102 protein-coding genes, 1 tRNA gene and 1 pseudogene (2 of these 104 cut by a window edge) are annotated in these 115,343 nt (G+C 44.7%); 53 read left to right on the top strand and 51 right to left on the bottom strand.

The window, feature by feature from the left end; all coding sequences use genetic code 11:
• Together Q4549_RS06885 and Q4549_RS06880 are read right to left on the bottom strand one after the other, a co-directional pair.
• On the bottom strand, positions 1-739 hold the 5' portion of the coding sequence (locus Q4549_RS06885; protein ID WP_303550512.1) for an ABC transporter permease. 236 nt of this gene lie to the left of the window's left edge; the window shows 739 of its 975 coding nt (coding positions 1-739); it begins with the start codon at positions 737-739; the stop codon falls past the left edge of the window.
• Positions 740-787: 48 nt separating this feature from the next.
• Positions 788-2,425, bottom strand: a complete 1,638-nt coding sequence (locus tag Q4549_RS06880) for an ABC transporter substrate-binding protein (protein ID WP_303510312.1) — start codon at positions 2,423-2,425, stop codon at positions 788-790.
• A 555-nt stretch (positions 2,426-2,980) separates the two neighbouring features.
• Here Q4549_RS06880 and Q4549_RS06875 point away from each other — a divergent pair.
• The 4 genes from Q4549_RS06875 to Q4549_RS06860 all read left to right on the top strand — a co-directional run bounded on the left by Q4549_RS06875 (position 2,981) and on the right by Q4549_RS06860 (position 11,017).
• Positions 2,981-5,275 carry a hypothetical protein gene (locus tag Q4549_RS06875; protein WP_303550509.1) on the top strand — a complete coding sequence of 765 codons (2,295 nt, stop codon included), beginning with the start codon at positions 2,981-2,983 and terminating at the stop codon, positions 5,273-5,275.
• A gap of 126 nt (positions 5,276-5,401) precedes the next feature.
• Entirely contained in the window at positions 5,402-7,294 is a 1,893-nt protein-coding gene (locus Q4549_RS06870) for a hypothetical protein (RefSeq protein ID WP_303550506.1), read from the top strand.
• 162 nt (positions 7,295-7,456) lie between these two features.
• Positions 7,457-8,788, top strand: coding sequence for a glycoside hydrolase family 16 protein (locus Q4549_RS06865; protein ID WP_303550504.1), 1,332 nt, complete (start codon positions 7,457-7,459; stop codon positions 8,786-8,788).
• Positions 8,789-8,923: 135 nt separating this feature from the next.
• Complete coding sequence (locus Q4549_RS06860) at positions 8,924-11,017, top strand: carboxypeptidase-like regulatory domain-containing protein (RefSeq protein WP_303557113.1); 2,094 nt, start codon at positions 8,924-8,926, stop codon at positions 11,015-11,017.
• A gap of 186 nt (positions 11,018-11,203) precedes the next feature.
• Here the strand turns inward: Q4549_RS06860 and Q4549_RS06855 are convergent, their stop codons facing one another.
• Complete coding sequence (locus Q4549_RS06855) at positions 11,204-12,493, bottom strand: GGDEF domain-containing protein (RefSeq protein ID WP_303550499.1); 1,290 nt, start codon at positions 12,491-12,493, stop codon at positions 11,204-11,206.
• Positions 12,494-12,786: 293 nt separating this feature from the next.
• Here Q4549_RS06855 and Q4549_RS06850 point away from each other — a divergent pair, with 293 nt between their 5' ends.
• The 7 genes from Q4549_RS06850 to Q4549_RS06820 all read left to right on the top strand — a co-directional run bounded on the left by Q4549_RS06850 (position 12,787) and on the right by Q4549_RS06820 (position 21,076).
• The gene (locus Q4549_RS06850) at positions 12,787-13,755 is read left to right on the top strand and encodes a MalM family protein (protein WP_303550496.1); all 969 of its coding nucleotides are present in this window, start codon (positions 12,787-12,789) and stop codon (positions 13,753-13,755) included.
• A gap of 397 nt (positions 13,756-14,152) precedes the next feature.
• Positions 14,153-15,505 (top strand): carbohydrate porin, encoded by a 1,353-nt coding sequence (locus Q4549_RS06845; protein ID WP_303550494.1) that lies wholly within the window; start codon positions 14,153-14,155, stop codon positions 15,503-15,505.
• Positions 15,506-15,843: 338 nt separating this feature from the next.
• Positions 15,844-17,865, top strand: coding sequence for a methyl-accepting chemotaxis protein (locus Q4549_RS06840; protein ID WP_303550490.1), 2,022 nt, complete (start codon positions 15,844-15,846; stop codon positions 17,863-17,865).
• 118 nt (positions 17,866-17,983) lie between these two features.
• The gene (locus tag Q4549_RS06835; RefSeq protein WP_303550488.1) at positions 17,984-18,496 is read left to right on the top strand and encodes a hypothetical protein; all 513 of its coding nucleotides are present in this window, start codon (positions 17,984-17,986) and stop codon (positions 18,494-18,496) included.
• A 152-nt stretch (positions 18,497-18,648) separates the two neighbouring features.
• Positions 18,649-20,106 carry an FAD-dependent oxidoreductase gene (locus Q4549_RS06830; RefSeq protein WP_336622621.1) on the top strand — a complete coding sequence of 486 codons (1,458 nt, stop codon included), beginning with the start codon at positions 18,649-18,651 and terminating at the stop codon, positions 20,104-20,106.
• Between the two features lie 59 nt (positions 20,107-20,165).
• Positions 20,166-20,513, top strand: coding sequence for a RidA family protein (locus Q4549_RS06825; protein WP_303510338.1), 348 nt, complete (start codon positions 20,166-20,168; stop codon positions 20,511-20,513).
• Positions 20,514-20,590: 77 nt separating this feature from the next.
• Complete coding sequence (locus tag Q4549_RS06820; protein WP_303550486.1) at positions 20,591-21,076, top strand: GNAT family N-acetyltransferase; 486 nt, start codon at positions 20,591-20,593, stop codon at positions 21,074-21,076.
• Positions 21,077-21,239: 163 nt separating this feature from the next.
• Here Q4549_RS06820 and Q4549_RS06815 read toward each other — a convergent pair whose 3' ends face one another.
• The gene (locus Q4549_RS06815; RefSeq protein WP_303510343.1) at positions 21,240-21,407 is read right to left on the bottom strand and encodes a hypothetical protein; all 168 of its coding nucleotides are present in this window, start codon (positions 21,405-21,407) and stop codon (positions 21,240-21,242) included.
• 295 nt (positions 21,408-21,702) lie between these two features.
• Between Q4549_RS06815 and Q4549_RS06810 the strand changes: the two genes are divergently transcribed.
• The 4 genes from Q4549_RS06810 to Q4549_RS06795 all read left to right on the top strand — a co-directional run bounded on the left by Q4549_RS06810 (position 21,703) and on the right by Q4549_RS06795 (position 26,507).
• The gene (locus tag Q4549_RS06810) at positions 21,703-22,944 is read left to right on the top strand and encodes an imelysin family protein (protein ID WP_303550483.1); all 1,242 of its coding nucleotides are present in this window, start codon (positions 21,703-21,705) and stop codon (positions 22,942-22,944) included.
• 79 nt (positions 22,945-23,023) lie between these two features.
• Positions 23,024-24,421 (top strand): di-heme oxidoredictase family protein, encoded by a 1,398-nt coding sequence (locus tag Q4549_RS06805; RefSeq protein ID WP_303550480.1) that lies wholly within the window; start codon positions 23,024-23,026, stop codon positions 24,419-24,421.
• Positions 24,422-24,430: 9 nt separating this feature from the next.
• A complete protein-coding gene (locus tag Q4549_RS06800; RefSeq protein WP_303510351.1) occupies positions 24,431-25,408 on the top strand; it encodes an imelysin family protein in 978 nt (325 codons plus the stop codon).
• Positions 25,398-26,507 carry a DUF1513 domain-containing protein gene (locus tag Q4549_RS06795; protein ID WP_303550477.1) on the top strand — a complete coding sequence of 370 codons (1,110 nt, stop codon included), beginning with the start codon at positions 25,398-25,400 and terminating at the stop codon, positions 26,505-26,507. Before Q4549_RS06800 ends, Q4549_RS06795 begins: the two co-directional genes overlap by 11 nt.
• Before the next feature lie 34 nt (positions 26,508-26,541).
• Here the strand turns inward: Q4549_RS06795 and Q4549_RS06790 are convergent, their stop codons facing one another.
• The gene (locus tag Q4549_RS06790) at positions 26,542-27,495 is read right to left on the bottom strand and encodes a LysR family transcriptional regulator (protein ID WP_303510355.1); all 954 of its coding nucleotides are present in this window, start codon (positions 27,493-27,495) and stop codon (positions 26,542-26,544) included.
• Between the two features lie 335 nt (positions 27,496-27,830).
• On the opposite strand from Q4549_RS06790, the gene Q4549_RS06785 reads away from it, so the two are divergent.
• The 6 genes from Q4549_RS06785 (at position 27,831) to Q4549_RS06760 (ending at position 36,524) form a co-directional block, all read left to right on the top strand.
• A complete protein-coding gene (locus Q4549_RS06785) occupies positions 27,831-28,574 on the top strand; it encodes a DUF4437 domain-containing protein (RefSeq protein ID WP_303550581.1) in 744 nt (247 codons plus the stop codon).
• A gap of 216 nt (positions 28,575-28,790) precedes the next feature.
• Complete coding sequence (locus tag Q4549_RS06780) at positions 28,791-30,179, top strand: TolC family protein (protein ID WP_303550474.1); 1,389 nt, start codon at positions 28,791-28,793, stop codon at positions 30,177-30,179.
• On the top strand, positions 30,176-31,363 hold the full coding sequence (locus Q4549_RS06775; RefSeq protein ID WP_303550471.1) for an efflux RND transporter periplasmic adaptor subunit: 1,188 nt from the start codon (positions 30,176-30,178) through the stop codon (positions 31,361-31,363). The genes Q4549_RS06780 and Q4549_RS06775 overlap by 4 nt, the downstream gene beginning before the upstream one ends.
• Positions 31,364-31,378: 15 nt before the next feature.
• Complete coding sequence (locus tag Q4549_RS06770; protein WP_303550468.1) at positions 31,379-34,534, top strand: efflux RND transporter permease subunit; 3,156 nt, start codon at positions 31,379-31,381, stop codon at positions 34,532-34,534.
• A 35-nt stretch (positions 34,535-34,569) separates the two neighbouring features.
• Positions 34,570-35,259, top strand: a complete 690-nt coding sequence (locus Q4549_RS06765; protein ID WP_303550465.1) for a response regulator transcription factor — start codon at positions 34,570-34,572, stop codon at positions 35,257-35,259.
• Positions 35,256-36,524 carry a HAMP domain-containing sensor histidine kinase gene (locus Q4549_RS06760; protein ID WP_303550463.1) on the top strand — a complete coding sequence of 423 codons (1,269 nt, stop codon included), beginning with the start codon at positions 35,256-35,258 and terminating at the stop codon, positions 36,522-36,524. Before Q4549_RS06765 ends, Q4549_RS06760 begins: the two co-directional genes overlap by 4 nt.
• Positions 36,525-36,600: 76 nt before the next feature.
• Here the strand turns inward: Q4549_RS06760 and Q4549_RS06755 are convergent, their stop codons facing one another.
• The 7 genes from Q4549_RS06755 to Q4549_RS06725 form a co-directional block, all read right to left on the bottom strand.
• Positions 36,601-38,649, bottom strand: a complete 2,049-nt coding sequence (locus Q4549_RS06755; RefSeq protein ID WP_303550460.1) for a methyl-accepting chemotaxis protein — start codon at positions 38,647-38,649, stop codon at positions 36,601-36,603.
• Positions 38,650-38,797: 148 nt separating this feature from the next.
• Positions 38,798-39,706, bottom strand: coding sequence for a DMT family transporter (locus tag Q4549_RS06750; protein WP_303550457.1), 909 nt, complete (start codon positions 39,704-39,706; stop codon positions 38,798-38,800).
• A gap of 132 nt (positions 39,707-39,838) precedes the next feature.
• Positions 39,839-40,474: a GTP cyclohydrolase II gene (gene ribA / locus Q4549_RS06745; RefSeq protein ID WP_303510369.1), complete on the bottom strand. Its 636-nt coding sequence runs from the start codon at positions 40,472-40,474 to the stop codon at positions 39,839-39,841.
• A 109-nt stretch (positions 40,475-40,583) separates the two neighbouring features.
• Positions 40,584-41,747, bottom strand: a complete 1,164-nt coding sequence (locus Q4549_RS06740; protein WP_303550454.1) for a BamA/TamA family outer membrane protein — start codon at positions 41,745-41,747, stop codon at positions 40,584-40,586.
• The gene (locus Q4549_RS06735) at positions 41,748-43,049 is read right to left on the bottom strand and encodes a DUF4056 domain-containing protein (RefSeq protein WP_303550451.1); all 1,302 of its coding nucleotides are present in this window, start codon (positions 43,047-43,049) and stop codon (positions 41,748-41,750) included.
• Entirely contained in the window at positions 43,049-43,978 is a 930-nt protein-coding gene (locus Q4549_RS06730; protein WP_303550448.1) for an alpha/beta fold hydrolase, read from the bottom strand. Before Q4549_RS06730 ends, Q4549_RS06735 begins: the two co-directional genes overlap by 1 nt.
• The gene (locus tag Q4549_RS06725) at positions 43,978-44,853 is read right to left on the bottom strand and encodes a virulence protein (RefSeq protein ID WP_303510378.1); all 876 of its coding nucleotides are present in this window, start codon (positions 44,851-44,853) and stop codon (positions 43,978-43,980) included. The genes Q4549_RS06730 and Q4549_RS06725 overlap by 1 nt, the downstream gene beginning before the upstream one ends.
• A gap of 292 nt (positions 44,854-45,145) precedes the next feature.
• On the opposite strand from Q4549_RS06725, the gene Q4549_RS06720 reads away from it, so the two are divergent.
• Positions 45,146-46,054: an AraC family transcriptional regulator gene (locus Q4549_RS06720; protein WP_303550445.1), complete on the top strand. Its 909-nt coding sequence runs from the start codon at positions 45,146-45,148 to the stop codon at positions 46,052-46,054.
• Between the two features lie 6 nt (positions 46,055-46,060).
• On the opposite strand, the gene Q4549_RS06715 is transcribed toward Q4549_RS06720, so the two are convergent.
• The 6 genes from Q4549_RS06715 to Q4549_RS06690 form a co-directional block, all read right to left on the bottom strand.
• Positions 46,061-46,840 carry a heme ABC transporter ATP-binding protein gene (locus tag Q4549_RS06715; protein WP_303550443.1) on the bottom strand — a complete coding sequence of 260 codons (780 nt, stop codon included), beginning with the start codon at positions 46,838-46,840 and terminating at the stop codon, positions 46,061-46,063.
• A gap of 8 nt (positions 46,841-46,848) precedes the next feature.
• A complete protein-coding gene (locus Q4549_RS06710; RefSeq protein ID WP_303550440.1) occupies positions 46,849-47,913 on the bottom strand; it encodes an iron ABC transporter permease in 1,065 nt (354 codons plus the stop codon).
• Between the two features lie 88 nt (positions 47,914-48,001).
• Positions 48,002-48,856, bottom strand: coding sequence for a hemin ABC transporter substrate-binding protein (locus Q4549_RS06705; protein WP_303550438.1), 855 nt, complete (start codon positions 48,854-48,856; stop codon positions 48,002-48,004).
• Positions 48,853-49,272, bottom strand: a complete 420-nt coding sequence (locus tag Q4549_RS06700) for a biopolymer transporter ExbD (protein ID WP_303550436.1) — start codon at positions 49,270-49,272, stop codon at positions 48,853-48,855. The genes Q4549_RS06705 and Q4549_RS06700 overlap by 4 nt, the downstream gene beginning before the upstream one ends.
• A complete protein-coding gene (locus Q4549_RS06695) occupies positions 49,269-50,009 on the bottom strand; it encodes a MotA/TolQ/ExbB proton channel family protein (RefSeq protein ID WP_303550433.1) in 741 nt (246 codons plus the stop codon). Before Q4549_RS06695 ends, Q4549_RS06700 begins: the two co-directional genes overlap by 4 nt.
• 4 nt (positions 50,010-50,013) lie before the next feature.
• Complete coding sequence (locus Q4549_RS06690) at positions 50,014-50,838, bottom strand: energy transducer TonB (RefSeq protein ID WP_303550430.1); 825 nt, start codon at positions 50,836-50,838, stop codon at positions 50,014-50,016.
• A gap of 183 nt (positions 50,839-51,021) precedes the next feature.
• On the opposite strand from Q4549_RS06690, the gene hutX reads away from it, so the two are divergent.
• Both hutX and Q4549_RS06680 read left to right on the top strand, forming a co-directional pair.
• Positions 51,022-51,537, top strand: a complete 516-nt coding sequence (hutX, locus tag Q4549_RS06685; protein ID WP_303550427.1) for a heme utilization cystosolic carrier protein HutX — start codon at positions 51,022-51,024, stop codon at positions 51,535-51,537.
• On the top strand, positions 51,537-52,049 hold the full coding sequence (locus Q4549_RS06680; RefSeq protein ID WP_137671883.1) for a pyridoxamine 5'-phosphate oxidase family protein: 513 nt from the start codon (positions 51,537-51,539) through the stop codon (positions 52,047-52,049). The genes hutX and Q4549_RS06680 overlap by 1 nt, the downstream gene beginning before the upstream one ends.
• A gap of 339 nt (positions 52,050-52,388) precedes the next feature.
• Here the strand turns inward: Q4549_RS06680 and Q4549_RS06675 are convergent.
• The 6 genes and pseudogenes from Q4549_RS06675 to Q4549_RS06650 all read right to left on the bottom strand — a co-directional run.
• Positions 52,389-52,556, bottom strand: a pseudogene (locus Q4549_RS06675) (IS1595 family transposase); the annotation flags it as partial.
• 448 nt (positions 52,557-53,004) lie between these two features.
• On the bottom strand, positions 53,005-53,895 hold the full coding sequence (locus Q4549_RS06670; protein WP_303550424.1) for a radical SAM/SPASM domain-containing protein: 891 nt from the start codon (positions 53,893-53,895) through the stop codon (positions 53,005-53,007).
• A 558-nt stretch (positions 53,896-54,453) separates the two neighbouring features.
• Positions 54,454-55,422 (bottom strand): radical SAM protein, encoded by a 969-nt coding sequence (locus Q4549_RS06665; RefSeq protein WP_303550421.1) that lies wholly within the window; start codon positions 55,420-55,422, stop codon positions 54,454-54,456.
• Between the two features lie 7 nt (positions 55,423-55,429).
• Complete coding sequence (locus tag Q4549_RS06660) at positions 55,430-56,842, bottom strand: radical SAM protein (protein WP_303550418.1); 1,413 nt, start codon at positions 56,840-56,842, stop codon at positions 55,430-55,432.
• Entirely contained in the window at positions 56,829-57,566 is a 738-nt protein-coding gene (locus tag Q4549_RS06655) for a hypothetical protein (RefSeq protein WP_303550416.1), read from the bottom strand. Before Q4549_RS06655 ends, Q4549_RS06660 begins: the two co-directional genes overlap by 14 nt.
• A gap of 51 nt (positions 57,567-57,617) precedes the next feature.
• Positions 57,618-57,872, bottom strand: a complete 255-nt coding sequence (locus tag Q4549_RS06650) for a hypothetical protein (RefSeq protein ID WP_303550413.1) — start codon at positions 57,870-57,872, stop codon at positions 57,618-57,620.
• Positions 57,873-58,354: 482 nt separating this feature from the next.
• Between Q4549_RS06650 and Q4549_RS06645 the strand changes: the two genes are divergently transcribed.
• Complete coding sequence (locus Q4549_RS06645) at positions 58,355-58,672, top strand: heavy metal-binding domain-containing protein (protein WP_303550410.1); 318 nt, start codon at positions 58,355-58,357, stop codon at positions 58,670-58,672.
• A gap of 37 nt (positions 58,673-58,709) precedes the next feature.
• Here Q4549_RS06645 and Q4549_RS06640 read toward each other — a convergent pair whose 3' ends face one another.
• On the bottom strand, positions 58,710-61,814 hold the full coding sequence (locus Q4549_RS06640) for an efflux RND transporter permease subunit (RefSeq protein WP_303550408.1): 3,105 nt from the start codon (positions 61,812-61,814) through the stop codon (positions 58,710-58,712).
• Positions 61,811-62,935, bottom strand: a complete 1,125-nt coding sequence (locus tag Q4549_RS06635) for an efflux RND transporter periplasmic adaptor subunit (protein WP_303550405.1) — start codon at positions 62,933-62,935, stop codon at positions 61,811-61,813. The genes Q4549_RS06640 and Q4549_RS06635 overlap by 4 nt, the downstream gene beginning before the upstream one ends.
• Positions 62,936-63,171: 236 nt before the next feature.
• Between Q4549_RS06635 and Q4549_RS06630 the strand changes: the two genes are divergently transcribed.
• Together Q4549_RS06630 and Q4549_RS06625 are read left to right on the top strand one after the other, a co-directional pair.
• Complete coding sequence (locus tag Q4549_RS06630) at positions 63,172-63,822, top strand: phosphotransferase (RefSeq protein ID WP_303550402.1); 651 nt, start codon at positions 63,172-63,174, stop codon at positions 63,820-63,822.
• Positions 63,823-63,961: 139 nt separating this feature from the next.
• On the top strand, positions 63,962-64,909 hold the full coding sequence (locus Q4549_RS06625; protein WP_303550399.1) for a LysR family transcriptional regulator: 948 nt from the start codon (positions 63,962-63,964) through the stop codon (positions 64,907-64,909).
• A 74-nt stretch (positions 64,910-64,983) separates the two neighbouring features.
• On the opposite strand, the gene Q4549_RS06620 is transcribed toward Q4549_RS06625, so the two are convergent.
• The 4 genes from Q4549_RS06620 to Q4549_RS06605 all read right to left on the bottom strand — a co-directional run bounded on the left by Q4549_RS06620 (position 64,984) and on the right by Q4549_RS06605 (position 69,758).
• Complete coding sequence (locus Q4549_RS06620; RefSeq protein WP_303550397.1) at positions 64,984-65,991, bottom strand: zinc-binding alcohol dehydrogenase family protein; 1,008 nt, start codon at positions 65,989-65,991, stop codon at positions 64,984-64,986.
• Between the two features lie 273 nt (positions 65,992-66,264).
• Entirely contained in the window at positions 66,265-67,896 is a 1,632-nt protein-coding gene (locus Q4549_RS06615) for a methyl-accepting chemotaxis protein (RefSeq protein ID WP_303550394.1), read from the bottom strand.
• Between the two features lie 273 nt (positions 67,897-68,169).
• Complete coding sequence (locus Q4549_RS06610) at positions 68,170-68,535, bottom strand: hypothetical protein (protein ID WP_303550391.1); 366 nt, start codon at positions 68,533-68,535, stop codon at positions 68,170-68,172.
• Between the two features lie 188 nt (positions 68,536-68,723).
• Positions 68,724-69,758: a DUF2157 domain-containing protein gene (locus Q4549_RS06605; protein WP_303550388.1), complete on the bottom strand. Its 1,035-nt coding sequence runs from the start codon at positions 69,756-69,758 to the stop codon at positions 68,724-68,726.
• A gap of 172 nt (positions 69,759-69,930) precedes the next feature.
• Here Q4549_RS06605 and Q4549_RS06600 point away from each other — a divergent pair, with 172 nt between their 5' ends.
• Together Q4549_RS06600 and Q4549_RS06595 are read left to right on the top strand one after the other, a co-directional pair.
• A complete protein-coding gene (locus tag Q4549_RS06600; protein WP_303550385.1) occupies positions 69,931-70,698 on the top strand; it encodes an ABC transporter substrate-binding protein in 768 nt (255 codons plus the stop codon).
• Between the two features lie 165 nt (positions 70,699-70,863).
• Positions 70,864-71,595 carry a hypothetical protein gene (locus Q4549_RS06595; RefSeq protein WP_303550382.1) on the top strand — a complete coding sequence of 244 codons (732 nt, stop codon included), beginning with the start codon at positions 70,864-70,866 and terminating at the stop codon, positions 71,593-71,595.
• Positions 71,596-71,597: 2 nt separating this feature from the next.
• Here Q4549_RS06595 and Q4549_RS06590 read toward each other — a convergent pair whose 3' ends face one another.
• A complete protein-coding gene (locus Q4549_RS06590; RefSeq protein WP_137671869.1) occupies positions 71,598-72,530 on the bottom strand; it encodes a pyridoxal-phosphate dependent enzyme in 933 nt (310 codons plus the stop codon).
• A gap of 1,070 nt (positions 72,531-73,600) precedes the next feature.
• On the opposite strand from Q4549_RS06590, the gene Q4549_RS06585 reads away from it, so the two are divergent.
• The 3 genes from Q4549_RS06585 (at position 73,601) to Q4549_RS06575 (ending at position 77,489) form a co-directional block, all read left to right on the top strand.
• Positions 73,601-74,152: a hypothetical protein gene (locus Q4549_RS06585; RefSeq protein WP_137671868.1), complete on the top strand. Its 552-nt coding sequence runs from the start codon at positions 73,601-73,603 to the stop codon at positions 74,150-74,152.
• Between the two features lie 5 nt (positions 74,153-74,157).
• The gene (locus Q4549_RS06580) at positions 74,158-74,628 is read left to right on the top strand and encodes an isoprenylcysteine carboxylmethyltransferase family protein (RefSeq protein ID WP_303550379.1); all 471 of its coding nucleotides are present in this window, start codon (positions 74,158-74,160) and stop codon (positions 74,626-74,628) included.
• A gap of 197 nt (positions 74,629-74,825) precedes the next feature.
• Positions 74,826-77,489 carry a family 14 glycosylhydrolase gene (locus Q4549_RS06575; protein WP_303550376.1) on the top strand — a complete coding sequence of 888 codons (2,664 nt, stop codon included), beginning with the start codon at positions 74,826-74,828 and terminating at the stop codon, positions 77,487-77,489.
• Positions 77,490-77,508: 19 nt separating this feature from the next.
• Here Q4549_RS06575 and Q4549_RS06570 read toward each other — a convergent pair whose 3' ends face one another.
• Entirely contained in the window at positions 77,509-78,003 is a 495-nt protein-coding gene (locus Q4549_RS06570; protein WP_303550374.1) for a GNAT family N-acetyltransferase, read from the bottom strand.
• Positions 78,004-78,241: 238 nt separating this feature from the next.
• On the opposite strand from Q4549_RS06570, the gene Q4549_RS06565 reads away from it, so the two are divergent.
• Positions 78,242-79,543, top strand: a complete 1,302-nt coding sequence (locus tag Q4549_RS06565) for an anaerobic C4-dicarboxylate transporter (RefSeq protein WP_303510462.1) — start codon at positions 78,242-78,244, stop codon at positions 79,541-79,543.
• A 90-nt stretch (positions 79,544-79,633) separates the two neighbouring features.
• Here the strand turns inward: Q4549_RS06565 and Q4549_RS06560 are convergent, their stop codons facing one another.
• Together Q4549_RS06560 and Q4549_RS06555 are read right to left on the bottom strand one after the other, a co-directional pair.
• Positions 79,634-80,134, bottom strand: a complete 501-nt coding sequence (locus tag Q4549_RS06560; protein WP_303550372.1) for a GNAT family N-acetyltransferase — start codon at positions 80,132-80,134, stop codon at positions 79,634-79,636.
• A 40-nt stretch (positions 80,135-80,174) separates the two neighbouring features.
• Complete coding sequence (locus Q4549_RS06555; protein ID WP_303510469.1) at positions 80,175-80,684, bottom strand: GNAT family N-acetyltransferase; 510 nt, start codon at positions 80,682-80,684, stop codon at positions 80,175-80,177.
• Positions 80,685-81,003: 319 nt separating this feature from the next.
• Between Q4549_RS06555 and Q4549_RS06550 the strand changes: the two genes are divergently transcribed.
• Both Q4549_RS06550 and Q4549_RS06545 read left to right on the top strand, forming a co-directional pair.
• The gene (locus Q4549_RS06550) at positions 81,004-82,893 is read left to right on the top strand and encodes a DUF294 nucleotidyltransferase-like domain-containing protein (protein ID WP_303550370.1); all 1,890 of its coding nucleotides are present in this window, start codon (positions 81,004-81,006) and stop codon (positions 82,891-82,893) included.
• Positions 82,893-83,609, top strand: a complete 717-nt coding sequence (locus tag Q4549_RS06545; RefSeq protein ID WP_303550368.1) for a 3'-5' exonuclease — start codon at positions 82,893-82,895, stop codon at positions 83,607-83,609. Before Q4549_RS06550 ends, Q4549_RS06545 begins: the two co-directional genes overlap by 1 nt.
• Before the next feature lie 80 nt (positions 83,610-83,689).
• On the opposite strand, the gene Q4549_RS06540 is transcribed toward Q4549_RS06545, so the two are convergent.
• Both Q4549_RS06540 and Q4549_RS06535 read right to left on the bottom strand, forming a co-directional pair.
• Complete coding sequence (locus Q4549_RS06540) at positions 83,690-85,267, bottom strand: BCCT family transporter (RefSeq protein WP_303550365.1); 1,578 nt, start codon at positions 85,265-85,267, stop codon at positions 83,690-83,692.
• Between the two features lie 329 nt (positions 85,268-85,596).
• Positions 85,597-85,872, bottom strand: a complete 276-nt coding sequence (locus Q4549_RS06535) for a DUF6471 domain-containing protein (RefSeq protein ID WP_137671860.1) — start codon at positions 85,870-85,872, stop codon at positions 85,597-85,599.
• A gap of 113 nt (positions 85,873-85,985) precedes the next feature.
• On the opposite strand from Q4549_RS06535, the gene Q4549_RS06530 reads away from it, so the two are divergent.
• The 7 genes from Q4549_RS06530 to Q4549_RS06500 are packed head-to-tail and all read left to right on the top strand — an operon-like array spanning position 85,986 to position 90,978.
• Positions 85,986-86,375: a DUF2170 family protein gene (locus tag Q4549_RS06530; protein WP_137671859.1), complete on the top strand. Its 390-nt coding sequence runs from the start codon at positions 85,986-85,988 to the stop codon at positions 86,373-86,375.
• Between the two features lie 11 nt (positions 86,376-86,386).
• Entirely contained in the window at positions 86,387-87,082 is a 696-nt protein-coding gene (locus Q4549_RS06525) for a PspA/IM30 family protein (protein ID WP_303550362.1), read from the top strand.
• Positions 87,083-88,123, top strand: a complete 1,041-nt coding sequence (locus tag Q4549_RS06520; protein ID WP_303550359.1) for a potassium channel protein — start codon at positions 87,083-87,085, stop codon at positions 88,121-88,123.
• A gap of 5 nt (positions 88,124-88,128) precedes the next feature.
• Positions 88,129-88,776 (top strand): YjfK family protein, encoded by a 648-nt coding sequence (locus tag Q4549_RS06515; protein WP_303550356.1) that lies wholly within the window; start codon positions 88,129-88,131, stop codon positions 88,774-88,776.
• Between the two features lie 11 nt (positions 88,777-88,787).
• Entirely contained in the window at positions 88,788-89,201 is a 414-nt protein-coding gene (locus Q4549_RS06510; protein ID WP_137671855.1) for a DUF350 domain-containing protein, read from the top strand.
• Between the two features lie 8 nt (positions 89,202-89,209).
• Positions 89,210-89,809 carry a DUF1190 domain-containing protein gene (locus Q4549_RS06505; RefSeq protein WP_303550353.1) on the top strand — a complete coding sequence of 200 codons (600 nt, stop codon included), beginning with the start codon at positions 89,210-89,212 and terminating at the stop codon, positions 89,807-89,809.
• 2 nt (positions 89,810-89,811) lie between these two features.
• Positions 89,812-90,978: a glutathionylspermidine synthase family protein gene (locus Q4549_RS06500; protein WP_303550350.1), complete on the top strand. Its 1,167-nt coding sequence runs from the start codon at positions 89,812-89,814 to the stop codon at positions 90,976-90,978.
• Positions 90,979-90,988: 10 nt separating this feature from the next.
• Here Q4549_RS06500 and Q4549_RS06495 read toward each other — a convergent pair whose 3' ends face one another.
• From Q4549_RS06495 to Q4549_RS06480, 4 genes are all read right to left on the bottom strand, one after another.
• Complete coding sequence (locus Q4549_RS06495; protein WP_303550347.1) at positions 90,989-91,444, bottom strand: hypothetical protein; 456 nt, start codon at positions 91,442-91,444, stop codon at positions 90,989-90,991.
• 154 nt (positions 91,445-91,598) lie between these two features.
• A complete protein-coding gene (locus tag Q4549_RS06490) occupies positions 91,599-92,045 on the bottom strand; it encodes an N-acetyltransferase (RefSeq protein WP_303550344.1) in 447 nt (148 codons plus the stop codon).
• A 33-nt stretch (positions 92,046-92,078) separates the two neighbouring features.
• On the bottom strand, positions 92,079-92,537 hold the full coding sequence (locus Q4549_RS06485) for a GNAT family N-acetyltransferase (RefSeq protein ID WP_303550342.1): 459 nt from the start codon (positions 92,535-92,537) through the stop codon (positions 92,079-92,081).
• Between the two features lie 144 nt (positions 92,538-92,681).
• Positions 92,682-93,443 carry an AbiJ-NTD4 domain-containing protein gene (locus Q4549_RS06480; protein WP_303550578.1) on the bottom strand — a complete coding sequence of 254 codons (762 nt, stop codon included), beginning with the start codon at positions 93,441-93,443 and terminating at the stop codon, positions 92,682-92,684.
• A 598-nt stretch (positions 93,444-94,041) separates the two neighbouring features.
• Between Q4549_RS06480 and Q4549_RS06475 the strand changes: the two genes are divergently transcribed.
• Positions 94,042-94,806, top strand: a complete 765-nt coding sequence (locus Q4549_RS06475; RefSeq protein WP_303550339.1) for an exodeoxyribonuclease III — start codon at positions 94,042-94,044, stop codon at positions 94,804-94,806.
• A 180-nt stretch (positions 94,807-94,986) separates the two neighbouring features.
• Here the strand turns inward: Q4549_RS06475 and Q4549_RS06470 are convergent, their stop codons facing one another.
• The 3 genes from Q4549_RS06470 to Q4549_RS06460 all read right to left on the bottom strand — a co-directional run bounded on the left by Q4549_RS06470 (position 94,987) and on the right by Q4549_RS06460 (position 97,378).
• Complete coding sequence (locus Q4549_RS06470) at positions 94,987-95,742, bottom strand: hypothetical protein (protein WP_303550334.1); 756 nt, start codon at positions 95,740-95,742, stop codon at positions 94,987-94,989.
• 209 nt (positions 95,743-95,951) lie between these two features.
• Positions 95,952-96,521 carry a hypothetical protein gene (locus Q4549_RS06465; RefSeq protein ID WP_303550331.1) on the bottom strand — a complete coding sequence of 190 codons (570 nt, stop codon included), beginning with the start codon at positions 96,519-96,521 and terminating at the stop codon, positions 95,952-95,954.
• 107 nt (positions 96,522-96,628) lie between these two features.
• Positions 96,629-97,378 carry a hypothetical protein gene (locus tag Q4549_RS06460; protein WP_303550328.1) on the bottom strand — a complete coding sequence of 250 codons (750 nt, stop codon included), beginning with the start codon at positions 97,376-97,378 and terminating at the stop codon, positions 96,629-96,631.
• A gap of 220 nt (positions 97,379-97,598) precedes the next feature.
• Between Q4549_RS06460 and Q4549_RS06455 the strand changes: the two genes are divergently transcribed.
• On the top strand, positions 97,599-98,639 hold the full coding sequence (locus Q4549_RS06455) for a lipase family protein (protein WP_303550325.1): 1,041 nt from the start codon (positions 97,599-97,601) through the stop codon (positions 98,637-98,639).
• Between the two features lie 82 nt (positions 98,640-98,721).
• Here Q4549_RS06455 and Q4549_RS06450 read toward each other — a convergent pair whose 3' ends face one another.
• Entirely contained in the window at positions 98,722-99,063 is a 342-nt protein-coding gene (locus tag Q4549_RS06450) for a thiamine-binding protein (protein WP_303550322.1), read from the bottom strand.
• 126 nt (positions 99,064-99,189) lie between these two features.
• Here Q4549_RS06450 and Q4549_RS06445 point away from each other — a divergent pair, with 126 nt between their 5' ends.
• Positions 99,190-99,570 carry a hypothetical protein gene (locus tag Q4549_RS06445; protein WP_303550319.1) on the top strand — a complete coding sequence of 127 codons (381 nt, stop codon included), beginning with the start codon at positions 99,190-99,192 and terminating at the stop codon, positions 99,568-99,570.
• Positions 99,571-99,679: 109 nt separating this feature from the next.
• Here the strand turns inward: Q4549_RS06445 and Q4549_RS06440 are convergent, their stop codons facing one another.
• A complete protein-coding gene (locus Q4549_RS06440; RefSeq protein ID WP_303550316.1) occupies positions 99,680-100,870 on the bottom strand; it encodes a class I SAM-dependent methyltransferase in 1,191 nt (396 codons plus the stop codon).
• A gap of 172 nt (positions 100,871-101,042) precedes the next feature.
• Positions 101,043-101,675 (bottom strand): glutathione S-transferase family protein, encoded by a 633-nt coding sequence (locus tag Q4549_RS06435; protein ID WP_303550314.1) that lies wholly within the window; start codon positions 101,673-101,675, stop codon positions 101,043-101,045.
• Positions 101,676-101,846: 171 nt separating this feature from the next.
• Between Q4549_RS06435 and Q4549_RS06430 the strand changes: the two genes are divergently transcribed.
• The 5 genes from Q4549_RS06430 to edd all read left to right on the top strand — a co-directional run bounded on the left by Q4549_RS06430 (position 101,847) and on the right by edd (position 108,919).
• Positions 101,847-102,902 carry a cation diffusion facilitator family transporter gene (locus tag Q4549_RS06430; RefSeq protein WP_303550312.1) on the top strand — a complete coding sequence of 352 codons (1,056 nt, stop codon included), beginning with the start codon at positions 101,847-101,849 and terminating at the stop codon, positions 102,900-102,902.
• Between the two features lie 194 nt (positions 102,903-103,096).
• Positions 103,097-104,092, top strand: a complete 996-nt coding sequence (locus tag Q4549_RS06425) for a LacI family DNA-binding transcriptional regulator (protein WP_303550309.1) — start codon at positions 103,097-103,099, stop codon at positions 104,090-104,092.
• 33 nt (positions 104,093-104,125) lie between these two features.
• Positions 104,126-106,591 carry a glycosyltransferase 36 gene (locus Q4549_RS06420; protein WP_303550307.1) on the top strand — a complete coding sequence of 822 codons (2,466 nt, stop codon included), beginning with the start codon at positions 104,126-104,128 and terminating at the stop codon, positions 106,589-106,591.
• Positions 106,578-107,117 (top strand): gluconokinase, encoded by a 540-nt coding sequence (locus Q4549_RS06415; RefSeq protein WP_303550304.1) that lies wholly within the window; start codon positions 106,578-106,580, stop codon positions 107,115-107,117. Before Q4549_RS06420 ends, Q4549_RS06415 begins: the two co-directional genes overlap by 14 nt.
• Complete coding sequence (gene edd, locus Q4549_RS06410; RefSeq protein WP_303550301.1) at positions 107,114-108,919, top strand: phosphogluconate dehydratase; 1,806 nt, start codon at positions 107,114-107,116, stop codon at positions 108,917-108,919. The genes Q4549_RS06415 and edd overlap by 4 nt, the downstream gene beginning before the upstream one ends.
• Positions 108,920-108,991: 72 nt before the next feature.
• Here edd and Q4549_RS06405 read toward each other — a convergent pair whose 3' ends face one another.
• The gene (locus Q4549_RS06405) at positions 108,992-109,120 is read right to left on the bottom strand and encodes a hypothetical protein (RefSeq protein WP_303510529.1); all 129 of its coding nucleotides are present in this window, start codon (positions 109,118-109,120) and stop codon (positions 108,992-108,994) included.
• Positions 109,121-109,413: 293 nt separating this feature from the next.
• Between Q4549_RS06405 and Q4549_RS06400 the strand changes: the two genes are divergently transcribed.
• Together Q4549_RS06400 and Q4549_RS06395 are read left to right on the top strand one after the other, a co-directional pair.
• Positions 109,414-109,767, top strand: a complete 354-nt coding sequence (locus Q4549_RS06400; RefSeq protein WP_303550298.1) for a glycine zipper family protein — start codon at positions 109,414-109,416, stop codon at positions 109,765-109,767.
• Positions 109,768-109,824: 57 nt separating this feature from the next.
• Positions 109,825-110,910, top strand: coding sequence for a BamA/TamA family outer membrane protein (locus tag Q4549_RS06395; RefSeq protein ID WP_303550295.1), 1,086 nt, complete (start codon positions 109,825-109,827; stop codon positions 110,908-110,910).
• Between the two features lie 78 nt (positions 110,911-110,988).
• Here the strand turns inward: Q4549_RS06395 and Q4549_RS06390 are convergent, their stop codons facing one another.
• The 3 genes from Q4549_RS06390 to Q4549_RS06380 form a co-directional block, all read right to left on the bottom strand.
• On the bottom strand, positions 110,989-112,434 hold the full coding sequence (locus tag Q4549_RS06390; protein ID WP_303550292.1) for a peptidoglycan DD-metalloendopeptidase family protein: 1,446 nt from the start codon (positions 112,432-112,434) through the stop codon (positions 110,989-110,991).
• Between the two features lie 87 nt (positions 112,435-112,521).
• Positions 112,522-112,971 (bottom strand): Fur family transcriptional regulator, encoded by a 450-nt coding sequence (locus Q4549_RS06385; protein WP_303550290.1) that lies wholly within the window; start codon positions 112,969-112,971, stop codon positions 112,522-112,524.
• Positions 112,972-113,150: 179 nt separating this feature from the next.
• Complete coding sequence (locus Q4549_RS06380) at positions 113,151-114,518, bottom strand: L-serine ammonia-lyase (RefSeq protein WP_303550287.1); 1,368 nt, start codon at positions 114,516-114,518, stop codon at positions 113,151-113,153.
• Positions 114,519-114,860: 342 nt separating this feature from the next.
• On the opposite strand from Q4549_RS06380, the gene Q4549_RS06375 reads away from it, so the two are divergent.
• Positions 114,861-114,936: transfer RNA gene (locus Q4549_RS06375), tRNA-Phe, on the top strand.
• A gap of 64 nt (positions 114,937-115,000) precedes the next feature.
• Here the strand turns inward: Q4549_RS06375 and Q4549_RS06370 are convergent.
• On the bottom strand, positions 115,001-115,343 hold the 3' portion of the coding sequence (locus Q4549_RS06370; protein WP_303550284.1) for a helix-turn-helix domain-containing protein. The gene runs 227 nt beyond the window's last position; only the last 343 of its 570 coding nucleotides appear in the window; its start codon lies off the right edge, out of view; the stop codon is at positions 115,001-115,003.

The raw sequence follows: 115,343 nt of genomic DNA, 5'->3' as shown, positions 1-115,343 counted from the left end.
TGGCATTTCGTCCAGCGTAGCGATACATCACTCTAAAGCTAGACAAGCCTTTGGCCTCAGCCATGGTCACGTAATCCTCGCCAAGTACGTTAATCATGGCGTTACGCATGTTAAATACCCAGGTTGCAATGCCTACCACCACCATAGAGCCCATAGGTAAAATGGCATGTTTAAGAACGCTGCTAATAAACTCCCAGCTAAACGCAGGATCTAGAGTTGGGTCATAGGTATAAGCGAGAGGTAAAAGCTCCAGTTGCAAACCAAAGAAGTAGAACAGCAATAATGCGGTTACGATGTAAGGGAAGTTACTAATAAAGGCGAGTACAGGCGGAAATACCTGACCAAAAAAGCCTTCTCGACGGTAAGACGCATAGGTGCCAATAGATACCCCGATAATCAATGCCACTATCAGTGAGCCTAAGGCTAAAAACATCGTCCATGGCAAAGCCATTCCAATGACTTCGGTAACGCTCACTGGAAACATCAGTACCGAAGGGCCTAAATCTAAAGTGAACACACTTTTAATGTAAGCAATGTATTGTTCAAAAACCGAACCATCCATAAAGCCATACATTTCGCGCACTGCGTCCATTTGCGCGGGATCCATTCTGCCTTGAGCTGCTGCAAATAATGCGTCAACTGGATCGCCAGGCATTAACCGAGGTAACAAAAAGTTAAATGAGATGGCGATCAAGAAGGCTGTAAAGTAAAAGCCCAGTCGGCGTAATAAAAAACTCATAATATTTTCCAAAGCTTAGAGAGCCACAATGTGGCTCTCTGCGGTGTACTACTTAAGGTGAAGATTGTTAATTATTAATACGCGCTTGCCGCCGTCGTACCATACTGGTTGTACATATGGGTTTTCGGCATTTGGCCAACCAACAATTTTAGAGCTGTTGTATTGGAACCAAGTAGGGTTAGAGAACAGTGGAATAAACGGTAAGTTCTCAGCTGAAAATACTTGCAGTTGCTTGATGATATCGGCTTGCTCGGCGCTGTCGTTGGTTTGACCAAAGCTTTCAATTAGTGCATCAATTTCTGGTGTGTGAACACCGTGACCACCATGCCAAGTTTTACCAACGCGAGAGCTAGAGTAGTAATCTTGATAAGCCAAAATAGGGTGGGTAGCCACTAACGACCAGTTAATCGCCATTTTGTAAGTGCTGTCTTTTAGAGAAGAGTCGTAAACTGCCCAATCTACGGTTTTAACATTGGCTTTAATGCCAACTTCTTCGTAATACTCGGTGACCATTTGAACCACTTGGATCCAATCGGTCCAACCGTTCACTACCTCAATATCAAACTCAATGCGCTTACCATCTTTGGTTTGGCGGAAGCCATCATTGTTTTTGTCTACGTACCCAGCAGCGTCAAGCATTTGATTCGCTTTCTCTGGATTGTAGGTGGTTAAGTCTTTGTACTTAGCGGTTACGTCGGCATCAATATAGGTGCTATATAACTCACCAATACCACCTGCATTAAAGTTAACTGTTGGGTAGCCGTAGGCGGCGATATCAACAATGGACTCTCTATCAAGGGCAATAGACAAGGCTTTACGTAATTCTAAATCACTAAATGGAGCTTCTTTGGTATTTACATACAAATGAATGGCATCATTTGCTGGGTACCAGTAGTGATGATTCTCCGGGCTGGCGGCAACAAAAGTATTGTCGATGTCGGCAATAAAGTTAGAGCCCCAGTCAATTTCCCCTTTCATTAAGGCCGGTTGAATTTGAGAGTTGTCGTTGTATGAGCGGTAGGTAATACAATCTAGATGAGGTAAACCGTCTAAGTAATAGTGAGGATTGCGGCACAGTTCCATTTGTTGTGTTTTTACATATTTCACTTCGGTCATTGGACCGCTGCCAATTGGGTTAGGGTTAGTGAACGTTGTCAGGTTACTGGCTTTGCTCCACACTTTTTCTGGAATGATATGGTACTTTTCCAAATTCCAGATAAAGGTTGAATCTGCTTCGGTGAGTTTAAACACAACAGTGCTGTCGTCTGTTGCTTCAATGCTAATAAGGTTACCATCTGTCCAGATACCACGTTGGTCAAAGGCGCCATTTTCTTTCGTCATGGTAAAGCTGTAGGCAACATCTTTTGCAGTAAGTGGACTACCGTCAGACCACTTCAAGCCCTTACGAAGTTTCAGCTCAATTGATGTTAGGTCATCGGAGTAAGTCGCTGATTCAGCTAAACGCCACTCGGTTTTACCTGTCATATTGTTGAACACCATGAGCGGTTCAAACATCACTCCGTGTAACAAGTCTTTAGATGTATAGGGGTTGTAGTTCTCTACAAAACCAGTACCAATAATAGGTACTGTAAGAGTTCCCCCTTGTTTAATGTCGCTGGCTAAAACACTTGCTGATGACAACATTAAGCCGCAAATAATTGAAGATAAAACCGTTTTGCTCTGCATTAGATAATCCTTTTTTATCGGCACTCTAGTAATAGGCGCTGCAAATTTAGAAGGTTTACGATGGCCTATTGGCTATAAACCCCAAAAAGAAAGCGCTTTCTTTTCACGGACTCTATTTCAGAATTGAAATAGAGGCAATGGAACGGCACGTAATTTTCTACATTGGTCACATTTGGTTGGGTTTTATGGTCTTTTTGGTTCTTTTTGCGTAGTTCCACGAGATTTTTTGTGTCTTTGTCATTCAATGCTTTTTATCTTGTTAGTCTATTTGTTGTGTTTTTTAGAGTTTATTTTGAAAACGCTTACTTTTCGTGACGCGCTTCTATTTTTTGTATTGAGCCTAGCAGTAAATCTGTACAGCTCAGCGTGTTTATTGTTTATTCGTAGCTGTGATGGCGGTGTAGCATTACGGATATAACAATGCTTTGGTGAAAAAAAGATGACTGAAAAGTCTTTTTTTAACCTCTTAAAAGTAAGCGCTTTCTTTTTTGGGAGGCAAAAATAATCCGTTTTTTAGTTAAAACATGACGTTAATAACTATCAAGGACACATGGAATGACTGTGACAAACAACAAATTTAAATTGGCTAATGCAGTGCTAGCTGCTGCTTTGGCTCTCGCTTTAAGTGGTTGCGCTGATGAAGCGGCGAATGATGAAACTCCAGCAAATCCCGTAGAGCCAACTGACCCTGTTGAACCTACTGATCCCGTAGGCAATGACCTAATTGTATTTAATAACGCGGTAAACCCTTTTTGGCCTGCATGGGACTGTTGTGGTGGTACCACGCCAACTAACCCCATTGAACTTAGTGACTACGGCATGGTGACCGAGTTTGCTATTAATGCTCAGCCTGCGGTTTTAGGTTTTGTACGTGATAGTGAACGTGGTGCTCTAGATGTGAGTGCGATGGAAAGCGCTGGTACTTTGGAGTTTGACTTTAAAATGACAGCCAGTCCAGGCGATGTTAACTGGGCATTTAAATTAGAAAGTAATGGCGGCATTCAAAATGATGCTGGCGGTGAAGAAGTTGAAGTAATGATCACCGCCCCAGTGTTAGATACTTGGCAACACATTAGTGTAAACCTAGCCGATTTAGCGACCCAAGGCTTAGACCTAAGTAACATTGATAACATCTTAATCTACCCAGCTTGGAGTGAAGGTGAGGGTGCAGTTTACCGCGTAGACAATGTAGAGTTTGTGGCAGACGGTAATACTACTGATCCGCTAGACCCAGCCGAGCCAACGAATCCAGATGCTGACAGCGGTACTAAGCTATCGCTTGATTTACCTATGACTGACTTTGGCGGTGCGATTACTGAGCTATCGGCTACCAACCCTACATTAAGTGACATTACGGCATTTAGCACTAGCGCTACCGTAATTAAAACCACCAAAGCAGCAGCAGCTGAAGATTGGGCTGGTACCACGTTAGGCGATACCTCAACCCTGGCAATCACTCAAGACCGCAGCATTATTAGCGTTTGGGTGTACTCACCGGAATCGGGCGTGCCAGTGCTACTGAAAGTAGAAAATGCCGACGACGACACGCAAACTGCTGAGGTTCGCGTTTATACCACGGTGGCTGATGCGTGGGAAAAACTGAGTTTTGACTTTACCAATGTAGCCGAAGGTACTCAGCAACTTAACCCCGAGTTTACCTTTAATAAAAAGTCTATTTTCTTCGACTTTTTGGTGGATGCCAGTGAAGACAAAGTTTTTTATTGGGATGACGTGACCTTTGTTGAACAAGAATCCACTACTGACCCAGTAGACCCAGTAGACCCAGTAGACCCAGTAGACCCACCAGCAGGTGAGTCTGTGGTTATCTTTAATGATGTGGCTAACCCAAGCTGGCTAGCGTGGGATTGCTGCGGTGGAACTACTCCTCCTGTTGTTACCGATAGTGATGCCAATTATGGAGCCGCCACCGAGTTTGAGGTAGTGGGTGAGCAGGTCAATGGCTTTAGTAGTCGTGCCGACCACGGTGCTACCGACGGATCACCTATTGATGCGAGTGCTTGGTCAAATGGGGGATCTATATCCTTTGATCTGAAATTGACCGCCGAGGGTGGAGCTAGCGATTGGAAATTTAAAGTTGAATCAAACGGTGGTACTAGTTTTGCCGAACTTAGCCTTGCTGAGCTGCCAGAACTAGATACTTGGAAGCATTACAGTGTTGATTTAGCAGCCTTACAAACAGCAGGTGTAGATCTTAGTGCGATTGATGTAGTGATGATCTTCCCTGCATGGGGAACCGGCATTGGTTCTAAATACTTGGTCGATAATGTTCAAGTTTCTTCCACCGGTGGCACCGAAGCACCGATTGCTGGCGATGACACTATGGTTACCATCGATGAAGGCATTGATTTTGAGACCAAAACCTTAAGTTGGGAAGTTTTTGAGAATGACGACAACCCAGTGATGGAGTTTGTTGCTAATCCCGATACGTCGGGCGTAAACAGCTCTGCTACGGTGGCTAAAATCACCGCTCGTGCAGCTGGCGCACCTTGGGCTGGCGCAGTGACTAAATCTGTAGAAGGTTTTGAGCTTAACGCCAGCAACAGCACCGTGAAGATGATGGTTTATAAAGACAAAATCAGTGCGGTACGTCTTAAGTTAGCCGCGGCTAATCAATGGGGAGCCGAAATTATCGCTAGCAACACTAAGGTAGGCGAATGGGAAGAGCTGACCTTTGATTTCAGTCAGCACCCAGAGTTTGCCGCAGCTGCTGCCCAGGGAAACATGATTGAAGTGGTTGTATTCCCCGACTTTGATGACCCTATCGTAGAAGTTCGCCCTGCTGACGCTGTGATGTACTTCGACAACATCAGCTTTAGTGCTCAACCGTAACTTTTCGTTGAGGAGCCGCTTTGCAAAGTGGCTCCTTCTTAAGCTGTCACCGAGAATGCGCTAAACGGATTCTCATTTTCAAGGAAAAATCAGGTTAATTGTTTCAATTTAACTGGTGGAAAAAAGATGAAAATATGTAGTTTAAAATCAATTTTGCTGGCCGCCATGTCGGTGTTAATGGTGGCGTGTGCCGATGAACCTCTTGGGGAATCGGGTGATCCTGGCACTGGACCGGGAACGGGCACCGAGCTTGCTCCTCAACCTAGCCCTGGCGATGTGTATCCAAGCGCGCTAAATGGCGATGTAATATTAGGTAATCCCGATTACTTAGCTATTTCTTATGGTGCTTGGCGTTCAACAGTGAGAGAAAGTGGTGCTAATGTCCCCACGGTTGATATGCATAAAGAAGACATGCAAATATTATCGGCCATGGGCATTAAAATGCTTCGCACCTACAACACTCAAGGCTTTATTGGTCTTGATGGTAAAAGTAATACCGAGAACTTATTGCAAGCCATATCTGAGCTGATGGCCGACGATGAGTCTTTTGAAATGTATGTGCAGTTAGGAGTATGGGTTGATGCCTTAAACTCTTGGACTGATCAACAAGTCATCCATGACCAAGAAAATCCAGAAAACGCCTTAGAAATGGCCAAAGCTAAAGCTCTTGCGCTAGCGTACCCAGAGATCATTAAGGTGATTGCTGTAGGTAATGAAGCAATGGTTAACTGGGCTGAATACCATGTAGTACCGGGCATTATTCTTGGCCACGTTAACGATTTACAGCAATGGAAATCTGAGAATCCATCGGTGGCCAATATTTGGATTACCAGTTCTGATAACCACGCCGTTTGGGCAGGGATCGACGACAGTGCCAATATTGGTGAGCAAGCTGATCTTATCGCACTTATTGAAGCGGTGGATTATGTGTCTTTGCATACCTATGCGCACCACGACACCCTATACGACCCTACTTTTTCAGCTGATTGGAAAGTACCTGCCAACGAACAAGACTTAAGCGTGCAAGAGCAAGTTGATTCAGCAATGGAAAAAGCTTACCAGCATACTTTGTCGCAAATTAAAGTGGCACAAGACTTCATCAATGGCATTGATTCAAGCAAGCAAATTCACATTGGTGAAACCGGTTGGTCTACGGTTTCAAATGAGAACTTTGGTGCGGGTGGCACACAAGCGGCTGATGAATATAAGCAAAAAGCCTTTTACGATGCGATGCGTACCTTTACCAATGAATTTGGTGCATCGCTGTTTTTCTTCCAAGCGTTTGATGAGCCGTGGAAAGGTGATGAAAGTAACCCTAATCATTCAGAGAAACACTTTGGTTTAATTGATATTGACGGCAACGTTAAGTATTTAGCCTGGGATAAAGTCGCGGCGTTAAATAGCGCAGGTTTAACCCGTGGTGATGTATCGTCGTTTACTGCGAGTTTTGGTGGCGATTTCACTACTTTAATGGCCTCCATTTTACCTCCTCCTTACGCTCCTGTTGTTACTCCTCCTGAAGAGGGTGAGTTTGTTGTGCTGAGCACTGCTCTGTATGAGGGAGCTGTTGCCTATGGTTGGGATAGCCCAGCTACCGCATGGGCGGGTGTTGATGACGCCACCGGCGTACTTACTATTGCTTCAGATCCTGCTACTGCCAAAGATTGGGGTTGGGGCGCTGGGGTAGGTATTCCAGGAGAAACTACAAACCTTTCAAGTTCTACGCAGGTTACGTTTGAAATTAAAGGCGATGCCGCTTATGGCTTCTACCTTGGTTTCCAAACCACTGCGTCGGGCGGCACTAACCATTGGGTACGTTTTAACGAAGGCCAAGGTTATACCCTAACTGACCAGTGGGTTGAGCATACTATTGATTTAAGTAGCTTCTCTAATTTTGCTGCTGCCGATCTAAGTGTGGTTAATTCACCGTTCACGATTGCGGATCTTTATGCTGAATCAGGTGGCAGTGCGCCAACCCTAAGCAATATAGAGATTCGTAACATCTCTTGGTTAGAGTAAAGCGCCTCTAACCATTAGCTAGCGTACCAGTCGTTAGCGCGTAAGCCAGAGGCGATGATTAAACCTGTTTTATCATCGCCTTTTTTATATCTCACCGTTTCGCCCAGTAGTGTTCAGCTGCGCAGCGGATCGGGTCAGCTTAAATCAAGGATAGTGAGCAAGATGTTTACTCAAGCACATGCAATTAACGGCCTTACTGTAACTAAGAAAACAGCAATGATGGCTGGTTTGTTTTTTGCCCTTACGCAGTCAGCCTCAGCTGGCTGGGAAGTACAGTGGATAGATTCTTTTGAGGGAAGCCGAGTAGATTGGAGTAATTGGACTGCCCAAACGCAGGCCAATTATAACAACGAAGTGCAATGTTATACCGATGATGATTATTCCGCTGCGCGTAACTATGAGGTATCGGACGGTACCTTAAAAATCATCGCCCGCAAACAAACGCAAAATTGTGCCACCTTAGGTGGGCAACAAAAAACCTGGACATCTGGGCGTTTAAACTCAAAAGATAAGCAAGAGTTTCTTTATGGCCGTGTTGAATCAAGGATCCGTTTCCACAACCTAGAAGCGGGTACTTGGCCAGCATTTTGGATGCTAGAAAACCGCATTTCTGAGCAACCCCTTAAAGGTGATGGTGATAACGTAAATTGGCCCAATGTAGGCGCAGGTGAAATTGATGTATGGGAATGGTTCTCTAACGAGCCTAATACCTATATTACTAACTTTTTTAATGTGTCCAGTTGTGGTGAAGAGCACCGTTACAGTTATCCAAATGGTGGTTCTGATGTTCTTAATTGGCATAAATACGCCATGGAGTGGACTCAAGATAAGATTGATTTTTATGTAGATGAAATCTTAGTGGTTAGCCAAGATATTAGTGGCTGTAGCCAATACCAAGAGCCTATGTTTGTATTGCTTAATCTGGCCATGGGGGGCAACTTAGGCGGCTTTATTGACCCTAACTTGCAGCTGGCCACCATGGAAGTTGACTATATTGCCCATTGCCAATTGAGTGATAGTAGTGATGCTAGCTACTGTGATGAAAATGCACCGAGAGCAAATGATTCCGAACCCAATGATAGCTTAGCCAGTGTTGAACTTAGCTTAACTCAAGGCGGTGTTGATACGCGCTTGGTTAATCCCGCTGGTGGCCTGGTTACAGTAACCGCAAGCATAGAGCAAGGTGAAGAACCTTTAGACAACTACAGTTTATATTGGCAAGCCGATGAACTGCCTAGTCCGCAGATGCAAGGCACTACTTTGCAGTTTGAACCCGCCTCTATGCTTGATGGCAGCTACTCCCTGCAAGTGAGTTTAGAGCACAACTCCAACAACCAATTGACAACTCGCGATGGCTTAGATTTTACCGTACAAGCCACTACTAAGCCGTCGGATCCTCAATCAGACGGTGACTCGGGCGGCGGTAGCTTCGGTTTGATAAGCCTGTTTAGTTTGGTCAGCTTGCTGTTTATCCGTAGAAAACACCTCAAATAAGCGCTGATTAAAGCGCAATTCCACTTTGTTGGTTAAGTCCTAAGGGCTTAACCAAGCTTTTTTTTGCCTTGCTGTCCCCAACCGGGTAGGCACTTTTGTACCTGAAGTTCATTATAATTAATAAGGATATTAGTGATGATTGAAATGCTTAAAATGTTCATTTTGGCCGTATATTGTGCCTTACTGATTGGTTGCGGAGGCGGCAGTAGCGATGGTGGTTCCACGTCCGAACCAGAAGATATATATCAAATTACTGTTACCGTGGTAGATGCCAATAGTCAGTTACCCTTAACTGATGCTCAGGTAACGATAACCGATCAAGTTCAAGATAGTGATGCTGAAGGTAAAGTACGTTTTAGTTTAGCCTCTGACAGTTATTTACTCAGCGTGAGCTTGGCGGGTTATCAAGCTCACCAGCAAGCCATTGAGATTGGCGAGCAAGATGTAAGCTTAACTCTTAGCTTAGAGGCGTTGCCTACTGTGAGTGGACCTTTATACGTTTTTCATTCCGATAACGATAGCTCTTACAACATTGAACATTGGGGCGATAATTGGGGCTCTGGCAGTGTAATAAGCGATGTGACGGACCCAAATATAGGCAAAGCCCTTAATATTACGAGCGGTACCGTTTGGGGAAACAAGGCGGCTATTGCTTGGGGTAACGAACCCGAAAACGCGGTAGCGATTGGTGCTTATACTCACCTCAAATTTAAAGTAAAAGCTAACTCATTTACCGCAGTAGAGGTGGTATTACAGGGGCCAAATAATCCAGAATCTAAGATAGCTTACGCCTTGAGTACTGGCGCGCCATTAGATGATGGGTGGCTAGAAATGGAAGTTCCTCTACCTTATGGCTTTAGTCAGCTCACTTGGCTTGGATTGATTTTCGATAGTGCGAGTAATGACAGCTTACAGTTAACCGATATTTACTTTCTAAGCCAAGAGGTGGTGACGAGCCAGCCAAGCGCTGCGGCCCCCCAACCACCTGCGTTAGCAGATAACGAAGCAGTGGTTATTTTTAGCGATAGTTTACCTCAAGATCATTATGTATCGGTATGGAATGCTAATTGGTGGAGTGCGCCATTTTACTCTCCTGGGGCAATAGATGATAACGATTACGCCCGTTATGAGATTGCTGGTTTAGGTGTTGAAGGCGGTGTAACTGGGATTGAATTTGGCATTGAAAATGGCAGTGTTGACGCCTCTTCTCACGTGAATATGAACTTAGATATGTACCTAGAGACGGGCATTAGTCGTATGGAGATCCATCTAGTCTCTAATGATGGTTCAGCCTTATATACCGTAGCCTCGCCGCAAACCGAGCAATGGGTGTCTTATCAAATTCCTTTTGCCGCTATGCAAGACGCTGACGGGGACGGCGATGGGGTGCTCAATCCTGCAAGTTTAACAATGGCTGGAATTAAGTTGTGGGGAGAGCAGGGCAAAGCCGTATTCTTGGACAACCTCTATTTTTCAGGCCAATCAAATGTCTTTGAATTAGCAGTAACAGTATTGAACCCGTCTGCTCAAGCGATCTCTGGTGCGCTGGTTACGGTGGGAGAGCAAACTGCAACAACCAACACCAGTGGTGTAGCTTATCTCACGCTTGCAGAAGGCGAGCATAAGGTTAAAGCGGATGCCAGCGGCTTTGGCGCAGCACAACAGAACCAACAACTATTGGGCGGAGACGCCACTCTAGAGATAGTACTAACAGCAGAAAATCCGGCTCCAAGTGTTGCCGCAGATAATCCAAGTGTGAGTGATGAGGATGTATTGGTTTTGTACAGCGATAGCTTGTTGGTAGATAAGCCGATCTCTTATTGGTCTGATAACTGGTGGAATGCGCCAAGCTATAGCGAAATACAATTAGCGGGCAATAATGTTGCGCGTTTGCAGATAATTCCTGATGGGGTGGAAGGTGGAGTTACAGGTATTCAATTTGGTATTCAAGATGGAGTGCTTGATGCTTCAGCGATGACCGGTTTACGTTTTGATATGTATGCCACCCGTGGTCTTAGCCAAGCAGTATTTCAAGTGGTTTCGGCGACAGGGCCAGTCATTCATACCATGTTGCCGGTGGTCACCGAGCAATGGGTCAGTGTTGAATTGGTATTTACTGACATGGTTCAACCAGGATCATTTGATGCCGCTAGTCTGTCGCAATTAGGTGTGCAGTTATGGGGAACCACTAGCGACAGTGTGTATTTAGACAACATTTACTTCTACTAAATACTGAGGCTGAATTGGATAAAAGGAAGCCTATGCTTCCTTTTTCACTGCTTGATATGGTGAGTCAAATGATAAGAGTGCTGAGCCAGATAAAAGAGTTTGGTGTTATTTCATTGGGCTCTTTCTACACATTCATTTAGCGCTACATTATCTTGAGCGGCTCAGAAAAACATTAACAAGGGAGGCTTAACTTAACTCAACCCGGTTTCGTCCAGCTGTTTTCGCTTTGTATAAGGCTTCGTCGGCCCGCTTAAACCAAGTATCTATGTTTGCAGAGTTCAACTGTGCCACACCAAAGGAGCTGGTAACCTGGCCTTGGTGTATGAGCTGACTATTCGCTATTTGGGCTCTTACATTCTCGGCTAATACACAGGCTCCTTGTAATTGGGTATTGGGGCAAACAATCACAAACTCTTCGCCACCCCAACGGGCAAATACGTCTTGATCTCTAATCATCTCAGATACTTTTTGGCTGATAGATATCAATACTTGGTCTCCAGTATCGTGGCCATGCTGGTCATTTATCAGTTTGAAGTGGTCAATATCAAACATGATTAAACTGGCTGCTTGAGAAGAATGAGAAAACTCGCTCATTAATTTAGATAATGACCCACTTAAGCCAGCTCGATTAAGCAACTTGGTTAATGGATCATGCTTGGCCATCGTTTTGTATTTATCGCGCTCAATACTTAGAAAGCTATTGATTTTATTAAGCTCTTCAGCTTTGCTTTTAGATGTGATGTATTTGCTATGCATTTTACCGGCAAGGTAAATGGCGTGTACTATGATGCTTGCTATCCACAGTGAAAGCAGTAAAAAGTACAAGTCTTTAGCATTGATCCATTTACCACTAAAGCTAAAAGCATGTAGGGCTATCTCAAGGTCTTTGAGTGAGCGGCTGTCACCAGTGGCTATTTGTAAATATTCTACGTTGTCTAGTTTGGCTGCAGTGTCTATGTTGAAGGGTTTAGCAAATACCCACCACGAAGGCACATAAAACTGATTTAGCGCTAAGCGATATTGAGCGCGGCCAATCGTAGGGTTAATAGCTTGAATATTGGCGCGAGTATGACTGATTTTATCGACGCCGTTGGGTAAATTCTGCTCATGATTGAGCAAGTAAATCAGCACTGTATCGCGCTTTAAATCAACGGTGGTTAAGTCTATGTTTAAGGTGTCGAACTTAGAGAGGTCTGCATATTGGCTTTGTTTTGAGGCCAGTGGTATCAGCATGCTACAAAAAGGGAAGGTATTGGAACTGACTGTTTTGCAGCGCAGGCTTAGGCTGTCGTTTTGAGTAGAAATAGTGCCAATGGATGCTCCGCCGTTTATGTCATCGTTAAGCAGTGTTGCATCAACGCGCTGATTAACCGGGTAGGTGAGAGTGATATCCATACCAAATTGTTGCCATAACATAAGGCTTATGGTGAATATCACCAACAAAGGGTAGTAGATCTCTTGTCGACAAACCTTCATTACAGTGATGCCTCATGGTTTTGTGTGGAGCATATTGGCGTGAGTGTGACCTTGTAGGTAGCTCACAAAATGTGCTTTTGGTTCATATTTGCCTTGTATTTACCTGCAGAATTATTACATTGATAAAAAGAAAGCGCTTACTTTGCTGTGTCGAACGTGAACTCAGTCGGTATTTTTACTAAGAAATGCCAAGTTGCACACATTAAAAAGCAATAAGCAGCGAGGGTGTATTGGGCTTTGAAGTCCCATATAGTTTACGCTGGCGGGTATTGCTAGAAACAAAGGGAATAGTTATGAAAACCATTTTGGCCGCGAGTATGATGTTAGCGTTAGCTGCCTGTAGCAATCAAAACATGGTGGTGGACTATGGCACCGACGATACTAAAGAGATTCAAAAGGTGTCTCCAGAGGAGGGCTATGCAGCCTTAGCACGGGCACCGATCTGCTGTGACTCCTTAACGCAGTTCGATTACCAGTTAGTGACAGCACCAGGTAAGTTAGACTTCACTATTACCGCGAGTGACCCGGTATTTAGCTTTAGCTCTGGCCGCTCATTTGTTAAGGCCTTTGAGCTGCCAAACGCGGTGGGGGCCATAAATATTGATGTATCAGCGCCTATTGTAAATAGTGTGTTTGTGCCTTCTATCTTAGTGCTTGATGAAGAGCATCAACCTTTACAATTATTTGATAGCAATACCATTAAATATGACTCCAGCTCAATTGTTACGGTAGATCGCTACTATGGCAATATTCTGTTGCCAAGCCATTACGGCAACCAGCAAAAGGCCAAGTATCTATTGGTTTTTACCACTACCGAAGCAATGCAGCAGCAAACTAAGTTGACCCCACCAGACAGTAAGGCGGCTGAAACTGGCAGAGTTGATGTGAACATGAAAATTCATATGAACAAGCCAATACCGCATACGGCTATTGGCGCGGCTCGCCTCGCTTTTGATTATATTCCTGCAGGGCAGCAATCTGCTGAGGCCGTTGCAGCGGCGGCGGTGGTAGCTACCAGTACTCGTGCCGTAACCATTGAGCCTAGCCAATCGAGTGTTGATAGCATTTCCGCCAATTCTGCGACGATCAATACGCAGATCTCTACCATAGAGCCAGAAGTGGCGGCAATATTTGAGCAACTGATTCAGCAAGCAGTGGCCGATGGAAACTATGATAAAGCTTTAAAAATTGTTAAAGACGCTGAACAAGCAGGTTTGATCAATGCCAATGAGGTTTTTGTTAAGGCTGTAAAGGCACAGTAAAGCGCAGTTAATCCCAATCTCCACACTCTAGTTAACCGCTTTCGACAGTTAACTAGAGTGTGGAAATACTACAAAGCTCTCAACTTATCTCTTTTAATTACTCATCTAAATCACCCTAAGTCATTGTTTTAATTTTATTAATGTTCATTTAAATATAAATAGTAAGCGCTTTCTTTTTGTGTGGAAGGGGTCACATTATGTTTTTTACTAAGTATTTATACTAAAAATGAAAGTTTTTTAATGTGTTTTTACTGGTCTTTGCCTCAATGAGCCCTCTTAAGGCGGCTTTGTGAGCTTAGTGCATTGGAGATTTTCATTTTTTTGGCCATAAAAAGAAAGCGCTTACTTTTTTGATGGTTGTTTTATATGGAAAATACTGACTTTTAATGGAGTTAAAATGAAATTGTCTAAACTATCGCTTGCATGCTTAGCCGCAGTGTCTAGCTTGTCTCTCTCTGGTGGTGCCAATGCGTCTACCGAAGGTTTTGAGTTTCATGGTTACTTTCGTGCTGGGCTGCTAACAAGTGCTGAGAACGATTTTAAAAAAGCCAACTTTGCTGGCCAAAAAGAAACGCTTGGCCGTTTAGGTTTAGAGGCAGATAACGATGCCAGCCTTAACTTTGCGAATACCTGGGCCTTTGACGACGGACGCTCGGTAAAAGTAAACGTAGGCTTGGGAGACTATGGCCAAGAGAGTTCATTAAGCGCCAGTGCTGATGCCTTCCAAATGGGTTTTGGCCAGTTGTTTATTGAGTTTGATGGAATGTCTTCTAGCGGCGTATTCTGGGGTGGTAAACGCGAATACGGTAAAGATAACTATATCTTTATGACTGATTTTTTCTACTCAGATATGTCGGGTACAGGGGTAGGTATTACCGGCTATGAAGTGGGCGATGCTTTACTTGATTTTGCATATATTGCCAGTGACCGCGTTGATCCAGATATCGACCGTTGGGCAACCGATGATGCCGGTAACTTAGAAAACCTAAACAACATAATGCATGCCTTTCAGTTTGCCGTGACTTATGGGTCTTTAGAGCTGTCTGCAATGTATAAAACCATGCCGGACAACTGGGATTACGATGGTAAAGAGTGGGCCGAGACGGGTTACGATTTAACCGCGATTTATACGTTAAATAGTTTCTTTGGTATTCCAGGCAATGGCTTTTCTAAAATTATTGCACAAGCTGGTAGAGGTTTAGGTTCAGGCAACTTACTTGCGGGAACAATTACCTCATATAACGCCTACCACCCTGGTTCGCAGTTTCAAGGTGAGCATCCAGACTGGACGTGGAGCAACGCTTCAGGCGGCGGTGATGCTAATCGACTGTTGACCATGGTTGATGAAAAAGATACTTCTGCACGTTTGTTGTTATGGGGTGGCTATACCTTAGATAACGGTATTGGTTTCTTCCCATCTATCCAAGCTCAGTACAACGACCACCATGAAAATGACTTAGGTGATTACGATTACTGGATCTCGGCGATGGTTCGTCCAACCTTCCCTGTTAGTGACCATTTTTATGTGCAAGGTGAGTTAGGTTACGTACATAACAACTGGAGTGGCGCAACGTCTAATCAATCGAAAATTACTGTAGCACCAACCTTTATTCTCCCTACAGGTATGGGGCCTGCACCAGAAGTTCGCTTCTTAGCTACCTACTTACCTAAATCTTGGACTCACACTAATGATTCTGGTGAATCTGACAGTGATTTCATTGTTGGTTTCCAAGCGGATGTTTGGTGGTAATCGCGTAAACATGGCCTACTGATTTTTGTAGTAGGCCGCTAGCAATTCATAACGTTTCCTTTCGTTCTTTACCTTTTTCATGGGGTGTAGGCGGGGATACAACTTGGTGAGTTCTTTTTAGTCGCGGCAGAGAGCTGAACAAGCCGCGACTAAAAGACGTCACTGCTAAACACTGTAAGTTGCAAGGGTGTGTTTAGTGTTGTTCCTCGTCCCTTTTTTTACTCAAATTATCCAAGAAGAGGTGAGCCTAGTGATTTGGATTGGTGTGTTCTTATTAGTGGTTATTGCTGGTGTCGCGATATTGGACATAGTGAATATAGTTAACTCTTGGTGATGTAATGATTAGAGTGTTTTCAAAGAAAAAATCGGCTAGTACCTCTGTAGTTAGGCGAATGTACATAGGTTTTGCAGTGATGGTATCACTGTTTATTGTCACGGTAGTGTTGATGTTAAATGGCACAAGCAGGGTTCATCAACAGTTGTTATTGGTCAATTCTGATGCCCTACCTTTGGTGACGTACTCCAACCTTACCAGTGTTAATTTATTGATTGCCGATAAAACTTTTAAAGACTTCCTCACGAGTGAAGACAGCGAGCGCCAGCAATTATTTGCCAATAAATTTGAGCAAAACCATCAAGATTTCATCGCAGCTTTAGATAAACTCAAACATGCCACACAGCAAGGCTCAGCCTTGGCTCAACAGCTAAGCGCCTTGTTAGCGCTTGAACAGCGTTATTTTGCTGAGTCCAAGTTAGCAATGAACAACTACCGCAATCAGCTTGCCGCTCAACAAGAGCGTCGAATTACTGCTCGCCGATTCCAAAAACTACAAACCGAGTTGCGCCTTGGTATGAGCGAGTTTGTAAATAGCCAGCAAGACCTCGCGGTAAAGCTTATGGCTAAAAGCTACTTCGAGAAACTTAAACAAACCGAAACCACCACCTCGGATGCCTTAGCGAGTGACGACATAAAAACCATTGCTAAGGCAATGAAAGATAATAAACGTAGCGTGACTCAGTTAAATTTTTCCTACCAAGGTCTGGTGACTCAGTTACCTGAACTTAAGCAGCATTTCGACCAAGCGACGACGCAGTTTATTCAAGATGTCGGCAAAAAAGGCGGAGTGCTTGATCAGCACTATCGCTCGGTTCAGTCGCGAAACATGCTTTATCAAAACATTGCCGTTCTAGCCGAGGAAGTGGATATAGCGTTGGCGATTTTAGGTGAATTTAGACATGAAGCTGAAGTTCTCAAAGACAGCGCAATAGATAGTGCTGAACACATTTATCAAGACAGCTACCAACACGCCTTACTTATTGGTGGTGCGGTGAGTGCTTTCTTGCTGTTTTTGGCGTGGTTGTTAGCGCAAAACGTGCGTAAGCCATTACAAAGAATGCTGACTACTTTGGAGGCGCTAACCGATGGGGATATGCGCCAACGGGTAGACGATAATAAGTTTATTGAATTTGAACAGCTCGGCTCACATATCAATACTCTGGCTAGCCACTTGCAGAGCATTTTGCAAAAGCTGGGTTTAACCTCCACCAATCTGGCGGAAGTGTCAGCACAAAATCAGTTAGCAATGTCAGACTCCACAACGCGACTAGGCGAGCAGCGCCAGCAAACTGCTAGCGTAGCAACGGCGATGACGGAAATGGAACATTCTGTTAAAGACGTAGAAACCAGTGCTAGAAGCTCCATGGCAAAAGTAGGGGATGTGGAAACAGCGGTGCACACCGGTAGTTTGGTGATGAGTAACAATACCACCACTATCAATTTGCTGTCTGGGCAACTGAACGAGTCGGTAGAAGCGGTATCTGCGGTTAAACAAATGAGTGTAGATATTGGCTCTATTTTGGACGTGATTCAGCAAATTGCTATGCAAACCAACTTACTTGCCTTAAACGCCGCTATTGAGGCTGCACGTGCGGGCGAGCAGGGCAGAGGGTTCTCTGTTGTGGCTGATGAAGTAAGGGTATTAGCCAAGCGCACTACCGATGCAACCAGCGAAATTGAAGACATGATTCAAAACTTACAAACTAAGTCAGAAGACGCCAACGAAGTCATACAGCGCTGCGTGGCTGAAATGAAAAACAGCGTAGAGCACTCCGCGCAAGCCAACAAAGCAATGACGGATATTCAAACCAGCATCGCCGAAATTAGCCAGATGAGTTACCAAATTGCACATGCTGCCGAAGAACAAACCACCACTGCAAATATGATTGCACGCAGCTTAGAAGATATTAACCATGTTGCAGATTCAAACTCTCACTCAATGAACTTAGTGGCGAAGGTTAGCAATAAATTGGATGAGCTTGCTCATCAACAAAACGAACTGGTATTGGGTTTTAAAGTGTAAGGCGGGTCGGTGCTGGCATAAGGATGTGCCAGTTTCTTCGGTAATACGCGTGAAACAGCTAGGTGTTCTCATATCAAACAGGCTGTTATCGCCATAACAAAGCAACAAGGAGGAGTTTTTGAAATCGTTAATTTACTTAAGCTTAGTGGTATTAGTTTGTTCTCCTAAGTTACAGGCTTACAACAGCTTTAGGGTGAAAAACCAACCCAATGAAGTGATAAGTAATCATGCTCAAATTAGTTATAAAGAGTTATTTACTAGCGCGGGCAGTCTTAAAACCAATATTCATGCTTTAGTAGGCTTGGTGGATCACTACGGTATTTTTAAACTTAGTTGTGCTACCAATGGCGGGGTAAAAGTTGATCACAACATTTTGACCATCGCGACTAAAACGATGTATCTAGACGGACGCTTAGCGTCACTTGAACAAAATAGTGAAGTATCCAGCCAACTGGTTAAAAGCTTAAAAAACACCGAAGTACTCAGTTTTGAGCAGCCAGTGACCAACTTTGCTGGAGAAGGGATCCCTGCTAAGCAAGTTATTTCACTTGAGGGGTTTGCTGCTTCTTACACTAGAGTAACTGACTTATGTAATGAGCAGAAAAAGGTTACTGCCTCACTACGTTTATAAGTTATGTCGTTTATTGGGTAGGGTTGTTTGGTCTTTCTCCTACGTTTTCTTCTACTTAGTGCCAAACCAAATGTGCTAATTGTATTTCAATGTCACTGATCGGCAGTTAGAATAATCACGTTATAGTTTTTTTCACTTGCGGATGAAATTTAGTGATACAAGCTCACCCTGTGACGGCGAATAATTCAACTTCGCCTCAAGTCGCCGTAGTAGGTGGTGGAATCGCCGGTTCAGCAGCAGCGCTTAAGCTGGCTGAGTTGGGCGCCAATGTTAGTCTGTTTGAAGCAGGTCCCAGCTTAGTGAATGGGCCTCCGGCTTGCCATTTACATGCCGGCGGTAACCTGTACCGAGAAATCTCCGACGAGCAATGCCTTAAGCTGCTGGAGCAATCAATTAATACCTTGCGGGTGTTTCCGCATGCGGTCAATCTTCGCCCCACGGTGATTAGTGTGCCGAGCAACGACCCTGGTGAGCCAGAGGCGCTATTGCCACGTTTACGTAAGGTGCAAGCTCACTATGCGCAGCTTATTAAAAGCGATCCGCAAAACCAAAAGCTTGGCCCCGCTGAAGACTACTACCGTTTATACAATAAACAGCAGCTAGAAGAGCTAGCCACACGAGAAACGCCGCAGCAGCCACAATCAATGGATGAGTGGATGATCCCAGTGGCTAAACATCTCGATTTATCGGCATTTAAGTTTCCTTTTGTACAAGTACAGGAATACGGTTTAAGTTTGTTGCGCGTAGCAGCCATGGTAAAACTGGCGACCGAGCAACTGCCCAATTGCCAAGTTTATACCCAATCAAAAGTGACGCACATCAAACAGCTCAAAGGAGATAAACCACGCTGGCGAGTGGATTACCAAAGCGAGCAGGGCAACCACAGTATAGAAGTAGATTACCTGATTAATGCTTGTGGTTACCGCAGTGGCAGCATCGATGATATGGCCAAACTTAGCCGCAGTCGCATGGTCGAATTTAAGGCCGCTTATTTAGCTAATTGGCCCAGCCAACAAGGCCGTTGGCCAGAGCTAATTGTGCACGGCGAGCGCGGCACACCTAACGGTATGGCGCAGTTAACGCCTTACCCAGATGGTTTATTTCAGCTACATGGTATGACCGACACCATCACCTTATTTAAAGGTGGTTTGGTAAAGTCCAGCGAGAGTAGTGCTCAGCCAGAGTTAAGCCCAATGCTTACCCGTAAGTTAACCCAAGGCTGGCAAACTGAAGAAGTAGAACAGCGCACCGCCGAGGCGGTAAAGCATATGTCGCGTTACTTGCCGAGTTTTAGTGATGCAAGTGTGGCTGGGCGGCCACTATTTGGCGCTCAACAAATACCGGGTAGTGATCCAAGCCTGCGTGCTGCTAGTGTATCTTTTGATAAAACCCACTATGCGCGTACCGAGATTGTTAAGTTTTCTTCAGCCCTAAGCGCCGCCGAGCAAATTATCGACAACATCCGTGATTTGGGATTACTTGGTGATAAACTTGCGCATTCAGCCTTAAATGAATTAAACAGCACCCAAGGCTTGGCCTATAGCCAAGTTTTAGCGCTAGCCGAGCAATTGGCAGCACAACGCAATTACCCGCTGTCTTTAGCTCGCTAAAGCAGTGAACCAGATAAACAAAGGCTAGCACTGCTAGCCTTTTTAATAAGGAGCTAACCATGTCTATTCAACATTTCGAGAGTAAAGCCCGCATGAGCCGTGCGGTAGTGCACAACAACACCGTTTATTTGTGTGGCCAAGTGGCTAAAGACACCAGCCATGGCATTGCCGAACAAACGCGAACCACCATAGAAAAAGTGGAAGAGCTGCTAGCCACAGTGGGTTCCGACAAATCTAAATTGCTTAGCGTGACTATTTACGTGCGAACCATGGACGATTTTGCGGAAATGAACAAAGTATGGGATGCATGGGTCGCCGACGTTACCCCGCCAGCACGCGCCTGTGTGCAAGCCCATATGGCCCGCGAAGAAATATTGGTAGAGATGTCGGTAACAGCAGCGGTATAGCCTTCATTCAGTGGCCCATTGGCTTAATGGGCTGAATGACTTGGTTTATTAATAATAGTTTTGTAAATTAAGGCTTGTTGTCACTTAAGCACAAGGAAGCGCTTATCTTTACTTTTAAACTTGATGATTTATCTGGTGCACAAATTATTGAGCTGCTGCAAGAGCACCTTGATGATATGCACGCTACCTCGCCACCTGAAAGTGTGCATGCCCTAGATTTATCCGGCTTAAAACATCCAAGTGTGCAGTTTTGGACAATATGGGACGGTGACAAACTGGCTGGTTGCGGGGCCACTAAACAGCTTGATGAACAGCATGCTGAGATTAAGTCTATGCGAACGTCTGCCGCTTATAAGAACCAAGGAGTGGCGTCTACAGTGCTACTGCACCTTATTGAGCAAGCTAAAACCAGCGGCGTTAAGCGACTCAGTCTTGAAACCGGTTCTATGGACTACTTTGTACCAGCCCATGGTTTGTACTTGAAACATGGCTTTGAGTTTTGTGGGCCGTTTGCTGATTACAGCGAAGATCTTAACAGCAAATTTATGTGTTTGAACTTGTAGTTTTTAAGGCTGGCATAGTACTTATTTAACAGGGGCTTAGTCGGTTTATAACATTGCCTAGCAATGCTATAAACCCGTATCTTAAGGCGTTTACATATACTTATTGCATGTTGTTCTGCGCCGAGCTTAAGGCTCTAGCGTTATCAACAACACTAGGTGAGACCTAAGCAAATCGTTCTAACACTAGCGCAAATTTCTCTGGAATATGATTGCGCTCTTTCAAGTTATATACACTGTTTAACGAACAATTGGCTTTCATCGCAAAAACAGAAGGTGGTATGCCTTTTTTGCGTAATGCTTTCCAAAACTGCTTTCCATTAAGCGTGCTCATACTATCTCAATTACCCTCAAGTAAGTTGTTGAACTAATTAATAAGAACGGGCGTTAAGGCAAAAATGTTCACTGGCCTTAGTGTTTTTCGCTCGTTTACTGCTAGCAAATTAACTGTGCGCGGGTATTTAACGAGAATTATATGACAACTTAATTACATCGTTATGGCGTTTTTGCGGCGTGTTATCTGGATCAGTGTTTAACTAATTTTCACAAATATGCATTTTTTTGTTTACTTTTATTTAATGGTAAACATAATGATAACGATTCTCATATGCATTTTGAAAAGGAAGACAATGCGCCTATTTAAACTTGTACTCGGTTCTTCAGTATTGCTAGCAAATATCGCTTACGCTGAGGTAAAACAAAATGATGTTGTTGAGCACTATGCTGAGTTAGCCCACGCGGTATACAGCGATTCACTCAGCAGTGCAGTAACACTGCAAACAGCTACTCAGCAGCTAATTAACGCCCCGTCAGAACAGTCTTTAAATGCTGCTAAGCAAGCTTGGTTAGATGCTCGTCGTTTTTACCAACAAAGCGAAGTATTTCGTTTTGGTAACCCAGTGGTTGACGAATGGGAAGGGCAACTTAATGCATGGCCGCTAGACGAAGGTTTAATCGACTATGTAGCAACAGACTACCAATATGAGTTGGGCAACCCTGGCGCCACCGCCAACATTGTGGCAAACACTAGCTTGCAAGTGGGCGAAGACACCGTTGATTTAACAAATATTACTCCAGAGCTATTGGCCTCTCTAAACGAACTGGCTGGGTCTGAAGCAAACGTAGCCACCGGTTACCATGCGGTTGAGTTTTTACTTTGGGGCCAAGATTTACATGGCACTAAAGCAGGAGCGGGTGAGCGTGCTTACACCGATTACGCCAAAGGCGACACCTGTACCAATGGCTATTGTGAACGCCGTGCGGCTTACTTAGCGGCAGTGACTCAACTGCTAATTGATGACTTAAGCTGGATGAGCAAGCAGTGGCAAAAAGGCGGTGATTACCAAACTAAATTGATCGCTGAGCCTAGCGAGCAAGCGCTACGCCGCATGATGTTTGGTATGGGCAGTTTGTCTTTGGGCGAGCTAGCGGGCGAACGCATGAAAGTTGCACTAGAAGCCAACTCAACCGAAGATGAGCACGATTGCTTTAGCGACAACACTCACAACTCGCACTACTACAATAACCAAGGTATTAGTAATGTTTACTTTGGTCAGTTCAAACGTTTAGACGGCTCTACCTTAAGTGGCCCAAGTTTGAACGATTTGGTAAAACAAAAAGACTCGGCTGTTGCAGCCAGCAATACCAAAATGTTTAATCAGTCTATGGCAGAAACAGCCAAGTTAGTGGCTAGCGCCGAACAAAGCGGTGTCTACTTTGATCAATTGATTGCCGCCAGCAATACCGATGGTCATGCCTTAATTAATGGCACCATCTTAGCGTTAGTGGAGCAAACACGCGCCATTGAAGCCAGTGCAAAAGTATTAGGTATTGAGAACCTGAATCCTGATACCGCAGACCACGAATTCTAAAAAATAGCATTCAATAACATTAGGGAGCATAAGCTCCCTTTCGTGGTTTTTGTTCCACCATTCTTGGGAGAGAGTGAGCGTGAAAAATATTTTATTAACAACTGGCTTAGTGTTGCTAGCAACCAGCGTTAGCAGCATTGCCAATCCTAAAAAGCCCGGTGGTGATACCACTACTACTCGCATCGACGAAAATGCCTTCTCCTTGCCCGCCGCCAACTTAGACTTTGAAGGTAGGCTTAACTTTAGTACTGGCAATAGCTTCTTTCGTAACCCTTGGGTAGTCGCGCCTGCCACTACTATTGCGCGTGATGGCTTAGGCCCGCTGTTTAATACTAATGGTTGCCAGAACTGCCACCTTAAAGACGGCCGCGGTCACCCAGCTCCGGTTGGCGCTACCAACGCGGTGTCGATGTTAGTGCGCATTAGCATTCCCGCAGTAAGCGAGGAGCAAAAAGCCACAGAGGCACAAAACGGAGTGGTGCCAGAGCCAACTTATGGCGGACAAATTCAAGACCAAGCCAACCCTGGGATTAAGCCAGAAGCACGAGTACGTTTTGCCTATACCGACAAACCGTTTAGCTTTGCCGATGGCAGCAGCATTACCTTACGTGACCCTGAGTTGATAGTGGATCAGCTGGGTTATGGTGAGATGCACTCCGATACCATGTTCTCGCCACGTATTGCCTCCCCAATGATCGGTTTGGGTTTGCTAGAAAGCATTAGTGAGCAAGACATACTGGCCAACGCCGATCCAGATGACAGCAACAACGATGGCATTCGAGGCCTTGCCAACCGAGTGTGGGATGCGCAGCAGCAACAATTTACCCTTGGTCGTTTTGGTTGGAAGGCCGGCCAACCGAACTTGATGCAGCAAAACGCCGCGGCATTTAATGGTGACATAGGCATTACGAGTTTGTTGTTCAGCAAAGATCATTGTACTGCTGCTCAAATCGATTGTTTGAAGGCGACCTCGGGCGTAGACCCCGATGGCTCAGAGGTGAGCGACAAACTACTGGGTTTTGTTGAGTTTTATACTCAGCATTTAGCCGTGCCTAAACGCCGGATTGAAGATGCCGAGCAAGTGGCGTTGGGTGATACCTTATTTAGCCAAGTCAGTTGCGATAGTTGTCATAAACGCAGTTTTACTACCGCTAAGCGTGATAACTTACCTGCATTAAGCGAGCAAATTATCTACCCCTATACCGATATGTTGTTGCATGATATGGGACCAGAGTTAGCCGATGGCCGTGGCGAGTACCTTGCCAACGGGCAGCAGTGGCGCACCCCTCCTTTATGGGGCGTGGGGCTTACCGAAACGGTAAATGGCCACAGCCAATTACTGCACGACGGGCGCGCTCGCAATGTTACCGAAGCGATTGTTTGGCATGGCGGAGAAGCTGAACCGGCCAAGCAAGCCTTTGCCAAATTAGACAAAACCCAGCGCGAGGCGCTAGTGGCGTTTGTTAATTCACTCTAAGGATTGACCATGAATAAGCAGTTTTTACGCGGCCTTACCCTAGGCGTATTAGGGGTTCTGGGGCTTAGTTGTGCCAGCGCGTATGCTAAAACATCACAAACAGAATGGCTGCAGCAGGAGCAAATAAGCATTGCTAAAGCCAGTGCTAACTTGCTTCAGCAAGCGCACAGCTATCAACAACAAGTTGAACGTTACTGCGCCGAGCCAAGCGTGCAAGGTTTGCTAAATACCCAGCAAATGTGGAAGCAAAATTATTTAGCGTACTTGCCGTTACAATCAAGCGCGTTAGGCCCGTTGGTCGACTTAAAGTTAAACTGGGCAATCAGTTACTGGCCAGACAAAAAAGATACTACAGGGCGCAAAGTAAAAGCGGCTTTGTCTAATGCGCCAGCGCCGCTAAGCGATACCCACAGTAATCTTAGAGTTCATGAGTATTTGTTGTTTGAAGCAATTAGCGACCACCAACGTTGCTCGTTATTACCGGGCACAATAAGCCGCTATGTTAGTGCGATAGAACAGGTGCACGGTGGCCTGCAAAGTAGCGAATTAGCAGCCTTAGAAATAGCTCAACTGCGCAGCGATGTACTCAATAGTTACCGGCTACAAACTAGCGTGATGTTACGTAAGTATCGCGCCATGTACTCGGCCAAACACCAACGTCTGCGCCCTTATCAAGGCGAAGCGTGGCGCGCCGACATTAGTGCTCAATTATTGGCCGAGCAATTAGTATTGCTGCATAACAGATACGAGCAAGACTTAGCGCTGTACTTAAGCAGTGTTGACGCAAAGTTGGCTAAACAAGTGAGTGGGCAATTTAACGACTTAGTCCCGTTAATGCCAAGCCAAGAACCCAGCGGTGATAATGCATCGCTAGAGGCGTGGCAATTGGCCGAGCCTAAGCTCGCCAAGTTAGATAGCTTGTTTGCTAATCAAATACCGCAGGCTTTAGAGATAGAGTTAGGGTTTAATAATAACGATGGCGACTAAACTTAGCCGCCGTAGCTTGTTGCAACAGATGTTGAGCTTAGCTGCGGGAGCCAGTTTATTTAGCCCCGCAGGCATTGCTCATGCTTTAACGAGTGAGGGCGCGCAGGCCGAAGAATACCTATTGTTAGGCTGCACCAAGCAACACGGTAAACACCAACTCAGCGCAATGGCTAGCAATGGCGATTTGCGTTATCAGCTAGATTTGCCTGCACGTGGTCATTATGTGGCGGTAGCGAATACTCCTCAGCCCGTTGCCGCGTGTATCGCGCGTCGTCCCGGTCACTACATCGCAATGTTTAACCCTCATACTGGCCAGCCAGTCCATGAACTTACGCCGCCAGCATCGATGCATTTTTACGGGCATGCGGTGTTCTCTGAAGATGCAAACAAGCTTTACGTTACCGCAGGTTATACCGCTAATAGCCAAGGGGCTATATTGGTGTATCTACAACAGGAAAACTCGTGGCAACTAAGCCAAACATGGCCACTCGCTGGTTTAGGCCCCCACCAATTATTACTCCTGCCGGGCAAACGTTTGGTGGTGGCTGTAGGCGGTATTCATACTCAAGGTAGAGACAAACTTAATCTTGATGATATGCAGCCTGCGTTAGTGTATTTAAACAGTGAATCGGGTGAGCAAATGCTTAGCCGTAGCCTAGATAATTCACAGTTAAGTATTCGTCATCTTAGTTATTCGCCGCAAACAGATACTGTGTGGCTGGCATGCCAAGGGCAAAACCCTAAACAAACAGTTCGCTCGCTCATATACTCCCACAAAGGCGAGCAAGCCTGCCAAGCCTTAGATCCCGATGCAGATTATTGGTCTTTGTTTGAACACTATATTGGCAGTGTGGTGTGCAGTAATGGCACCGTGTTAGCGAGCTCCCCGCGAGGCGCTAAACTAGCGGCCTGGTCTGAAGCTGACAGAGAGCTTCAACAACTAATACATGTTGATGATGTATGTGGTTTAGCGGCGCATGAGAAAGGTTGGGTGGCCTCAACCGGCCAAGGGCAGCTGCTCCAAACATCGAATAAGTTAAAGCGTCAACACACGGCGCTGCAATGGGATAATCACCTTAGCGTAGTGCCTATCCAATAAAGGCTTCTAGGTGTGAGGACTAACAATGGGAGTGTTAATGGTGCTCAGGCCACTCATGTTCGTCGAACAGATTGTGTTTGATAAGCTCTAGGCGTAAAGCATTAATCTTTTGCTTAAGTTCGTCTCGTATTAGCCTAATTGCTGGCGAAATCATTTGACGACTGGGTAATACTAGCCAAAGTTCAGTCACCGGTATGCGGTAGTCGCTCATAAAGCGTTGCAGGCGACCGGCCATTAAGTCTTCAGCGACATCAATAGCAGATTTTTTAGCAATGCCGACGCCGTCAATGCACCATCGACGCACCAAATCACCGTCATTAGCCGCACGGTTACTGACCATTTTTACTTTGTATTCTTCATCGTCTTTAATCAGCAGCCAATTATCGTGTACTACTTTATACAGCTTGTATAGCAGGGCATTGTGCTCAGCTAAGTCTTTAGGCGATGAAGGGGTTCCATGCTTGGCTAGATAGTCTGGAGAGGCACACAGTAGGTGAGGGATATTACAAATCTTAAATCCGTAAAAATTAGTCTCTTTTGCTGCGCCGGTAATCATCGCCCGTAGTGCCACATCTACCCCGTCGCGATAGAAATCAACCTGGCTGTCACTAACATGCAAGCGCAGGGTTAAATCGTGATGCTGTTCCATCACTTGATTGAGTAAGTTGCGCATAAGGTTTCGTCCCATCTCTGATGATAGGGCCATGCGTACTTCACCATTAATGGCTTGCTTCTCTTCATTAATTGCCATTTGACCTTGCTGTAACAGGTCTAGCGCTTGCTGGCACAAGGGAAGGTAGCGCTCACCTTCTGCAGACAACCTTATCTGTCTAGTGGTTCGCACAAATAGTTGAGTTCCTAGCGCGTTTTCAATGCGCTTTAAGGCAATGCTCGCCGCCGAAGAACTCATGTCTAGTTGGTTGGCCGCTTCAGTGATGGATTGAAGTTCAGCAATTTTTAATACTACCTGTAAATCAGCAACTTTCATGGGACCCCCTTTGGTGACAGGCAAAAAGATTGGATTAGTGAGTTGACTCTATATTTCGATTATCCACGATTTCGCGAAAGTATATTTAAAATTGGCCCGTTTATCGAATTAATCTTCACTCGTAGAATGCGTAGCAAGACTTCGCAGTAAGCAAGTTTGGCGCTTTAGAGCGCTAACAGGACGTCAGTGAATCAAGCCTAAAAATTCACTGAAATGTCATGCTGAATTGCGGCGTAAACAATTTTTTAACTTACTAATATTACGGAATGCTAACCATGAATAAACTAAAACTAACAGCCCTTGCTACCCTATTGAGCGCCACTGTTTTACCTGTAATGGCTGATGACCATACAGTGATTTCTACTGATAACATTAACTGGGGAATGCTTAATCCAGCACGAGGTGAGGCTAGCCCTAAAGCCGCCGATTTGTGGGGTGACCGTACTAAGGATATGGCCACTGGCATGTTAGTGAAGTTCCAAAAGGGCTTTTCTTCACCTCCGCATATTCACAACATCACTTACCGCGGCGTTGTTATTGAAGGTCTTATGCATAACGACGACCCTAGTGCTGAAAAGATGTGGTTACCCAGTGGCTCATTTTGGATTCAGCCTGCTGGCGAAAGTCATATCACTGCGGCCAATGGCGAAGAGAATTTAATTTACCTTGAAATTGATAGCGGCCCCTACTTGGTTGAGCCTGAAGATCACGCCTTTGATAACGGTGAGCGGCCGATCAACATGGCAGAAAAAAATATTTTCTGGCTGAATGTGAATGACGCGACTTGGTTGGAATCAGGAAATGCTCAAATTAGTTACCTATGGGGCGCACCAGAAACGGCTAATGGCAGCTTTGTTAAGTTACCCGCGGGCTTCTCGGGGAGCATTGAGAGTGACAAAGACTTAAAAGCCGTTGTAGTAAAAGGCAGTGCAAGCTACCAATGGAACAATCAACCCGCAACAACGGCGTTATCGCCAAGCAGCTTCTTTAGCTCAGAAGTAAAAGGTAAGCACCTTATTGAAGCCGACACTGAAGTTGTACTGTATGTTAAATCAACCGGTCGATTCACGGTTAAATAACCGGTAATTACATAGCTAGCGGCAAGTTTGCCGCTAGTTGTTCTTCAAGCCTACTGAATATCTTGCGCATTCAACGGCTTTCAACGGCTTTCAACTGTTTGAACATTCCTACGGCGAAGACTTGAATACTCTCTTCCAGACATTTTTGTTGGCCCCTTAACCCTGCCTTAACCTCCACTTTGTTACCTTGCCAGCATCTTTGCAGGGGATAACAAAATGTTTAGATATTCCATTATTACTTTAATACTTACTGGCGTGCTGGGTTGCGCTTCAACCAGTGACCTTGATTATGCCGCTCAAGCCAATGCTAGCAGTAACATTGCCATAGAGCAGCTTGTAGAGCAGGTGATTGCCGAGCGTGAAGTAAGGGCGAACCAACAAAACGGTGAAACGGCCAATTACCTTACCGACTTAGTGAGTATTCCAGCGCTGTCGCAGTACTTAGATATTGCGTTGGAAAACAATCCAAACCTGCAGCAAAGCATTGTCGCACTTAAGATTGCTTATGCACAGCAGGGTGTTACCGGGGCGGATAGAATGCCTACGGTGGATGCCTCGTTTGGTGCTGAAAATACTCAAAACACCGATCCAAGTTACAACGCAGACGTCACGGTAACCTGGGAGGTAGACCTATGGCAGAAGCTTGCCGACAGCAATAATGCTGCGATAAAAGATATTGCCGCCACTCAAGCCAGCCTGGATGCAACGCGAGACCTGCTTGCTGCAAACATTATGCGCGCTTGGTTAGATATTAGTGTTGACCAGCAACTACTACAGATTGAACAGCGCCGCTTAAGCATATTAGAAAACAACGAAACCCTAGTGCTAGATCGCTACCAAGTTGGTCTTGGCAGTTTGGAGGAGCTTGATAGCGCCAAAGCTAACACTGCTTCTACGCGCGCCACCGTGGCTAAGTATCAAGAAAATCTCGCCCAAAGTAAGCGCAGTTTATTACTGCAAACTGGTCAGTGGGATGCGGTGGCAAGCTCGCCGGAGGTGTCGAGTACTTTTCCTTCAGTGTTAAATCCTTTAGACAATTTGTCGGTACAAGATATGTCTGGCAGACCCGATTTACGCCAAGCCTTTTTTAATATTGAAGCCGACAGCTATCGCACTGATGCTGCCTATAAAGCGATGTTGCCGTCATTTAGTTTGTCGGCCAGTTTGAGCGATATTGCCGATTCTCCCAGCGACGCATTGTTCACTAACCCCGTGTGGGCGGTGTTAGGGCAGGTATCTGCACCTTTATTTCAAGGTGGGAAGCTAAAGTCACAAGCCGAAATAGCCGAGCTAAGCACCGAGCAAAGTTATTGGAACTACCAACAAACCTTACTGACCGCTGTGAACGAAGTTGAGAATGCCAGCGGCCAAGAATATGCCCTGGCTCAGCAACAAACGCATCTTAATAGTTCTCTTACTAGCGCCAAACGCAGTATCGAAAGTTACCAGCAAAAGTATCGCGAAGGCTTGGTCGATATTCTCGATCTGCTGATTGTTCAGCAACAAGCTTACGATATTGAGGCGCAGCTGGTTAGCACCACTCATCAACGATTAATTAACCGAATTGATTTAGGCCTAGCACTGGGCTTGGGAGTTTCCTCATGAAAAAAAATGCCATTACTTTAGCCATTACCTTAGCTGCGGCTGGCGCAATATTTGTGGTCGTGGGATACAACGGCAGCCAAATGGCACAAGCCAAGGGCATGCCGGGAAAACCCGCGCCGGCTCAAGAACATGTGGTTGAAGTTGGTGCGCCGGCTAGCGTAATCAATCTACCAGCTGTGTCAGTACAAGCCACAGGCACGGGAAGTTATCAAGCTGAAGTGATTGCATACGGTGAAACCAAATCACGTTTTGAGCTTGAATTTACCAGTGAAGTGAGTGGCCGAGTTGTGTGGCTAGCCGACAATTTTGAAACTGGCGAGGTGATAAAACAAGGCGCAGTGGTAGCTCAATTAGATGATAGCGCATACCAACAGGCGCTTACTCAAGCTAAAGCCGATGTCGCTGATGCGCGGTTAGCTTTGCTGGAAGAACAAAGACAAGGCGAGCAAGCTGAATCAGAGTGGTTGCGCTCGGGGCTGTCTGGCGAACCCGCTTCTCCCCTAGTGTTACGTAAACCCCAACTGGCCAGCGCTAAGGCTCAGCTGGTTAATGCTCAACAAGCGTTGGCAAGCGCCGAAAAAGATCTCGATGATACCAAGATCAAAGTGCCTTTTGATGCTCTGGTAGTGGTTCGAAATATTCAGCCTGGCAGTTACCTAACTGCTGGCAGCAATGTGGCTACGTTTTATAGCGTGGACCGGATTGAGGTAGAAGTGCCCTTGTCAGAGTCCCAGTGGGAAAACTTACCCAGCAATCAAGATTTTAGCCAATGGAATGTTGAGTTAAGTGATAGCAGTAGCTCACAAACTTGGGCTGCCACAGTAGTGCGCGCTTACCAACATTTAGACCACAATACTAGGCAGCGGTCTTTGATTGTTGCGGTAGATAAACCTTTAGAGCAAAACACTCCCTTGTTTGCCGGTACTTTTGTGCAAGCAACATTAAGTGGTTCAAACCTTGGCGGCTTATGGGAATTGCCCGCATCGGCTATCTCCCAGCAAGGAGACATTTGGCTGGTGGATGAACAAAACTTGCTGCAAAAAGCCACGGCCAAACCCGTCTTTGAGCGTCAAAACAAAGTCTATGTTAAGCCCTTGACCGATAAGGCCGTCGCGCAGGTGGTGATGCGACCACTGAGTAATTTCAATGTGGGTATGAAAGTTACCCCTTCAGAAGATAGCTAAGGTAGGGCAGTTTAGATGAGTAGTCATTCTCAACAACAAGGCGTTATTGCGTGGTTTGCCCGTAACTCTGTAGCAGCCAATCTGTTAATGATTGGCGTTATTTTAGTGGGTTTGTTTTCCATTAACTCGCTGCGCAAAGAGGCATTTCCTAGTTTGGAACCTGACGTTGTTTCGGTGTCGGTAACCTATGACAGTGGTGACCCTGTTCAGGCAGAAGAGGGGATTGCCATTAAAATCGAGGAGGCCTTAGAAACAGTATCAGGAATTAAACGCATTACCTCTACCTCCAGCGCTTCGGGTAGCCATGTATCGATTGAGAAACAGACAAATTATGACCTAGATGTATTGCTCAATGATGTGAAAACCAAAGTTGATGCGATTAATAACCTCCCCACCGAAGCGGATAACCCGGTGATTGATAAGGCGCGCAGGCAAGATCATGCTATTTGGATCCAGCTCTATGGTGATGCCGACCGAGCAACTTTGCAAAGCTTGGCGGAACAGCTTAAATCAGACTTGTTAAGCCAAAGCGCTATTAGCGATTTAGAGATTAAAGCCAAGCTTGACCCAATGGTATCGGTGGAAGTGAATGAAGCCATGTTACAGGCTTATGGCTTAACCCTTAGCGATGTATCAAATGCAATTAATGAAGAATCATCGAGTGCTATTTCTACTAGCTTACGCAACGGCGAAAAAACGGTTCGATTAAGTGTTTCTCAGCAAGCTTATGAATTAGCCGATTTTAAAGCGATCCCTATCTTAACCACCGCCAATGGCAGCCAGATTACCTTAGGTGATATTGCTACTTTGTCAGATACCTTTGAAGAAGATACTTTTAGCCTGTCTCGCTTCGACCAGCAAAATGCTATGGGTATTCAAGTGGTGATGGACGAACACAGCGACGTTGTAAACATTGTAGAGCAAGCGACTCAGGTGGTTGAACAATGGCGCAGTAGTAACTTATTGCCAGAGAATGTGGACATTGAATCGTGGTACGACAAAAGCACTCTCATTACAGAGCGCCTGTCGTTACTGGGCAAAAATGCATTAACTGGCATTGCCATGGTGTTTATTGTGCTGGCGCTATTTCTGAACTTTCGAGTGGCGTTTTGGGTGGCGGCCAGCTTACCGTTTGTATTTTTCGGTACTTTGTTTTTTATGACCGACACCTTTATGGGGTTGACCATCAATGAGATGACCACCTTTGGGTTTATTATGGCTTTAGGCATTGTAGTAGATGATGCAGTGGTTGTAGGAGAGAGTATTTATTCCACCCGCCGCGAACATGGCGACACCATCAACAATACTATTATCGGCACTAAGAAAGTGGCTGCACCCACTATTTTTGGGGTGTTGACCACAGTGGTTGCGTTTTTGTCTATTGCCGCGGTGGATGGAAAGATGGGCCAAGTTTATGCCCAGTTTGCCATGGTGGTCAGCATTTGTTTGCTACTGTCGTTGGTTGAATCTAAATGGATTCTTCCTAGTCATTTGGCTCATGTTAAAACCCAAGATACACCAAAGAAAAATCTGTGGTCTACCTTGCAAGGCGGCGCCGCTAATGGTTTGGAGTGGTTTAATCAACATGTTTACAGAAAAGTGATTACCCAAGCGCTTAATTTCCGCTATGCGGTGGTACTTGGTTTTATTGCATTGTTTATATTGGTGATTGGTATGCCAATGACCGGCGCGGTGCGAGTGGCATTTTTCCCTGATATTGCTGGCGATACAGTAAGCGCAGAAGTGCGAATGTATAACGATGCCAGTTTTGGTCAAACTCAAACAAATCTATTGGCCCTGGAAAAACACGCGGTAACCGTGGATGAGTTGCTTAGTACTCAACATTTACACAGTGAAGCGCCAGATACATATATTTCTAGCATCCAGGTGATCGCTGATGCTGATAAGTCGGGCACAGTGACCGTGGAACTGGCAACTGACGCCCCCTACAACGCTAATGAGTTTGCCGATTTATGGTTGGAAAAAGCCGGGCAATTAGAGGGCACAAAAAAACTCAAGGTATTGTCTGCAAAAGAGATGGTAGACAACTTTAAAGTTGAGTTAAAAGCCAGTGATGAAGCGGTTTTGTTGGCAGCGGGTAAGGACTTTAAACAAGCCTTAACAGGCATAGCAGGCGTGAGCGGAATTGACGATAACCTAGATCTAGGTGAGCCCCAGTATCGCTTTGAGTTAAGTGAGCAAGGTCGAGCATTGGGTATGGATACTGCCAGTTTATCGAAGCAGGTTCTGCAATCTTTTGGTGGCGATATTGTACAGCGTTTCCAGCGGGGTAAAGATGAAGTGAAAGTGCGTGTTCGCTACCCTGAAGAGCAGCGACAAACCTTGGCTGATATTAAGCAGTCTAGCGTTCGCACTGCCGATGGTGCAGTTGTACCATTAGTGAGCGTAGCAAATGTGTATTCCGATTATCAGCAGTCAGAGATTACGCGTATTGATAATTTACGCGCGGTATATATTACTGCCGTGGTAGATAAAGAGGTGATTTCATCTAATGAATTGGTGAACAGTTTAGAGCGTAGTTTGGCGCAGGAGTTACAAGCAAACTATCCCACACTTAAAATTGATTTTACTGGTGAAGCAGAGCAACAAAAAGAATCTACCGACTCTATGCAACATACCTTTGTATTAGCGTTGGTCGCTATATTTGCGCTACTGGCGATACCTTTAAAGTCTTATGTTCAGCCACTGATTATTATGGTGGTGATCCCCTTTGGTATTGTGGGTGCTATTCTTGGGCATTGGTTGAATGACCTAACAATCAGTATCTTATCTTTAAATGGTATTCTAGCCTTGAGTGGCGTAGTGGTGAACGACAGTTTGCTCTTGGTATCGCGCTTTAATGAGTTGCTTAGCCAAGGAAAATTGTCGGTACGCGAAGCCATTAGCCAAGCCTGTAGTGGGCGCTTACGCGCGGTATTGCTGACCTCTATTACTACTTTTGCTGGTTTAGCTCCATTGTTAAGCGAAACGTCGATGCAGGCTCAGTTCTTAATACCAGCCGCCGCTGCCTTGGGTTACGGTATCTTGTTTGCTACGGTAATAACCTTGATACTTACGCCTTCTATGTTGTTGATTCAACATGATGCTAATCAAGGCCTTGCTAAGCTTAAGGGGCTGGTGTTTAAGCAGGCTTTAGTGCCAGCCAATTAGTGGCTTAGGTAAAATGTTTTCGAGGAAGAGGGGCGATGAGTAAAATCAATTTGCAGTTTTTACTAGTGGAAGATGATCTAGATTTAGCCACGGCTGTTATTGATTATCTTGAACTCGAAGACATTTTATGTGACCACGCTTCAAATGGCTTGTTGGGATTGAATCTGATTCATCAACATCATTACGATGTGGTTATTTTGGATCTGAACCTTCCCAAGATGGATGGCTTAGAAGTGTGTGAAAAGCTTCGAAATCAAGGCCTTGATGTGCCTATTCTGATGTTAACCGCTCGAGATAGGCTCGACGACAAGTTAAAAGGCTTTTCAACTGGGGCTGATGACTACTTAGTTAAACCTTTTGCCATGGAAGAGCTAATAGCACGGGCGCGAGTATTGTCTCGGCGTCGCAGCGGAGAGGCGCACAAGCTAGTGGTAGCCGATTTGGAGTTGGATGTAAAAGCGCAAACAGCGGTTCGCAATCAACAGCTGTTGAAGCTCTCCCCAACCGGCATTAAATTGCTAACAGTACTGATGCGTGAAAGCCCTAATTTAGTCACTCGAGAGCGCTTGATACAAAGTGTATGGGGCGATGAACAACCAGACAGTAATAGCTTAAAAGTACATATGTTTAATCTACGGAAGGCGGTAGATAGCCAGGCTGAGATTAAACTCATCCATACAATATCTGGTCAGGGATTTGCGCTAAAACAGGAACAACCGCAGTGAAAATAAATACCAGCATACGGCTCTACGTTATTGGAGCGATGTTTGTCACTGGCTCGTTAGTTATTATTGCCATGTCGGGCGTGGCAGTAAGCTACTTTTTTTCTGGTATGGATGTGGCCATGACGGAGTTAATTCGCTCACAAGCTTTTGAGCATGAAGTGAGTGATAACCACCCCGTTAACATGCAAGAACTTAGCATTGCCACGCGTTGGCAAGATCTCCCAGAAGACATTCAAAGCAGAATTGACCCCAGCGAAATCGAGCTTGGTCAGTTGAGTAAATTTATCGACGGCGTACCATTAATTTCGCCACCTAAAGCAGGCTATTTTGTTCTCAAGCTAGAGCGAGAGGGGGAAACCCGCTTCGCCTCGATAGTGTTGACCGAAGCCAGGCCTAGGCATCATGGAGAGCGCAAGTTACCAAATTTTTTCTACATTATATTCTATGCGCTGGCGGCGATTGTAATATTTGCAGGGATACTGATTATTCTCGCTTATCGTGTGTCTACACCAATACGATCGTTACGAGATTGGGCTAAGGGGCTTAACCAAGAGCAACTCAAACAGCCATTGCCTAGCTTTACCTACAGTGAGCTAGATGCTTTAGCTCAGATTATTCAGTCTAGCTTGAGTTCAGTGCAAGACAGTTTAGACAGAGAGCAGCGCTTTTTGGGTTACGCTAGTCATGAATTACGCACCCCTATTGCGGTAACGCGCAGTAACGCTGAGCTATTAGGCAAGATGATCGAACGTGATATTGACCCCTGTAAGCAGCAAGAGGTGCTGCGAAGAATAGAGCGTGCGGCGTTAACCATGACTAATTTAACCGACACTTTGTTGTGGCTAAATCGTCAAGAAGATAAAGCGCTACCGCAAGATGAAGTGCTACTAGGTGAATTGATAGAGCAAATAAATGGGGAGTTGAGTTATTTGCTGGTGGGTAAAGAGGTGAGCGTACACTTAGCGATAGATGCTACGCCAATCTCCTTGCCAATGGGCTTATGTAGAATTGTCATTAGCAACCTTATTCGTAATGCATTTCAACATACTTATTCAGGAGAAGTTAAGATTGAACAGCAGCAAGAAAAGCTGGTGATCATCAACCACAACTTGTCTGATGATACGCATAATGATGATTTGGGTTTTGGGCTGGGCTTAGAGCTAACCGAGCGCTTGATGAAGCAATATGGTTGGTACTATTTAAATCACGCTACAACTAATGGGCGAAGAGTTGAAGTGCACTTTAGTTCTTCTTCATGCTGCTAGTTTAGGTGTTGGCTCGTTTATAAACAAAACCCGCTAACTAGCGGGTTTTATCGTTTCTAGATGGGCAATTAATAGATTATGAGCTGTATTGCACTGCGTTGGTATGTGGGTCTACATAACTGTCTTTAGCTGCAGTCAATTCAAAGTTACTCTTACGGCCGTGCTCTTCAAATATTTCTTCTAAGGCGAGTTTCTGTTGGGCATTGGTTTGCTCAAATCGTATATGCAGTTGTAGTTTCTGCTGCCCTTTTGTGGTTTTCTTCTCGATAATTTGACCGGCAATATCAAACTGTTTATTGCGGCCTTTGTGCAGATACGACAGGTTTAACACCAAGGGCTGATTGCTTTGTATTGGCAAATTACTTGGCACAATAACGCTTACACCACCTAGGCTGATGTCTTGGGTTAAGCCTTGCGCCCGCTCTCGGCCTTGAGTCATTGTAAAATGCAAGCCAGTAGGTACTCGGGGGTGGCTGCGTTTCTCGTCTTGCTGTTTGGTTTCAGCTTTTAAGTTTGCATCTAACGAGAAGCGTTGCAGTAAATCGGTAACATTGTTCGCCACTTTGGCTAGTTGACCAGCTACCAAGGCAGACGTTTCTGACTTGTTGTGGCTTTCTTCGATGATTTCCTGCAGATCACTTTGAGTCTGCTTAAGAATACCTAATTGCTGGTTTTGGTTCTCAACTTGTTCATCAATGTTTTGCTGAGCCTCGGCCACCAACTGAATCTTCTCTGTCACCTCAATAATGCCTTGCTCGGTTTGTTGAGAGGTTTCGCGGCTCTGTTCCACCTTGCTGGTCACTTCACCCATGCTATTAACCACTTGTTTAACACCCTCTGTAAGCTGGGTAATAAGCTTAGAAATTTCATTGGTAGAGCTGCCTGTTCGCGCGGCTAAATTGCGTACTTCGTCAGCCACAACCGCAAAGCCTCGGCCTTGTTCGCCAGCTCGTGCGGCCTCAATGGCGGCATTTAAAGCCAGTAAGTTAGTTTGGTCTGCAATGCCTCGAATAGAATCTACAATGCCGTACACTTCTTCGGCGGTGCCACTTAGCTCTTGAATAAAACTACTGGCTCGCGTGGTTTCTTCAGAAGTGGTGGTCATCATCGAGATGTTTTGTCCCACGAGTGCAGAGGCGTTAGTGGACAGCTGATTACACTGAGTGACCATGGTTAGGGTTTCGGCGGCAATTTCACTGAGGCGTGATGTTGATTCTTCAAGTGTTTGCGAATTTTCATACATGTTACTAAAGCGCTGTTGTTCGTTTCTATTCGCTTGGCTTATTTGGGTAGATAGCTCTGATACTTGGTTAGATGACAAATTAATATTGCTAGAGGCTTGTTGAATTTCACCTAGCGCTTCTTGCAGTGACTGGCGCATCAACTCAATGTGATGGGCTAACATTCCAAGCTCATTTTTGCTGATGATATTGTTCAGCTCAGGATCCGATTTTAAGTCGCCGCGGCTAATTTTTCGACTAATAGCGACTAAGGAGTTTACCGGAACGGTGGTATCTCTAATCACAACCCACGCCACTATTGAACTCAACAACACCATGACTAGCGCCAGACCAATGCTGTTGTTCACTAGACTATTGAGTTTGTGTTCAGCGTAATCGGCGTAAATCAATACGGCTTTGTTCATTGCAGCCATGCTTTTATGGTTGGCTGCAAGAAAGGCTTCGGCATTTTGCGTTGAGGGATTTTGTTGCAAGCTGGCGGCAGCACTAAGCTGCGTTTTCCATAAAGAATCAACTTGGCGTAGCTGGTCAACAAACGGCTGGTGGTTAGGCCGAGGCAGCTCTATTGCGCTTGTCATACCTATATCGGAGAAGGTTCGGCCACCTTGTTGCAAGGCTTTAAGTGATTGTTGATAAAGGGCCACGGTTTTGTCTGCGGCCAATAAACCGGGTAACTGTTGGTCTTTTTGAGTGCTTCTAAACAACTCTTCAGCAGAGAATTTTTTGGTTAGCATTCGCTGGCGACCAGCAACATTCACTATTAAGGCGTCTGCGTGATTTTGTTTTAGTGAACTGGTCACTAGAATCACTTCACCTAACATGGCTGCAGCGAGTAGCACTGGCAATACAAATAATTTCTTGCGAATCGAGATCGAGCTAAGCATAGTTGCTATCCCTGCAAATTAATAACTTAGTCATTATAGTGCATCTTATTCATAATATTAATAATACTATCGGATAGCATGACCTTACTCACTGCGCTGCTTGGCAACAGCTCAGTTTAACGCCATGCAAAGGGTGCAGATTCTTCGGTTAGCTCACTTTTGCTTGCTTGGCTCGTAATAGGTGCAAGGGATTGCCTTTAGTAAAGACCAACAAGTTACCCAGCAACACAGTAGCCACACCCATTAGCGCAACGGGTGTCCATTGGTAGCCTTCAAACAGGGTGGATAAACCCAAGGCAACCACTGGAAACAAAACCGTAGCATAGGCGGCTTTTTGTGGCCCTAGGCGGCCCACTAGCACTAAGTAAAAGCTAAACCCAAGTACTGAACCTACAATGGCGAGATATAGCAAACTACCTAGGTACAAGGGCTCGGTGCTAAAAGCAAAATCTTCACCACTGAACAACCCCCATAACAGCAACAACATTGCACCGTAAGCCATGCCATAACCATTCACCGACAATACCGACAGGCCTTGTTTTTGTTGCTTAGCCGACAGCATATTGCCTAAGGAGAAACAGTAAGTGCCCGCTAGAGCCATTAATAAGCCCATGAGTTGTTGGCTGGCGGTATCACTTTGGCGCATATCTGGGTAGAACAGCAATACAATGCCGCTAATGCCTAGTACCCCGCCACTGATTAAACGTAAGCTGGGCTTTTGGCCATGAAATAGCCAGCTATTGGCCATGTTCATAATGGTCGCAATAGAGAAAATAATGGAGATGAGCCCACTAGGGATGTATTGAGCTGCGTGGTAAAACAACATGAAGTTACAGCTAAACAAGCATAAACCCAGCAGTAAACAGCTTAGGTGCTGTTTAAGGTTAAGTGATTGTAAGCGGCGGCTTAATATTAGAAACACCATTAATACCAACGCGGCAATGGCAAAACGGTACATAATGGAGTTTGCGATGGGAACATCGCCAATTTGATAGGCAATGGCTAACCAAGTGGTGCCCCAAATAAACACTGTGGCGATGTAGATAAACGCAATCATGCCAACACTCCTTGTTCACTCGTTAAACGAGAATGACTAAAAGTGTAGTGTCTCAAGCTTAGGCTGAGAAGTATTACAAACGCTTGCTATGAATGGCGCTTTTTATAGATTCTTGCGGTTTACTTAGAAACGTTAAGAAGACAAGATGTCTTTGGTTAGCTTTAAGCGGTGTTTGCCACGGCTAGCTTTGGTTTCTAGGTAGTAGTGGTTGTCTACTTTACGGTAAACACCAGTGCTTTCTAGCTCGGTAACCTTAATGCCATTTTCTTCAAGCGCGGTTTGTTTACGCGGATTGTTACTCAACAACTTAAGCTGCGACACGCCCATTGCTTTAAGCATTTGTGCGGCTTCGCTAAAGTCACGTAGGTCGTCGTCAAAACCCAGTTGGTTATTGGCTGAGTAGGTGTCTATGCCTTTGATCTGTAATTGATAAGCATCTAGCTTGTTGTATAAACCAATGCCGCGGCCTTCTTGGCGCATATATAAAATAATGCCGCCTTGTTCAGCCATTTTCTCAATGGCTTCATTGAGCTGCTCACCACAATCACACCGTGATGAACCAAATACATCACCGGTTAAACACTCTGAATGAATACGTACTAAAGGTGTGGTTTGTTGGCTATCGGCATTTTTGAAAACCAAGGCTACGTGTTCTTTGTCGCTATTAAGTGCGGTAAATGACAGCATTTCAGCAGGAATATCACTACGTCGGCCCACCTGAAAGGGGACTCGAGTGCGAATACTGCTAGGGTTTTCTGATTGCTTCATTTATGCGCTCCATTACAACTGCCTATGGCGAGGGCGAAGTGTATAAATTCATTATACCAAATGCAAAGCATTCCTAAGTGGAAAACTCCTCGCCCTAATTTAAGTTGATTTAAAATGCCTCGTCTACGTTGAAATAGAAGCCTCTTTCACCGTCGCCAAAGCCCATATCTAAGCGCAAGTTAACGCGGCTTTTTACTTCAAAGCGATAACCAAAACCTGCGTTTGGTAAGATTTCTTGGGAGCTGAACTGTTCAACCTCTGGCGCTACTGCGCCTGCACCGAGCCAAAATACCATGCCATGTCGGCCGGGCAGGTCCCAACGGTATTCGGCTTGGCTCATGAGCATTTGTTTGTCGCGATAGCGGCCAGTGGCATAGCCGCGCAGGGCTGAACCGCCACCCACAGTAGACAACATATGCCAAGGCACGTCACCGTTGGTGAAGCGGCTTTTAAATTGCCAAGCAAATACGCTATCCCTTGGGCCCATCTGCAGGTATTCGCTGTAGTTAAGGTTTAAGGTGCGAAAACTTTCACTGCTGCCAAAAGAAGGGTGGTAAAAGCCAGCATCTAGTTCTATCAAGCGCCCGTTGTAAGGATTCCTCACCACGTCGCGCGTATCGTAGTTGCCTTTAAAGGTTAACCCCACCGCAGTGGAACTTTCATCAAGTATCGAGCTATCAACCAAGCTATCGTTGGTCTCAATGTTATTGGCCTTGGCGTAACTAAAATCAAAGCCGCCACCAATAAATGAGGAATCCGCCACTCGTTTTAACAAGGTGGGGCGCATTGAAAACTGACGATGATTGAAGTCGACCTTGTTATCACTTTGGTGATTTTCTTGATAACCCACACCATAAAACACGTCGGGAGCGTCAGCGATTTCTGCATCGACATAGAGCCGCCATTGGTCTTCTTTTAAGAAGCTGCGATTATCAATCACCACGCCGATAGAACCGTTTATTGAGGCAAAGCCGTTAATCACCAATGACGAGGTTTGGCTAACCTGATCATCTTTATCGACTTGATATAAACCAATTGCCGATATCCCCACACCCAAAGACATTTCTGGGTTGTAAAAGGGACCTGGCAACACGCTAAAGTCGATGGGTTTAGTGTCGTCATAACCGCCATCTGCGCCAAGTTTATCCAATATATTGTCTACCCAACTAGGCTCGCTATTGTCTTGTTCGCTGGGTTCCTGCATCTCTGAAGCGCTTACCATACCAGTAAAGCCGAATAAGACACTTAGCGTTAGATTACGCAATGGCTTCATTTAGTTGACGGTTCCTTGGTCGAAGTGAGTTTGTAGCTCTATTTCATCCTGTAGCTGATTAAAATGACTAATCGCTAAAAATTTACGGTTACTAAAGCCACTTTGCCAAAGATGTTTAGGAATATGGCTAAAGCTACCTTGAAATTTGGGCGCCACTGTTAGCCACTGCTGAGCAACCCCGGCTAAATCAATACCATAAACCGTGGCTGGCAGTGAAAGAGGTAAGGGGCTTAAGCGCTTAGCGTAAAGAGGCGCTAATAGTGGCCAGCTTTCATCCGCTTGGGCTAAGGCCTGTGGCACGATGTAAGGCGCTTGTTGCTTGCCCAATTGGTAGTGACGTTTTAACAGCATAAATTTACTGGGTAGGGCGATGTTTGAGTCCCACCAATGTCCATCTATAGCATCAAAAAAGGCATTGGTTTGCGCTTTAGAAACCGGGTGTAACTGGATAATAGAGGCCGATAGCCATTGTGTCATGTGCTGGTTGTATAGCTCGCGACTCATGACTAGGTTGTTCATTATCAAGGCCAAACCTATTTTAGCGCCAAGCATATTCGAATAAAGATCTTCGGGTGAGTAGGCAGACACCGTTTCAGACCACGGTTTCCAGCTGCGATAGCCATGCCATTGAGCAATCTCATGGGCTTCTGCCATTGAGTAAGCCATACGAGCCGCCAGCTGTGCCGCTAGCTCTAGGCGTTGCTGTGGACTTAGCTGGTCGATTGAAAAAGCCTGGAAACGTAACTCACGAGGGCCAATCTCAGGCGGCAGCTCAATACTAAAAGCTTGGCCAAGCTGCGGGTAAATGCGTTGGAACAGCGCCACGGTGTTGTCGGCGGTATCTCGCACGTGCGCTAAGTCAATAAAACCGCCGCGTAGGGTATAGATTTGGCCGTTGTTTTCACCGTGTCTGCGGCCGTTAGGCTCGCCACGTTGCAAGCTCCAAGTACCGGCCTCGTATGCATGTGGGCCTATTTCATCCAGCGATAAAGTATTGGCGTAGCGAAACATAGGCACTTGTATACTGCCTACTTTCACTTTGTGGTTATTGCCAAATGCGCAGCAGGGGCGCACGTCTTCAGGCATTCTCGCTAAGCTAAATTGCAGAGGCGTTTGCTGGCTAAGTACCACCATATCTGGCTGTTCAGTTAAGGCTGCAGCTACGGCATCATCACTAGGGTGGTTGCGGCTTTGCCAGTCGCTAGACGAGCAAGCGCTAAGCGTACTCAACAAGAGCAAAGTAATCAGTGTTGTAAGGCGCTGCTGGGCTGCGATGGCAAGCCTATTAATAAAGTTTGGCATTATTGAATAAATAACTCGATAGCTTGGCTAACTGTGGCAGGGTGCTCATTGCTAATGTTATGAGGCGCTTCAGGTATCACCACCATGGGTGCATCCAAATAGCGGGATAATTGCTTGCCTTGCTCCAACGGAAATACCCGGTCATTTTCACCCCAAACTAATAGGGTGGGTGGCATTAATTTGGGATCGACTTGCGGCGCGAGCTGATCGCGATAGCTGGGTAAGCTATCAATCAGTTGGCGCTTTTGCTCTTGCCAAAGGGCGAAATAGCGTTGATAGATTTGCTCATCAATGGCGTGTGGCAATGGAGGAAAACGGGTGAATACGCCTTCGAATAGGTGGCGCATTTGTTGGCGGTTTTCCGGCACAAAAATGTCTGCTGGTTGCTCGCGGTCAAAACGTTGGCTTAACTCTGCTAAGTTTTGGTCACTAATAAAAGTGCCAGGGCTGGCAAGTATTACCGCTTTTTCTATGCCTTGCTGGTTTGCCATCATGTCGTAAGCCACTAAGCCGCCGTAGGAAATGCCTACCAAGCTGTAGTGTTCAACCCGCAGCTGGCTGAGCAGTTGATTTACTGCTGCGCGCTGGGTGGTGATGTTAGCGCTGCCTTGGCTGAATGAGTCACCAAACCATGCTAAATCGGGAGCAATAATGGTGTAGTGCTGGCTAAGCTCTAGCATCATGGGTAGCCAAGTGGTAGTAGCGGTGCCGCCAAAACCATGCAGCATCACTAAGGATTTACCCTGACCGCCCACCCAGTAACGCAGTTCTCCGCCTTCGGCTAGGTGTAGCTCACTTTGGGTGAATCCCGCCTTGTTAAGCTGTGAGTTGTCAAGTTGCTCTTTCACTGACAAAGCCGAGCAGCCGCTCAAGCTCACTGCCAGCAATACAGTGAGTAACCAGAGTTTTAGCTGAGCTAAGTATGTCACTAGAAACGGTATCCTAAGCCCAACATAAAGCTACTGCGCTTGCCAAAACCGACTTCGAGTAAGGCATCAACATGTTCTGTGAGTGACATTTGGCCACCAATCAGTGCATTCCAACGCTCTTCTAAGTGCTGGGTTACGGTAAATTTACCGCCAGAGGGCAGTGGCGGTGGCAGGTTAATGCCTATGTCATCTAAGTTACCGCTAAAGGTTTGCTCTACGTTTTGATACATTGCGCCACCCCAAACCTGGATGTCGCGGCCGCCAGTTTCCCAGCGATAGCCCACCCGTGGAGTCACTACAATAGTGCTAATCTCACCGTCAAGTATGTCTAGATCGGTATTGGTGTAGTTCACATCGAGTAAGGCAAACCAATTGTCTATACCACCAACCAAGGTGGTACCTGCGCCATAGGTAATACCACTAAACTCAAGATTAAAATCAAAGGCCGGGCCGATAGGATTTCCTGCCAGATTCACCTGTACGTTGGCAACACTGCTGCCTTTGGTTTGGCCTAATAGCCCATATACATTGAGAAATGGCAGTACCCAAACATCACCACGTAGGGTGAGCGTTTCCGATTCTTGAATAGCGTGGCTACCATCAACGCCCACTAAGTTATCAATAACATCACCTAAACCAGAAAACGCGACACTATCTACTATTAGTGGCTGCGACATGCTCATGTAATTAATGCTAAAGCCATAAGGCTTTGGCAATTTATGACCTAAATCGATGGCTTCTTGCGCCCAAATAGGAAAGTAAGCATCGTATTGCTCGGCTTCAGGAGTGGGTTCTAACACGCTTTCCGCAACGCTTAGCAATGGGGATAACAAGGCCGCAGCAATAAGGCTGCGCAACAAGTTGAGCATTTTCATTTACAAGTGAGTCTCAAATAACACGTTAATAAAACTAAGCAGCGATCGCCAAAGTCACCTTGCGAGCAAAGTGTTTACGTCCGTGTTGTTTGGAGGGTGGTGCGTTGATAGGTTCGCGCACAACAGATCCTGAAAGGCTTACAGGTTCTTTGCTTAAAAATAAGTCGGCAAATGGTATTTAAGTTCAAATCCGATTGCAAGTAATTACTCTAATTGTTGGTTTTGCATTCTTGGCGTTAAAGATTATGATGGATATCACATTAATATGCGGCGCTAACCATAAGGAGATGGGATGCCAAACCACAAGACCCACCATCAACTTATTCAACATAGTCACGTATTTGAACGTTTAAATAATGCTCGAGCGGTGCTGCACAATAGCGTTAACTTAGGTGAGCAGCTGGGTTTTGCTCGTTGGTCTAACTGCGACGACCGTACTTCTTACCTAAAGCCTGAGCATCATACCTTGAGTGTTTACTTATCTGGCGGCTACCGCACTAAACGGGTGATTGGTAAACAACAGCTGGCTGGTGGGGCACCTGGAAAACTGTGCTTAATGCCTGCAGGGCACGAGTCTCACTGGCAAGTTGACGGCGAGCTGGGCTTTGTTCATCTGTATTTCAGTGATCTTGATCTAAGCCGAAGTGTGGAGCAAGTGTGGGATAAAGGAGGCAGCCAAATACAGCTGCAAGATAAAACCTTTATCGACGACCACGCAGTAAACAGCCTAATTCAGCAATGGGCCTTAAACCTTAATTGGCAAGATAGCGGCGACCGGCTTGCTTTGGACCAAGTGAGCCAATTGCTGCTTGGTCATATTGTTAAACATTACGTTGATAAAGCACTGCCAAGTTTGGTCATCAAAGGTGGATTAGCGCCCTTTCAATTACAGCGCTGTAAAGACTATATAGAAGCCCACCTAGCCGAAAACATAAGCCTTAATCACCTGGCGCAGTTAGTGGATCTCAGTGACTACCATTTTGCGCGAATGTTTAAACAAAGTAGCGGGCTTAGCCCACATCAATATTTAAGTACACGCCGAGTAGCAACGGCTAAGCGCTTATTGTTAAATGAAGAGTTGAGTTTGGCTGAGATTGCCTATCAAGTAGGGTTTTCTTCGCAGGCGCATTTTAGCGCCCGCTTTAAGCAGCTTACCGGCCTTAGTCCAAAGGCATATCGACTATCCAGACTTGGTAAGTAGCTAGGTTTAAATAATGACCGGAAAGTCTTGTTCTGGATGGCGTAGAATCTGTGCTTGGTAATCAAATACTTGATGAATATTTGCTTGGGTGAGTACTTTTTCTGGCTCGCCATCGGCACACATTTCACCGTGTTTTAGCAACAAAATACGTTGGCAGTAGCGCGACGCTAAGTTGAGGTCGTGCACCACACTAATTACCGTTGCCCCTTGTTGACTCAATTTTGAAGCATGCTCCATAAGCACTTGCTGGTGGCTTAAATCTAAGGCACTGGTGGGCTCGTCGAGCAGCAATATTTGTTGCTCCACTGGGGTAGTCGCCAGCTGCGAGGTGACTCGCGCATAGTGAACTCGCTGTTTCTCGCCTCCAGAAAGCTGCGGGTAGGGCGTATCGCGGTAATGCCAAATATCCATCAGTTCTAATTGCTGCTTAACCACCACTTGCTGCTGTTGATAGCTAAGCTTGCTGTTCAGTAAACCTAGCGCCACGACTTCACTCACGCTAAATGCAAAGCTGAGTTCAGAGCTTTGCGGTAGCACTGCCAAGTGGCGGCTTAGTTCGGGTTTATCCCACGCTTCACGCTGTTGGCCAAGAATATTTATCTCGCCGCCGTGTTGCTTTCTATCACCACAAATCAGTTTAAGTAGCGAGCTTTTACCAGCGCCGTTTGCACCTAACAACGCCGTATGTTGGCCGGCATGAAAGTTCACCGACAAATCACTAAATAGCTGCTTTGAGCCTAAAGATAACTGAATATTACTGAGTTGAATGCTGTTTGAGTTGCTCATACTGTTTCCTAGGCTATCCGTTGGCGTTGCTGCAATAGCAAGAAGATGAAAAACGGTGCGCCAACTAGCGCGGTAACAATGCCTACTGGCAATTCGGCTGGGCTTATCACTAAGCGTGAAATCAGGTCAGCCAGCAATAGCAAGGCTGCTCCCAATAAGGCGCTAAAAGGAATTAAGCGTTGATGGTTCGGCCCCATTAACATGCGAACCAAATGCGGCACCACTAAGCCAACAAAGCCGATTAAACCCGAAACAGAAACGGCTATGCCCACCCCTAAAGCAGTGAAAAAGATCAATTGGCTTTTTAACTGCTGCACTTTAATGCCTAAATGACCTGCTTCGGCTTCGCCCAGTAGTAACGCATTCAAGGCCTTGGCTTTGCGCATAAACACCACACACAAAATAATTAGCGTGACAGAAGCCAGCGCAATGTTGCTCCAGGTTGCGCCGGCTAACGATCCCATTTGCCATAGACTTAAATCTCGTAGCATTTGGTCGTTAGCTAAATAGCTGAGTAGGCCAATACCGGCACCGCTTAAGGCGCCAATGGCAATACCTGCTAATAACATCATTACCACCGAAGTTCCGTTAGGCGTGGTGCCTAAACGGTAAACTAAAATGGTGGTCACAAAGCCGCCGATAAAGGCAAAGAGGGGGATGGCTAGGGCGCTAACAAATTCAGGTAATTGCCAATCTATCAAACCAATTAACACAATGGCCACCGCCGCGCCTGCTGCGCTGCCACTTGATACACCAATAATGCCGGGGTCAGCTAAAGGGTTACGAAATAAGCCCTGCATTACCGCACCACACATGGCCAATATTGCGCCAACAGCAATGCACAGTAAGGTGCGCGGCAAACGAATACCGGTCACAACTAGTTGGTAATGCGCAGGGGCGTCGCTAGCAAACTCAAAAGGTAATAGCGCCACTAAGGCATCGCTCACAGGAATGCTCATTGGCCCTTGGGTAACCGATAGTAAAGCTGTGGCGAGTAACAGTAATAAAGCCGCGGGCATTAGCCAACCGGAAAACACCGAGCCATTGGCTGATTGTGGAGAAAACAAAGACATTAATAAAACCTATTAAAGCACCAGTAGCGGTTAAGCTGCTGGTTAAAATCACTTTTAATTCAAGCTAGCGCTTAAACGAGAAATCTAATTATTGTAAGCGCTGAGTAAGTCGCACCGCTTCATCTATGCTTGCCAAGCCTAAGCCACCCACCAAAGCATGTCCATCAATAGCAAAAATCGCTTTGTTTTTTCCAGCTGGTGTCGCGGCTAGAACGGGGAAACTGCTTAACACGCCATCTACGCCACCTAGCATCTCTAAGCTTCGTTGGCTAAATAACAATAGCTCTGGCTGCATCGATAAAATCGCCTCATCAGACAAGGGTTTATAGCTGTTGATATGTGGCTTGGCTAAGTTTACCGCACCGGCCAGTTCCATAATGCTATTAGCGGTAGTCTCGCTGCCTGCCGCAACTAGCTTTTTGGCGTCATGGCTTAAAAAGAATAAGGTATTGGCAGCCTTTGCTGTTTGAGCTTGCTGTTCTAGCTGGTTTAACTGGCTGTTTAGCTGAGCTTGTAAGTCCTCACCTTGTTGTGGGTGTCCCATTAAATCCGCTAGTTGTTTAATGCGCAGTTGTAGGCTCTCAATGGTAGATTGGCTATTGAGCTTATGCACCGCAATACCGGCTTGTTGCAACTGAGCAATACTGCTATCTGGGCCCATTTCGTCACTACCAATAATGCTGTCTGGTGATAGTGCTAATAGCCCTTCGGCGCTTAATTGGCGGTGATAGCCCACTACCGGCAACGCCATATCGCCTGGTAATTCACTGGTAGAATCTACTGCAATTAGCTGCTGTTGGGCGTTTAAGGCCACAATGATTTCAGTAATATTGGCACCTGCACTTACTACGCGTTGCAGCGGCTCTGCTTGCACGCTAGGGCTGATAAGCAAATTAAGGCCAACAAAGGCAGAAGCTAAAAACGAGGCGTGGCGCTTAATCATGATTCTTTATCCATTAAAATTTGAGTGGTCTCAATGTTCTGTTGCTGTAATAGCTCCAGCATTTTTAATAAGTGCTCTACTGGCACTTGGCGCTCGCTGGCCAAGCTAACAGTGGGTTTATCTTGGTCATTTGTTTGCAGCAGCAGGGCTGCTTCAAACTCTTTAAAGTGTTGATAGCGTTGCTCGCCCAATCCCCAAATAGGATTGCTTTGAAACAAACTTAGTTGAATGCTTGCAGGCTCGGTGGCTAGGCTTGTTTGGCCTTGCTCGGTAGTTGGCAAATCCATATCCATTTGGTAAACCCGCGAGTTGGCGGTGAGTAGCAAAAACACCAATACAATAAAAATAATATCTAGCAAGGCGGTTAAGTCGGGCACCATGCTAAAGCTGTTGTGTTGTTCATCTACGCGGATCATGCAGGCGCTTGCTCTAGGTTAGGTTCAGCTGCTGTAGGGTGAAATGCTGATAAAGTACGTGCATCATCGGCTAGGGTATTCACCCCTTCAATCATCAGGTTTGCTTGGTTAATAATGGTTTCTAGCTCATGAATAATTCGCTCTTTCCACAAACTTAAGCCGTGGGCAAAGGCTAGGGCTGGCACGGTCACTAATAAACCAGCAGCGGTGGTATACATGGCGGTTCCTAAACCTTGCGACAAGGTAGCGGGGTTAACTGCTTGCTCGCTAGTCGCCAAGGCATCAAACATTTCGATTAAACCCAGCACGGTACCGAGCAGGCCAAGTAGTGGGCTAATTAAGGCCAAAATGTGTAAGGCTTTTAAGCCTCGTGCTAGCTTTTGTTGCTGTTGGCGTAACCATACGGCGGCTATTTCTTCGCGCAGGGCTTTGTTTTGATTTTTGTGCACTAGCAATAAGCAAATAGCCTTTCGGGCTAAGCTATTAGAGCTAGAGAAGCATTGTTTGTTGTCTTTCTTGCAGCTGCCTTTCTCGCTAGTTAACAAGTGTGTTGCTTGTTTTAACCAGTCTCGTTTGTGGTTGCTTATGTGGGTATAAGCAAGGCTGACGATTCGCTCAATAATAATGGCGCAGGCCAGCACCGAACAAAATACAATCGGCCAGCGTAAGTCGCCTAGCTGCTCGGCGGTAATAATATTGCTAACAGCGCTTAGCTGGTCGTTAGAGAGGTTTTGCATAGGGTTAACTCAACTTAAATCGAATAGGAATAAGGGCGCGAGAGGCCTGTGCTTGGCCGTCTACCATTAGCGCTTTAAAGCGCCACTTTTTTACCGCTTTAAGGGCGGCTTTATCTAAGCTTTTCACCCCAGAGCTGGCGTTAATTTCTCGTTTGGTTTGTTGGCCTCTAGGGTCAAGCCATACTTCAACCATTACTGTACCTTCTAAACCGCGCTTTTTAGCGAGGCGAGGATATACCGGTGCGGTAGGCGGTTTAGCAAAGCGCGGTTGGCTGTTTAAGCGAGGCTGCTGAGCCAAACCAGAATCCACTTCAACCTTACTGTTTACTTGGCTAGCGGCGGCAGGCGCAGGGTTTAGCTTTTCAGTAACAGGCTCGAGCTTATCATCTGGCTTTGCTGCGAGTTCAAGGGGTTTTGCCAACGTCTTTTTAACTTGTTCCTGTTGCGTCGGTTGGGTTGGAGAGGGCGCTGGTTTAGGGCTTGATTTGGCAATTTGGCTTTCACGTTTACTGTCCTTGGCAACAGGAGGCGCTATTGGTTGTTTTACAGGCGCAGGCTTAAGTGGTTGGGTGTTTACGGTTTCCACTGGCGCTACGGTAGGCTCTGGTTGTACTGCTGGCGCAGGTTCAATAGGAGCCGGTTCTGGCACTAGCTCTTTTGGCTCTGCGGCAGGTGCAGCAACAGCGGGACTAATAGCCACAATACTCAAACTTGGCGCAGCGTTTTGCCCGCCTGCACTTAAGCTTATTTCTCTAGGTTCGGGCTGCTTGTAGATAAAGTAGCCATGAATAGCCGCCGAAATAAGCACGGCCAAACTAAGCTTCCCCATTTTTTGCCCTTACACGGTTAATTCTTAAAAACTGCGCTTAGAATAATGGCAAATAAAAAATAAGTAAATACAAATGATAATGATTTGCATTTGATTTGAGGCTGGGTTAAGGTAATTTCATCTTTAGTTCTTCAGCTTTACGCTGGTGAAGACGCAAGTAGTAACGGTAGATAGGAGAGTTAAATGGCATCAACGCTAGCCGAAGTGGTAGAGCAACATAGCGAAATGAGTGTGGCTCAATTGGCAGAAAAAGCGCAATGCAGTGAAGCCGAAGTGGTAGAGCAACTTCCCCAAGAATGGGCGTGTTGGTTACCTAACGAACAGCTTCAATGGCTAATGTACGACTTACCCAGTTGGGGGCCATTAACCACCATTATTCAAGTGGCAGGCTCGGTATTTGAAATAAAGGATAATTTTCCAAGTGGTAAGCCTGGTCATGGCTATTACAATTTAATGGATAAACAAAGCCACCTACATGGCCACTTAAAGCTTGAAAATATTGCTAGCATTGCCTTAGTCAGTAAGCCTTTGCGCGGTGTAGAAAGCTACTGTTTCCAGTTTTTTGATGATAATGGCGCCACCATATTTAAGATTTACCTAGGCCGAGATCGCAAACGCGTTTTATTGCCGCAGCAGGTAGAGCGTTTTGAATTATTGAAACAGAAAATGGCACTAACGGAACTAGAGAACCAACAGTAATGATTGATAAAAAAGAACGCTTGGCATCACGCCTCGGCCCAGAAATCGCCGAATTTATTGCTAAGCAGCAGAGCATATTAATTGCGTCTATGGGTGAAGATGGTTTTCCACACAGCTCATACTCGCCGTTTATTAGCTACCAAGGCGCGTTTTACATATTAATTAGCGATATATCTAAACATGCTGATTACCTGCGCGCCCATAACAAAGCGGCAGTAATGCTTATTGCCGACGAAGCCGATACCAAGCAAATTTATGCGCGCAAACGCTTAAGTTACGACGTAATAGCTAAGCAAGTCGAAGACGAACCACGTGAGCAAGTATTGGATTTACTCGAGCAGCGCCATGGCGAAATAGTGGGTAACTTACGCCAACTCGCCGATTTTAAATTATTCGCATTAACGCCAGTAAAAGGGCGTTATGTAAAAGGATTTGGTCAAGCCTTTGATATTCAAGGTCTTGATGATGTCGATTTTGTGCACTTGAAGGAAGGGCATAAAAAGCGAGCTTAAGGGCTCGTGGGTTTACACCCGTTGGGGCTTAGCTGCCCTTGTACGTAAGTACTCTCTCCACACTCAGCGCAAGCTGAAACCTTGGGTCTTATTTGACTGTAGCTGCACTAGTATTGGTGCAGCTTTTTTTATTCCGTTTTTGAAGCGCCAAGTAAATGAAGCTAGGTTTCCCTAAGCTAATGGCTAACTTATTTTTGGACAGACGTTTGTTAGAACTATGACTCTATAAGTTGCAGCTTGGATTATTTTTTATAAGGTTGAATGAACCAATAGGGTATGGATTAGTATAACTAAGTCAAACGAAAGCTAACCTTTCGTTACTGTGTGTTTTAACTAACGCTATGTTCCCCTTAACTGTTGCTGAAGACTTAACATCCTGTTTTCGTTAAGCTCTTCAGTGACATCCATATATCAATGCCAACCAAGATAATAATCTAAGTATTTCGTCGCTACTCCGTGAAATCGCTTCATCCATCCCTTCAAGCGGCTGTGATAAGCATTATAATCGGAATAGACAAGTGGATCTCCGTTAACTGCTATATCTGGGGGCTATGGCCTATATAAGTCGGTTACCGGAGGTTCCTAGCACAGAAAAAGAGGTCTGGTTGATCAAGGCAGTGAAGCGGTTAGGCTTTAAGAAAGCCTGTATAGCTTTGGCGAACAAGACTTATCGATCATATAAGGTTACTCCCAAAAGAGAGTATATGATCACACCTAAGATAGATCGTCAAATCGATCTATCTTTTGCTTAAAAAACGTTCGCGATCTCACCCTGGGTAGCTCCCTCAATGAGAAACCGAATATATGCCCGCATCTTAACTTTTAGAAAATTTCATTGTGTAAAATGTGGATTCCATATATGCCATAGGGGGTGGTCTTAATAATAAACCTTCTAATGAAAGTTTCAGTAAAAAAATCTTTAGAACATAATATGTGGTTTAATATTGTGCTTGGGTTATGCATGCAAGTGATTATAGCTGCATTGTTCACAAATTTCAGCAATGTTGTAATTGTGCTCTTTCATGGCTTCCCTATATTTATTGGCATCTGTACTATGCCAAATTTCATTGATTGAAGATATACCTACATTGCCAATAATATGTTTTCTATTCCAATCTGAGGAGCAAAGGATAACATCTCCATTGAATAGAATATAAAGCTTGTAAAAAGGTCTGTCACAAATTCGTTTTTGATTATGTGGATTGATTTTCACATCATTTTCTAATGATACATGTCCACCTCGATTGTTAAACGGTGTAACAATGGGGTGAATTCCAATATTTTCCCAATACTCCTTAGCAGACTTAGTTGCGTTAGGTTTTTTTGACAACTCTACAATGGAGATTATGAGTTTGGTTGGTGATTTTGATAGTGTAAGTAAATGCTGGAAATTCAAAATATTATTAATAGTATCTTCATGTTTTAAACCTGTGATTTCGTTATATCGCCTGCTGTCAACTGATGGCATGTTAACCCATACCTCGTCGATGCCACATTGGGCTAATTTTTCCGCCATTTCTAGTTTTAAATGACTACCGTTAGTGCTTATACTTATTTCTGCATTTGGTAGTTTTTCTCGACTGTATGCAATAAACCTAGGTATTCTGCTGTCTAATAATGGTTCATTCATTAAAAATGGTTTGAATATACGAACTTCATTAACCGCGCAATCATCTACGATTTTTTTATATAGTTCTTCTGTAATTCGACCCTGTGTTATATTGGAAGAAGTTGTTGGGTAAGGGCACATAATACAATTCGCGTTGCATACCGATGTAGTTTGAACTTGGATCTCTATCGGCGATTTTCTTTCAGTTATTGTTCGAAATGGAAGGTTGAGAGACATTGTTGCGTTCCTCAGTAAATGAATTTAATTATATGGACTTTATCGTTATCGAATAAAGTGAGATGGTGCTTATTTCTGTTGCGATAGCAAATTGGCGTAATGTGAAATAGGACTTTATCTAAGTCAGCGTTAAATTCTAATCGGCTTTCGGATTCTTTTTTTTTGTAAATTCAAATCTTTTACTAATGTTGACTGAGGTAAGATTGACTTTGTGAATTGATGAAAATACTTTAAAGTTCGTCTTTGGCGGAACTTTTTTCAATGCGTAGCATATTAGAGTCGTAAGCAAATTCCCGCGAGTATAACCAAGGATTAATGGGCTTATTTGAATAGATTGAACCCTAATGTTGCTTCCACGTATCTCCCACTGAAGGTAAGCTACTAGTTGCTTATCGAGCAAAATACCAACCAAGTAGGAGCCTGCATTTAACTCGTTTAAGAGAGACTTAGTTCTTCGTTGCCGGTCAAACTCTTCCTCAGCTTCCCGAAAGACTGAACTGAGACAAATCTCGTCGAGATTACAGATTCGATCTGACAGCCAATTTTGGTCATACTCCATCATGTTTTCCCAATTATACGAAGCGCCTCAGATACGGGGCCTCCACAAAAATGCCGATTGATAAGATTCCACCATCCAAGAACACAAGAGCCCGAGCCCTTGTTTTTAGAGGGGTTTAGGTAAACTGTTTGTCTACCATCGCACGAGACATAGCGCTCTGATTGAGGACTAGTAGAATTAAGACTAAAGGATGTACCTGGAATTATGAAAATAGACTGAGATGTTCCAGAATGTAGATATTTTTCCCCGATGCCATTTTGAGAGGCTCGTCCACTATCAATCAGCCCCTCCGTAGAATCTACAGCTTCTTTCCAAATGCTGTCGTCAATCCAGTGATATAGGGCATTTCGATGCCATGATAGTCTATTATGTGCAGTATGTATTTTCAGTTTTCCATCGTAGGTTGGATGAGTAAACTTAAGTCTAGAGCTCGCTCCTAAGAAATTACGAACGGCATTAACCAAGAGGTCATTAGGTAACAAATGAGTTAGATCTTCTGAGTACTTTATAGAACTGACTCTTTTCCATGAGTTAGCGTGATGTTCATCAGCTGATAGGTGGATTTCCAAATTATCCCATTGCAAGCCCATAGATTTCATGGCGCTTAGCGTTTCCTCAATACCATCTTCTCCCGATAGGAGAGATACAAAAGGTCGCCCACTTGTCAGGAGTTTTATTGGAACTTCGTTACCAACGTTCTGCCGAATGATTTCAATTAGATGGGGTAATTCTTTATACAAGAAAGTTTCCCCTCCGGATAATTTAATAGATGACAAGCGAGAAGAGTCTACATTCTTCCAAAAATCCTCATGCCAGTCGGCAGGCACCTTACGGCCAAGATATACGTTATGTGACCAGCAATGCTGGCAGTCACCGTCACAACGAGGAAAACAAAAATACACTAGCTCGGATGGTCCGCCTTTAGCCCATTTTTCAAAAAGGTGGCAACTGCTAGATGTAATACTCATAGTATCCTCACCTCCCAAAGCCTACGTTCCATATAAGCCACTCATGAGCCTTTTGGGCAAAATGACAAAAGCCTTTATCCAGGTTCCAAATTGATCCCGTTAGAGTATAAGCATTACGTGGGCACCCACCACCACATGTAGCAAGGGCGGGACAACTCTTGCATTCTTCCATGGTTAAAGGTGAGCGCGTGCTCCATTCCTGAAATTCAGGAACCATATGAGGATCGAAAGATTTATCGTACACTGAACCACCAAATGTTTTGCGTTCACCGATAAACCCTTGGCAAATACCAACTTTAGCATCGGGGCTCACGCTGAACTGTTCTCCACAACCTGTACAATCCGACTTGACTAACATTTTTGTTCGGAAGTTTCTTATACGAGGGCTCATCCGTCTTTCGTAAACACCAGGATGTTTTATCGCGTTGTACTCTTGAGCGCGGACAATAGTATTGGCAAATTCTTTTTCGTATTCAGAATCATATGGAAATTGATTGGGTACGATAGACACATGATTAAAGCCGATTCCCTTCACCTCTAGCTTGTCAGAGAAGAAATCTAACACAGCCTCGAGTCTTGGAATCGTATCTTTAGTCATTACACTAGAAATCGTTGGCCTAACTCCATGCTGTTTAAGTTTTTCTATACCTCGCATTGCTGCGCCAAATGAACCCTTCCCTTTCCTAGTTTTACGGTACTTATCGTGTACCTCTTCTGGACCATCAATAGAAACTGCTACATGTACGTCATGCTGTTTTAGCACGGATGCGATGTTATCAGTAATAAGAGTGCCATTTGTTATTATGATAACATTAGTTCTGTTGTCTAATTTTCCATCTGATTTTAGTTTTTTAATTTCTTCAAGAGTGGCTTTAGCAGCAGGCCAATTTAGCAAAGGTTCACCTCCATATAATACTATTGAAGGTGGTTTTGAAAAAACATTATTTGAAATTATACGACCAAAGAACCGTACGGATTCTTTGGCGGTATTGATTGACATTCTTCCCCTATCATTACTTCCTGTGTACTGGCCTTCTACGAAGCAGTATTTACACTTTAAGTTACATGATTCTGTTAAGTGCATGACCATTACACGAATTCGAGGCCCATTAAATATTGAGTTATTTACTAGGTTAAGATGTGATAGTTCATCATATTCTTGTGGGACTATTATACCAAGGTTACAAATGTTGGTTATCAGATTAGATATTTCCTCGACTTTGTTTGCTGGCGCTTTTTGCAAGATTTCATTTACAATCACCCCATCTAAATTATTAACGAAAGTTAGAAGTGAGCTGTCAAAATATATCCTGTCCATCGTAAGAGAGTTATAAGCGCATGCGTGCTCATTCCTCTCAAAATAGTGACCGAAAGTAGAACGTCGGAGCTTTGTTTTTAGGTGATTTTTAATTTCGAACATTGCTGCTTCCCATTTGATATTCGGTTATCAAAGATCTGACATGAACGAGAATTGCCTCGCGCTTCTTGAGCCACGATATCGATGTTCTAGTTGGTGACATTTCATGTTCTATGGTATCAATTAGCTTTTCAGAGACTGCGTAACTAGTGCTTGGTAAAGGAAATGGAAACAAAGATTTGACCTCAGGTAGCGAAAAAATAATTGGTACAAGAGCCTCACTAATTATCCAATCTAAATACGGGTGTGTCTGTGTAGCCGAAGAATTTGTTATTGATTTATAATAAAAAAAATGACTTGTTTCGTGAGCGATCACTATGGAAGCAATGGAAGGTGGGGCGTAGTAAGGTATTATAAATTCCTTTGTGGCAATGCTCCTAGGTGAGATATTAGCTATGCCAACGCCAGCGCTGAATACCGTTTCGTTAGGGAAGCCACATTCAAATAATTCTGAAAGAAAAAGATACCAACTAGCCTCATAATTACTCCACTCACTTGAAAACCGAGAGATCGAAGCGAGAATGTCAGCCTCTATTCGTGGGTATGCTTGTTGCACCGAATCGAAAACACTACGGTAGTCCGAAGGAACAACGGTTTTCAAAAATTGAAACTTATCGGTGATTCTCGCCCAGCGCGTGGAATCTGCGTTGTATAGTATCTGAATTGCTACTGTATCTAAATGGCAATTCCCATGGGTGAAAGCTGTAATTGGAATTGCCATTGCCATATTGCTGCTCTCAAAGGCGATTAATAGAAACAGTTTTCATCTTTTCGGTCATTAGTCGAATGCCGATATCGGGGGGAGATCTGAGGTTGGAACAACCTCGGCTGCTTCACAACAGTATGCAGCAACATCAGAAGCAATAAGAGTGACTGTGCCATCATCCAGTTTCTTAAATACTACATCCATATCCCCTTTGAGTTTCCGGTATTCCTCTAAGGCTGAGATTAACTCATCAAGGGTAGTAACAGCTTCAGAAGTTGGGCCGGTGTCTATCAAGTTACCTAAAGCATCGATTGTCCTTTTTGTCATTTTGTTTCTCCTTGCCACTTTTTAAAACGCCATGTGTTTAAAAAATATAGAAACGGATCTTTAGGCACGCAATCGCTAAACAATCTAGGCTTGATATAGATCAATTACAGCCGGCCCAAAGGAGAAGTTCGCAGGGTATTGTCCGCACCAACTCGTCATGAGCGCCTAGCATCAGTTATACGCTTCCATGGTTGCTTCACAAATTTAGTATGGACTAGTGACCAAACTTTTGTGCAGGAAGCGAATTGTACACAACTTGAATCGACCAGCCTTTGATCTAACTTGAAAAGGGGCAAAAATGAGTTAGGTATTGGAGCTCCACTTCTGCATTACTACTGATGGATGCAACTGCATATTACAAGTTCGTTTATACAGTAAAACTTTGTGAGCTAAATAAAAGGACACTTGGCTGGAAGTAAAGGCGTTTTGTTTTGGGTTATCATGCCAATGAGTAAACAACTAACTCCACCTAAGGAATTAAGATGATCTTTACTACTACAGAATCAATAGCCGGCAAGCCTACCAGCGAAGTATTAGGCGTAGTCACCGGCAGTGTGGTGCAGTCTAAACATATTGGTCGCGACATAATGGCGGGCTTTAAAAGCATTGTTGGTGGTGAAATTCGTGGTTATACCGAGATGCTGAGTGAAGCGAGAGACGTGGCGATTCAACGGATGGTTGAAAGTGCAAAAGAGAAAGGTGCTGATGCGGTGGTGGGTATTCGTTTTACCACCAGTGCCATTATGGATGGGTCTTCTGAAATTATGGTGTTTGGTACAGCGGTTAAGCTAGCGGTATAAGCGCAGCTGGCCGAGCGTACTCGGCCAGGCCGTTTTTTTATGAGTTGAATACCACGGTTTTAGGGGGCAGGGCTAACTGCTCTTTACGGGTGAATACCGCCAGTAACACTGGGATTATCACCAAGGTGACGCCAGTCGCAAACAGCTCGCCAAAGACTAAAGATACCGCCGCAGGCTTTAAGTATTGCGCCTGTTCTGAGCTTTCTAGTAGTAAAGGTAATAAGCCACATACGGTGGTGATAGTGGTAAGGAAAATAGCCCGTAAACGGCTAGTACCTGCCTCTACTAAGGCTTGTTTTAGTGGCATGCCTCCGCGGTAAAATTGGTTGAAACGAGTGATTAATACCAAGGAGTCGTTAACCACAATGCCGGTCATGGCCATCATGCCAAACATCGACAAAATGCTGAGTGGCAGGTTCATAATGCCGTGGCCAAATATGGCGCCAGCAAATCCAAAAGGGATGACCATCATTATTATTAATGGTTGCCAGTAGGATTTAAGTGGCACTGCGAGCAAAACGTATATAGCCAGCAAGGTCATTATCATCGCTTCTTTAAAGCCAGCTTGCACTTCACCGAGTTCTTCAAATTCTCCGCTGGGTTTAATTTTTACACCGGGAAAACGCTGTTCTATTTCGCTAAAACTTGGGGCTATTTTAGCGAGCACTTCTTCGGGCGATTGCACACTGCGGTCTTGTCGCCAGCGTAAATTAACCACTTGTTCGCGGTTAAGTCGGTATAAGATGTCGGGTTGTTGTTGATAATGAAAGCTAGCCACATCGGCCAACATCACTGACTCGCCACTGTCTAAAAATATGTTGGTTTGCAGTAATTGTTGCGGGGTGGTTTTGTGTGCTTCGCCATAGCGCACAACCACTTTGGTTTCTTGGCCTTGTTGTAATAAACGGTGGATCTCTCGTTCGCCAAAAGCACCTCCGGCAAACAAAGCCAACTTACGTTGGGTTAAGCCTAGTTGATGACCAAAATCGTTGAGTTCTATACGTAATTGCTGCCCGCCGCCTCGGCCATCGTCGTAGATATCTTGCACCCCTGCTATGTTATTGAGTTCTTCACGCAATGCCTTGCTGGCCATAATGGCGAGTTCGCGATCACTAGAGCTAATAGCCAAGTATACTCCGCCTGCAGGTTCATCGCCCGCGCTAAATTCGGTGGCGTAAGCGCCTTCTATCTCGCCACTGAGTTCGCGCCAGCGGTTAAGCAATTCATTATTAGGTAGTTGGATAAGTGCTTGCTGGCTTAACTGTATGGTGGCTTCTATTGCGCCGTAACCGTCTGACCAAATGAGCAAATTTTGTATTGGCGCTTGGCTAAGTTGATAGTCATCTTGTAGTTGTTGATTAAGCCTTAAACCTGTTTGCTCTAACTGAGTTAAGGCTTTTTGCTGTAAGGGCAGGGGAGCGCCGTCTTCTAAACTTACATTGGCGCTAATATAGCGGCCAGGAATATCGGGAAATGCTGAGCTACGAATGACCCCAGTAGACCAAAAGCCATAGGCTAAAATCACTAACGACAAAAAGCCGATGAGGGTGGCGGTTTTATGGTTAATGGCACTGCGCAGTACGGGGGCGTAAAGCTTAGCATTAAAGGTAGTTAAACTTGCCTGCGCGGCGTGTTGTAGCTTTGCAAACCAAGAGGTTTTAGCGTTTTTTGGGGCACTGCTTGGGTAGCGAATAGCCGCCAAATGAGCGGGCAAAATCAGCTTACTTTCGATCAGTGAAAACATTAGCGCAAAAATCACTACTGCAGAAAAGCTGGCAAGCAATTTAGCCAGCTCGTTATCTATCCATAACATTGGCGAAAATGCCGCCATGGTGGTGAGTGCGCCAAATACGGTGGCTACTGATACTGACTCTAATCCTCGCCACGCCGCTTTTAGTGGGTTGTTGAGCTTGTCACGTTGTTGGTGAATGCTTTCGCCTACTACTACCGCGTCGTCCACTAAAATGCCTAAGACTAAAATAATGCCAAATAAGGTAATGTCGTTAATGCTGTAGTTCATCACTCCCATGGCGGCGAAGGTGCCGAGCAGCGCAACGGGTATGCCTACCGCTACCCAAAAGGCGACTTTTAGCTCTAAAAATATGCCCAGCAATACCAGTACTATTAACAAACCTTGCCAAGCATTGTGGCTTAGCCGACCTAGCTGGTCTTCAATATAAGGCGCCATATCGGCCATGGTAGACAGCGATATATCGCTGGGCAGTAAGGCCTGCTGCTCGGCCAGTACCTCGCCAATTGCCTCACTAACCGCTAATAAATTGTCTTGCTGGCTAGTGCTTACTAACAGCGCAATAGCCGTTTCTCCGTTGTTGCGCACAATAGAACCGCTAGATTCATAGTCTCGATAAATGTTGGCTACGTCGGCTAAGTTTACGCTGCCCTGTGGCGTAGACAGTATTTCTAGCCGCTTGAGCTGACTGACGTTTTCGGCATACCCGTCACCACGTAAGGTTATGCGACCTGCTGCGCTTTTTAGCTCGCCGCTGCGGGTTTCAATAGACATTGCTTCAATGCGGTTCGACAGTGCTTCAATGCTCAAACCATAGTTTTTAAGTTGGCTTAATTTGGGCTCAATCACCAGTAAAGGTGTGCGGCTGCCCCAATTACTCACCTTGGCAATGTTAGGGTGTTTTTTTAGGGCTAATTCAACTTGGCGAGCAATTGGCTGTAATTGCTTGTCTGGTCGAGGCCCAGAAATAATGATGAACGAGGCTAAGTTGGTAAATTCGTCACGAGTGATTTGTGGGCGTTCGGCTTGTACAGGAAAGTTAGCAATTGCGTTCACTCGGTTACGTACATCTTCAACTAAGCGGTTTAGATCGGTTTCCGAGGTTTTACGAATACGTACTTGAGATACCCCCGCCGACGATTCGCTAACGATTTGTTTAATGCCGCTTAAATCGCTAACCGCTTGTTCTATTCGCTGGGTGACGCTTTGATCAATTTGCTGAGCAGTACCGCCGGGGTAAACCACAGTAACCGCTAAACTCGAAGGGGCAATTTGCGGGAAGGACTCCACCCGTAAGTGTTTTAGTGATAACAGCCCACCCACCACAATTGCCAGCATCAACAAATTGGCGGCAACGGGGTTATGTAAAAACCAACGACTAAGCCATCTCATTGCGCTACCTCCTGCTCAAATTGCGGGGTAACCCGTAAGCCTTGCAGCATGGATTGCAATGGAAACAGCGCGATGACCCGCGCTTGTTTGGGCTGCTGAGTAAACTGCAGCCATACTTGGTTGCCGCTCTCATTCACAATGTTTACCTGCTCTAGCGCGAGTTCGTTATCGGCATTAATACTCCATACTTGGCCGTCTTTAGTAAGGGCGCTAATGGGCAGTTTCACTACGTTCTCTTGAGCCGATAAGGTGACTTCTATATTCACTTGTTGCTCGGGCAATAAACGTGGTGGGTGTTGATAGGGGTTCGCCACACTGAGTACCACTTGGCGCTGGCGAGTAACGGGATCTACCTGCGGTACAATATAACGCACCGTGGCCGGCCAGCGCTGATTTTGCCTATCAACCACGGTTATTTGCGGCGCGCTTAAACTGGCTTGCAAGCGGCGCCAATGTAAATCTGACACCGGCAGCTTTATGTCTATGCTTTCGCTGGACGCGAGATCAAACAGTAATTCTCCTTGCTCAATATGCTGATTAGGGCTGACGTAAGAATGCATAATAATGGCGTTAAATGGCGCGTTTACTTGGCTATCACGTAAACGTTGTTGAGTACTTTTGTAGGCTAATTGGGCTCGCGCTAACTCGGCCTTAGCGGCGGCCAGTTGCGGCTCTTTGCGCGCAAAAGCTGAGCGGTTGTTTTTATCGAGCATGTTCACGGCCACTGTTTGCTCATGTTTTTGTTGCAGATAGTTAAGCTCGGCCTGCTTTATTTGGCTGTTAGCACTGCTTAACTCTGATTGTAAGTGAATCGGATCTAGCTTTAGCAGCTCTTGTTGGTTTGCCACTAAACTGCCAGGTTGAATACGCTTATCTAAACTCACTATTTGGCCGCTAGTTTGCGCTTTAAGTTGGCTAAACCAACGCGCTTGGCTAATCCCGGTAAACACCAAAGTGGGCGAATACTCTTGAGGCGTAACCTTAAGCGCACTTAGCTGCAAATATTGGGCGGGCTTTTCAACATCGGGCACTGCTGCTGGCTCCATCAATACAACGGTGGTTAACGACAGCAGCAATAAGGCTAGCGCTATTAAAATGGGTTTAGCAGCCGATGTTTTCATGGAGTGTCCTTGGCAATAACAGTAAATTTAAAAAGCGAGTGAGTTAACAGATGCTGTCATTATATTGCTGAGAGGCTGTTCAAAAATGTCGCAACTTAGCTGAGGTTTTGTCTTGGCTAAGCTGACAAGTACTGACATAAAGGAGTATGGTGCAGTACAAAGTGGTTTGAATGAGTTGATCAAGCTGCTTATCGCTTAAGACTATGTAAATACTATATAAAATTAAGGAATACACAGTGGATGTGACAAATGCGCTTGGTTGTGTGCTTACTTCAACACTGGGTGAGCTAGAAATAGTGAAGTTTCTTGGTAAGGGGAAGTCTGGCTATTCTTATCTTGCTCAAGGTGGTGAGCAGCAATACGTGGTAAAACTTATGCACAGTGAACCATGTGCCTATTACTCATTTGGTGATGCCAATAAGGTTGAGCTTGAAGTGGCCGCTTACCAAAAATTGGCGAGTGCGGGCATTGCCATTCCTAAGCTTCTTGACGTAAACCTTGAAGGCAATTACTTGGTTAAAGACTACATTGATGGCGATCTTGTCACCGATTTAGTGATTAACGATGCTTTACCATCACGATGTGTAGAGCAGGTGTGCGATATGTTTAAAGCCCTAAAGCCACAGGCATTAAACATCGACTATTTCCCCGATAACTTTGTAATGAGCAATGACACGCTTTATTACGTAGATTACGAATACAATCCTTATGAAGAACAGTGGGATTTAGTTAACTGGGGTTTGTATTACTGGGCAAACCCAAAAGGGATGAAGGCATTTAAAGACACTAAAGATTCGAGCCATATTAATGTGAGTGCCGATTCAGGCCAGCCACTAAAACAAGGGTTTACGACTAAGGTAACTACTTGGGTTGATGCTTATTGTTAGGGGCTTAAATAGAGTCTAAATGTTTAAGGAATAAGGGCGATAGCGATAAGCCACTTAGGTTAAAAATGATGTTTGGGTTTAAGCACTAACTCGCTATGCTTTGTTACACTTGAATCCTTAGCGTTACCAAGGAAAACTAATGTCGATTACTCACCAGCTTTCTTTATTTGTAGATGTGGTGCAGCAGGGCTCTTTTGCTAAGGCTGCCGCATTGCATGATATGGATAACTCGTTGTTGTCGAAGCAGATTAAGCGGCTAGAAACTGAATTAGGTGTACAACTATTAAACCGTTCTACTCGCTCTTTTTCTCTTACTTCTGCGGGTGAAGAAATTCTTGAAAAAGCTCACTTGATGATAGACACCTTGAGCGATATTCAAAATATTGCGGATTCATACCAGTCCCAACCGAAAGGGATTTTGCGGATTGCTGGGCCAATTTTTTTTGGTCAGCAGTACTTGCAGCCCGTAGTCTCGCGTTTTATGAAGCAGTATCCTGAGGTAAAAATAAGCCTATCTTTGGAAGACCGCCGTTCAGATATTATTGCCGATCACTTTGATGTGGCATTTCGAATCGGTAAGTTAAGTTCGTCTAACTTAATTGCCAAAAAAATCGCCAGCACTCATTTTGCTATTGTGGCTTCGCAAGGGTTTATTGAGCAATATGGTTGCCCAGAAACACCTGAGCAATTAGTGGAGTTACCCGCCGTAATTTATAGCAATGGCGAAAGAAGCTTAGATCAGTTTAGAGTGAGTGAAGTGCCTCATGGCGAGCAGTTTAAGTCTTACCGTATGCGCGGTAACTACAAAGTGAGTGATGTTCGAACCATGATCGATGCGGTGCGTGATGGCTTAGGTTATTCGGTGATAGATTTGTTTAATTTAGAAAAAACTATTGCGCAGCTTAAGTTACAGCCTTTGCTCACGAACTATAAAATATCCACCATGGATACCGGCATTTATGCGGTCTATCCGCACCGTAAGCAAACCTTGCTGGTTCGCGAGTTTATTAGTGCGGTACAACAGTACATTGGTACGCCGCCTTTTTGGGTAGACCACTTGCCAAATTACAAGTCACTTTACCAATAAAAGCTAAGTAACAAGCCGCTATTCCCAAGAGCATAGCGGCTTTGTTTATTTTCAAGGCTAGCGCTACATGGGCCTTAAAAATCCTCTAGAACAATTTTCCCTTTGGCTTTTTGACTCTCTAATAGCTGATGGGCTCGGCGTAAATTCTCCGCGTTTATTTTGCCAAAATGCTCGCCCACTGTTGTTTTTATGCTGCCTTGGTCAATCATTGCTGATACCTGATTAAGCAAGTCGTGCTGGGCTTGCATATCGCTGGTGGAAAATAATGAACGGGTAAACATAAGCTCCCAGTGCACCGATATACTTTTGGTTTTAAATGGCACAATGTTGAGTGACTCTGGGTCGTCGATTAAACCAAATTGCCCTTGTGGTTTTAGCACTTTTTCAATTTCTAAGAGGTGCTGTTCGGTATTGTTTAGGCTAACAACGTAGTCCACCTCGCTTAAGTCGAACTGGCTAAACTCTTGGCTTAAAGGATTGCGATGGTTAATCACATGGTCGGCACCAAGATCTTCTAACCATGAAATGGTCTCTGGTCGCGAAGCGGTAGCGATGAGCTGCAATTGTGTAAGCTGTTTGATGAGTTGCACCATGATTGAGCCAACACCACCGGCCGCACCAATCACTAGTATGCTTTTACTGCTGTCATCCTTCGCGACTTTTAAGCGATCAAATAACATCTCCCAAGCGGTGATCGTGGTAAGTGGTAGGGCGGCTGCTTCTCCAAAAGATAGCGAGTTTGGCATACGGCCAACAATGCGTTCGTCTACCAATTGTTGTTCGGCGTTACTGCCTTGGCGCATCAAATCGCCGGCGTACCATACTTTGTCGCCTGGCTTGAACAAGCTCACTTGCTCGCCCACCGCTTTAACAATACCTGTGGCGTCCCAGCCCAATACTTTCCATTGGTTTGCTTCGGCAGGCATATTCAGGCGGATCTTGTAATCAGCAGGGTTTACTGAGATAGCTTTTACCTCAACCAGTAGGTCGTGACCTTGGGCAACTGGCACAGGTAATTCGATGTCTTGCAGAGAGTGAGTATCGTTGATGCTTAGGTTGTGTTGGTAGCCAATTGCTTTCATATTCAAGCCTCGTTGTGAGTGGTGATGAGCAAGTGAGGCTATTATGCGCAGTAGCCTTAAGGGGAAAAAGAGCCAACAAGACCAATCATTATGGAGTGTAACGTCCACAATGGTTTTACATTGCTAGGTTTGCTGAGTTTACCAATATTGAGATAAAGCGTGGTTTGCTACTTTAAAGCACACTCCGCACAAGCTAAGTCTCTACTAAAAAATGTGGGATCTTAGGGAATAAAAAAGGCCACCTAACGGCAGCCCTGATTAGTGAAGTAGCAATTAACTGGATATTTTGAAGCGATTAAGTTGCTGATTGAGTGACTCAGCTTGTTGCAGCGCTACTTTGGCATCGGCTAAAGATTCGGAAGAGTTCTCCAAGTTGATTTTAGTCTTGTCTGCGAGTTCATTCAGGTTACGGTCTATATCTTCGGTAACGTGAGTTTGTTGCTCAGTAGAGGTGGCGGTAGCGACTGATACATCGGCCACTTTAGAGGTTGATTCTAGGATCTGGTTTAGCGCCTCTAGCGTTTGATTGGCCAAGTCTACAGTACCCTCGGCTACCGAGGTGCCTTTGTTAATCGCTTCTACTGCTTGCATTACGCCGTTTTGCAGGGCTTCAATCATCTTTTGAATATCTTCAGTAGATTGTTGGGTTTTACTGGCTAAGTTTCTCACTTCGTCAGCCACGACCGCAAAGCCGCGTCCTTGTTCGCCAGCACGAGCGGCTTCAATAGCGGCGTTAAGTGCTAACAAATTGGTTTGCTCTGCAATGCCTCTAATTACGTCTAACACCGACGCAATGCGGTCTGAATCTTGAGATAGGCTTTCCACGACATTGGAGGCTTCTTGTACAGTGTTTGAAAGCAGGGTGATGTGCTCAACCGATTGTTTAGTAATGGTTTGCCCTTGTTCGGTTTGGGCATTTACCGAGTTTACTTCTTCGGCAGCTTGGTTAGCATTGTTAGCTACTTCGCGAATGGCTGCGGCCATTTGTGTTACCGCTGCAGCAATCATCTCTACAGATTGGTTTTGCTCTTTACTTACTTCGGTGGTTTGCTCTGATTTTTGGCTAATGCCCTCTATTGATGAGCTTAGTTCTTTAGAGTATTGGTTTACGTTGCCAATCAGCCCTTCTAGCAAGTCTACAAATTGATTGAAGCTGCTGGCTAGTTCGCCAATTTCGTCTTTGCGTTGAATCTCTAAGCGCTGGCTTAAGTCACCGTCGCCCTGCGAAATATCGTTTATTCGGTCGGTAATGCGAGTGATTGACTCGGTCAGAATTTTCGGTCCAAAGTAGGCCAGTAGGATGGATAAAACCACCGCAATAGAGGCCACAATGGTTAAGGCGCTGAGTTGTGAGTCAACCGCCTCGTTTGATTCATCTTCGATTAACTCGGCTAAGGCTTCTGCCGCTTCGGTGGCGTGATCATATAGGCCTCGTAGGTCTTCAAAGCTATGCAGGCTTTGATCTTTACTCAGAGCAATAGCTTGTTTTTTATTATTGGCTTTGAGTAAGGTAAAGACTTGAGTGCTGTCTTTCATCCAACGGTTAAAGCGTTGTGTAAAGCTTTCTAAGCCTTGGGTAGAGTCGGGATAATCGCTTAATAGGTCGTTAAACTTTTGCATTCTATCTTTCGCTTGTTGGGCGTTTTCTTGGTAGTTTTCAAACAAGCTTTGGTAGTCTTTTTCATCGGCTTCTAACGCTTCTAGTTCAGCGACTCTTGCTTGGTAAAGATCTCGGTCAGCATTTAACACCGCCGCTAATGCCGGTAATATTTTCTCTTCAACTGTTAGCAAATTGTGTGAAGTGCTCTTACCTACGTTAAACCCGATCAGTGAAACTAGTATTAGCAGTAGGGCGTTAACGGCAAAAATTACCGAGTACCTAAACCTCAAGCTTGTAAAATTCATTTATACCTTCCGACAAAATAGACACTTAATAAAAACTGTTAAATCAAGGTTGTATCAACACAAGACGCTATAAAGTTTAGTTAAGATTTATTAAAATGAGATGTTAGGTAAGGTTTTTTCTAAAAAATAGTTTATTGTTCGATTTGTTATTAGTGGCTTTGAGGTGATTTGCAGCAGTTGGTGGCAAGTATACAAAGCTAAAAGCTGGTCTCGGGCTAACTGATGAATAGCTAGTCAGTTGCCCGAAATAAATGAAGGCTTAAGAGGCGGTAGTTAATCGTAATACAGCTCATCGTCTAAGATGTCTTGCTCTATGATGTCTTCTTCAATTAATTCTTCTTCAATTAATTCTTCTTCAATGATGTCTTGTTCTATAACGTCTTCTTCAACAATGAGGTTTTCTGTTTCACAGGCATCATCCAAGTATTCGCCATCTATTGAACCGCTAACGACACCGGCCCCTCCGCCAATAGCAGCACCAGTGGCGGCTCCCTCTTTTCCACCGACAATTCCGCCAATCACAGCTCCATCTATCGCGCCATCTACCCCTTGCACAATGGTTTGATCGGTTTCGTAGTCGCAGTAAGCAAAACTAACTGAAGAAAAAACGAAGCCGAAAAGCAAAATATACTTGTTCATAAGTGTTACCGCGTAGCTGAATGTGCCGCTAGATTAAACGCGGATAAGCCGCCAAAACAGTAACATACGGTATCTATCGAGTTGCTAAATCAAACGAATCGATGGCAAGGGAGATTACCCGAGCTAAGCGGCTCGGGTGTTATGAAAGGCTTGAAGGTTACCGGCTTCTGCCTTAGCAAAAACGGCGTTTAATGCAGCTTATTGGCCAGCAATTCTTGTAAAGCGTTAGGCAGATAACTACGTAGCTGACGACTTAAGTGTTGCTGATGTTTTTGCCACAGGATCCCTAAATAAATAATGGCTAGGCCAACCAATGTAAGAGAGATAGGGAATAGCCAGCTGTCTTGGAAAACATTGTCTGCCAAATGATAGAAGTAGGCAAAGCAGCCAAAAGCACCAAATACCACAAACACTCTGCGCGCTAAAATGACTCCGCATAACATCATTGCTAGGTTAATTGAGAAGTACGCCAACTTCGCGAGTTCGCTGTCTGAATGTTGCAGGCTTAAGCCGCACCAAAAGGTAAGTACACCAAATAAGTAAATCCAAAATGCGAAGTCTTTAGAGTGACGACTGCGAATGTCTATCCAAAACGCCAGCAGTGTCATGGCTAAACCAAAGTAGAGTGATACAAGGGATCTAAACTCCCAATTGGGATGACTGCCAGTTAGCATGGCGCATATGTCCATACTCATGTACCACAGTGTTACGGCAACAGGCAGCAGCATAAACGGGTAGCGATAACGCCAGCTGAGGATTAAGCCAACCACTAAGGTAGCGAGCTCCATGTATATCCAGTGCCAATGAACATATCGGTGGTAGTCTTGATACTGATCAGAGCTTGGCCACCATCCCATGGCATGCTGAAAACCATAGGTTGCTAGCGGAGTTAAGCAAATGACAAAGGTTGCGCAAATGCCAGCAGGAATGGCATAACCTTGATGTTTAAAGCGTTGGCAGAGCATTAAGCCTAAAACTGCATACACAATGCTTATGCCTAATAAACCCCAACCTCCAAAACCTTCCCAAGCTAAATTCATGAACAAGGTCATTGCGCCAATAGCGATCAATCCGCCAAAGTAATACAGCAAATGAGTAAGATTAAAGCTAGGTGTATCTGCTTCTTGCTGCTCCAAAAACTCAAGTAGCTGGGTGGCTTGTTGGGGGCTAATAATGCCTTGTTGTGCTGCTTGCTGTAATGATTGCTGAGAAACTCTAGCCATAGCCTGTTACATCCTTTTGCTATTCAGCCTTAAGCTTGCCACTGTTTGTAAAAGAATTCTTAGAGTTTTATCAAAACTGTTGATGGCTTTAAAAATAGTGTAATGATTTGACAGCTAAGTCCTTAGGCAACTTTACTTGAAGAGTTTGCTTAATCTAGAAAGGAGTGCTGCATTGTTTAATAAGTTAAAAGCTGGGGTCATCGCTTCACTGGTATATGCAGTTTGTATAACACCTGCTATGGCACTTGATTTTACTTTTTATGCCATTAACTCAAGCCCGGCTGGTTATACCCAAAATGACCAGCAGCAAGGCTACTACGTAGAAATACTGCAGCGAGTGGCCAAACGTTTAGACCTTGTAGACCCAAAGGTTGTTATTGCGCCGTATCCACGAATAGTGAATGCATTGATTCGCAATCAAGATGGCGTGGTGGTTACCTGTTTGTTCCCCAATGAAAGCTTTACTGAAAATATTTACCAACCCCGAAAGGTGGCCAGTTTTCAAACATCAATTGTCAGCCTGCCTGGTGCGCCGATTAATTGGGACAATTTAGCAGGTAAAAAGATTGGTACCTTGCGTGGTGCTAGTAAAGTGTATGGCGAAATTTTTCATCAAGCAGTCGAAGATGAACAACTAAAACTGGTAGCAATGTCTAGCTATTCTCAAGCCTTAAAGATGCTTGAAGCCAAGCGTATTGATGGTTTTGCTGGAAGTTTAGGGGTGATTTTAAGCTTGGCTGAACAGCAGCAGCTAGCTTTGGCTGCGCCAGCAAACATTACTAAACGCGATTCCATGATTACCATCTCGGTATCTCCCTCGGTAAAAAATGGTAATGAGGTGGTGGCGCAAGTAGATGAAATAATTCAACAAATGATAGCCAGTGGAGAGATTCAAGATATTGTAGAGCGTTATCTTCCTGATGAAATTCAACAGCGTTAATCGGCGTCATGTTCAGGGCGAAGGCCTAGTTAGCTACTCCAGCGGTAATACTTAAGCTAAGCCATATTGGCCTTTTATCTATCCAGCTCTACTACACTTAGGTGACGTTTTGATGATTGCTGGCTAACGGAGCGGCTGATGATACGACGCTATTTTTGGATGATAATGAGTGTTGGATGGCTGAGCATTGGCAGTGCTTTTGCTGCTGATTTGTGGGTGGGTAAGGTGTGCCCTGTGACTTACCAGCAAAATACGCTCGGTATTTTGGTGTTCTCTGAAGCTTGGTTCCACAGTGGTCGCCAACAAGCTTCATACATTGCTAGAGACAATGCTACTGGGGTTGGCCTCGAGATCCATCTATTTGCTAACCGATTGGGGGAGGTAGAGCTGGAGAATCAGGCGCAATGTACTCAATATCGCATGTTGCAAATTCGCACCACCAATCGGCGTTTGCTTGATGATGAACGCCAAGCCCAAATAGACGCACCATTACATTTTGTTGAACCATTTTACGATGCATCGCCGCTTGAGCATGGCGCTGGCATGCATAACACCCCCAGCGATACCAGTGATAAACCTTGGAGTTCACCGCCAAAACGGGCGTCCACTTTGGCTATCTACGATACGCCATTTGTCTCAGATGCCTTGGGTAAAGAGGGGGAAGACATTCAAGTGGAGTTTGAAACCTGCGTTGTGTGTCAACGAGATAGCGGATTTGACAGTATTCTCTCTTGCGGGCGTTGGGGTTATAGCCGCGAATATATGGACGAAAACACCGGCTGGGCCGAGCCTGAGTTTCATGGCACTGAATGTTTAAATAGCCCAAGTCGCCATTACCAAGAAACAGTGAGTTTATCGGAAGAGTTTCCCTACAGTTATTGGTTAGATTGGCGTTAGCGTTAGCTATCTATATGCGGATACTTACGCCGATAACGGGCTAACATGCTTTGATTGCCTAGTAAGCCGCCTTGATGGATATACAAGGTAGGAATACTACTGTTTTGCTCACTCAAAAAGTTATCTAGGCATTGCCAACCAATAGGGTCGTAGAGTAATTCAAACTCAATCTGTGTTTGTTGTTTGAGCGTAAGCCAGGTTTGATAGTGTTCTTTATACAGCTTTCCAAAGTGGTACTTTTTAGGTCGCGGTAAGATATGTGGGTGGGTATTGGTATTGCTGTTCAATTGGGTAAACTGCAAACGTAAGTAGTCTTCATCACCTACACAAGCACAGCTAAATACTTCGATGCAGGGATTCATTTGGCTAAAGTACTCACTTAAAAATAAGGCTGTGGTACCGGTACCTGCCGGTAACATGACATTTAACGGACCAATGTTTTGCTCGTGCTGCCATTGTTCAATTTCTTCTGCCAGCATCACTACGCCTTCTCTGGCGTATTCGCAACGTCCGCCTTCGGGAACCAGTAATTGCTGAGGAGACAAACTGGGTCGAACAATGCGCTGCATAAAATCATCTAAGTTGGCTTGTTGCTGTCCTTGCAGGGCACTCACCTCAATAATTCTTGCGCCTAAGTCAATCGCTGCTTGATAGTTACCGCATGGGTTTTGTTGTAACCAACTAGGAATATGATCGACATAAAACTCACACTTCCAGTCATTTAGTTGTGCTAGCGCAGCTAAAGAGTATAAAGAGTTTGCCTGTGCGGAACCGCTGCCTACAAGGGTGCTAATACCTTCTTGTGGGTGTTTGAGAAAGTGATAAAACTTGCGGGCTTTGTTACCCGAAAATTGCGGGTGCAACAAATCGTCGCGCTTAACAAATACCGAGTGTTGGTTAAACGTAACGGCTTGCACAGGAGAAGGTTTAAACAAACAAGTACCTGAACTGTAACAACGTTAGTTTTTAGTTTACGTTGAGGATTTTAAACTGAAAAGTAAAAACTAAGTTTGCGCTTGTTTGAGGCGTAAAAATTAGCGTTTTGTCATTATTACATCAAAGTGTGAAGATTTGGTGACAAAAATTCCCCTGTTAAATGATCCTCTTAAAATATTGACGATCATATCGCGATCACCACTGCAGCCCAGCAATGGCGGGAAAAGTTAGATTTATGTGGATGATGACTAAAAGCTAACAAATAAAAATAGGAGCCTTTGTTGAATTTTCACTTGTCAATGAGAGTAACAACTGCCTATTTGAATCAGCGCGATATAATTCACTGAATTAGGTGGATTATTCCAAACAGCTTTTCCCACAAAAACAGTGCACAAAGCTGTGGATAAAATTCTCTATCCAGTGAACTCAGTGGCTTGCAGCGGATCCGATTTTAGCGTCAATATTGTCACCTAAAATTAGTAAAAAATTCTTTTTTGCTGCTTCTTCGTTAAGGTCCGTTGACATTTTTCTGTTAGTTAAAATAAATACAAAAATAGAACGATTGGAGCGCTCAAATTTTCTCTTATAACAAATGAAACAACATCATCAAAAAGCACGAATATGCTAAGTGTGGATTTAAGTTATTGATATTAATGGCGCTTATTTGTAGCCGAAAAACGGTCTTAAGTGCCCAAAGCCTGCTTAGTATCTAGCTGATTGAGCGCCGCAATGTGAATCGGCTACTGTAAACCGATGAGTTAGGCCAGCTAAACTACCAAGTTTTAACAAGTTTATTGTTCAATTTGTTGATTACGCTGTTTTCTATTTTCTAGATGAATTGGTTGCACAGACTCAGTAAATGTTAACAACTTGCGCTTTTGTGAATAAGTTTACGAGAATAGTGGGGGATTATCCCAAGGTATTGAAATTTGTTTGGCCTAAACAACCCCTGTCTGTAAATCATTGGTTTATAGGATCCGGTTTGCTGATTACGCTTATTGACATTTGTGAGCAACAAGACTGTGGTTAAGTAAAGGAGTCGGGTAAAGTAGCCCTTTACGGAGGTGCAATGAAACAAATACATCAACTACTGGCAGATGGCCAAACTAAACAACAAGTTTATGAATATGCTGAACAGCAGCAATGGAATTTACGTAAGGTTACTAAAATATTGGCCAGTGAGCCTGAACCTGGTTCATTAAAGCTTTACGCAAAACCTAAAGCGCTGTTGTTAGCAGTGCTGCAGTTTATGGTGTTAAGCAAGTTAGTTTTTGGTTTTATGGTTGCTGAGCAGGTCAGTGGTCAATTATTGTTGGCGCTGCTAATGCCAGCACTTGTGCCATTGCTGATTATTTTTATGATTTATAAAAACGCGCCAAATGGCTATTTATTGCTTATGGTGTTTGCAGGTTTTTCTGTCTACCAAAGCTTGCCCTACATCTTTCAGGTAGAAGGCATGATTAATGTGGTGTTAAGCGCAGTGTTTGCCGGCTTTACGTTCTACCTAAAAAAACGACTATTTCCTTTTCAAAATTTGTTTCATACAGCAATTACTGGCCGAGGCCACTATATTTACCAACAAGCGCCTATAGTGGATATAAACGATGATGAAAAAGAGTAACCAGCTTGCTTAAGCGTTTACAACTGCTGATTCCACCGCCGGTATGGTTACTGTTGTCGGTGGGTTTAGCCTATTTGTTAGCAACCTTTAGCCAAGGCGGGTTTGTTCCTGTAATGCCGAGTTGGCTGGTCAACCTGCAGTGGCCGTTAGTGATACTGGCCAGTTTAATTGCTGTGATGAGTGTGTGGGGTTTTGCTAAAAAACACACTACCATTAATCCTCATCATCCTGAGCGCAGTAAGCACCTGGTGATTAATGGGTTATACCGTTATAGCCGTAATCCCATGTATTTGAGTTTGTTGCTGTTACTGATTGCGTGGTGTTTACACCTACAAGCTTGGTTAAGTTTACTAAGCTGTATTATGTTCATTGGCATCATCAATCAGTTGCAAATAAAACCTGAAGAAAAAGCGCTTAAACTGCACTTTTCCGAACAATACCTACAATATTGCCGCAAAGTTAGGCGCTGGTTGTAATAAAACTCGGCCAATTTAGGTTTTATTAGCAGTGAGTTATGCCAGATCAACTTGGTAATTTCCGCCCTTACGTTACACTACAGCAATCATATAATGTGATGTTGATCTCCTTTTGTTCAGCTGAAAAGCTTTGCAGCCTTGCTGTTATGCGGCGGACTAGGGATAACTAGCACAGATTTTTTAGAGTAAGCTAAAACATGGCTAATCCAATTTCAGCGCGCAAAGCTTGGGTGAAGGGATCTTTACCTCTCGCCGAATACGCCGCTTCTTGTACCGAAGCTCAACTACAGGGCTTATCTCCACAACTGCGTAACTTGCGTCAAAATGGCGTAGACGCGTTAGTTGTACCGGTTCATTGGCGCTATATTGCGCCATTTAGTGCAGAGCAATTAAGCCAAGCGAGCTGCTGGTCGTCACTGCAGCGTTTATCTGCACATTTGGTGTCTCATGGCTTTAAGCTGCAGTACCAATTGTTTTTCTCGTCTGATACTCAGCAAGGTGTAGAGCAACGCCTACCAGATTGGTTTTGGGGTTCTATGCTGGCCAAGTTGCCTGCAACGCACTCTGCCGATGCGATTAAGTATGTAAACCAATATGGCCGCGACAATACTCAAAGCCCGAGCCTATGGGCTGAAGCTGGTTTAATCGACATGTTTAGCCAATGGATGAGCAGCTTTGCTGAGCATATGGCTGAGTTTGCCCCTCGTTGCGACGCCATTTTGTTAGGTCTTGGCCCAAATGGTGATGCTTGCCTCCCTTGGGGGGAGCGCGATGGCCAACCGATTTACCAAAGTTTTAGCCCTACTGCGTTAGCGGCGTTAGCGACAGATATGAAATTGCAATATGGCTCGCAAGACGCATGGCTAAGCCTTTGGGAATTAAACGGTGAAGCGCCGTGGCAAGAGCAGTTAGTCGATAATTTACAGCGCTGCTATCAGGCTAAAACTACCAACACCTGTTTTAAAGAATTTAATACTTGGTATGCCGAAAACTGGCAAGGCTATGTGGGTAAAATGCTGGCTCAAGCAAATACTCGCTTCACTAAAGCGTGGGCGCATAGTCAGTTATGTTTGAATATTCCGTTCCCAGAGTTAACGGCGAGTGAGCACCCGTGGTTAGGTTGTTTAACCGGTCTTAATCCTCAGCCCTGGTTGGAGCGTACACAGTTACTTGATTACCAAATTGAGCAACTGGAATGTTGGCATAAAAAAGCTGATGGCCGCTTATTAGTGGTTGCTACTGGGGCAGAATCTAGCCATGCCACCCGAGTTAACCAAGCCTTAATCACGGCGATGCGAAAGCTAAAAATTCCGGCATTGGTTCAAAACTCTCAGCCGCTAGCGTTGTCTAGCCACCCCGGCTGGGATCAGCTGTATCATTCGGTGCTGCATGGCAGTGCTTTTGATGGTTGGATATTTAACGACATGTCGCAGCTTAATGAGCAAGCGATAGTGAAAGGGCGTTTATCGCAGCTTAATAAGTTTAAGTACCAAATTACTGAAACCAAGCAATTGGGTAAAAAGCAGTTCCGCGTAATGGGGCCGCTACACCTTAAAGTGGCTAACCAAAAGCAAATGCTTGATGAGGAAAACTGGAAGCTGTTTGAAGCACAGTTGCGCCAGTTGCGTAGTATTGGTGTTACCGCTATTTCTACCGACATTTGGTGGGGTTTGGTTGAAGGTGACAAACCGGGCAAGTTTGATTGGAGTTATTACGATCGCGTAGTGGCATTGCTAAAACGCTTAGGTTTACAGTGGGTGCCGATTTTGTCGTTCCACCAAGCAGGTGGCAACGTAAACGACGACTTTATGCAGGCTATTCCACTATGGCTATGGGGCCGTTTGCTAGAAAGCAACGACCAGCTTAATTCGGTACAAGATCTGCAATACGTATCTGAAACTGGCGATGCTTCCATGGAGTATGTCTCGCTGTGGGCCGACGAGTTTGTTATGCCTTATTACCAGCGATTTATGGAAGCCTTTAAACAGCATTTCATCAACCAAGCCGGTTTAATGGATGAGATTAACGTCAGTTTGGGTCCTGCCGGTGAATTGCGTTACCCAAGCTACAACTCTCATGACTGGGGTAATTACCCTAACCGCGGCACCTTGCAGTGTTACAGCCGTTTAGCTAAACAAGACTGGCTAAACTACCTTAAGCAGAAATACCATAGTATTGCCGCGCTTAATGGCAGTTTTGGTTTTACTTGGGAAAGCTTTGAAGAAGCCGAAATCCCAGATGCTGAGTGGCTATTTAGCCACAAGCGTTATATTCACAATGCTTGGGCTCGCGAGTTTTTAACTTGGTACCACAAAGCCTTGGTGGCTCACGGTAGACGCATATTTGAAAACGCCTTAAGTGTGTTTGACGATGACGCTTTTGGACAGGTACCGATTGGTATTAAGATCCCGGGTATTCACTGGGTAGTGAGCGACCCTGAGTTGCCGCGTGCAGCTGAGATAACCGCTGGCTTAATTGCGGTGCACCCCACCTTAAGCAGCACTAACCAACAAGAGTACTTAGGTTTACTTAAAGCCTTGTTACCAGAAGGTAAGCAGTCTCGTGCTGCGATTCACTTCACCTGTTTAGAGATGATAAACAAGGATTACGAAGGTTATTCACGCGCTGCTGATTTGGTGGATTGGATGGCCGATGCCGCCGACGAATGCCAAGTATCGTTAATGGGCGAGAATGCCTTAGCGGGTGAGTTGTACGGCGAACAAGGTTGGAAGCAAATGGCGCGCGCCTTAACCCGCGCACCAGGCTACGACGGTTTAACTCTGTTAAGGATGCAAAACTTCTTTGACGACGAGCCGACGCCAATGCGAGAGCTTAAAAAGCTGATTAACCGCATTTCCTAAGGTTTGGTTCGCTAACTGATTAAGCGCAGTAACTTAACTGCGCTTTTTTTATGGCTGATGGTTGCTGAACGTCGGCAGTCAATTTAGCAAAGCTTAAGTAGTGTTGGTGGTCGACATAGGGCCCAAAAGGCGCAATAGCATGGTAACCATGTTTGATATAAAACTGCACCGCGTGAGTATTGGCTTGGCGAGTGGCTAAATTTATTTGTTGGTAGCCAAAGGCCAAGGCTGTTTGTTCTAACTCCTGCAATACCAGTTTACCAGCTCCCCGCTGGTGAGAGTAGACCCGCTTTATCTCACAAACACCGGGTTGTAAGTAACGAAACCCGCCACAAGCAATAGCTACACCATTGCGTTTAGCTAACAAGAATACTGCTTTGTCATCGTAAAACTCGCCTTCATCAAAGCGCTCAAAAGCGGGGTTTCCAGTTAATTTAAGTAAAGAAGCTGACAGCGCATCGATTAATTCTCTACTTTGAAAACTCTTGGGATCTGCACGACAAATTTCTATCATTGTTTTATCAAAAATTTAATCATTACATACAATTAATTAATGCTAGTCTTACTAACGAATGTTGCAGCTTGGTTAAACCTAAATGATCTTTTCCTTACTTATCGAGTGGTTAATTGAGCTGTAATATTGGGGTTTGTTGGGTTTTTAATCTGTTAATGGTGGTTTGTTTGATTTAATCATCCATTTGTTTGCTTCTGTTTGCAGTAAAGTGCGTCGCAATTAAAGCTTGGGAGGATTTATGATAACGATTGAGTTGCTGGTGGTATTAGCGGCCATATTTTTAGGTGCACGTTTAGGCGGCATTGGTATTGGTTTTGCGGGTGGTTTAGGGGTATTGGTATTAACCCTAGGTTTAGGCATGACCCCGGGCACCATTCCTATTGAAGTGATCCTCATTATTATGTCGGTGATTGCGGCAATTGCAGCAATGCAAGTAGCCGGTGGTTTACAGTTTTTAGTGAATATTGCCGAACGGGTATTACGCAGTAATCCTAAGCAAGTGACCTTTTTAGCGCCAATAGTGACCTATGTAATGACCTTGTTTGCCGGAACGGGACATACTGCTTTCTCTACTTTACCTGTGATTGCCGAAGTGGCTAAAGAGCAGGGTATTCGCCCGTCTCGCCCTTTAAGTATTGCGGTAGTCGCCTCGCAAATTGCGATTACTGCTTCGCCTATTTCGGCGGCAGTAGTATTAATGAGCGGTATGCTTGAAGACAAAGGTGTGGGTTATATAAGCCTGCTAATGATTTGTATCCCTGCCACGTTTATGGCTTGTATGGTTGGCGCTTTTGTTGCCCAGTTTATGGGAAAAGAGCTGAAAGATGATCCAATCTATCAAGAGCGCTTAGCCCATGGTTTGGTGAGCAAACGTGAGAAAACAGCCGAGCAATTACCGGCAAGTGCTAAGCGTTCGGTTATGATTTTCTTAGTGGCGATTGTTGCAGTTGTGTTTTACGCCACCGCGATTAGCGATGCTGTAGGCTTAATTGAAAACCCTACTTTGCCGCGTAACGAAGCAATTATGGTATTCATGCTAACTGCTGCGACTGCTATTGCGATGTTCTGTAAAGTAGATACTGGCGAAGTGGTTAACGCTGCTACTTTTAAATCGGGTATGAGTGCCTGTGTATGTGTGCTGGGTGTAGCTTGGTTGGGCGATACTTTTGTATCTGGTCATTTAGAAGAGATTAAAGCCTTATCGGGTGGTTTGTTAGAAGAACACCCTTGGATGCTGGCGCTTATTTTGTTCTTCGCTAGCATGCTTTTGTATTCTCAAGCCGCTACCACAGCAGCCTTAATGCCGTCTGCCTTTATGTTAGGGGTAAGCCCAGAAGCGGCAATTGCCTCTTTTGCAGCAGTTAGCGCACTGTTTGTATTGCCAACTTATCCAACCCTATTGGCGGCGGTAGAAATGGATGATACTGGTTCTACTCGTATTGGTAAGTGGGTATTTAACCATCCTTTCTTTGTTCCAGGCGTGGCCACTATTACTAGCTCAGTTATCCTTGGCTTTATATTGGCTGGTATTATTTTATAAGCGCTTGGCTGTTTCCTAAGCAAGGCTTAGTAGAATGAACAATAACGCTCAATATGGTCTGACTATATTGGGCGTTTTGCTTTAAGACGATTAGGTGTTTATTCGTTGAATGGTGGTGTTTCTTGAACCCGAGCTACGTTTATTGGGGTCATAAAAGGTTTCTACTATCTCAAACCCTGCCTTTCTCATCATGCCGCCAGAGGCGAGATTTTCTTCATGGCGCTCTATATATACTTTGCTGCATTGTTGTAAACCCGCGAGGCGAACTGCCTCTTTAAGCAGTTGGCTACCGAGGCCTTTCCCGCTTTGGCTCGCCGCAATGACCACATCGTTTATATAAGCAATGTTTGATAAGTCATCATATTGGTTTAGTTTTTCAGGACACGCCTGTTTAAAAATCAGAATCGCAAAACCGACAATTGCCTTATCTTCCAATAGAACAGCCACAGCATCTCCATTAGCGATAAGCGTAAATTGTTGGTTAATGCTTTCTTCAGTGATGTAATTCCACGGGTTCGGCCCTTCGGTGAGCAATAGTTCTTTCATGGATTGAAAGTCGGTGTTCAGTAGCTCTCGAGAGCGAATGTTCAAATGGTGGTACTCCTTATAAAGCGCGGCTTATGCTGAAACATCATCGCCCAGAGGTGTCCCAAAAAATAGGCTGCATCATTGGCTGAGCAGCGAGGGTATCTCCGGTAACCTTAGCCATAGACCCTTTGTTGATTTCCCTTATTCTCCAAGCCTCTGGCATGGTGAGTAAATCAGGGTAAGGAGTGAGAAGGTTGGTGGTGATAAAACCTCTTGATGCGTAATAAGCAGGATACCCAAGTACCAGTACCGCATCTACAGAAAGTGTTTCTAAGTGGGCTATCCCTGACTCAATAAGCTCTTTGCCAATACCTTGATTATGGTATTCAGGCACTACACCAATAGGGGCTAACAAATAGCACTTTTTATCAGGATGCTCCTTAAATATAAACTGAGAGAATAAGATGTTACCCACAATCTTGTTGTCACGTTCAATATTGAATGAAATTGTTTCTGAAAGGCAAAGAAGTTCTTCCGCTAGTGTGGCGATTTGTTCCCCCTCAGATTCTCCAAATGCTCGTCGATGAAGGTTTATGATGGTTTCGTTTGTCATTTCGGTGTTCTCTATAGTCAGCAGCTTGGTTAATCTGCGCAGGTTAGGGGGATTATACGCGAACATTTAGCTTAATTAAGGATAGTGTTTTACAGCTTAAACTGCCTTGGTTATTTGTGAATCAATAGGGTATTTGTGAAGGATAAAGCCGGAAGGATGTAGGCCATGGAGTAGTGTGCGTGAAAATGGCTGAGTCACCTTTTTTTGTTGCTGTTAGCTAATAATTCCGTTTAGATATTATCGGGCTCACTGCAACTACTTAGCAGATACCATATACTATTAAGCAACTATTCAAACTACCTTCTTTATTGAGTGAATAATGGAAGTCGAGCTACTCGAAATTCGAAACTTTATCAGCCAATACCCGCCCTTTGATGAGTTGCCCGAAGAAGCCCTCATTGAAGTGTCTAAAAGTGTTGAAATCTCTTACTACCGCGCTGGCAGTATGATCATTGAGTTTGGTGACAAAATTCATGATTTGTTCATGATCCGTAGTGGGGTGGTGGAGATTTATCGTCGTAATGGCGAGCTGTATAACCGGCTTGATCAAGGCGGTGTTTTTGGCCAAATGGGGCTGTTAACCAGCAATAAGGTTCGTTTTCCTGCCAAGGCGATTAAAGACACGCTGCTGTATTGTATTCCAGAAAACATTTTTGAAGATTTTTGCGAGCGTTACGATGTATTTGCCGACTTTGTGGAAGTAGAAGGCACTATTCGTTTACAGCAGGCGGTTGAAGAAAATAGTGATGACGCGAACTCCTTAACCACCTCAAAGGTTAAAACCATTCTCAGTGGCGAGCCTGTGATGCTAGCGTCCACCACGACTATTCAAGACGTTGCCACTACAATGGCCGAAGAGAATGTTTCTGCGGCGCTGATTAATGATCCAAATCTTACCGATGAAGGCGGAGATAGTTTTGTTGGCATTATTACCCAGCGTGACTTATGTGCCAAAGTGATAGCGCAAGGTTTAGACGTTGAAACCCAAGTAGTAGAGGTGATGTCTACCGAGCTAATATCTTTGGATCACAACGCCTATATTTTTGAAGCAATGCTACTAATGCTTCGCTATAACGTACACCACTTACCGATCCTGAAAAATAAGCAACCAATTGGTTTAATTGAAGTGAGCGATATTATTCGTTATGAATCTCAAAATAGCTTATTGATTGTAAGCAGCATTTTTCAGCAAAATAGTATCGAAGATTTGGTGCTATTGTCGCACCAGCTAAAAGACTGTTTTGTACGAATGATTAACGAAGATGCCAACTCCCATATGGTGGGGCGGGCGATGTCGGAAATTGGCCGAAGCTTTAAACAGCGCTTGCTAGAGCTCGCAGAAGAAAAGCTAGGGCCACCGCCCATTCCCTATTGTTTCTTAGCTTTAGGCTCTATGGCGCGAGATGAACAGCTGATTGTTACCGACCAAGACAATGCGATTATTCTCGACAATGAGTATCAAGAAGCTGAGCACGGCCAATATTTTGATGAGCTTGCCAAGTATGTATGTGACGGCCTAGCCGCTTGTGGTTATACCTATTGCACCGGCGACATTATGGCCACTAATCCAGAGTATCGAAAAACCCAAAGCCAATGGGAAGAGTGTTTTGCAGATTGGATTGATAACCCTAATCCTCAAGCCTTGCTGAACTGCTCTATCTTTTTTGACCTTAACGGGGTGTATGGCAGGCCTAAATGGGCTGAGCAGCTCAATGCGTTTATTTTAAGAAAAGCCAAAAAGAATAACCGTTTCTTAGCGTGTTTGGCCAGAAACGCCCTAAATCGAACTCCACCGCTCGGCTTCTTTAAAGACTTTGTGATGGAGAAAGATGGACGGCACAGAAACTCAATAAACTTAAAACGACGCGGTACTGCGCCTTTAGCCGATCTTATTCGAGTGCACGGGTTGGCAATTGGTTCTCAATCTCAAAACTCGTTTGACCGCCTGGAAGATATTATTGAAGCGGGGATTTTGCCGCCTTCAAAGGGTAAAGACCTACAGCATGCTATGGAGTTTATTTCTTTGGTGCGTATTCGACATCAAGCCTTAGACATAGAGTCTGACCAAGAGCCTGATAACAATATTGAGCCAGAGAACATGTCTGATTTTGAAAGGCGGAATCTAAAAGATGCCTTTTTGGTATTAAGCAGTGCGCAAAACTTTTTGAAGTTTCGCTACACCGCCAACAGCATGCAGCAGGGTAAATAATGCCCAATATTAACAATCAAGAAATCTTAAACTGGCAGGCCTTTTTAAAGATTAAGGCCGCGGAAAGCAAAGATAAGCGCTTAATTCATTTTTATAATGCCAGTACTTACGATGCAGAAACCAAAGTTAAAGATATTGATTTTGTTGCTCTAGATTTTGAAACCACCGGTCTAGACGCCAAAAAGAATAGCATTATTAGTATTGGTTTAGTGCCATTTACCTTGCAGCGCATTGCTTGCAGAGAGGCTAAGCATTGGTTTGTAACGCCAGAAGATAAACTTCAAGAAGACTCGATTGTGATTCATGGCATTACCCACTCCGACTTAAAAGGTGCGCCTAGCTTGTTGCGTATTTTGGAGCAATTATTGGATGAGTTGGCCGGCAAAGTGGTGGTGGTGCATTACCGACGTATTGAGCGTGATTTTTTACACGCCACACTGCGCGGATTAATTAACGAAGGGATTATTTTTCCTTTGGTGGACACCATGCAAATTGAAGCTGACATTCAAGCGGCTCGGCCTAAAAAGGTGATTGACTGGTTTAAAAAGCAGCAAGCGGTGTCTATTCGTTTAGGTAGCAGCCGAACACGTTATAACCTGCCTACTTATCCTCCGCACGACGCATTAACCGACGCTATTGCCACGGCTGAGTTACTGCAAGCGCAAATTCACCATCATTTCAGCCCAGATATGCCCATCAATAAGTTGTGGTTATAAAATCTGCGCTACAAAAGCGAGGCAATAAAAAAGCCGAGTGACCTAAGTCATTCGGCTTTTTTGTTTTCAATGGTTAACGATTAACCAAGGCGTTTCTCTGTGCGCAAACCCATTAACAAGCTGATACACATTACCAATAAAATAATGGTGAATGGCAAGGCTGTTGAAATGGCGCCGGCTTGTAAGGCTTGAATGGCTTCTGTGCCACCTACCCATACTAGAGCGGCAGCAATAGCGCCTTCAATAGTGGCCCAAAATACACGCTGAGGAACAGGCGCATCTACTTTACCACCAGAGGTAATGCTATCGATGACCAGTGAACCTGAGTCAGACGAGGTAACAAAGAACACCAATACCAATACCACAGCAAGCAGAGATAAAATGCTGCCCATTGGTAATGCATCAAACATTTGGAACATAGCCAGTGGTACTTCGGTTAGGCCATCAGCGCCTAGGGTACCTACTTTATTAACGATTTGATCAATCGCAACACCACCAAATACAGACATCCATAAAGTGGTTACTACCGTTGGAACGATAAGTACTGCAGTAACAAATTCACGAATTGTACGACCACGTGAGATACGTGCGATGAACATACCAACAAATGGGGACCATGAAATCCACCATGCCCAATAGAACACTGTCCAGCCGTGCATCCACGCTGAATCTTCACGACCAATTGGGTTACTCAGTGGAATAATGTTTTCTAGGTATCCCATTACCGTAGTAGGTACGGTGCCCATAGATACTGCAAATGTTACCAGAGCAACAAATACCACCAAGGCAAGTGCTAACACCATGTTTATGTTACTAATGACTTTAACGCCGCCGTCAATCCCACGAACAACCGATACTACCGCTAACAAGGTTACCAAGAAGATGATACCAATTTGCATCAGCAAGCCGTTGTCTAGGCCAAACACGTGGTGGAAGCCACTGGCTGCTTGTTGAGCGCCAAGCCCTAGCGAGGTGGCTAAACCAAACAAAGTGGCAAGCACTGCTAATATGTCAACTACGTGCCCAGGCCAGCCCCACGTGCGGTCGCCCAAGATTGGGTAAAACACCGAGCGCATAGAAAGCGGCAAGCCTTTGTTGTAAGCAAAAAAGGCTAACGACAGTGATACCACGCCATAAATGGCCCATGGGTGAAGTCCCCAGTGGAACATGGTGGCACCCAGTGCTAATTTTGCAGCTTCTGGGGTGTTGGCAGTCACATTAAGAGGGGTTTCGTACCAACCTGTAAAGTAGGCAACGGGTTCAGCGACTCCCCAAAACATTAGGCCAATGCCCATGCCTGCAGCAAATAGCATGGCTATCCACGACAGCATTGAGTAATCCGTTTTAGCTTCATCACCACCGAGGCGAATTTTACCAAACGGAGAGACAATCATAGCCAAACAAAAAATGACAAAAATATTAGCAGACCACATAAATAGGCCGTCAAATGCGCCAATAATTTTCCATTTAATTCCGTCTAATGCGGCTTTGGATACTTCTGGGTCAACCAGTAATATAGCGATTAAAAATATGCCGATTAAAGAGGCGCTAATCCCAAAAACAGGGTTATGTACATCAAACCCCCATTTCTGAACATTATCCTGTCCTACGGTGTAATCAGTATTATCAATACTGTATTTATCTTTATTGGTATTCATTAATCCTCGTTTAGCACAACTTCCATGCGATTTTGTAAACGTAGTTTACTGTATTGAACGGCAATTTTCCGCTTATTCTGAAGACAATAAGAGCCGATATTACTGTCTAGATCATAGACAAGAAATTCTTGAGGGTAGGTTTTAATCAGGTATTAGAGCATCCAGTAAGGCTATTTCGTTTAAGAAATCACCTGTAAAGGCGCGATACTCATCGCTTGTCTAAGCCTGAACATTTAGCCTAAGTAGGCTTTGTGAAGGTTTAATGAATGTTAATTGGAGCAATATCCTGCTAGGTCAATTGCTTAGGGTAACAACAAAAGGCCTTAAGCTTATTTATCCTTATTGGCGATAATATCGCTAAGAGCATGTTCTGGCATATCTAATATCTCTACCAAAATAATAAATAGATCTGTGGGTAGGGTGCCTGCATACACCTTACTGCGCAGGTTACCTTCTTTCATTTCTATATCGCGTTTGGCCAGTTCGTCTGATAAATATTTATACTGAACCCCTTTTAATTGCATCGCCGAACGAATATATCGCTTAATACTGTCTTTATAAGGCTGCAAGGCTTGTCGATTTCTAATACTCTGTTCTGGGTTCATTGCTCTTCGGGCGCTTATAATTTTTGATAACTTGCAACGAATGTTAGTAAACGTTGACACAAGAGTCAAACTTGCTATATTTGTTAGCTATAACTAACATATAAGGAAACGTTATGTCGTGGAATTCAGCATCACTTGAATTACTTGCTAAGGCTCATCCTGATTGGACAGTAGATAATGACGGTGGCTGTTTGTGTATCACCAATGATGAAGGCATTGATGCCTTTGCTTACATTGGCGAGCAACAAATGCTTATTGAAGTTGTGCTATTTGGCTGCGATGTCGTAACAGACAGTGCCAAACTGAATGCCTTGATTTTACGCTCTCATCACTTATTACCGTTATCGGCCATTGGCATTAAGCATATTGGTGATCAAGATTACTACATCGCATTTGGCGCCTTATCAACTAAGAGCCTAGATGAAGTAGTAATAGAAGAGATAGAAACGCTTTATTCAAATGTTAGTGAATTTGTCGAATTGTACAGCGAGTTTACCCAGTAGGAGAGAACAGTATGAGCTTGAAACGAATTTGGAACGCACTTCGAGGCGCAACCAATGAAGGCTTGGAAGCAGTGGCAGACAGCCAATCTATGCGTATCTTAGATCAAGAAATGCGCGATGCTAAATCAGAGCTTGAAGCCTGTGATCGCAACCTAACCACTATTATGGCTAAACGTAAGTTAGCGCAAACTAAAGTCGAAAGCTTAACGTCAGACATTGACACTTACACCAACCATGCGGTTGCAGCAAGTGAGAAAAATGACGACGCTCTAGCTTTAGAATGTGCAGAGCGAGTAGCCAACTTAGAAGTGCAATTAGCCACTGAGCAAGAGATTTACAACAGTTACCTAAATACCGAAACTTCGCTTAAAGCGAATATTGCGACTGCTAAAGCTAGCGTTAAGCGTTTAGGTATTCAAATTGACCAAGTAAAAGCGACTGAGTCTTTGCAAAAAGCTCAAGTTGCCGGTTCTTCGCACCATGTAGGCGCTAACTCTAAAGTGAAAACGGCTTTAGATAGCCTAGAGCGAATTAAAGAAAAACAAGCGCTACGCAGCGCTGAATTGTCAGCAGCCGAAGAGTTAGCGGCTGAAGATAGCGGTAGCAGTTTAGACGCAAAATTGAAGCAAGCGGGCATTGAGTCTGGCGGTCAATCTTCAGGTAGTGATAAGCTTAAGCAGATACTGGCCCAAAAACAGGCAAAATAAGTGCTGCTTTATAAAGTGCGCCGAATATTTTCGGCGCTTTTTTTTCGTGCTAATGGCACCGCAATAGCCCTGTCGGTGCTATTTTATGTGCTAATTTCCTACTTCAGTTTAATGTTGGTAGGCGAGCATGACCTCATCAACAGTGAAACCTTTCTTTATTGGATGGTCGTTACCGCTTCTACAGTAGGTTACGGCGATTTTGGCCCGTCAACTCCCTTAGGGCGACTTATTGTTAGCTTGTGGGTAATCCCCATTGGCATCAGTATTTTTGCCATTGTGGTGACTAAAGCCGGATTTATCATCAACGACATCTACACCAAAGGAGCGCGAGGCCATCGCATGCTGAAACTATCAAATCATACCGTTATTATTGGTTGGAATGGCAATAGAACACTGCGTTTAATTGAGTTGCTTAAGGCGTCTACCAACGGCTCTTCAGACTCAATTCTATTGTGTGTAGATAGCGAGATAGAAAACCCCTTACCCGGGCAAATAGAGTTTGCTCAGGTTGATTCATATTCTCATGCAGAAACAATGGCGCGGACTAATTTGGCGGAAGCCAGCCGAATTATTATCGATACCGACCAAGACGATGTCACGCTAACCTGTGCATTGTATTGCGCCAAACTTAACCCTAGTTGCCACAAAACCGCGTATCTACAAGACCAAACCGTTGCCGACTTATTGCGCAGCCATTGTCCTAAAGTAGAAGTTATTCCCTCGGTAACGGTTGAGATGCTGGCGCGTTCGGCAATGGATCCTGGCTCTGCGCAAGTTCATCAGCAGCTGTTGGATACCACCCATGGTATGACCCAATATTCGGTACAGTATGCAGGCTCTGCCTCAATTGAGTTTGCCGCTGTATTTCGTCATTTTAAAGAAGATTTACAAGCCACTATTATCGGTTTTAAAGCTGCCGGAGATAGCCAGCTACAGTTAAATCCCAGTTTAGATACTCAGCTACATCAGGCCGACTCGTTGTATTACATTGCCGAGCGGCGCTTAAGTGACGCTGAGTGTTTTAACTTCAACAATGGATAAACACCATGTTTAAGTCTTTGTTTAAAAGAAATAAACCCCAAACAGATAAGTATGCGGGAACACCTAATGTGATGGGGCTTAAGTTAGGCGGTAGCTTTGAGCTAGACGCCTTAGCGCTTAGGCTAGTGATGGCTGATATGGTAGTGAGCAAAGTAGCCGCTACCCAAATTATTCAGGCTGCCGGCATTGTTGATTTAGACGGTACCACTTTGTACCGTTTCTACACCGACGACGAAGGTTTCTTGCAGGTAGTGGCTAACGGTAGCGGCGAAGAAGACGTAGTAGATGTGAAAATGTTCCATTACTACGATACCTTAGACATTGCCAATCAAGCTGAGTGGGACCAGTTGCTAAACAGCAAAATAGGCGCAAGCAGCTATCAGTTAGAAGGGCATACCTACCACCGCGTATGGACATCCACTACTGAGTACCACAACCCGGTACATATGGAAGAGAAAACCTACCAAGACAACACTGATTTTTCTACTACCGACCAATTCACCATGCTGTTTGAGCGAGAGCTAGACAATGGTGAAATGGAATCGTTATTTTTGTCTGCCGAAGAAGTGGTGAATAACAATGCGCTAGAGCGCTGTTTAGTTATTAGCACTGGCATGACCGTATCATCAACCCAAATTACTATTCACGGATAAAGGACCAGAAAATGGAACAGTCTGAATTACTTATGGCCGTTGCAAACTTTGCAATTTACTTTGCCGCATCAATTGTTTTCTTAATGCTATTTAAAGTGATTTATGTGCGAGTGACGCCACATGATGAGTGGGAGTTAATTAAAGAAGGCAAAAATACCAGTGCGGCGATTGCCTTTGGTGGCGCAGTATTGGGCTTTGCATTGGCATTAGCTGGCGCAGCCAGTAACTCCATCTCATTTGTTGATTTCACTTTATGGGGCGCGATTGCCTTAATCGCACAAATTGCCGCGTTTGTCATTGTTCGTTTTGTCTTTATCCCTGGCATTGTGTCGCGCATTGAAGCCAATGAAGTGAGTGCCGGTATTATGCTAGCCGCTACCAGTGTGTCGGTAGGCATGTTAAATGCAGCCTGCATGACCTACTAGGAGGTCTTATGAAACGTTCTAAGTTTATTAACTTAGCCGCAATGCGTAAGCTGCCCGCGGCTAGGCCTTCGTTTATTGTTAAACCGTTGGTGGTTGCTGTTTCAACGGCGATATTAAGTGCTTGTTCAGAACCTCAAGATGACGCCATAGTGATCGAGTCGGTAGACGACTGTGTCACTAAAACCACACTCAACGAACAGCAGTGTGTAGCGGTTTACCAAAATGCTGAGGCCGAAGCTGCTCGCACCGCGCCTAAATACAATAGCCGTCAAGACTGTGAAGAAGCCTTTGGTTATGAAGGTTGTCGTGCCAGTAGCAGCGGCATTTTTACACCTATTATGTACGGCTACTTGTTTGGCCGAATGATGGATACCAACCGTCCTTCGTCGGTATATAAATACAATCAACGTGGCTCGTCGTACCGTGATTCTATTATCACTGCCGATGGTTCGGTGATTGGTAAAGCCGGGCAGCGCAACTACAAAGTTAGCCAGTCAGCTTACAAACCTAAAGCTACAGTAAGCCGCACAGTATCGCGTGGTGGCTTTGGCGCTAAGGCTTCTGCCAAGTCATCTTGGGGCGGCTCTAAATCTAGCTGGGGCGGTTAAACGTGCTACGAGTACCGATAAAAGAACGACTCAATTGGCAAGAGCAAGCCAAAGAATATGGCTTTAATTATCACACCATGTACGGCGACAAGTACTGGGATGAGTCGGCCTATTATCAGTTTAGTTTGGAACAAATTGAAAACGGCATAGAAGCGCCCACCGAAGAAATCCACCAAATGTGTTTAGAAGTGGTGGATAAAGTGGTGCGTGACGAACAGCTAATGCGCCGTTTTTGTATTCCAGAAAAACACTGGGATTTTGTGCGTCAGTCATGGCTCAACGGCGAACCTTGTTTGTATTCGCGTTTAGACTTTTGCTACGACGGCAAAGGCGACGCTAAGTTATATGAAAATAATGCCGACACGCCTACATCGGTATACGAAAGTGGCTTTTGGCAGTGGTTATGGCTAAAAGACAATGTAGACCAAGGCGTGCTTAACCCCGCCAGTGATCAGTTTAATAGCTTGCAAGAAAAGCTGGTTAATCGCTTTAGTGATTTGCAGTACCTCACCCCCGGCAGAGAGCTACATTTTGCCTGCTGTAAAGATACCGACGAAGACCGCGGCACCGTACAATACATGGAAGACTGCGCCATTGCCGCAGGTCTAGACACCAAGTTTGTATTTGTTGAAGACATTGGTATCGACGCCGAACAGCGCTTTACCAACTTAAACGATGAAGTCATCACTTGGATGTTTAAACTCTATCCGTGGGAGTTTATGTTTGATGAAGAGTTTGGCGATAGTTTAGGCCAGCAAAATATTCGCTGGTTAGAGCCCGCTTGGAAAAGCATTATTTCTAACAAAGCCTTGCTGCCAATGCTGTGGAAGATGTTTCCTAATCATCCCAACTTATTGCCATCATTTTTTGAAGACCAACTCTCGCAAGCCAACTTTAGTGCTGGCATTGTAAAGAAACCAATATTCTCGCGAGAAGGTGCCAATATCTCGATATTGCGCGGCGAAGAGAAAATCGCCAATACCCACGGCCCTTATGGTGAAGAAGGCTACATATACCAAGCCCTGCACGAGCTACCACGCTATGGCGATAACTTTACCCTAATCGGCAGTTGGCTGGTGGACGACCAAGCGGCAGGTATTTCTATTCGTGAAGACAGTAGCTTGGTGACTCAAGACATGAGCCGCTACTTACCGCATATTATTTTGTGAACAAGTAAGATTACTGCTGATGATAAGAACCGAGCTTTTGATTGTAATGTAATCTTGAGTTCGCTCTATCTACACACCGACCAGACATAGTATGGAAGTCTCCATATCTCCTGTTTTGAACAATAAAGTCTATAACGGCTGAGTCATTCGCAAAGATGATGACGTTATGGCCATCACTGCTTAATACGTTTGTGTATTCAGTGATGCGCCAATTAAACCCTAAGGCTTTTGATGAGTTTTCATTGTAAGGTCCTAGAAAGCACACTCTCGTCCAATCCCCAGCAGCAACGTTGGTAAAGTCTACTTCTTGGTCTCCGCTATCAACTTCGCGCCACAGTGCATAACTGTATTCGGGTATTTGGTTCAGGGTTACGCTAGCCCTTAAACTCCAGCCAAGCGCAGCGCCTATTACACCACATGTTATAAACAATAAAGTGGCTAGGCAGAAAACGATAGTTTTCTTCATGGTGATAATTTGTACCTTTGAATATTAGTTCTTATGTATAAGCCAACGTTAAGCGATGAGCAATACTGGCCACTACTTCTGCACTATTGTCCGTGGCTGTTTAAGCCGAGCCAGCGGTGGTTATTCGCCTTAATGGCTTTGTTCTATGGTTTTTTTAAAGCTGTAGGTAAAGTCTCAACATGTCTTTGTGTTGAATACCATTTTCAAAAATTGGGGCGGAGTAATTCAACAAGAAATGATCTTTGATTATAGCGTCAACACGAAAGCCTAGACGTTGATAGTAAATCAGTTGATAGCCAAACGTGCCAGTACCAAGTTCAACCCTTTTTACACCTTTGTTCGGTAGCTGAGATAGCACAAACTCCAATAGCTTAGTGCCTATACCTTTCCCTTGATGAGATGGAGAAACCGCTACATTATAGATCTCAGCTAAAGCAAACCGTTGAGGTTTTACGACACATACACCAAAGGCTTGCCCTTTATCTAAAGCAGTAAAACACCAAGAATCAGATAAGTACGACGAAATGCTAGCCTCTGAAGGATCAGCTTCAAGCAATAAATCGAGAGGAATCTGACTACTATCAATTTCGAGATATACCATTTTTCTCCCAGCATATAAGGCCATGGTACCTTGCTATGTGACGAGTGCTTTTGATAAGCAGATTGAGCGATTTAGGCCAACGTATTTCCCATACGCACACGATTCCAAGTAAGAGCTACGCTTATAGAAGCTTATCGCTTTTGAGTTAACTCTGCGTGTCGATAGAATAGCTTTTAGATACCCTTTATCAACTGCATAGCATTCGAGTTGTTTTAGTAAATAAGAGCCTGCACCAGATTTGTTAGAGTACATTCGCTTAAGTTCACAAACATCAGTTACATGGTATTTAAAGATCCCACATGCCACAGCAACATTATTCAGATATACCACGATACAGCCATCTTTCGATGGTTCAAAGGTATCAGAGACAAACGAGCTTTCACCAGAATCACCCGTGATCAGAGTAAGCGATGAGTTCAACTCAGCTACTAGAGACTGAAAATCACCGTTGCTTGGTTCTACTTTCCTATGTTTGAACTTGGTACCTGTCATATCGCGCCGCCTTGAGTAGTGAGTAACGCTTTCACCTAACCTAAACAGTTGCACCGTAAACACAAAAACCAACCATGAAATGAGAGTGCGAAGTGTTGCGAATCACTCTTAAGTTCTTTGTTATTCTTATTTGTTAGCAGTCAATTACGACTTCCTAGAAATTATCGTTCTTATAAATGCTGCTGACATATGCAATGCCAATTCTGCATCCATCTCGTCAACACCTGACATTTTATGACTACCATGCCTTATCGCAGGCTCAGCACTTGTATAAGCATAAAACTTCTCAAAAACTGTAACCAACATAGGAGAAATAAGCTGTTCCTTTCTCATGCTTTTTAACGCATCACCAAGCGTAGCGCATTTTGGATATATAGCTTTGCAAACACTCTCAACGGCACTTACTGACTCTTTAATTGAGTTTTCAGGATCTTTACTTGGACTTAATATATATGATCGGGCTTTTGAGTAATGGATCCTTGCCGGTTCAAATTTATCCTGCAAAGCGTAATCGATGGCAGATACTCTTGTCTCAAGATCCTTGGGTAGTGACGTTTCTAACTTACCACCATCGTTTAATTTCCACTGTATTTTATGCTGTGAAAATAAATCATTAACTTTCTGTCTATATGACGGAAACATATATGATTCGAATCGAGAGTTATCCCAAGCTGAGTTGTATTCAACTTCTTTTTCTTTAATTTTTATGGCTGTAACTTCAACAAAGTCATAGAATTGATACCACTCTAGGCCCATTAGCCTAAATTTTAAAGCGTCCCAACATGTCCATGAGTCATAGTCTTCGTAATCCGTTTCTTGTCCATTCTCTGCGCACAACCTTTCAATTAAATCTTTAACTCCAAGTGGTTTCGATTCTTCATTTTTTTGACGCGTATCACCATCTATATAAAGGAGTGGTTCTAAAATTTTTAGAAAAAAAAAGGTTTTTCAGCCAATTTGGGGCATCTTCACTGATTGGTTCATTTTTATACTCTGGGTCAAAACCAAATCTATGAGAAAACTTCATACTTTTCCTCTTTTCATACATTTGATAAGAGTCACACTATCACCTTTTCTAAGCTGCATCCGCCATCTAGCTCCAAAAATAACAAAAACATCAGCATGAAAGGATGCAAATATTTTGTGGAAAGAAGGAATCGTCATTTTCAGTATATAAGCTCAGTGTCGTTATCAAGAGTGGAAGGTATAGAAGCTAAAAGAAAAGGACTCCTCAAGCATGTTTCTCAGGCCGTCTAAGCGTATAGCGAACAAATCATATTGTGCTAGTCATCAGGCTTAGTTAAGTCTCTATCTTTCGCTAAAGCCTTATGTGTTTATTTAATCAAGCTACTATTGAGGATTTAGCCACTCCCGCTAATCCTCATAACTTTAAGGTTTTTTAGCCTGCTACAAGCCTGCTACAATACTTGCCTTATTTGATTCAGTGCGCCGTTGTTTGGCGACAATTGAACCTCACTTTTTTTACTTTCTGAAGGAAGGGCGAATGCGTTTAGTATCATGGAATGTGAATGGCATTAGAGCGGTGATGAAGAAGGAATTCTTGGCATCGCTTGAGTCTATGCAAACCGATGTATTGTGTTTACAAGAAACCAAAGCTCAGGATGACCAAGTGCTAGAAGCGTTAGCAGCACTAGAGGGTTACCATATTTTCAGTAATTCAGCGGTAAAAAAAGGCTACTCTGGCACAGCCATTCTTACTAAAGAAAAGCCTTTGAGTGTTGAGTACGATATGGGCATTGATGAGCATGACCAAGAAGGTCGTGTGATTGCCGCAGAATACGAGCAGTTTATTTTAGTTACTGTATATACGCCTAACTCTGGCAGTGAGTTAAAACGTTTAGAGTATCGCCAACAGTGGGATGCAGACTTCTTGGTTTACTTGAAAGGTTTAGAAGCGCGTAAGCCGGTATTTGTGTGTGGTGACTTAAACGTAGCCCATAAAGATATTGATTTGGCTCGACCAAAACCGAACTACAACAAAAGTGCTGGTTATACTCAGGCCGAGATTGATGGCATTGATAACTTAACGGCAGCAGGCTTTGTAGATACCTTCCGTTTGAAGAAACAAGATGAAGTTAAATACAGTTGGTGGAGTTACCGCGCGGGTGCGCGTGGGCGTAACATTGGCTGGAGAATTGATTACTTTTTGGTGAGTGAAGCTTTTGCCGACAAAGTGAGCGATGCAGACATTCTTAATGATGTAATGGGTTCAGATCACTGTCCAGTGCAGGTGGATGTAGCGCTTTAAGCTCATCGAGATATTTACTAAAGGCTGCTCAAGCACATTGAGCAGCTTTTTTTGTGGCTGAATAAACGGTGTTCGCCAGTTATTAGCTGGGTATTTGGCTCGTACTCAGGGAGAGCAAGTTCTGGTTGGCTTATACTGATTTACTTAAAGCAGCTCAACTTTTTCATGCTCAGTTCTTGTTCACTTTGTATTGCTCTCATTGTCATGTTCACTCAGTGATTTATTGCTGAGCGCGCTGTCTATTTGCTTAAAGTACTCATTACCTGCTTTCATATCATCGTAGTTGGGTAGGCCGTGCCTGTCTCTCCAATCACAGCTGCGCTTTACTTGTGCTAACCATAATCGAGTTTGTTGATATTGGTCGTCTACATAAGTTTGCTCTTGGGTTGATAGCGCCGAACGCTGCGTAAAGTGCTGCTCTAAAGCACTGTTTACAGCCAAAGAGCGACGCAATTGGGTAAGCCAAGAAAAATTGCAGCGGTGAAGCGCGCTGGGGGCCGAGTCTCCTAGTAACGGCTCACCCTTTAACTCGCTTTCAACAATTATGCTGCTTAACGTGAGCGTCTCTAAATGATGCATTTTTACCGATGCTTCCGCTAATAACTGATAGCGTAAAAGCCCTTTTTCTATAAACACGGGGTAGTAATTAAAGGCATGGCCGGCCATTAGCCAGCTAGCCTCCACTTGGCTTTCTGCTGCTAGGGTAAACTGCCCATTGGTATCCGATTCAATCGCTTTTTCAGGATACTTGCGGTGGTAAATGTTGCTCTTTACTAAGGGGAAGAATTGTGCGCTTTCTCCAGTCTTTAGCACCACCACCTGTCCCTTTACCTCTGGAGTAAGGTAAACCGTTTGTACGGTAGGAGCACAGCCGGTTAATAAAGCCATGATTGCTAAGGCAGCAAACATAAAGATTTTGGGCCTGATTAGCGACACGAGTACTCTCCAAATATTGATAGTGCTGTCTAGTGTAAAGTATTTATTGGCTTAGGAATCTACTTGCACGATTTATGGTTAAGTTTACAAGTGGATGTGATAAAGCGTAATGGCTGAAGGTGGTTTGTTGTAGCACTCACGTTATTTTGAGTTTAAAAGCAGCAGGGGATTAGCCTGCTGTTGTCATACACTATCTGCTTAGCATAGTGCTATTTAGTTACTTTAGTCACGTTACAGTTTGTATCGCCAGTGCCTGCACCAGACGTGGTTACTCTAAAGCCGGTTTCTGCTGAAATACTACAGCCATAACCAGAGCTTCGGTAACTCCATGGGTAAGCAATTTGCTTGGTTGCTACTACACCGTAATTAGCACAGGTAAAATGTTTAAAGTCGTAACCATAATGGCTTGTGGTATCTACCCATGTGCAGCTGTTACCTGGGTATACTTGAACAACGCTTACCACTTCTTTTTTATAAACCTGACGGTAGCAACCACTTCCGCTAGGTTTATAGTCACTATTGGATACCGTTAGACTACAAGAGTTATACGCTAAGTTTTGAAATGCACGCGCTACTGTACTTCCATTACAGCTTAGTACGCGTTCGCGACCCATTGTCATATACGCCCAGTTGTTCCACGAGCATCCAGAAGCTGCAGATGCGGTAGTGCCATCTATTGCTATGCTTGCGGTCCATGTATCGGCGGCCTGTACGGATGTAGATAAGCTAGCAGCGGCTACTATGGTTAAGGCGCTGACTATGTTTGAAAAACCTTTCATTCTTCCTCCAATTATCATTGTTATATCCCTGCAAATTAATCCAATCCGTGGGCTAATTTGATCTTGTGGTGTACTGGCGCAATCCTTTGCACCTAAACCTCAATGGTCTAAAGGCTGTTTTCTACGAGATCGATATGCGTGAACAAAATGCTTATTTCACCAAATTCGTTTTCTGGTTGAACAATTAGCGAATGGGTCTTTGTATAGAGTTGCTTGGCTGATAATTCTTGATAAAAAGACGCGGTTATTTGATTAATGTCTGTCGCGTCTGAGGGGTAAACGGAAATGAGACATTGTCTCGATTTACATTCTATTTTGCTAAGATCTGAATTTGACAAGACTTCGTTCTCAGCCCAAATATCTTGTAACGAGAGCTCTTGGGAAGAGGCCCACTGTAGGTCTACTTCTTCCAAATTAAATTGCTTGGCTAACTGGCTGTGCATTTGCCCTTGCGGCCTTGTGGCCATTTTCTCTAGTACCTGTTTGTCTCGAATTAACGATTCAACGATTTTGTTTAAGTTTGTTTGCGGCTTGGTAACTTTTGTGGTGATTGTTAAGTCACTCTGGGATTCATTAGGTAATTCTGAACGGGAGGGCTGAAGTGGCAGGGGATCGCTAGCAACCGAGTGCACAGCGGGGGAAGTAAAAATAGTATCTAAGGTTTGCACTAGTGATGAAGCGTTACTTTGTGATTCCAGTAAGTCTGCTTGGTGATTTAACTGCTGAGACAATTGATTAATTTGATCTTGTTTAAGGTCTACTAACTGGGAATAGTGGAAATGCTGAGCGGCTAAAAGTGCTGCCGCTAAAACTAATGAACAGCGTAAAAAGCCAAGCTTGCTAACCCAGTGCATCATCACAAATCCATATGTAAAATTAATGTTACAAAAAAGTAATCCCGTTAACGCTAACATCACTTAGTGATAAATAACACAAAAATATTATTGTTATTTAGAAGCTGCTTATAGGCTTGAGTCACATGCAAATCACTCGATGTTTCAACCGAGAATGCGCTTAGCGTTGAGGTACTGGATTAAGCAATAAGGTAAGCTGGCGTTTTAGTTAAAAAGTGTTGAAGTGAAGACATTGATAAAGCCCATTCCTGACCCTAAAAACTACGATATAGTGCCGCCCGACATGGACTATCGCTACTTTAATGACGCGGCTGCGCATCCCTTTGAGGCCAGTAATACTGAGTTTTCTAAGGTTAATGCTTGGTGGTTGGCCGATTGCTCGTTGTTGGCCTATACCCACCCAGGTTTTGCGCGAATGGCTTATCAATTGGCGGGCTTTAATCAGTTTAGTTTTTTCCAAGGTAAAGGCACAGAGTGCATGGCGGCTGGTAACCAACAGGCACTAATTATTAGTTTTCGCGGTACTGAATTGAAGTCGCTATCGGCATTGTATGAATTGCGAAGTGATTTAGATGCATTGCCTACTCGATTTAGTGAAGGTGGCAAAGTGCATACCGGCTTTCAAAAAGCCTTAGATGAAATCTGGGATGGCGAGCAAGGCTTAGCAGCCTTTATTGAACAACAAATTGCCGAGTATCCAGAACGGCCGATTTGGATGACTGGGCATAGCTTAGGAGGCGCATTGGCGACCTTGTGTTTTGCCAAAATAACCCAAGCCACCGGTTTGTATATTTATGGCGCGCCGCGACTAGGAGACAGCGACTTTACCCACTTACTTAAGCAGCGACCGGTGTGGCGAGTAGAGCATGCGCGTGATCCTATTCCAATGTTGCCGCCGAACGTACCCGCTATTAAGTTTTGTTTTGAAGATACTGGCGAGCTGGTTTACATCCACAGTGATCAGCGTATTGATTACCAGCGGCCAGAGATGAGTTCGGAACAATATAAAGAACTGATTGTGAATACTTTTCAGGCTCAAGAAGCGCGCCGTAAGAGCCTGAATATCGACCTAGCAGAAATAAACCAACACCTCTTGGATTCTTTTAAAGAATGGCGCGACAACCTCAAGCGTTTGCATGGTGATACCTCCATAAGCTTTACCGATCATATGCCGATTTATTACTGCGTTAAGTTATGGAATAGCTTGCAGGACGAGCAGACGCCTGGTGTTTTGGCCGATGCATCCTCAAAACCGAGTGCGTGAGTTTGAAAGCCTTAGCTGCAAAGTACCAGCGCCTATTACCGCAGTTGTTTGCCCATGCAGGGGAGCCGTTTAAATACTGATTCTACTTATCGACAAACATATGGTTAGCAGGGGTAACACCGCGATCATAGGTGCAAAAAGTGTCTGTGGCGGCTGCTGTTTTACTATGAATTTTTATGTTTGTTATTACTTCTACAGCACCTGCGTCGTAACACGCTTGCTGCGCATCTTTTACAATATTGAGTAAGGTATCTAATTCACCTCTCATGGTCGTTTCCATGGCGCCAACTTGATAGGGAACATTGGCCGCTTTGACTACTTCAATGGCTTTATCGACAACTTCAAAATTGTTGCCTGCTTTAAGTCTAGGGATGACTTGAAAAGCGACTAATACGTCTTTAATGACAGGGTTTTGTTCCGACATTCGTGTTTAAACTCACGAAGAAAATGATTGAAACATGCTAGCATCTCCGCCATTCCAGTGTCGAGAATGCGCTAAGCCTCTTTACCATCGTAAATGTGAAAGAGAATAATCAGGTTTTAAATTTGTATGGACATTAACAACTATCAATTGTCGTTTTCTTCTTTAGGGATGTTTAGAAAACTTTTTCTTATTGCTTGCTGGGCTATCGTGGCGATACTCAGTTTAGGCAGTGCAATTTGGCTTTTCTTCCCGAATATAATGGGCGAAGAATTAGGTTTTCCTATTGCCTATTTGTTGGTAATAACAGGCGGCGCTATGTCGTATGTATATTGGATTCATAGCGCTATTGCTAAAAGGAAAACTGGCCAGCTACTGGCACTTATCGGTATTCAAATCATTCCTTTTTTAAACCCAATTACTGCCTTAGTATTTATTGCCGTTTACCGCTTGAGCAAGCAAGAAATAGAGCTTAACCAACAGTATCAATTACTGCAGAAAACAGCATAGCCGTGTGCTTTTATTCTGGCTGAAGGCCAGTTGTTTGCTGCTGATTAAGCAATAAAAAACCGCAGGCTAGCCTGCGGTTTTTTATCGTTCTAAGACGTTTGAGCGTGGCTTACTTAACTCGGCACAAAAAGCCTTTTAGGTAGTGGCCTTCTGGGTAGGGGCCGCCTACGGGGTGATCTTCCGCTTGTTCTAGGGTTTTCAAAAACTGCATTTCACGTTTTGCATCAATTGCTGCATCGGCCACAATTTTTTGAAACAAGCTGGTAGGCATAAGGCCTGAGCACGAGTATGTGAGTAATATGCCACCCGGACGAAGCATTTGCATGGCCAGCATATTGATGTCTTTGTAGCCACGGCTGGCGCGAGTTAGGCTGGCTTTACTGTCGACAAATTTAGGTGGGTCTAACACTATCATGTCGAACTGCTCGTCACAGTCGCGGTAAGCGCGTAGCTGTTTAAATACATCAGCATTTAACTGAGTAATCTTGTTTGCATCTAAACCATTTAGCTCAACATTTTGATTGGCAATCTCTAAGGCCGCATCAGACACGTCAATGTTTACTACTTTTTTCGCGCCGCCAGCTAAGGCATAGGTGCCAAAACCACCGGTGTAACAAAAACAGTTGAGGATCTTTTTGCCCTTGGCCAGTTGGCCAACTAGTTTGCGGTTATTACGCTGATCAAGGTAGTAACCGGTTTTGTGACCAGTTTCTACGTTAATTAACAAGCGCAGGCCGTTTTCTTCTATTTCCATCGGTTGAGCTGGAAGCTCACCATGAATGAGACCTTGGGTTTGTTCTAGGCCTTCTTTTTTGCGCACGGCTACATCTGAACGTTCGTAAATAACATCGTCTGGGAAGCAGTGTTTTAGGGCCTCTACTAAGTTAGCGCGTTGAAACTCTGCGCCAGCACTTAATAGCTGCAAAACCAATACATTGGCATAGCGGTCAATAGTAATACCCGGTAAGCCATCGTTTTCGCCAGCGACTAAGCGGTAAGCATTGGTATCGGCAAATTCTGGCAAAATGCTTCGAGCAGCATCGGCATCTTGTAAGCGCTGAATAAAGTACTGCTTATCAATTTGTTGCTGTTGATCAAAGCTCCATACTCGTGCGCGAATTTGAGAATCAGGCGAGTAAGCGGCGGTGGCTAAGTATTTCCCCTCAGCACTGTATACTTCAACCGTTTCACCGGAGAGCGGCTTGCCCGACACTTTATGAATGCCGTTAGAGAAAATCCACGGATGGCGACGCAACAATGCTTTGTCGCGTTTGGCTTTAAGGGTAATGATGCCGCTCATGTTTTGCTTCCTAATTGGTAATGCCGCGCATTATAAGCGTCTTGCTTGGCAAAACCCAAGTATAGTCTGGCTTTATTCAGCAAAAGCAGGCGTTTTTAGTGGCTTAAGCCGAAATCGAAAAAGCCAAGCTTTTCGGCTTGGCTTTGTTAACTACTCACTAAGATGAAGCGGCTTACAAATTACTCATGGCCTTGCCGTTCATTTCTTTTTCAAGGCCGGTATTTAAGGCCGAGCGCTGGCTGGTGCGTTTACGGTATGCCATTAACTTGGGGGGAAGTTGTTGTTGAAAGCTCATTGCCCAATTTAGGGTGTGACAGAGTAAAACATCTGCCACGGTAAACTGCTCGCCGCATAGGTAGCCTTCTTCTGGCACCCAAAGCTCGGCAATGGCGGCTGCTTTATCAAATTCCCAGGTGGCGGTTTCTTGCATTTCGGGCAGGCGATGTTCTTCTGGCAGGGCAAAACGGTGTTTAGCCATGCTCCAAAGTGCTTGCTCTAACTCGCAAATAGTAAAGCTTACCCAGCGATGATGTAGAGCGGATTGATCACTGCCCGGAGTGGGCAACAATTGTGGGCCGTATTTCTCGGCCAGATATAGGCATATGGCGGCCGACTCGTTAAACACTAACTCGCCATCTTTAAGGGCGGGTACCTTTCCACATGGGTTTAGGCTTAAATATTCTTCGCTGCGGTGTTCGGCGTTTTGAAAATTAATGTAGTGGTAGTTCCACTCTAGGCCTAGCTCTTCCAGCATCCAAGATACACGCAATGAACGTGAGCGTGGAGAACCGTATAAAGTAATCATTGAGGCAATCCTTTTTAGCTACAACAAGGGCAAATTCAGCTATAGCATAGAAGCAAGTGGAGCCTATCGCTATAGTTTAGTGGCTTTAAGTGATTAAAAAGCTATCAGTGACTAAATGCAGATAGTTAAGCGCTTCAAGCGCTTACCTTACCTCTGCTCTCGTGAATCTAAATGATATTTATTTTCAATCACTTAAGAATAATGGATGTCGGTAGCCTAGGCTCGTTTTCTGGGGCTGAACTGGGTAGACTATATGCTCATTTTTTAGTGGTAGACGGACTCATCATGCAACAGCAAGTGGTTAAAACTGTTCGCAAAGCAACATGGATTGGCTCTATTGCCAATGTGTTTTTGGCGATTCTTAAAATTGGTGTAGGCAAGCTTACTGGTAGCCAAGCGCTGGTCGCCGATGGAGTACATAGTTTTTCTGATTTAGTCACCGATGCCGCTATTTTGATAGGCTCTCGTTATTGGGCTGCCCCTGCCGATAAAGAACACCCCTATGGCCATGGCCGTTTTGAAACGCTCACTAATATTTTTATTGGTGCATTGTTGATATTGGTCGGCGTTGGCATTGCTTGGGATTCGATAAACTCCTTAACCGCCAATGAAACCAGTAACCCTGGGGCATTAGCCTTAGCGGCTGCATTGGTGTCGATAGTTGTAAAAGAAGTGTTGTACCGCTGGACACTAATTCAAGCTAAACGTGTTAACAGCCGCGCTTTGCATGCCAACGCTTGGCACCACCGCAGTGATGCCTTAAGTTCGTTACCGGTTGCAGTAGCGGTATTGGCCAACTACTTCTTTCCGCATTTGCATTATTTGGATCAAATTGCTGCTTTATTGGTTACTGCGATGATTCTAAAGGCTGCATGGGAAATTATATGGCCGGCTATGCAAGAGATTACCGAAAAAGAAGCGGATGAAAAGTTAGAGCAGAAAATTCAGCATCATGCGGTAAGCAATGATGAGATAAAAGAAGTCCATGCGATTCGCAATCGCCGCGTGGGCAGTGCCATTTTGGTAGACTTTCACTTATTGGTTGACCCAGACATGAGTGTGGATAAAGCACATACCATTAGTGAAGAGTTTAAAGACCATTTGATGCAAGAGTTAGATGAAGTGGTGGATGTGATTATTCATATTGAGCCGTTTAATTGTGCCGAACGAGTCTTAAACCCCTGCTGTGACAGTTGTGATGATGAGCTCGCCAGCGAGCAGACGTAGTTAACTTAAGCTAGCTGCAAAAAAGAGCGCCAACGAGCGCTCTTTTTTATTGTCTTGATGAAATTATTCTAAGTACTTGCTATTTGTTTCATAAATATATGGAATCGGTTCCATTTTGCATTTTTGATGCTTGAGCCTAGCCTGGAGGCTGCTCATGCTGGTTGTAACAGCAATGAGCAAAGCAGAGCGAGCAAATGGCGACCATTAAAGATGTGGCAAAATTAGCCGATGTTGGTGTAGGCACGGTATCGCGTTCTTTGTCGGGAAATGGTGGTGTATCGGCTAAAGCACAACAGAGAATTAGCCAAGCCATGCTCCAACTAAATTATCGGCCTAATAGCTTTGCTCGCGCCCTATCAACACAGCGTTCCAATATTATTGGCGTGTGGTTACCTTCTTTATCTGGCTCTTTTTACCAGCATATATTGCACGCCATAGAGTTAGAGCTGCGACGTCATGATAAACACCTCATTTTGGCCAATGCCGAAGGTGCGGGCAGTAATGAAGCCTGTTTACAGCACCTCGATTACTTAATTCGTCGCGACTGTGATGGGGTATTAATGGTATGTCCAGAAATGGCTGTATCTGACTTACTCAGCGCACAAGCCAGCTACCCGCCACTAGTCTTTATTAATCATTCGGTGGATTTACTGTCTGCAGAGTCTTTTAGTGTTGATCATTACTTGGGGGGCAAATTAGCTGCCGCCGCCTTACTTGAACAGGGCCACCAAAACATTGCCTGTATCACTGGGCGATTAAGCGCCCAAGATGCTCAGCAGCGCCAGCAGGGCTTTGTGAATGAGTTAGCCAGACAAGACCGGCCAATTAATCCCAAGTTGGTTATTGAAGGTAGCTTTGATTTTGAAGAGTGCCGAGCAGCCATTCATCAATTGTTAAGCAGTGGCCTCGCGTTTGACGCATTGTTTTGTGGTAACGACAAGGTGGCGTTAGTGGCGTTATCAATGCTGCAAAGTGCCGGCATTAAGGTGCCTCAACAAGTGGCGGTATTGGGTTACGACAATGTCGACTTTGCTGCTTATGCTTCTCCGCCCTTAAGCACCATTAGCATTCCTATAGAGCAAATGGCCAGTGCCGCCTGTCGGCGAGTACTCAACATGGCCTACGATTTGCAATTAACGATTCCTAAAGTGGAATCACCTCGTTTTATCGCACGTGCTAGCACACCTTAGAGTCCTTTGACGATCACAGACAAGAGTTAAACCATGGCTAAGTTTATTGAAGACGGAACGCGTTATCAGCTTGACGATCCATGCATAGCGCCGAATAGCGCCGCCTATTTGTGGAACAAAAAAATGATGCTGCACATGAACTGTCGTGGTTATGCAGTGAGTCAATATATGGATCCTGAACCACGAAAGTACACCCATGTACCTAACTTAGCTGCGCAAAGCTTTATGCAGCCAGAGCAGCCTTATTTTAGTCATCATCCGGGGCGTTTTTTTTATTTAAGAGATAACCAAACGGGCGAGATGTTCTCGGCTCCTTACGAGCCGATGCGGGTAAGTTTAGATGCTTATGCATTTGAACCTGGCTTGGCAGATATTCGCTGGAAAATTGAAAAACTGGATATCGAGCTCACTATCATGCTTAGTTTGGCAGCGAATGATGTACTAGAACTCTGGCAAATACGGGTGGTTAATCTAAGTAACCACGCTAGAGACATTTCGCTTATACCTTATTTCCCCGTGGGTTATGCCTCGTGGATGAATATGGGAGGGCAATACAACACTGAGCTAAATGCGATTGTATGTAGCAGTGTAACCCCTTACCAGAAAGTAGATGATTACTTCAAAAATCAACACCTAAAAGATCTGACGTTTTTGTCTGCTAGTCGAATCCCCGATTATTATGAAGTGTCGCAAGCTGCCTTTGAAGGCGAAGGAGGCTTACATAACCCTAGTAGCCTGCAACATGGCGGTAACCTTGCTAATGGTGAGGCTCATTATGAATTGCCTGCGGCTATTATGCAGTTTCAATATTTGTTAGCGCCTAACGCTAGCGACAGTTTGCGTTTATGTTTTGGGCCCGCTAAAGATAAGGCTGAGATTCAACAACTTAATCAACGCTATTTGCAGAGTGATGAGCAGCAAATAAAAGCGGAATCGGAAGATTATTTCTCGCAGGCGAAAGGCTGCATTAAGGTGAACACACCCGATCAGCAGTTTAATCACTTTGTGAATAATTGGTTGCCTAGACAGGTGTTTTATCATGGCGATAGCAATCGCCTTACTACCGACCCACAAACACGTAACTACCTGCAAGACGCCATGGGCATGGTGTATCTCAACCCCCAAGCCTGTAAACAGGCCATAATCACTGCGCTTCAACAACAGCAGTTTAGTGGTGAAATGCCCGATGGAATTTTGCTTAGTGAGCAAGCTGAGCTGAAATACATCAATCAGGTGCCGCATACCGACCACCCCGTTTGGCTAGCTATTGTATTAAATGCCTACCTTCAAGAAACCAATGATTACAGTCTATTGGAGCTGCCTTTAGCGTGGGCAGACCAAGCAACGCAGAGCAGTGTATTTGAACATGTTTCTAAGGCGATGCAGTTTTTATGTGAGGCTAATGATGAGCGAGGTTTACCGTATATTGCTCAGGGTGATTGGTGCGACCCAATGAATATGGTGGGTTACCAAGGTAAAGGGGTGTCGGGTTGGTTAGCTGAAGCTATTTCTTATGCCTTACAGCTGTGGGTGCCTGTTTGCCAGAAGCTTAAGCAAACTCAGCTAGCAAACCAATTTGAGCAACATGCCACACAACTTAATCAGCGCATTAATCAGTATTTTTGGGACGGACAGTGGTATGGCCGAGGGATTACCGATAACGGCGTATTATTTGGCGTAAGTAAGGATGTTGAAGGGCGTATTTTTCTTAATGCTCAAAGCTGGGCCTTATTATGTGGAGCCGCTAATCAGCAGCAAAGCCAACAAATGTTGGCCGCGATTGACGAGCAGCTCGACACGCCTTATGGAGTAATGATGAGCGCTCCCGCATTTACCCAAATGCGCGATGATGTTGGTCGAGTGACCCAAAAGTGGCCCGGTAGCGCAGAGAATGGTTCGGTGTATAACCATGCGGCGGCGTTTTATGCGGCATCGCTGTATGCCAATGGTCTGGGTGAACGAGCTTTTAAGGTATTGCGTAAAATGATCCCCTCCAATGAGGATGATGATTTAAGTGTTCGTGGCCAGCTTCCGGTGTATTTGCCAAATTATTATCGCGGCGCTTACTACCAGTACCCGCGTACTGCTGGTCGCTCTAGTAACTTGTTTAATACGGGCACCAGTGCTTGGTTTTATCAATTACTGGTTGAACAATTATTTGGCATGCGCGGTTGCAGCGAAGGCTTGCTGGTAAGCCCGCAGTTACCCAAAAAATGGTTGCATGCCTCGGCTCATCGCGAGTTTCGCGGCGCGACATTTGATATTGAGTTTGTGCAACAAGCTCTGCCAGAAAACGCTATACAGAAGTGTATTTCAGTAAGTGCTAAAGTTTCGCAAAGTACTACACTTACCCTCTCGAATAAAAGCACCAATACACTGCTAATCAGTGGATTCACACCAGGTGAGCATTACTCGCTAACGGTAACACTAAGCGGTGTAGAGGCAGAACTCTCGGCTCAAACAACACGTGCGCAAAAGGTTGAATATGACGAACACTAAGCCCCCCATTATTTATATTATTATGGGGGTATCCGGCTCTGGAAAGTCTAGTGTTGGCAAAGCATTGGCGGAATGTTTGGGTTTTCAGTTTGTAGATGCAGACGATTTACATCCCACCAGTAATATTGAAAAAATGCAAAGCGGCCAGCCACTTAATGATCAAGACCGCTGGCCTTGGTTAGAACAAGTGACCCTAACTGCCACTTCGTTTAGCCAGCGTGGGCAAAGCGCTGTGATTGTATGTTCGGCCTTAAAAAAAGCCTATCGCGATAAATTGAGAGAGATGTCTGGCACGTTGTGCTTTATTCATTTAGTTGGCACACAAGCCTTAATTGAAACTCGTTTGCGACAACGAGAGCAGCATTTTATGCCCAGCGATTTGTTAAGCAGCCAATACCAAGACTTAGAGTTACCTACAGCTGCGGAACACGATGTAGTGAGTGTTTCGATAACCGGGCGTTTTGATATGGTTATGCAGCGTTGTATTCATGCCGCGAGTCATCTCGCTGAGGCGAACAAACCATGAACTCGATTATTGAGCAAGTGACTCAAACCATTCGCCAGCGTAGCAAAACCTTACGTGATGATTATGTGCAACGCATGCAGCAACAAGCCGCAAAAGGCAGCTCTAGAGCGCGTTTAAGTTGCGGTAATTTGGCACATGCTGTGGCTGCCTGTAGTGAGCAGCAAAAAGGGCGCTTGCTAGATTTTACACGGGTTAATATTGCGATTATTAGTGCTTATAACGACATGTTAAGCGCACATCAACCGTATGCGGTATACCCGCAAAAGATTCAGCATTACTTGGCGAGCTTGGGCCACAGTGCTCAAGTGGCGGGTGGCGTGCCGGCAATGTGTGATGGGGTTACTCAAGGTCAAGAAGGCATGGATTTGTCTTTGTATTCACGTGATCTAATTGCTCAAAGTACCGCTATTGGCTTAAGTCACCAAGGCTTTGATGGGTGTTTGCTGTTAGGTGTGTGTGACAAAATAGCGCCTGGCCAACTGATGGGCGCCCTGTCTTTTGGTCACTTACCTACGGCTTTTGTGCCGAGTGGACCAATGCCTAGCGGCATCTCAAACGAGCAAAAAGTAGCTGTTCGTCAGCAATACGCAGCGGGTGAACTGGATAAATCGGCCTTACAAGAGACCGAAAATAAAGCTTACCACGCACCCGGCACTTGTACCTTTTACGGCACTGCGAATACTAACCAATTGGTATTTGAAGCCATGGGATTAATGCTACCGGGCAGCGCCTTTGTTGAAGTGAATTCACCTCTTCGAGAAAAACTCACCGAGCAGCTTGCTAAACACATGGTAAAAATTGCCATGGGCAGCCCCAATTATCAGCCTTTGTATCGAGTGCTTGATGAAAAGGCTTTGGTGAATGGTTTGGTTGCGCTAATGGCATCGGGCGGCAGCACTAACCACACCCTGCATATGATAGCGATAGCCCGTGCTGCAGGGTTGATATTAACCTGGGATGATTTTGCACAACTGGCTAAAGCAGTGCCGCAACTCTCGAGTATGTATCCTAATGGCCCAGCCGATATTAATGCTTTTGAGCATGCGGGCGGGGTACCTTGCCTATTGCGTTTGTTAGCGCAACGCGGTTTGTTGCATATGGACGTGAATACCATTTATGGCCAGCTTGGCGATTACTTACAATCTCCTTATTTGGAGAATGGCGAGCTATGTTGGCGCAGTGCAAGTGAAAGCCTAAATAGCAGCGTGATTGCCGCCGACAAGCATCAGTTTGCCGACAACGGTGGCTTACAATTACTCAGCGGTAACCTAGGCAGGGCGGTGATTAAAACCAGCGCGGTAGCCGTGAGCCAGCAAATAATTACAGCGCCCGCTAAAATCTTTGATTGCCAACATCAAGTGGTAGAGGCTTACCAACAAGGTTTATTGAATCAAGATGTGGTTGTCGTAGTTCGTTATAACGGGCCTGCAGCCAATGGCATGCCAGAATTGCACAAGTTGATGCCGATACTGGGTAACCTACAGAAACAAGGTTTTAAAGTGGCCTTGGTAACAGATGGTCGCCTGTCGGGTGCTTCAGGCAAAATACCCTCTGCTTTACATTTAAGTCCCGAAACTGCTAAAGGTGGCATATTAGCTAAGTTACGCGATGGAGATTTGATTAAGCTCGATGCAATAAATGGCACACTTAACTGCCAACTAGATGTGCAGCAGTTAAGCGCGAGAGAGATTGAGCAAGACAGCAAAACTCAACAGCACTTTGGTACCGGCAGAGAGCTATTTGAACCATTCCGCCGCTTAATTGGCAGTGCCGAAAATGGCGCTAGTGTATTGTTCGATTAGTTAATATTAGTAAGAACGTGAAACGGCTTAGCCAACACCATTGTTTGGCTTGTGTCGGCACGCTGTGCGAGGCTAAGCGTTAGCTTGACTCTGCACAACTAACGGTGAGTTTAGTGAAATGCCATGACTCACTTTAATACCTACCGCAATGCTCAAGGCTATTGGGATCAATAACAATATAGTAAGAGTAATTCTGTTCATAAAGGCGACCTCTTGCTACCTACATTACATTAGACCGCGTAAACGGCAATTTCATTCATAAATTAACGTCAACAAGTCTCGTTTAGCCCACTCAAGGCTGTTTTATTTGCTGATATTGGGGTCTTTGTAGTCCTTTTTTTATCGTTTTTTCGGTGCTTCAGTTATTCGTGTTCAGCTGTTGATGTAGCAAAATATTTATTCCTATAAGCTCAGCTTAAACCTGCTCATTTTCCATTTCTCTTACTTATCGCCACACTTGTGCCATAAAAAATCAATAGATTAAGAGAGGTCTCATGAGAAAGAGTAACAAACAGCGTAAACAGCCATCTTCACAGCGTGCATTTGTGGCGGCCGCTTTAGTGTTCAGTGTGTTTAATACTGCCTTAGTTAGCGCTAATCCCTGTGATGGTAATGTGATTACTGATGCGGTAGATGGTGCGATTATTGGTGGTGTAGCGGGGGCTATTGTAGGCAATGCTGGCAATGGTGCGGCCATAGGCGCAGGAGCTGGAGTGATTGCTGGCGCTTATGATGAAGAAGAGTGTGCCCGTTATGAGCGCGAGTTTGTTGAAGATGCAATGGTTGAAGATATCTACCAGCAGCATTTAGATGATGAGATTGACGCGGAGCTTATTTACGGTGAGTAAGCCAATGATTAGCCTTTTTAAGGCTGGCGCCCAATGCCCCCTTCAGAGTGTGTCCGTATGTTAAAAAAATACGTTTGGAGCTTAGCCCTGCTAGCGGGAACGGTTAGCGCCAAATCAACCTGGGATCAATTTCGTGACCCTGTAGATGGTAAGCTAGATGTCTCTGAATGGGCTTTAGAAAATGCCCACGGCTTTTTGCTGTTTCCGGCGCTAATTACCGATCCAGCTATTGGTAATGGCGGGCTATTAGGTGCCATTTTTTTCCACGAAACAGAAGAGCAAAAAGAGGAGCGCCGACGAACGAATACTGCAACAACTATCTCGCCGAGCGTTTCTGGCATTGTGGGTGGCGGTACCAACAATGGTACCCAGTTCTTTGGAGCCTTCCACTCCGGTAACTGGCTCAACGATGGCATTCGTTATGAAGGGGGCATATTCCAAGGCTTAATCAACATTGATTTTTACGGCGCGGGAGATCCGGTAAAAATGACCGCCGATGGATTTCTTACTCAGCATGACCTAGATATTCGTATCGCCAACAGTAACTGGTTTGTGAATGGGGGCTACAAGCTGAGTGGTGGTGATTTAAACTTTGAAGGTGTGGGTAAAACTGAGTCTAGAGATGCGGCTTTTTCTTATGGCTTGCTGTATGAATCCTTAGACAACCAGTTTTCTCCAAGCAACGGTATTAAGGCTCGTGTAAAAGTGTCTGAACACGGCAGCTATGCTGGGGGTGACCACGATTTTACTCGATTTAACTCGTACATTAATGCTTATCAAACGTTGTCGGATAAGTGGCGAGTCTCTGGCCGTGTGGTTGCTACCGCAGTCAGTGATGGTGCGCCCGCTTGGGAGCTTCCTTTTATTGATATTCGTGGTATCCCAGCGATGCGCTATCAAGGTGAGCAGGTAGCGTCTGCTGAAGTAGAACTTGCCTACGCGCTTAATAAGCGCTGGGAATTGATTGGTTTTACGGGCGCAGGCTCGGCTTATAATCAGGGCCAAGATAGCGAGTTACAAACCATTTATGGTGGTGGATTTAGGCACTTAATCGCTCGTCAATTAGGTTTGAAATGGGGCATTGATATTGCGCAGCATAAAAACGACACCGCTGTGTATTTGCAGTTTGGCTCAGCATGGTAGCGCTTAAATGTATGGTAAATCTGAAATAAAAAACGGAGCACTACGCTCCGTTTTAAGTTTATCGTTCAGCTAGCTTATTTAGCCGGTTTTAATTAACTGATTCATGTCTTTCACCAGCTTATTAAAGGCTGTTAGCTCTTGTTTATCAATCGCCGATGCCAGCGGGATTTTAGCCGTCATCGCGTTTACCGCACGGCCATTTATGTGGAATTCATAATGTAGGTGAGGGCCAGTAGAACGCCCGGTGTTACCTGACTCTGCTATGACTTGACCACGTGTGACTCGCTGACCTTTTCGCACTTTAAATTTGTTTAAGTGCAGATAGCGCGAGCGATATTTACCGCCGTGCTGAATAACTAAGTATTTACCGGCGTAAGGATGGTTTTCTATTCGAGTCACCACACCATCGCCTGCTGCGAGTACCGGGGTGCCAATGGCTACTGGGAAATCAGTACCGTTGTGCGGGGATATTCGCCCTGTTACCGGGTGCTTGCGACGAGGGTTAAACCCGGAGCTAACTCGTTGGGCGCGTTTTAATGGTACCCGCATAAAAGCTCGTGCAAGGCTTTCACCATCTTTATCGTAGTAGTTGCCGTTACTAAATAGGTAAGCGCTATATTCATTGCCACGATTAAACATGCGCACCGCGCTAATTTCGCTCTGACCGGTTAACTCATCATCAATGTATTGGCGGTTTCTTACCACTTGGAATACATCACCCGCTCGAAAATCACGTGAAAAACGAATTTTGTCTTTGAACATGGTGGCCACTTGTTCAACTTCACTTGGGCTTAATCCGGCTTTACGGGCAGATACGTAAAAGCTGCCTTCAATGGTGCCGCTAATGGCTTGTTTTTGCCATTGACCTTCAATGCTAACGGTTTCGTATTCAAAGGTCGTGGGGTCGACACGCTTAAAGACAATTTGTTGAGCTGGGTTAAAAGCCAGTTGCAGAGCTTGTAGCTCCTGTTTGTCATGATCGATAGTAAAGGTAAGTTCATGCCCTGGGCTTAGAGTATCAAGTGCCAACACCGAGATGTCAGCTTCTAATACTTGATACATTGTGGTTTGCGTTATCTCGAAACGAGTGAAAATCTTACCTAAAGTATCACCATCTTTGATGGTGTACTGGTAACTGCGTACGCCGCCAACTAGTGGCTCGCTGTTTGACGCGGTAGTGGACTCTGGAGGTTGAACAGCTGAGTCAGCTTGTTGCTTACTAGTGTTTACTGCTGGCTGTTTAAACTGCGCTGAACTGGGTTCTGGGCGAGGTTTTTGTTTCACTAAATCAATAGCTTCACGTGAGCTACTGCTTAAGTCGAAAACTAAACCATCGTTTTGTTTAGTGAAGCTGTTTTGTGGCAGCTCAATCAGTTGGCGAGAACCCGCACTTGATGTGGTGGTTTTTGACGAGGGCCAAAAGCTTGCGATGGTAATAACGGCACCGCAGGCCAAAATAAGTTGCCAATGTTTGTTGGGCAGCCTGCTCGGGCGGCCAAACAGTTGGGCTTTACTGTTAAACATAGTGTCTTTTACCTATTAAACGCTGTCTTAACGCAGCTGTTGTTATAGTGTTTTCAGTGGCGATGTTCGCCATTATCAGTGCTATATTCATGCGCTCTTCCTAGGTTGGCAGTTGGCGCATAAGCCTTGAAATTCGTAACTTTGAGGATGCAGGCTAAACCCTTGTTGCCCTGCAAAATGATCTAACTCTAGCTTCAATTCATTGGATAAATTCATCTGAGTCACACTTTTACAATCGGTGCATATAAGTAAGGGATGCGGCGCAAAGCTTTCTTGCTGTTGGCTTACTAAGTAGCGGCTTGTTGATTCAATATGCTGAATGAAATGATGCTGAATTAAAAATTCTAGAGCTCGATAAACCGTTGGTGGTTTGGTTTTCGGCTGTTGCTGTTGCAGCTCTGCGAGTACGTCGTAGGCGCTAAGTGGTGCATTTTGTTTATGTAAAATGGCTAACACTGCGGCACGATTGGGAGTGAGCTTGAGTTTCTGCTGATGACAGTAATCACTTACGCGTTGTATATAATTAGCAGTAATCATGAAATACCGAGTAAACACAAGGGTTAGCGAGGGGAGCTGTGAACGCCCTCAAAATTTGAGCGTTACATTATAACAATGGTCGTGGTTTAGCAAGCTACAAGCCCTATTGAAAGGGCTGTTTGTGATTGTTAGCTCAGTATTTAAGTCTTTGTAAAGGCTGGATTAAAAACCGTCGTTGTTTAGCTACATGTCATCGCCACTTTAATCGCTAAACCGCCTTGTGAAGTTTCGCGATACTTGGCGTTCATGTCTTTACCGGTGGCATACATGGTTTCGATGACTCTATCGAGGGATACGCGAGACTCATTGGTTCGCCTCAACGCCATGCGGCTTGAGTTAATCGCTTTTACTGCGGCAATCGCGTTACGCTCAATACACGGCACTTGTACTTGACCAGCCACTGGATCGCAGGTTAGACCCAAATTGTGTTCCATACCAATTTCGGCCGCTTCACAGACTTGCATAGGGCTACCACCAAGTAGCTCTGCTAAACCCGCGGCAGCCATGGAGCAGGCAACACCCACTTCGCCTTGGCAACCAACTTCTGCACCCGATACCGACGCATTGGTTTTATACAAAATGCCAATCGCACCTGAACACATCAAAAAACGTTGAACAGTTTCTTCATTTAAGGGTTCGATGAACTTGTTATAGTAAGCTAAAACCGCGGGGATTATACCCGCTGCGCCATTGGTGGGGGCGGTTACCACTCGGCCGCCAGCGGCGTTTTCTTCACTGACTGCTAAAGCAAACAAATTCACCCAATCGATAATGTCCATAGGGTCTTTGCTCATTGAACCGCGCCCTTTTAGTTGGCGTAGCAAAGAAGCTGCTCGCCGTGGCACGCGTAACGGACCTGCCAGTATGCCTTCGGTTTTGCAACCTCGATCGATGGCTTGTGACATGGTTTGCCAAAGTGTGCTGGTTTGTTGGTTGATGATGGTTTGGGAGTTAAATGCTCGTTCATTGGCACGAACTAAGCCACTTATCGACATTCCGTTTTCGCGGCATTGCTCCAACAAGGATGCTGCTGAATTATAAGGAAAAGGCACGCTAATTGTTTGAGTGTTTGTTTGGCCAAAGTGTTGTTCTTCCACTACAAAGCCACCGCCAGTAGAGTAGTAGGTTATCGACTTGATGTTCAGGTTGCCTTGCCAAGCATGAATCACCATGCCGTTTTCGTGTAACGGCAAACAAGTGGAATGAAAAGTTAATGCCTTAGCAGGAAACGCCACTTGGTGTTGGTTGTTGGCTACCTTTAGTATTGCGGTTTTTTCTAAGTGTTGTACAAAGCCCGCAATAGCATCGATATCTACATTGTGGGGTAGGTTTCCTGCTAAGCCCATAATAATGGCTGTGTCAGTGTGGTGGCCTTTGCCTGTTAACGACAAGGATCCATATACATCAACGGTAATGCTATCTACTTGTTCAAGTATCTGGTCTTGGGTTAACTGTTGAATAAAGTTATGAGCGGCAATCATCGGCCCAACGGTGTGTGAGCTAGATGGGCCTATACCCACCTTAAACACATCAAAAATACTAAGCATCAATTCTCTCGAATAAAAAAGGCAGAAGCACGTGACTTCTGCCCTAAAAATTAGCTGATAAATCTATAGGATTAGGCGGTTTTAAGCCTTAAAGGGTAAAACGGCTGGTGGCTACAATTTATGGCTAGTGAATAGCGGCGCCTAGGGTAATGAGAAAGCGTGATTCGGTAAACTGATTTTTGAGGGTTTTACGCTAAACAGACTTAGAATGCGTAAATATTTAATAAAAGTGGCTTAGATTGGTGGATTTTTAGAAGCTTTGCTCGCTTTGTGGTCACTCAACACTAATTTTGGAAAAAGCGGTTGACTTGTTTAGGCTAAAAACGTTTAATAGCCGCCGTTGCCCGGATAGCTCAGTCGGTAGAGCAGAGGATTGAAAATCCTCGTGTCGGTGGTTCGATTCCGCCTCCGGGCACCACCTTTTAAAAGCCTGCTTTTTAGCAGGCTTTTTTCATTTCTGTCCTCTGGAAAATAATGACACCTTAGTTGCCTGTATTTGGATAATGAATGATGTCGTGAAACACCGCTGTTTGCGGGTGCAAATTTCTATAACCATGTTCTTGATCCGCCGCAAAGCGAAGCGCTTGGCCTTTTTGCAAGCTTAGCCATTGCCCGTTAACCAGTACTTCCATTTCTCCGCTTATTACAATGATATGCTCGCTCACACCCGGTTCGTGAGGCTCGGATACGCGTTGATAACCCGTTAATAGGGTGAGCTCGTACATCTCAAAGCCGTATTTTTCTTCATAGGGAAATAGAGTCGCTACTAGCATGTTGTCGCTGGCAGGTTGTTGACGAAGCTGGTCAGCAGTTCTTATTTGTAGC

This window comes from Agarivorans sp. 2_MG-2023 (genome assembly GCF_030548085.1).
Taxonomy (GTDB): Bacteria; Pseudomonadota; Gammaproteobacteria; order Enterobacterales; family Celerinatantimonadaceae; genus Agarivorans.
Note: the sequence above shows the minus strand (reverse complement) of the source record. Positions and strands in the feature narration are given on the sequence as shown.

Bases quoted from the DNA above. Each gene is read 5' to 3' on its own strand.
- Q4549_RS06880 (WP_303510312.1), bottom strand. From the start codon at position 2,425: ATGCAGAGCAAAACGGTTTTATCTTCAATTATTTGCGGCTTAATGTTG.
- Q4549_RS06875 (WP_303550509.1), top strand. From the start codon at position 2,981: ATGACTGTGACAAACAACAAATTTAAATTGGCTAATGCAGTGCTAGCT.
- Q4549_RS06870 (WP_303550506.1), top strand. From the start codon at position 5,402: ATGAAAATATGTAGTTTAAAATCAATTTTGCTGGCCGCCATGTCGGTG.
- Q4549_RS06865 (WP_303550504.1), top strand. From the start codon at position 7,457: ATGTTTACTCAAGCACATGCAATTAACGGCCTTACTGTAACTAAGAAA.
- Q4549_RS06860 (WP_303557113.1), top strand. From the start codon at position 8,924: ATGATTGAAATGCTTAAAATGTTCATTTTGGCCGTATATTGTGCCTTA.
- Q4549_RS06855 (WP_303550499.1), bottom strand. From the start codon at position 12,493: ATGAAGGTTTGTCGACAAGAGATCTACTACCCTTTGTTGGTGATATTC.
- Q4549_RS06850 (WP_303550496.1), top strand. From the start codon at position 12,787: ATGAAAACCATTTTGGCCGCGAGTATGATGTTAGCGTTAGCTGCCTGT.
- Q4549_RS06845 (WP_303550494.1), top strand. From the start codon at position 14,153: ATGAAATTGTCTAAACTATCGCTTGCATGCTTAGCCGCAGTGTCTAGC.
- Q4549_RS06840 (WP_303550490.1), top strand. From the start codon at position 15,844: ATGATTAGAGTGTTTTCAAAGAAAAAATCGGCTAGTACCTCTGTAGTT.
- Q4549_RS06825 (WP_303510338.1), top strand. From the start codon at position 20,166: ATGTCTATTCAACATTTCGAGAGTAAAGCCCGCATGAGCCGTGCGGTA.
- Q4549_RS06815 (WP_303510343.1), bottom strand. From the start codon at position 21,407: ATGAGCACGCTTAATGGAAAGCAGTTTTGGAAAGCATTACGCAAAAAA.
- Q4549_RS06810 (WP_303550483.1), top strand. From the start codon at position 21,703: ATGCGCCTATTTAAACTTGTACTCGGTTCTTCAGTATTGCTAGCAAAT.
- Q4549_RS06800 (WP_303510351.1), top strand. From the start codon at position 24,431: ATGAATAAGCAGTTTTTACGCGGCCTTACCCTAGGCGTATTAGGGGTT.
- Q4549_RS06795 (WP_303550477.1), top strand. From the start codon at position 25,398: ATGGCGACTAAACTTAGCCGCCGTAGCTTGTTGCAACAGATGTTGAGC.
- Q4549_RS06790 (WP_303510355.1), bottom strand. From the start codon at position 27,495: ATGAAAGTTGCTGATTTACAGGTAGTATTAAAAATTGCTGAACTTCAA.
- Q4549_RS06785 (WP_303550581.1), top strand. From the start codon at position 27,831: ATGGCTGATGACCATACAGTGATTTCTACTGATAACATTAACTGGGGA.
- Q4549_RS06780 (WP_303550474.1), top strand. From the start codon at position 28,791: ATGTTTAGATATTCCATTATTACTTTAATACTTACTGGCGTGCTGGGT.
- Q4549_RS06775 (WP_303550471.1), top strand. From the start codon at position 30,176: ATGAAAAAAAATGCCATTACTTTAGCCATTACCTTAGCTGCGGCTGGC.
- Q4549_RS06770 (WP_303550468.1), top strand. From the start codon at position 31,379: ATGAGTAGTCATTCTCAACAACAAGGCGTTATTGCGTGGTTTGCCCGT.
- Q4549_RS06765 (WP_303550465.1), top strand. From the start codon at position 34,570: ATGAGTAAAATCAATTTGCAGTTTTTACTAGTGGAAGATGATCTAGAT.
- Q4549_RS06755 (WP_303550460.1), bottom strand. From the start codon at position 38,649: ATGCTTAGCTCGATCTCGATTCGCAAGAAATTATTTGTATTGCCAGTG.
- Q4549_RS06750 (WP_303550457.1), bottom strand. From the start codon at position 39,706: ATGATTGCGTTTATCTACATCGCCACAGTGTTTATTTGGGGCACCACT.
- ribA (WP_303510369.1), bottom strand. From the start codon at position 40,474: ATGAAGCAATCAGAAAACCCTAGCAGTATTCGCACTCGAGTCCCCTTT.
- Q4549_RS06740 (WP_303550454.1), bottom strand. From the start codon at position 41,747: ATGAAGCCATTGCGTAATCTAACGCTAAGTGTCTTATTCGGCTTTACT.
- Q4549_RS06735 (WP_303550451.1), bottom strand. From the start codon at position 43,049: ATGCCAAACTTTATTAATAGGCTTGCCATCGCAGCCCAGCAGCGCCTT.
- Q4549_RS06725 (WP_303510378.1), bottom strand. From the start codon at position 44,853: ATGAAAATGCTCAACTTGTTGCGCAGCCTTATTGCTGCGGCCTTGTTA.
- Q4549_RS06720 (WP_303550445.1), top strand. From the start codon at position 45,146: ATGCCAAACCACAAGACCCACCATCAACTTATTCAACATAGTCACGTA.
- Q4549_RS06715 (WP_303550443.1), bottom strand. From the start codon at position 46,840: ATGAGCAACTCAAACAGCATTCAACTCAGTAATATTCAGTTATCTTTA.
- Q4549_RS06710 (WP_303550440.1), bottom strand. From the start codon at position 47,913: ATGTCTTTGTTTTCTCCACAATCAGCCAATGGCTCGGTGTTTTCCGGT.
- Q4549_RS06705 (WP_303550438.1), bottom strand. From the start codon at position 48,856: ATGATTAAGCGCCACGCCTCGTTTTTAGCTTCTGCCTTTGTTGGCCTT.
- Q4549_RS06700 (WP_303550436.1), bottom strand. From the start codon at position 49,272: ATGATCCGCGTAGATGAACAACACAACAGCTTTAGCATGGTGCCCGAC.
- Q4549_RS06695 (WP_303550433.1), bottom strand. From the start codon at position 50,009: ATGCAAAACCTCTCTAACGACCAGCTAAGCGCTGTTAGCAATATTATT.
- Q4549_RS06690 (WP_303550430.1), bottom strand. From the start codon at position 50,838: ATGGGGAAGCTTAGTTTGGCCGTGCTTATTTCGGCGGCTATTCATGGC.
- hutX (WP_303550427.1), top strand. From the start codon at position 51,022: ATGGCATCAACGCTAGCCGAAGTGGTAGAGCAACATAGCGAAATGAGT.
- Q4549_RS06680 (WP_137671883.1), top strand. From the start codon at position 51,537: ATGATTGATAAAAAAGAACGCTTGGCATCACGCCTCGGCCCAGAAATC.
- Q4549_RS06670 (WP_303550424.1), bottom strand. From the start codon at position 53,895: ATGTCTCTCAACCTTCCATTTCGAACAATAACTGAAAGAAAATCGCCG.
- Q4549_RS06665 (WP_303550421.1), bottom strand. From the start codon at position 55,422: ATGAGTATTACATCTAGCAGTTGCCACCTTTTTGAAAAATGGGCTAAA.
- Q4549_RS06660 (WP_303550418.1), bottom strand. From the start codon at position 56,842: ATGTTCGAAATTAAAAATCACCTAAAAACAAAGCTCCGACGTTCTACT.
- Q4549_RS06655 (WP_303550416.1), bottom strand. From the start codon at position 57,566: ATGGCAATGGCAATTCCAATTACAGCTTTCACCCATGGGAATTGCCAT.
- Q4549_RS06650 (WP_303550413.1), bottom strand. From the start codon at position 57,872: ATGACAAAAAGGACAATCGATGCTTTAGGTAACTTGATAGACACCGGC.
- Q4549_RS06645 (WP_303550410.1), top strand. From the start codon at position 58,355: ATGATCTTTACTACTACAGAATCAATAGCCGGCAAGCCTACCAGCGAA.
- Q4549_RS06640 (WP_303550408.1), bottom strand. From the start codon at position 61,814: ATGAGATGGCTTAGTCGTTGGTTTTTACATAACCCCGTTGCCGCCAAT.
- Q4549_RS06635 (WP_303550405.1), bottom strand. From the start codon at position 62,935: ATGAAAACATCGGCTGCTAAACCCATTTTAATAGCGCTAGCCTTATTG.
- Q4549_RS06625 (WP_303550399.1), top strand. From the start codon at position 63,962: ATGTCGATTACTCACCAGCTTTCTTTATTTGTAGATGTGGTGCAGCAG.
- Q4549_RS06620 (WP_303550397.1), bottom strand. From the start codon at position 65,991: ATGAAAGCAATTGGCTACCAACACAACCTAAGCATCAACGATACTCAC.
- Q4549_RS06615 (WP_303550394.1), bottom strand. From the start codon at position 67,896: ATGAATTTTACAAGCTTGAGGTTTAGGTACTCGGTAATTTTTGCCGTT.
- Q4549_RS06610 (WP_303550391.1), bottom strand. From the start codon at position 68,535: ATGAACAAGTATATTTTGCTTTTCGGCTTCGTTTTTTCTTCAGTTAGT.
- Q4549_RS06605 (WP_303550388.1), bottom strand. From the start codon at position 69,758: ATGGCTAGAGTTTCTCAGCAATCATTACAGCAAGCAGCACAACAAGGC.
- Q4549_RS06595 (WP_303550382.1), top strand. From the start codon at position 70,864: ATGAGTGTTGGATGGCTGAGCATTGGCAGTGCTTTTGCTGCTGATTTG.
- Q4549_RS06585 (WP_137671868.1), top strand. From the start codon at position 73,601: ATGAAACAAATACATCAACTACTGGCAGATGGCCAAACTAAACAACAA.
- Q4549_RS06575 (WP_303550376.1), top strand. From the start codon at position 74,826: ATGGCTAATCCAATTTCAGCGCGCAAAGCTTGGGTGAAGGGATCTTTA.
- Q4549_RS06570 (WP_303550374.1), bottom strand. From the start codon at position 78,003: ATGATAGAAATTTGTCGTGCAGATCCCAAGAGTTTTCAAAGTAGAGAA.
- Q4549_RS06565 (WP_303510462.1), top strand. From the start codon at position 78,242: ATGATAACGATTGAGTTGCTGGTGGTATTAGCGGCCATATTTTTAGGT.
- Q4549_RS06555 (WP_303510469.1), bottom strand. From the start codon at position 80,684: ATGACAAACGAAACCATCATAAACCTTCATCGACGAGCATTTGGAGAA.
- Q4549_RS06550 (WP_303550370.1), top strand. From the start codon at position 81,004: ATGGAAGTCGAGCTACTCGAAATTCGAAACTTTATCAGCCAATACCCG.
- Q4549_RS06545 (WP_303550368.1), top strand. From the start codon at position 82,893: ATGCCCAATATTAACAATCAAGAAATCTTAAACTGGCAGGCCTTTTTA.
- Q4549_RS06540 (WP_303550365.1), bottom strand. From the start codon at position 85,267: ATGAATACCAATAAAGATAAATACAGTATTGATAATACTGATTACACC.
- Q4549_RS06535 (WP_137671860.1), bottom strand. From the start codon at position 85,872: ATGAACCCAGAACAGAGTATTAGAAATCGACAAGCCTTGCAGCCTTAT.
- Q4549_RS06530 (WP_137671859.1), top strand. From the start codon at position 85,986: ATGTCGTGGAATTCAGCATCACTTGAATTACTTGCTAAGGCTCATCCT.
- Q4549_RS06525 (WP_303550362.1), top strand. From the start codon at position 86,387: ATGAGCTTGAAACGAATTTGGAACGCACTTCGAGGCGCAACCAATGAA.
- Q4549_RS06515 (WP_303550356.1), top strand. From the start codon at position 88,129: ATGTTTAAGTCTTTGTTTAAAAGAAATAAACCCCAAACAGATAAGTAT.
- Q4549_RS06510 (WP_137671855.1), top strand. From the start codon at position 88,788: ATGGAACAGTCTGAATTACTTATGGCCGTTGCAAACTTTGCAATTTAC.
- Q4549_RS06505 (WP_303550353.1), top strand. From the start codon at position 89,210: ATGAAACGTTCTAAGTTTATTAACTTAGCCGCAATGCGTAAGCTGCCC.
- Q4549_RS06495 (WP_303550347.1), bottom strand. From the start codon at position 91,444: ATGAAGAAAACTATCGTTTTCTGCCTAGCCACTTTATTGTTTATAACA.
- Q4549_RS06490 (WP_303550344.1), bottom strand. From the start codon at position 92,045: ATGGTATATCTCGAAATTGATAGTAGTCAGATTCCTCTCGATTTATTG.
- Q4549_RS06485 (WP_303550342.1), bottom strand. From the start codon at position 92,537: ATGACAGGTACCAAGTTCAAACATAGGAAAGTAGAACCAAGCAACGGT.
- Q4549_RS06475 (WP_303550339.1), top strand. From the start codon at position 94,042: ATGCGTTTAGTATCATGGAATGTGAATGGCATTAGAGCGGTGATGAAG.
- Q4549_RS06465 (WP_303550331.1), bottom strand. From the start codon at position 96,521: ATGAAAGGTTTTTCAAACATAGTCAGCGCCTTAACCATAGTAGCCGCT.
- Q4549_RS06460 (WP_303550328.1), bottom strand. From the start codon at position 97,378: ATGATGCACTGGGTTAGCAAGCTTGGCTTTTTACGCTGTTCATTAGTT.
- Q4549_RS06450 (WP_303550322.1), bottom strand. From the start codon at position 99,063: ATGTCGGAACAAAACCCTGTCATTAAAGACGTATTAGTCGCTTTTCAA.
- Q4549_RS06445 (WP_303550319.1), top strand. From the start codon at position 99,190: ATGGACATTAACAACTATCAATTGTCGTTTTCTTCTTTAGGGATGTTT.
- Q4549_RS06440 (WP_303550316.1), bottom strand. From the start codon at position 100,870: ATGAGCGGCATCATTACCCTTAAAGCCAAACGCGACAAAGCATTGTTG.
- Q4549_RS06435 (WP_303550314.1), bottom strand. From the start codon at position 101,675: ATGATTACTTTATACGGTTCTCCACGCTCACGTTCATTGCGTGTATCT.
- Q4549_RS06430 (WP_303550312.1), top strand. From the start codon at position 101,847: ATGATATTTATTTTCAATCACTTAAGAATAATGGATGTCGGTAGCCTA.
- Q4549_RS06425 (WP_303550309.1), top strand. From the start codon at position 103,097: ATGGCGACCATTAAAGATGTGGCAAAATTAGCCGATGTTGGTGTAGGC.
- Q4549_RS06420 (WP_303550307.1), top strand. From the start codon at position 104,126: ATGGCTAAGTTTATTGAAGACGGAACGCGTTATCAGCTTGACGATCCA.
- Q4549_RS06415 (WP_303550304.1), top strand. From the start codon at position 106,578: ATGACGAACACTAAGCCCCCCATTATTTATATTATTATGGGGGTATCC.
- edd (WP_303550301.1), top strand. From the start codon at position 107,114: ATGAACTCGATTATTGAGCAAGTGACTCAAACCATTCGCCAGCGTAGC.
- Q4549_RS06405 (WP_303510529.1), bottom strand. From the start codon at position 109,120: ATGAACAGAATTACTCTTACTATATTGTTATTGATCCCAATAGCCTTG.
- Q4549_RS06400 (WP_303550298.1), top strand. From the start codon at position 109,414: ATGAGAAAGAGTAACAAACAGCGTAAACAGCCATCTTCACAGCGTGCA.
- Q4549_RS06395 (WP_303550295.1), top strand. From the start codon at position 109,825: ATGTTAAAAAAATACGTTTGGAGCTTAGCCCTGCTAGCGGGAACGGTT.
- Q4549_RS06390 (WP_303550292.1), bottom strand. From the start codon at position 112,434: ATGTTTAACAGTAAAGCCCAACTGTTTGGCCGCCCGAGCAGGCTGCCC.
- Q4549_RS06385 (WP_303550290.1), bottom strand. From the start codon at position 112,971: ATGATTACTGCTAATTATATACAACGCGTAAGTGATTACTGTCATCAG.
- Q4549_RS06380 (WP_303550287.1), bottom strand. From the start codon at position 114,518: ATGCTTAGTATTTTTGATGTGTTTAAGGTGGGTATAGGCCCATCTAGC.